This window comes from Pelagicoccus enzymogenes (assembly GCF_014803405.1).
Lineage (GTDB): Bacteria > Verrucomicrobiota > Verrucomicrobiia > Opitutales > Opitutaceae > Pelagicoccus > Pelagicoccus enzymogenes.
This window is the reverse complement of sequence record NZ_JACYFG010000013.1, coordinates 1-115,343: the sequence shown is the minus strand read 5'-3', so window position 1 is coordinate 115,343 and position 115,343 is coordinate 1. Positions and strand designations below refer to the sequence as shown.

Sequence of the window (115,343 nt, the reverse complement as noted above, 5' to 3'; positions counted from 1 at the left end):
CGATTCGAACCTAAAGGAAGGCGGGCGCATGCTGCCCTCCGGAGTTGAGTTGATGATGGCGCCTGTCGATTCGCCAATCCTCTATGAGGTGGACGGTCCTGGGTTTTGGAAGCACAAGGTGCATGGCATCGATTTCAGCCATCTGGAACGGCGCGAACTAGATCAGGCCCTCGCCATCAAGACTCAGATTCCCGCGGCTGACGTGATCGCGGAGCCGCGAGGGCTGGTGAAGCTCGATTTGGCCAAGGCGTCCAAGGAAGACGTATGGCAGCACGGTAGGCTCAGGTTTACGATCGACCGGGACGGAAGCCTCAACGGATTCGCTGGTTGGTTCGTAGCGGAGCTCACTCCAACGGTTGTCTTGGACACGGGGCCCTTTTTCGAGACCACGCATTGGATGCAGACCTATTTTGCGATCGATCCTATTCCGGTGAAGGCTGGGCAAGAGATCGAGCTCTGCTACGACTTGACGCGCCACCCGGTGGAGCCTCGTAGCCTGATGATGAATTTAACGGTTGGCGAAGCGAGCTACGGCTTTACGGTTGGCTGACATAGTGAACCATGACTGACTCGGACCTTTGGAAACGACTGAGCGAATTCGCGTTTGACGCTCCCGGCGCCAAAGAGCCGTTTTCCGAGCGTTTGCGGCAGAAGCAAGGTTGGAGTCCCGCCCGTTGCCGGGCCGCTATCGAGGAATACCGAAAGTTTCTTTACCTTGCTGGCGTCAGCGGCGAAAGCGTGGTGCCGTCCAAAGCCGTCGATGCGGTTTGGCACTTCCACTTGACCTACACGCGCTCCTACTGGGAGGAGCTGTGCGGCAGGGTGCTTGAAAAGCCGTTACATCACAATCCGGGCTCCGGCCAGCAGGGGGAGCGCGAGACTTTTAGGGCTCGCTACCTGCAGACGCTTTTCGCTTACGAGGCCGAGTTTTCCGAAGCGGCTCCGATTCGATTTTGGCCAGTGCCGCGAAAGCGAAGCGGAGAGGGGGGAGCTGGAAAGGAGCTGAGATTTCGTTTTCCGAAGCGCGTCGGCCTCCTTGCTGGACTGATGACGATGCTGGCGCTGATCGTCTTCTCGGTCGCTCGTCCGGTTTCAGGGAACGGTGTGGCTCTAGCTGACGTCGCTGGGGTCGTGATCGTCGGTATCGTGGTGGTGGGCTTTCTCTTTTTTATCGTCAAATCCAAGGGAGGCGGAGGAAAAGGAGGCTGGGGTGGTTGCGGCTCCGATTGCGGGGGCGATTGTGGAGGCGGCTGCGGAGGGGATTGACAAGGTCGCCATCTCTCCTGCGTCATTAGGTCCGCTTCATTCGCGCGAATAGCAGCCGTTCCAAGTGGATAAGATTCGCTAAACGGAGTAGCTTGTAGTCGGAGCCGCAAGTGGCAAAGCCAAGGCGGTTTCAAATTCCAGTCGGCGACTGCGAACCCGTACGCGGGCGATAAACGGCGCTAGCTGTTTTCAAGAAAGGCAGGGCAAGGCGGTTTTTTTCGATCTCGACTCCCTGCGTAACCCTCAACCTTCGAAGCTATGCTAAAGGAAAGAGTAGTTGAGACCTTCTGCAACGCGGTGGATCGCGAAGTGAAATTGGAACTTGCTTGCAACGAAAACGAAACGACGGGTTTCGAGTCGCCGAGCATGATCAAGTCCTGCGATTCCTGCACTCAATGCGGCGTCGCCACCGAAAGCGGCTACCACTGGGAACGCTGCGTTTTCTACGGTAAGACCTTTTAGGATATTCGCAGGCGTCGCGCCTCGTCGAATTTCCGCAGGAAGATCGCGGGCTGGACAATGAGTTCCCAGCCCAGCTAGATCCTTTGTCAGTTTCATGAACGAAGGATTTAAGAAAACGTTGTGCCGCGCTTTGGAGGCCGAGGACATCGAGGAGAGGGAGACCTTGCAAAGCCTCTGGAGCGGCTACGGAAAAATCGCTCGTTACGCGGTGAGCGGAGCGGATGTCGAAAGCGTAGTGGTAAAGCTGGTACGGATACCAAGCGAAGTCGATCATCCGCGGGGCTGGCATTCGAACTTCTCCCAGGAGAGAAAGATTCGTTCCTACGAAGTGGAGGCTGCCTGGTATCGTGGCCTAGCGAGCAAGTGCGATACTCATTGCCGCATCCCTGCTTGTTTTGCGACGGCGGCGGAGGGGAGCGAAGTTATGATCGCTCTGGAAGACCTTGACGCGAGCGGATTTACCGGGCGGAAGGATCGTGCCTCCGTGCAGGAGATGAAACAGTGCCTGGCTTGGCTGGCCAGTTTTCATGCTCGGCACATGGGGCAAACTGCAGGTGGGCTTTGGCCTAAGGGGACTTACTGGCATTTGGATACGCGCCCTGACGAGCTGGAAGCGCTGAGCGACCTTCCTCTCAAGCGAGCGGCCAAGGAGATAGACCGGATTCTCGATGGCTGTCAGTTTAAGACCTTGTTGCATGGAGACGCCAAACTCGCAAATTTCTGCTTCGATGAGGCGCGACAAGGGGTGGCTGCGGTAGACTTCCAGTATGTGGGAGGCGGCTGCGGCATGAAGGACGTGGCCTATTTTGTCGGTAGTTGCTTGAGCGATACCGAGTGCGAACGATTCGAGTCGGAGTTGCTCGACGCTTATTTTGGCTTTCTGGTCGAAGCGCTTGAACGCTATGGAAGCAAGGTTAGCGGGGAGCGGATCGAGAGCGAGTGGCGTCCGCTTTATCCAGTGGCGTGGACCGATTTTCATCGTTTCCTCAAAGGCTGGAGTCCGGGACACTGGAAAGTTCACAGCTATAGCGAGAGGCTTTCTCGTGAAGTTCTTAGCAACCTCCCCCGATGATCGAATCGAAAGCTGAACTCAAGCGGTTGGCCGAAGTCGCGGTCTATGCCGCTCGCGAAGCGGGCAAGATCGTGCAGTCGCGCTCGGACACTTGCTTCGAGGTAGAGCGCAAAGTGGCGGGCGATTCGTTGGCATCCCAAGTGGTGACGGAAGTCGACCGCATGGCGGAGGAACGAATTCTGCAATGCCTCGAGAAGGGCTGCACCGATTTTGACTTGGGGGTTTTAACGGAGGAGCGAGAAGACGACGGGAGTCGATTCGAGAAGTCTGCTTTCTGGTGCATTGATCCTCTCGATGGAACTTTGCCCTTCGTGGAGGGACGTGCGGGCTACGCTGTTTCGATCGCCCTCGTGAGTCGCGAGGGAACTCCTTTAATCGGCGTAGTCTACGATCCGAGAAGTGAGGTCATGTACGAGGCGGTTCTCGGTTGCGGCGCTCTCAGGGATGGCGAGGAAATGCGGATCGAATCCGAGACGGCCCAGCTGTCTGTCTTCTCGGATCGCAGTAGTCGAGAGGACTCAAAACATAAGGCGGTAATCGATTCGCTTGCTCAGGAATTTGGTGGATCAGGAGTGTCGCAAATTTATGGATACGGCGCCGCATTGAACGCCTGTTCGGTTTCTGGGAGTCCCTGCTCTTGTTACTTTAAGCTGCCCAAGGAGAAGCGAGGAGGGGGAAGCGTTTGGGATTTCGCGGCGACTGCCTGCATCGTGACGGAAGCTGGCGGCATCGTTTCGGATCTCGCGGGAGAGCCGCTATTACTTAATCCTAGAGGGGCCCTCTTCATGAATAGGCGCGGTGTTTTGTATGCAAGTTCGAGAGAGCTCGCTCAGCGCATTCGTAGCGCGCATGGGCAAAAAACGTGATATAGGATATTTACCCCAGGGAGGAGCGTTCTTTTGTTTTCGAATGTATTGACTCGCTCGCCTCCTGCGAGGCATTACTTGGCGGTGCCCCAATCTTTCACTATCTTAGTTGGTTCTGAAACCGCAGCGACTAACGCTGCCTCTCCACAAGTATTGCTCGTGGATGATACTGAGTCGAACACCCTAGTTGCTAAGGCTATTCTCAAGCGGTGTGGTTCGGTGGTGCCTGACACGGCTGAAAACGGTTTGGAGGCTCTGGAGAAGCTGAGGAAGCGTCGCTACCATTTGATCTTCATGGATTGCATGATGCCGGAGATGGATGGCTACGAGGCAACACGAGCGATTCGCGACGGCGAGGCAGGCACGGAACACATGGATGTGCCGATCGTTGCCCTAACGGCGAACGCGATGCAGGGCGATCGCGAGATTTGTCTCGCCTCTGGCATGAGCGACTATCTTACGAAGCCAATTGACCCAAGGCTGTTGGTCGAGTCGCTAAACGCCTGGCTCGGCCGCAAGCACGGAGGCTAGCTAGCAGATCAATTTTTGTGCTCCTATCAGGCTGATGGGGCGGAGCCTGTTTCTACGGCACGCGCTTCGATCTGTTGGTCCCTGAACGGAAAAAGGCGCGAAGCGCAAGTCGCTCCGCGCCCGGGAAATGGGTTCGCTGCGATGGCCCTAGCGGCTGGCGCGCTTACGCAGGGTTGCGTTGAGGATGCGCTTGCGGAGGCGGAGGTGGTTGGGAGTGGCTTCCACGAACTCGTCGTTGGCGATGTACTCGATGGAACGCTCGAGGGAGAAGGAGATCGGCGGGCTGAGCTGGATGCCCTTTCCGTCGCCCGAGGAGCGGAAGTTGGTGAGTTGCTTGGCGGTGGTCGGGTTGACCGGGATTTCGCCTTGGCGCGGGTTTTCGCCCACGATCATGCCTTCGTAGACTTCCACGCCGGCGCCGACGAAGAGCTTGCCGCGGTCTTCGAGGGCGGAGAGGGAGTAGGCGGTGGTCTTGCCATTGGCCATGGAGACGAGGGTGCCGCTCTTGCGGGTGACGATTTCGCCGACCATGGGACGGTACTCGAGGAAGAGGTGGGACATGATGCCGTGGCCGCTGGTGGCGTTCACGAGGTCGATCTCGAAGCCGATGATGCCGCGGGTGGGGATTTCCATCTCGAGGAAAACGATTCCGTTGCGGGTTTCCATGTTGGTCATGATGCCCTTGCGGTTGTTGAGGTTTTCCATGATGCCGCCCATGCATTCTTCTGGCAGTTCGATCCAGAGGGTTTCGAACGGCTCGCAGGTCTTGCCGTCGATCTGCTGGGTGATGACGCTTGGGCGGGAGACGAGGACTTCGAATCCTTCGCGGCGCATGGTCTCGACGAGGACGGCGATCTGCATGGCTCCGCGGGCGGAGACGTTGAAGATGCCGGAGGTCTCGCCGTCTTCGACTTGGATGGAGACGTTGGTCTTCATCTCGCGCATGAGGCGCTCGCGGATTTGGCGGGAGGTGACGAGCTTGCCGTCGCGTCCGGCGAGGGGGCCGTCGTTGACCGCGAACTGCATCATGATGGTTGGCGGGTCGATTTCGACGAAGGGGAGCGGCTCCTGGCTTTCGGTCTTGCAGAGAGTTTCGCCGATGTCGACTTCCTCGAAGCCGGCGACGCCGACGATGGTGCCAGCGTGGCCTTCTACGGATTCGGAGGAGCCCATGCCACTGTATTCGAAGACCTTGGTGACCTTGATGCGCTCGCGTTTGCCGTCTTCCTTGACGCGGAGGATGGTGTCGCCCTTGGCGACCTTGCCGCTAAGGACCTTGCCGATTGCGACGCGGCCGACGTAGTCGTCCCAGTCGATGTTGGAGATGAGCATCTTGAACTCGCCTTCGGTGTCGGCTTCCGGAGCGGGGATGTGCTCGAGGATGGTTTCGAAGAGCGGGGTCATGTCGACGCGCTCGTCTTCGATGTTGCGGACGGCGAATCCGTTCTTGGCGGAGCCGTAGATGAAGGGGGCGTTGAATTGGTCTTCGTCGGCGTCGAGGGCGAGGAAGAGCTCGAGGACGAGGTCGTGCACGCGCTCGGGGTCGGCGTGTTCGCGGTCCAGCTTGTTGATGACGACGATGGGCTTGAGGCCGTGGGAGAGGGCCTTGCGCAGCACGAAGCGAGTCTGGGCCTGGGGGCCGTCCTTGGCGTCTACGAGCAGGAGAACGCCGTCGACCATCTTCATGACCCGTTCCACCTCGCCACCGAAATCGGCGTGGCCGGGGGTGTCGACGATGTTGATGGTCTTACCCCTCCAGTGTACGGAGGTGTTCTTGGCCTTGATGGTAATGCCCTTTTCGCGCTCGAGGTCCATGGAGTCCATGGCGCGTTCTGCGACGGCCTGGTTTTCGCGGTAGACTCCGCCCTCCTGCATGAGCCGGTCGACGAGAGTGGTTTTCCCGTGGTCGACGTGGGCGATGATGGCGATATTGCGAATGTCTTCGTTGCGTTTCATGGTGCTCCTCGGTGCAAAAAGTGGGGACTTGTGACGAGGGAACCGTCCTTTGGCAAGGCTGGATGTATTTTGTCACGCTATAATAATGTAAGGAATCGGATCCGCACCCTGCCCAACCACGGGGAAGAGGGGATTCCCTTTTCGCTTCCTCGCAGGGCAATTTCGCTTGTGCGTCGGCGCGAATCAGTGTCTTTTCGAGACTCGATGGCACCCGTTACCCGTCCTGAAGAGAGCCCCGAGGTCGTCGATTCGAAGGTTCGCATCCAGAGGTCCGAAAGGTCGAGCCGATGGTTCGCTCTTGTCGTCTGGCTGATGCTCGCTAGCGGAGCCGGCGGCTGCTACTGGTACTATTCGAAGGTCTATGTACCGGGAAAAAGGGCCCAGGCTCACCTAGAGGAGACGCAAGATCAGGCGCGCCAGTTGCGGTCCGCCATCGGAAAACTTGGCGAATGGTCAACGCAAGAAAGCTTCGACAGCGTTCGGGGGGAGTTGTTGAAGTTCGACGCGAGGAACGATGCGGAGCCGGTGGTGCGCCGGCAGCTGTGGGACCAGTTTAGCGAAACCTACGAGCCGAGAGCCCGACGGATGCGCGAATTCGAGGCGTTTTTGGCAGAGCTGAATTCCTTTTCTCTAGACACGGACGAAGCGGGCTTGATTGCGATGCAAGAGCGAATGCGACTGGCCTCGGGGCGCTTCGAGAAGCCGCTCATGCAGCAACTCGAAGCAGCGTGGGAGCCGAGGCGCGATGCGATTGCGGAGAAGCTCGGATTGTACGGCGAGGGCGGTACGGGAGCGATTGAGGTGCGTTCCATTCCTTCGGGGGCCCGATTGCTCCTCAATGGCCGGGAGGTGGGCGTGACCCCCTTGCAAGTTGCCGGCATCAGGGCAGGAAACCTTAAGCTTGGCCTAAGACACCCCAAGTACCACGACTACGACTATCCGATTCAAGTTAAGGAGTACGGTATCCTATTGTTGAACGACCTCGAGATGAAACCGCGTCAAGGCGGGGTTGAAATCACGGTAGTGGGGGCTACGACGACCGATCGCATAGAGGTGGAATTGATTTGCACGCCGGACAATGGGGAGACCTTCGATTACGTTAAGTCCTTCGAGGGCGTTTACGTGTCGGTACCCCAGCTGATTATAGGTTCCTACGACGTGTCTATCTACGTGAACGGCAGGCAGCGACAAGGAACGAAGCTCGAGGTCCTGGAGGGGAACGTCTCCAAGTGGACCGCTCGGCTGTGAATGTCCGCTGGAGACAGTCAAATAGGAGATTCTAGCCTCTACTGCGCAGAGTTGCAGCTTGCTGCAGTCCGCAATACAAAGCCGTTTCACTGCGCGCCGCGGTCTGGACCAAGGTCCAATCCTACAAAAACTCGAGTTATTGGACCGTTTTTCAAAGGAAAGCTTGTGCCGTAGTCGCAGCGCTCGGGGATCCGCGTCCCTTTCGATTGAGCTCCAAACCTCGCGGCCAAATTGAGTTCCTGAATTGGGTAAAATTATCTTAGGGAATAAAATAAAAGAAAAATATTATTGCAGAGAAAAAGATTGTTCGTTCTATTTCGAGGCATGGCAAGTGACCCCGAATCCGCACAGGAGGCTGTGCCCGCCTTCAATTTTTCGATCCTGCGGGACATTCGTAAGCGCGCTGACCTGACTTTAAGCGCCCTTTCGGAGCGTAGCGGCGTATCGGTTGCGGTGATCTCCAAACTGGAGCGCAACCAGACGCAGGCTGAGGTCGGAACGCTCCACAAGATAGGCAAGGTGTTTGGAATGAGGGCCACGGATTTGCTCTCCTTGGCGGAGGCGCCGATCTCGAACAAGAAGAGTTCGGTAAGCTACAAATCAGGCGCCTTCGATTTCGAGGCGATTCGTTACGGCAACGCAGATTGCATTTACGGTACGGCCAAGGCTGGGGCCCGCGTGTCCAAGCCAGAGATACATCACGACGACCATGAGATTTGCTGGGTGTTGAAAGGTTTGGTTCGCCTTGATTTACCGAAAGAGAGCCACGAGCTGGAAGCGGGCCAAAGCATACAGTTCGATGCGATCCAAGAGCACAGCTACGAGGCCTTGGAGGATTGCCAGGTGGTGATCGTGCACATTCGCAAGGACAAGCGTTATTAAGCATTTAGAACAAAGATATTATGAGCTTCGAAAAACTCTGTCTCCATACCATAACTACAAAGCCTTGGGACCTGCAGACCGCGGTTCAGAAGTATGCCGCAGCAGGAATAGGTGGCGTATCAATATGGCGTGATTCGGCTCAAGCTTACTCAGGTGGCTTGAAGGCTGCGGGTGATATGACTCGTTCTGAGGGGCTGGAAATCGTCTCCTACGTGCGAGGAGGATTCTTCACAGGTCTCGATGCTGCAAGCCGTCAGGTCGCTATCGACGAGAATAAGAAGCTGATCGACGAAGCGGCTGAACTGGGCGCCCCTTTAATCGTCTTGGTATGCGGCGCTACGCCTGGTCAATCGCTGTTCACCTCTCGCGAACAGATCGCGGACGGTCTTGCTGCGGTGATGCCCCATGCGGAAGCAGCCGGCGTGAAGCTTGGTATCGAGCCGCTGCATCCCATGTATGCAGACAGTCGCAGCGCGGTTTCCACGATGGCTCAGTCGAATGCGATCTGCGATATCGTACAGCACAAGAACTTAGGGATCACGGTAGACGTGTTCCACGTATGGTGGGACGACGCGCTGCAGGCTCAGATAAAACTAACCGGCGAAAAGGGACGTCTCTTCTCCTTCCACATTTGCGATTGGAAGAACAATCCCGAGGACATGCTCAATGACCGCGGCCTGATGGGCGAGGGGGTTATAGACATCCCTCAGATTCGCAGCTGGGTACGGGAAGCAGGCTTCGACGGATACGACGAAGTAGAGATCTTTTCCAATCGTTACTGGGCGATGGACCAGGACGAGTACCTTGAGAAAATCAAACAAGCTTTTTTAGACACAAAGTAACCCCCTCCTCGATTTATTTAGAGCAGGTACAAATCAGTTATAGATCATGAAAGTACATAAGATTGGCATCATCATGAACGGCGTCACGGGCCGCATGGGCAAGAATCAGCATCTCCTGCGTTCTATCGTGGAGATCATCAAGCAAGGAGGCGTACACGTCAGCCCAACTGAGTTTATCATGCCGGACCCGATTCTCGTGGGTCGCAACGAGGTGAAGCTCAAGGAGCTTTGCGAGCTTACAGGTATCGAGAAGTACACTACAGACCTCGATAGTGTAATGTCAGATCCCGCCTATCCTATATATTTTGACGCCCAGACTACGTTGCGTCGTGCGGACGCGGTTAAGGCAGCAGCCACCGCCGGCAAGCATGTGTACTGCGAGAAGCCCACTGCAATCGATACCGAAACAGCCCTAGACCTCTTCAAATTCTGTGAAGAAAAGGGCGTCAAGAACGGTGTCGTACAAGACAAGCTCTGGCTTCCCGGCCTCGTCAAGCTGCAGCGCGCGATCCAAAACGGCTACCTAGGTCGCATCGTTTCCGTGACTGGAGATTTTGGATACTGGGTGTTTGAGGGCGACACCGTGCCTGCCCAGCGACCATCTTGGAACTACCGCAAGGAAGATGGAGGTGGCATGATCATCGACATGCTCTGCCACTGGCGTTACGTGCTCGATAATATTTTTGGTCCCGTCAAGTCGGTGCAGTGCCGCGGCGCGACGCACATCAAGGAGCGCGTGGACGAGCAAGGTAAGACCTACAAGTGCACTGCAGACGATGCTGCCTATGCGATGTTTGAAATCGATGGCCCCGACGGAGAAATTATTGTCAACTTCAACTCATCGTGGGTGACGCGTGTTCGCCGCGACGACTTGCTTACCTTGCACGTAGACGGAGAAAAGGGATCTGCGGTCGCCGGTCTGCGCGATTGCTACATCCAGCACTATAGCAACACGCCGAAGCCCGTCTGGAATCCGGACATCGATCAGCCGATCAACTTCTACGACGACTGGTCCAAAGTACCCGACCAAGAAGTTTACGACAACGCCTTCAAGGTGCAGTGGGAAATGTTCCTCAAGCACGTGGTGCTCGACGAGCCGTTCCGCTGGACGCTTCTCGAAGGCGCCAAGGGCGTGCAGCTTGCGGAGCTCGGTATCAAGAGCTGGGAAGAGCGCAAGTGGGTCGATCTCGTAGACCTCGCCTAGCAATTTGCGATAATGAAGAGTCACGATAGGCGCGGGGAGCAGGTAGCGAGCCGCGCCTATCTAGCGTTAAGTTCAAGAATTTTTAGAATATGAAGAAGACAGCTTTAGTAACAGGTGGGTCTCGAGGGATTGGATACGGTATCGCTTTGGCTTTGGCCAAGGAAGGTTGGGATCTAGTCATCAATGGTATGCGGCCGGAGGAAGGGGTGAGCGAGCCGTTGGAATCTCTGCGGGCGGAAGGTGTTTCAGTTGCTTATGCGCGCGGGGATATCGGAAGTGTAGAGGGACGCGAAGCGATCCTGGAGGTTGCTCGCAAAGCGGCTGGGGGAGCACTAAACCTTCTAGTCAACAATGCTGGCGTCGCCCCGAAACAGCGTCTCGACATTTTGGAGACAACTGAGGAGAGTTACGATTTCGTGGTAGATACGAACCTCAAGGGAGCTTTCTTTCTAACGCAAGCGGTTGCCAACGATATGGTCGCGGCCAAGAAGGAAGACGAAACGTTTTCGGGAGCGATCGTTAACGTGTCCTCGATTTCGGCGACAGTTATTTCGGTAAACCGCGGCGAATACTGTATCGCCAAGGCGGGATTGAGCATGGTGACGTCGCTCTTCGCTGCTCGCCTGGGCGAGTTTGGAATCCCGGTCTACGAAGTGCGTCCAGGGGTGACTAAGACGGACATGACTTCCGGCGTTACGGAAAAGTACGACAAGCTGATTGAGGACGGTCTCTGCGTGACCAAGCGTTGGGGATTCCCAGACGATATTGGTAAAGCAGTCTCGAGCCTTGCCCGCGGGGACTTTCCGTATTCGACAGGTCAGGTCATCATGATCGACGGCGGACTCACCCTGCCGCGTTTGTAGTTTTTGTTTATTGGGTAGCTTGAAGGCTCGGTTGCCCTAGCTCTTAGCTAGGGTTGCCGGGCCTTTTTCGCTTGGCGCGTCCGCTGAGAGGAAACGAAAGCCTCGCGGCCTTCGCCGCTCGATGTGGGCACTGCGAAAGACCCGATGTTTGGTTAGCTTTCTTCGGACAGGTCGAGTTCGTCCAGCTCCTCGGCGGTCCAAGGTTCGCTGCGTTCGTTATGCTTCTCGAGATAGGAGCGCGCCTCGCCAGCGCCGAATGGGCTGGCGTTGTTCCCCCAGGAGCCTCGCAGGTAATTCAGGAGGTCATTGAGCTTTTCGCCAGTTAGCGCTGGATGCTGGGCGTGGGGTGGCATCGTTGAGTTCCACAACTCGCCGTTGACTTCGATTGGACCTGTCAGCCCTTGTCCCACCACCAACGCGAGCCTCTCCTTGGATCCGGTTACCCACTCGGATCCGACTAGAGTGGGAGCGAGAGATGGGGTACCTTCTCCGTTTTGGTTATGGCAGATCGCGCAGAGATTGGCGTAGGAAGCCTTGCCACGCTCCATGCCGGCGAGATCGGCATCGCTGTATTGGAATTCGACCACGGCGTCTGGATCAATCTTGTCCAACCACGTAAAGGCTTGGAAGAGCGGAGTGCCAGGAGCTGGTAACGGTGATGGAGCTTTCGCTAGTTTCAGTGGCCGGACGTTCTTGCCGCCGAGAGGAATTTCGAAGCCGTCGACAATCGCAGATCTTAGCGAACTGCTTGTCGATTCCGAGAGGGCGATTTCAATATAACGAGCAGCGGAATCTGAGTCCTTGGCTCGGAAAATTGCTTCAGATAGGGCGGATACGATTGGCGAAAGTTTTGCAGGATCCGAATGGGCGGTCGCGCTTTCCAGGAATTGGACTTCCTGTCTGTGCAAAGCGGATACGATCGCGTCGATAAAATAGGGATCCGCTAGGGTGCCGGCATCGAGGGAAGTGATGGCGTTTAGTCGATAAGATTCGACGTTGATGGCGGATAACAAGCTGACGGCCTGCAGCTTTACGCGTCTCGACGGGTGTCTGAGGGATTGTTCGTAAATGCTCCAGAGTGGGTGGTTGTTCTTTTTTGCCGCATTGAGAAGGGGGTTCGAAATGCGCAGGACGTTTGTCTGGATCCACCCGCTTCCTTTTTGGTAGGCGAAGGCAAGGGTATCCAGATCGATTGCTCCAAGCCCCTCCAGAGTCCAAAGCGCATGGATACGGCCTAACTCGCTGCCGATCGCAGTTGACTTAACGAGACTTTGCAGGAGCTCGGGCGCTTGGGATTGGCTGTCGACGATCAAGCGTTGAGCCGTGTCGCGGACCCAGCCGTTTTGATGAGCCAGGTAGGGGACAAGCTCGGTGGGAGGCAGGTTAGCCAGCTCAGGCCCCTCGCGGCTTTTGTCGTCGCTCTCGTGGACAATACGATAGATACGACCGAGGCCAACGGGTTGATCTAGGCCTCGTTCGATGATTTGTTTTCGCAGGAATGTCGTGAGGTAAGTCTTGTGCTGCAAGATGCCACGATACATGTCGACTACATAAACGAAGCCATCAGGGCCAACCGCGGTCGCTACGGGGCGGAAGCGTTCGTCGGTCGAGGAAAGGAACTCGATGTCGCCCCATTTGGGATGTGAATGCAGCGCTTTTTCCGCCTTAACTTCTAGCCCGTCGACGTGTAGTTCGAAACGGGATACGACGTTACCGGAGGGTTCTGGAATGAAGGCGCCGCCTTGAACGTGATCAGGGTAGCGGTGGCCCCTTGCTATGGTGGGGGCGCTGACAGCTGTCACGGTGTTTAGGCGAAAATCTGGATTGAGCACGCCTTCGCGATAGCCACGGTTGACTCCCGGCGTTACGCGAGCGGGGTGGACGGTCCGATCCGGCACTACGGGGAAGGACATGCCAGCGCGAGCTTCGCGACCGGGGTGCTGGCTCACGTTTTCCGATGGCACCATGTCGCCGTAAAGATAGAAGCTGTTTGTATTGTAGTAAAGGCGGCCGTAGTCGTCCTGGGTAATGCCCCATTGGCCGCGAAATTTTGTCGCCTGCTCTTGGATACGTCCACCTTCGAACTTGAGCCGTCGGCTTGACTTGGCGTTGTAGAGCCAGTTGTCCAAGCCGCGCAGTAGTCCGTTCTCCGCGTGTTCTACGTTGCCCTCAGCAGCGTAGCGAGCTACGACGCTTTTGCTGTCAGCAATCAAGTCGCCGTCGGTATCTTGGCAAAAGTAGAGATTCGGAGGATCTGCGATCAGGGCTCCGCCTTTGACGATCGAGATGGCCCGTGGCATTACGAGCCGGTCCAAGTAGACGGTGGAGCGATCCATTTTTCCGTCTCCGTCCTCGTCCTCCAGTATCACCACGCGGCTCACAGGCTCATGCTCGCCGGTGCCGTCTACGTCTGGCATGTAGGCCCACATTTCCGCAGCCCAGAGGCGCCCGTGTTCATCCCAAGCAATGGCTACCGGGTCGTTCACGAGGGGTTCCGCGGCAACGAGTTCGAGACGATAGCCAGGTTCGATATAGAAGCTCTGCATCGCCTCCTCGGGTGTGAGGATGGGAGCAGGCGGGACATCTATCTCCTTCCAGACTTCCTCTTGGACTTGTCCGGCACGGTCTCTTTGGTCGCCAGCTTGAGCGTTTAGATGCGTGCTTCCTGCAGCGAGCAGGACTAGGCTGACGAGAGCGGCTGGGATTTTCTTTGGGGGCGTTGGCATAGGTTTAAGCGTTCTTGGTTCGGTGAGAAGATGAGGACTGAGCGGCTGACTCAAGCGCTTTGTCGCCAATCGCGAGGTGACAGTCCGGTTTCTTTCTTGAACCAGTTCGAGAGGTGGAAGGGAGAAGCGAAGCCGAACTTGTCTGCAATTTCGGATACGCTGCTAGAGCTGTCTCGCAGAAGCCGCTTGACGCGTTGCAGGCGCAACTGGCTGTGGTAGCGCTTGGGGCTGATACCTGTATACTTGCGGAACATGCGACGGAAATAGGTGTAGCCGGTATTTAGTTCGGCTGCCAATTCCTCGGGGCAGAGGGGGGCTCCAGAGCGTTGCCGCATCAGGAAGCAGGCGCGCCTGATAGTTTTCCTCATGGGATGGTTTTCTTCCTCTTTGCGTTCAGGCAAGTGGGTCGAAAGTGCCAGTATTTGCATGATCGCGGTTGCCGCAATGGAGCGGAAGCCGAAGGCTTCGCTTTTTACTTCGTCCTGAATCAACTGAAATTGGGCAAGAAGCATTTCGCTATTTCCGGTAGCGTATACGGGGCGCTCGGGCGAAAGGCTGCCGCTTTCTTGCAATCGTTGGGCAAACTCGCCGCGGAATCCGACCCAGCTCTCTTGCCACCCTGTTTCTGGGGTCGGACGGTATCTGTGCCAAACGCCCGGGAAAACAATAAACAGAAATGGCGCTGAGAGCGTCGTGGGCGGCATGAGCTCCGATTCAAAGGTGCCGCTTCCGTTGGTAATGAGAATCAGCTGGAAAACTTCCAAGGTGCGCCCATGGTTCCAGTCGAAGTAGTGGTCGCTCGGATGGTGCTCAGGTGGGTAGGCGCTCTTGGGGGCAATGGTGGCGGAGCCGGCCCCGGTGATGTCCAAACCCCAGGCGTGAGGCTCTTCAGGCTGGGGCAGGTAAATCGCAAAGTCTGATTTCATTTGTGTCAGAACTTGTATGTAAAGAATCAGCCTGTCTATGGAAAAAGCCTCGGCTAGATGCTATGCTCGATGCTTTTAACCCTACCCACGTAACCAAAATTCGTTATGACTCCTGAAAACGCTATCCGATCACTCGATCAACTAAAGATCGAACTTCCCTCTTGGGGGTTCGCCGACACCGGAACTCGGTTCGGGAAATTCTTCCAAACGGGATCGGCCATCAATACGGCCGACAAGTTCGCCGATGCGGGGATCGTAAACAAGTTCACTGGTTGCTGCCCGACCGTTGCGGTACACGTGCTCTGGGATTTTGTAGCGGGCGAGGACCCGAAGGCGACCGCCGAGATCGCTGCCAAGAACGGAGTCAAGATCGGATCGATCAATCCAAACCTCTTTCAAGACCAAGCGTACAAGCTAGGAAGCTTTGGCAATCCCGACGCGGAGGTGCGCGAGCAAGCGGTGCGTCACGGAATCGAGTGCTCGAAGATCGGCGAGGCGGTTGGCAGCAACTTGATCAGCTACTGGTTCGCCGACGGAACCAACTATCCGGGGCAGGACAGCATTCGCGCTCGCAAGCGTCGCTTCGAAAACTGCCTGAAGTCTTGCTACGACGAGCTCGCAGAGGATCAGGTAATGCTGATCGAGTACAAGCCTTTCGAGCCGGCGTTCTACCAGACTGACGTCGCCGACTGGGGCATGTCCTATGCGCTTTGCAAGAAGCTTGGCGCCCAGGCTAAGGTGTTGGTCGACACCGGACACCATTACACTTCCCAGAATATCGAACAGATTGTGGCATGGCTCCTGGATGAGGAAATGTTGGGCGGTTTCCACTTTAATGACCGCCGCTATGCCGACGACGACTTGACGCTCGGCTCGATCGATCCTTACCAGATTTTCCGTATCTTCAACGAGATCCACGCCTATGCGGCAGAGACGGGATCGTATCCGGAGATCGCTTACATGATCGACCAGTCCCACAACCTAAAGCCGAAGATAGAAGCCATGATCCAAACGGTTACCACGGCGCAGGAACTCTGGGCCAAGGCAGCTTTGGTCGATCGCGAGGCCTTGGGCGTTGCTCAGAGAAGTGGCAACATCGTCGATGCCGAGACGATCTTGAAGTCAGCTTACAACTCCGATGTTAGCCCGCTGCTAGCCAAGTGGCGCGAGGAAAAGGGCTTGGATGCGGACCCGATGGAGGCGTATCGCAAGAGCGGTTACTTGCAGCAGATCGAAGCAGATCGCACGCGTCGCCGTAAAGAGCTGGGAATCACCCAAGACAGCTCCTACGCTTAATCGCATTTCATTTTGTGCCTATGAAATTCGATGTGAGCAGTAGAAAAGTTTACATCGCAGTAGATCTTGGCGCGACCAGTGGTCGCGTCATTGCTGCGGTTTGGGAAGACGGAAAGCTCGAGCTGGTGGAAAAGCACCGGTTCGAGACTCCCTCTGTGCGGCTGAGAGGACGCTGGCATTGGGATTTCCTTTCTCTGTATTCAGAAATATTGTACGGAATCAAAACCGCTGTCGAATTCTATGGCGCGGACGTCGTTTCGGTAGGGGTCGACACATGGGGCGTAGACTACGGGCTGCTCGACGAGTCGGGCGAACTCCTAGCAAATCCGGTTTGCTATCGTGACGAACGCACAGGACCGATGGTGAAGCAGGTTTGCGAAAAGCTAGGCAAGGATCTAATCTATGCGGAAACCGGAATCCAGTTCATGTTTTTCAATACGATCTTCCAAATCGCTGCGGAAGTTTCGCAATCGCGCACGGCATTTAAGACGGCGACACGGCTGCTGTTTTTGCCTGATTTGATCAATTTCTGGCTGTCGGGAGTCCAGTCCACGGAGCGGACTGCCGCCAGCACCAGCCAGATGCTGAATCCGCACACCAAGACGTGGTCTGAGCCAATCCTCGCCGAACTCGGGGTGTCCTCTGAGTTCCTCGGCGATGTGGTCGATCCTGGAGCCAAGCTCGGGCTTGTGACCCAGGAAGTTGCGGAAGCTATCGGAACATCCGACTTGTCGGTTGTAACGGTCGCGGGGCATGATACGGGAAGCGCTTTCATGGCTTTGCCGGAGGTGCAGCCGAACTACGGTATTCTCAGTTCGGGCACGTGGTCGATCCTAGGATTCGAGTTGGACGCCCCCAACACCAGCCCTGAAGCCGCAGCCGCTGGCTTCTCTAACGAAGTGGGCTACGGAGGAACGATCCGTTTTCTCAAGAACATTTGCGGGCTTTGGCTCTTGGAGGAATGTCGCCGCTCCTGGATTGCGCAAGGCGAGGAGGCCACCTATCCGACGATAATGGAAGAGGCGGCGAAGTGCGAACCGATGCGTTCCTTGATTGACCCTGACTATTCCGCATTTGCGACGGCAGGTGGAATGCCGGAGAAAATCCAAGCCTTCTGCAAGGAAAAGGGCGAACCCGTTCCCGAAACCAACGGTCAGATCGCTCGCTGCATTTTCGACAGTCTGGCTTTGAAGTACGATTTCGTTTTCCAGATTCTGGAAAAGATAACGGGGCGCCAGCTCGAAGGCTTGTTTATTCTCGGCGGAGGAAGTCGTAACGACCTCGTGAACCAACTTGCGGCTGATGCGCTTGGACTTCCGGTCGTAGTGGGCGCTTCCGAAGCAACGGCGGTTGGCAACGTGATGGCGCAAATGATCGCAGATGGTGAGGCTGAGGATCTGGCAGGAGCCCGAAACTTGGTCGCTCCCTCCTTTTCTCCACGGCGATTTGAACCGCGTCCCGGTGTGGTAACTACGGAAATCAAGCAACGCTTTTCAGCGCTTGTTTCGTAGTGCTCTACAGGGATTTGGAGATGGTTCTGCAGCGCTGCTCGTGTGCTCGCTTGGCTCCAGTGACGTCGGCAAGCCGGCTCGCTCGGAGAGCGAGCCCTACCTGTAACCGCGATGGGACAGATACACTGTCGTTTCGGTAGGGACGGTTCTCCGAGCCGTCCAAGGGACCGGTTCCACCCGGTCCGCGATACAAGGGGTACTCGCAACTCAAAAGAGTATTTAACGAAAAGGCCCGTCCGCATTTGCGGACGGGCCGTTTGAGTTTTAAGAAAGAACTTGAAGCTTACTCTCCTGACTTGGCTTGCACGCGGTAGCGGAAGTACGCCTGAGTGGTGGTGGCTTCGAAATTTGGATACAAGACTGAAACAGATTTCGAACCATCTTGGTTGTCGGTGACGGTGACTTCCAGAGAGGCGTCGTTGATGTCGATCTGAGTCCAGGCTTCGAGGTCTGCGCTGGTGAGAATGAGCCAGTCGTAAGCGGCAAGGTCGTCGGCGCTTTGTTCAAAAGTGAGGAAGAGCTTGAGGCTGCCGTCACTCTGGTGCTCTACGCTGAAGCTTGCGGATCGTAGCACCGGAATGGACATGGCGGCTTCCACGGTGATGACGATGGTGGAGATAGGACCGTCGCCGATCGCATTGGAGGCATAGACGTCCACTTCAAAAGTACCAGATTCGGTGGGGGTGCCGGTGATTCTTCGGGTGGAGCTTTGGTAGCTCAAGCCGTCTGGAAGGGAAGCTGTGGATACGGTAAACGTCGGCGGCGAGTTAGAGTCATTCGAGTTGGAGGCAGAGAGCTGATACTCGGTGATGGCTTCACCCTCAGTCGCCGCGATGCTCAGCGAGCTAGTGATTTGCGGAACGTCCCCGATCACGATGGTCAGCTGGAAGACGGCGCTGGTTCCGTGCTCGTTGGTGGCGGTGAGGTCGACGGTGTAGACGTTCTCGATCGTTGGAGTGCCGCTGATGAATCCCGTCGTGGTGTTGATCGAAACGCCCAAGGGGAGTCCGCTTGCTGCGTAACTGGTTGGGCTTTCGCTAGCGTTTACCTGATAAGATAGTTGAGCATTGGCATCCCCGGAGAGGTTTGCGGAACCGGATATCACGGGAACGGCGCCAGCAGGATCGATGGTAATCGTCAAGGTGGTTTCGGCGCCGGTGCCTGAAGCGTTGTTGCCGCTCAATTGGACATCAAAGGTACCCGCCTCGGTGGGGGTGCCGGAGATGGCTTCGCCGGAGAAGCTAACGCCGTCGGGCAGGTCGCCTACAACGTTGAAGCTTTGGGGAGAATTGCTCGCAGTGACGACGTAGTTGAAGGCGACTCCCACTGTGCCGCTTGCGGTGGCGGCGCTGGTGATTTCTGGCGTACCACTGGCAGCATCGATGGTTATGGAAACGTAGATATCGTTTGTTGAGAGATCGGGACGCCTCAGGGTGAGAGTTACGTTGTCGTATTGGCCATCGGTTGCGGGAACGCCGCTGATTTCGGCAGTGCTCGCATTGATGCTAAGCCCTTCCGGCAGACCGGTCGCAGCCCAAGTCGAACCCTCCTCGGGAGCAGGATTGATGGTGAAGGTGTAGGAGTAGGCGACTCCTACCTCGCCAATCTCTGGGATTTGAAATCGTTCATCTTGAGCCGTGGCGATGTTCATGCCCGCCAAGGTTACGGCAGTGAAAGCGCAGAGGGCACGTAGGGTGGCGAACGGCTTGAGTAGTGGGATGTTCATCTGTGGGGATCCTTCTTTTGTGTGGGTCAAAGAGGGGGCTGAGCAGCCGCCTTAGTTATCGTTGGAGCTGCTGGAGACGATGGTGAAGGCCGTCTTCGGGCTGATTTTAAGTACGAGGGTGGCTTTCGCTCCCTCGCCGTTGCCGTTGCTTCCGACCACAACGATGTCGAATGTTCCAGACGCGGTAGGCGTGCCGGAGATAACACCGGTGCTGGGGTTTAGGCTCAATCCGGCGGGGAGGCCGCTGACCTTAAAGGAGGTCGGATTGTTGGATGCTTCGATCTGGTACTCGAAGGGGCTTCCAACTTTGCCTTCAGCACTGCGCTCGCTGGTCATCTTTGGTGTATCCGCTGCTGGGTACACGGTGATTTCAAGCGGGCTTGGTTCCGAGTAGCCGGCTTCGTTGACCGCGAAGAGCGATGCGTAGAAGACGCCAGGTTTGGTCGGAGTGCCGGAGAGAGAACCTGTTTCCGTGTCGGCGACCAACCAAGCGATGGCGTGGTCAGCGTCGTAGGAGGTAGGAGCGTTTGTGGCGACAATCTGGTAGTTGAAGCTCTTGCCGACCTGAGCTCCGACGCGGAATACGCTGGTAACCACAGGGGCGGTTGGCGCTGGCTTAATCTTGATGTTGAGGAAGCGAGGCGCGCCTTCGCCGGTCTCATTGCTGGCGACCAAGGTGGCGATGTAGCTGCCTGCTTCTTCGGGGATGCCGGATACGATGCCAGTTGCGGTGTTCACGCCCAAGCCGCTGGGGAGTCCGACCGCGTCGAATTCGGCGCTTGGCGGCAATGGACGTTCCTCAGGCATGTTTGTCGCGTTGATGGTGTAGCTCAATTCCTCGCCTACGGTCCCGCTAATATTGAGCGAGGAGGTGATGACTGGAGCTTCCAGGGCCGGCTCGATCTTGATGGTGAACGGCTGCGGAGCGCTGGTGCCCGCTTCGTTGCTCACGGAGAGAAGCACGCTGGTGATAATCGGTTCCACAGGTGTGCCAGAAATGAGTCCCGTGGTCGGGTCGAAATCAAGACCGCGTGGAAGATTTCCTTCTACTTGGTAGCTGTCGATCTCTTCGGCGGAGGCGAGGATTTGGTACTCGAAGTCTTCGCCGACCTTACCGATCGCGTGGGTTTTGCTGGTGACGCGCGGCGCCTCGGCGCCTGGAACGATGAAGAAGAGGATGGTGGCGGGTTCGCCCTTGCCCGCATCGTTGGAGGCGACAAGGGTGACCTTGAATTCTCCCGCTTCTTCCGGAGTGCCGGAAATCAGGCCGGTGTTGCTGGCGATGGAGAGGCCTTCCGGCAAGTCTGGGCTGCTGTAAGCCGTGGGCTCATTGATGGCGAAAACTTGGTATTCGAAGGCGACGCCAACCTTGCCGAGCGCGTGTCCACCGGAGAGGATGACAGGTGCTTCGGCGGCAGGCAGGATCTCCAAGAGCACTGCGCGTGGCAAGCTTTGGCCGGCTGCGTTGGACGCAGTGACAACGATGACGAGCGGCTCGGTGGTGGGCGACTTAGGCGTACCAGTGATGAAGCCTGTGCTCTCGTTCAAGCTGAGTCCGTCAGGAAGATTTTCCGCGGCATAGCTGGTAGGAGTGGCGGTGGCCTTGATTTTGTAGAGGAAAGGCTCGTTGACGGTTGCGAAGGCCGTGCCGCTGGAGGTAATGACTGGCATTTCCTGGGACGGACGTATTGCGAAGATGAATACAAGGCCGTTTCCGGACCCACTGGCATTGGAAGCGGAGAGAATCACTTCATAGAAACCGGCCTTGCTTGGAGTGCCTGTGATGGATCCGCTTGCTTCGTCGAGGGAGAGACCTTCTGGGAGATCGCCCGAGACAGCGTAGCCGCTTGGCTGGTTGTTGGCTTCGATTTGATATTGGAAGGCCTTGCCGACTTCCCCCTTGGCCCATGGAGCGCTAATCACGATTGGCGCTTCCAATCCTGGGATGATGTCGAGGATGAGCAGCTTAGGCTGACCCCAACCGGATGCGTTGCGAGCGCTGACGACGATGTCGTAGAAGCCCGCTGATTCCGGAGTGCCTGAGATTTCGCCGCTTTGGCTATCGAGCTCGAGACCAGCAGGCAGATTTGCGGCGGCGAATTCGACTGGGCTATTGGAAGCGGTCAACTGGAAGCTGAGGGCGGTGCCCGAAGTGCCTTTCGCGAAGGAGCTGCTGGAGATAACGGGAGCGTCGAGAGCGGCTACGATCTTGAAGTAGACGGTGGCGATAGTAGATCCGCCTTCGCCGGATATGAGAACGTCCACAAATCCGTTCATGATCTCGCTTGGGATGCCGCTAATGGCTCCTGTTTCGGGATCGATGGCGAGGCCCGCTGGCAGAGGGTTCGGCGAATTTTCGTCGATTTCGAAGCTGTTTGCGTTACCAGAAAAGGCAGGCTGGAAGAGGAAGTCTTTTCCGACCTTTCCGCCGACTGAGCTCGTTCCGACGTAGACGGGGGCGAGGGCGGCGCGTTTGATGTAGATTGCGATTTGCAGTCCGCCGCGGCCCCATTGATTTGTCGCTTCAAGATTTACGTTGAAGTATCCAAATTGTGAGGGCGTTCCGGAAATGAGACCGTTGGTCGAATCGATGCTCAGTCCCGCTGGCAGGCCACCAGGGTGGAAAAAGTCAGGTTCTTCCGTTGCATTAACTTGAAGGGAGAAGCTTTCGCCTACTTGTCCTTCCGTGTAATACGGAGCGGATACAACGGGAAGGCGCGGCTTCTCTTCCAGAGTGAGATAGAGGGTCTTGGCATTGCCTACGCCTGCGGCGTTTTCGGCGCTGATCGCCACTTGGAAGTCGCCGAATTCGCTAGAAGTTCCTCGAATTGTTCCGCTGAAAGGATCGAGACTGAGTCCGGTAGGGAGTCCTTCTGCGTAGAATTTGTAAGGTCCATCCGTCGCGTGAATTTGGTAGTGGAATGGCGAATCTTGATAGCCAATCCAGAAGTCTGGACTGATGATTTCAGGCGTACGCATGCCTTCGGCGATACCGATGTTGATGGCGAGCGATGGGAGTTCTCCATCGTCGACGCTTACCCATACGAAGGTGTAGCCAGGCTGTGTAGGTATTCCGCTGATACGGCCTGTCTTTTCGTCAATAGAGAAGCCTTCTGGAAGTTGTGCCTCAAAACCTGCAGGATCTGCGGTCACAACGAACTTGGAGCCGCGAATGAAGCTGGGGAGAGGGAAGTCTACCTTCTGGTTCACGGTGCCGTTTATGTGTAACGGGATTTCGTTTGGTCCCTCGCCATCGTTGAGTCCGAGCACGTCGATGTTGAGCAAGCCGTAGCCGGTTCCCGTGTCATTGGTTGCGGATACGAGTAGAGTGAAGAAGCCACCGAACTCGAACTTACCCTCTAGAAGCATGCTTTCTTGGTCGAAACTGAGGACGCCGGGAACGTCGAAGAAGTCGACTTCGACATCGGTCGGCTCGTTGGTCGCCTTGATTTCAAACTTGAAGTGCTCTCCTGGAATCGTGGTGAAGAACGGTTCGCTTGTGATAACAGGCGAGCCTTCGACGCCGCTGACAATGACAGGGGCAAAGTGAGTGCGGACGCTGCCGAATTCGTCGACCTCAACCCATAGGGGGTAGATGCCAGAGGCGGTGGGCACGCCCGAGAGGATGCCCAGATCCGAGTCGAAGCTAACGCCAGGAGGAAGTTCCGAAGGTTCTCCGTCAGGGCCGTCGACGATGGCGAAGCTGACTCCGTCGCCCGAGATCGGGGCTTCGAAGTAGAGGCGCTCTCCTACCTTGCCGAGGATTGGTTCGACGTGGCCGTCGTCTGGCTCATGGTAGCCAGGATCGGTCGGGAAGTTCGGATCGTCGGGAAGATTGTCCCGTGTGTAGATTTCAAATACAATTTGTTCGCGGCGGGTGAAACCGAACTCGGTGATTTCGAGAAAGAGATTGCTCACTCCTTCTTGTTCTGGGGTACCGCGGATGATGGCGTAATTCTCGATGTATTCGAGGCCTGCTGGAATTTCCGAGCTGGTGCCGTCTTCGCCGTCAACAAAGGCGATCACGCTATTGTCGGGATTCGCAGGTAGTGGGAAGTCGAATGGTTCACCCACGATGCCAAACGCATGAATGGGCTCGTAGTAATTGTTGCCTGGGTTGTGACCCGTTCCGTCGTCAAAGACGTCGATCTCTACAAGGTGGACACCCATACCTGCTTCGTTGCTGGCGCTTACGAGGACGCGGTAGAAACCGGGCTCGGAGAGCACGCCGCGCAAGGCCTTGGCCTCGCTGTCGTAGCTAACACCGTCTGGGGCGCTTTGAATTTTGATGGTTGCGGGGCCGTTCGCGATCGGAAGACGGAGCTCGAATGCTTCGCCAGGAAGGCTCCGCACATAATCGGGAGCGACAAATTGTGGAGCCTCTACGCTGTCGGCCACGAAGAACCAGAGGGTGAACTGCTCTTCAAGCTCGCCGCGAGTGATGGAAATTTTGGTTTGGAAGAGACCTGCTTCAGTAGGCGTTCCGGAGATGACTGCGTTCTGGGTAGAATCGAATCCTAGGCCGGCAGGGAAGGCCTCGCCGTCGACGAGGGCAAAGACTGCTTCTGCGAATTCCGCTGGCGCTTCGAGAACGAAGGGGACTCCGAGACGAGCGAAGAAAGGCTCCGGGTCCTCCTCGTCCCCGTGGCCTGTATCGGGGGAATTGGGATCGGTGGGGTCGGGTTCTTCGTGATGCTCGTCTTCCTCTGAATCCAGGAAGTGAATACCGTAGGCGGTACCGTTTTCGTTGCTAGCTGCGATCAAGAGATCGAAGTCTTCGGAGAAATCAATCGTTCCGCTGATAATACCGGTCGATGAGTCCAACTGGAGGCCAGCAGGAAGCTCTTCTACTTCGAAGTTCGTCGCTTGGCCGCCAGCGTTGATCTGGTAGGAGAATGGTTGTCCGGGGACGTATTCGCTTTCTGAGAAAAAGGAGAGACGAGGTGCGTTGCTGCCGTCGCTAACGATGAAGTGGATGTACTTTTCCTTGATGTATCCGGGGCCTTCTACGACGACGAGGGCTTCGTAATGTCCTGATTTGGTGGGTGAACCAGTTATCGATAGGTTCTCAGCGCTATAGCTCAGGCCTACGGGCAAGGCAAAGGTGTCACCGTCGCGTTCGGCGGGAAGATCGGCCGTTTCTTCTGCGGCGAGAGGAAACTTGAATGAAAAGCGGGCTCCGACTTCTCCGAACAAGACGATTTCGTTGGGTTCATGGTCGTAGTTGTCGCCTGGATGCGTAGGTCCTCCAGGGTCGTTCGGGTCGAAGTATTGAATTTCAAAGAAGACTGGGATTTCCTCAGACTTGTCGCCTTCGGTAATGGTGAAGGAGGAGGGGAAGAAGCCGGGTTCTTGAGGGAATCCAACGAGCATGCCGTTGGCGGCGTCGAGCTGGACTCCCAATGGGAGGTAGGCTTGGGTGCCGTCTGCGTAGGTGGTCAGGCTTACGGTGGATACGCTCGGATCCAAAGGTAATGGGAAGGAAATGAATTCGCCGACCCAGCCGAAGATTTTCAGTTCATGGGGCTGTCCGCCCGCTCCGGTATCTGGATTCCAATCGCCGAAGATGTCGAAGTAGACTGGATAGATAACTACTTCGGTATCGCGCAAACCGCGGAGTCTGGTCTCGTAGAAGCCAGGGTGTATCGGAGTGCCGTATACGAGGCCGTTGTCGGCATCGAAGCTCAGGCCCTCAGGAAGCATGTCGAAGACGAGATCGCCGACCTCTCCCTCCAGTCCGAGGTAGAACTGCAGTTCCATGCCGACGTCGCCGACAATGTTAAAAGGGTGTTCGAGGTGTTCCTCTGGTGGGTTTGGATCGTTCGGATCACCAGGAAACTCTGCTTCGTTGTAGATTTCAAAGATAACTTCTTTCTCTCCGTCTGCGCCGTCTTCGGTGTAGGTGATCAAGGCCTCGAAGATACCCGCTTCGGAAGGTGTGCCGACAACGGACTCTGAAGCTGTTTCGTAGCTCAATCCGGCAGGGAAAGGGGAAAAGGTGTTGAGGGTGATGCCTTCAGGAATGTCGAGGGGGAAGAGTAGTTCGAAACCAACTACGGCTCGGATGATGAGCGGCTTGTCCTCGTCTGGATCGTTTGCAGGAGCGATATCGAAGGCGTAGCGCTTTTCGACAATTCCGTCGCTGGTCGGGATCAGGAGAATGAAGTCGTACCAGCCCGCTTCGCTTGGGGTGCCGATGAAGGACGATTCGGCAGCGACGATTTCGATGCCAGCAGGGAGCTGGAAGGAGGTGCCGTCGGGACGAACGCCGTAGTCGTAGCCAGTTGTCGAGACATTGTAGTTGAGTTGCCAGTAAAGTGGTTCTCCCACTACGCCATGGATGACCATAACGGGATCTGGCTCTCCTGGGGTTCCCGTGTCACCTGCGGGGGCTATGTCGAAGATGTAGTGGTCGATGTAGGAACCTGTGGAATCGCTGAAAACAAGTTCGAAGTCGTAGACACCCGGCTCCAGCGGCGTGCCGACAAAGGAGGATTCTGAAATGTGGATATCGATGCCGGAGGGGAGTTGGTAGGGAACGCCTGTTGGATCGATACCGATGTCGAAGGTGGATGAGGAGAGGTTCTGGTTGAGCTGCCAGTAGAGTCGTTCTCCAACCTTGCCGAAGATGCGGATTGGCTCTGCCGGAGGCTCTGGGTTGTTGGAATCGTGTGGCGGATTGGGATCGTTTGGATCGCCCGGGAAGTCCGCTTCAAGCACTATATCGAACTGTACGGGGTGGGTGATGCTCTGGCCGTTCTCGATTGCTTGGATGTTAGAGTCCAGGAAACCTGCCGTGGTGGGCGTGCCAACGATCGCGGGCTGGGTCATGTCGAGCGAAAGGCCGGGAGGGAGTGGCGAGATGCTTTGCAGCTCCACGTTTTCAGGAACCTCCAAGAAAAAGTGTAGGGGGTAACCCACTACGCCGCGTACGAATAAAGGTTCATCGTGCGGTTCGCCCTCGGTGCCGCTCGTTCCGCCCGTCGCTGTGCCGTCTCCTGCGTCGGCGCTTCCTTGGATGTCAAAGATGTAGTGTTCTGTGAAAGAACCTTCGCTATCCGTGACGACGATGCCGCATTCAAAAATGCCCGCTGCTTCCGGGTATCCGAGGAAGGAGTTTTCCTGGGAGCTGATTTGGATTCCGGGAGGAAGCTGGGAGGGGACGCCGTCGGGTCCGACCGCGAAATCATAGCTCGCCGTATTGAGATTGAAGTTGAGCTGCCAATAGAGCTGCTCTCCCACTTTTCCGATAATGCGGATGGGCTCAGTCGGAGGTTCCGGACCCTCGTCGGGATTCGGGTTGTTTACGTCGCCCGGGAATTCGGCTTCCATGTAAACTTCGAAGCGGGCTGGCATCTGCAATGCCTGCCCGCCTTCGGAGAAATTGATGCTTGTTTCGAGTACGCCCGCAGAGGTGGCGACACCAGTGAGTGTCCCTTCTGTTTCGTTGAATTGCAGCCCATCAGGCAGAGCTTGGAAGCTGACGTTGCTCACTTCGGCGGGGATCTGCAGATCAAAGTTCAGTTCGAGCCCAACGATGGCTCGGACTAGCAGCTTGTCCTCCGGCTCCGCTCCAGAAGGGTCTTGGGCAGTAGCTTTTTGCCCTAGGGCGGAGAGCAGTATCGAGGCGAGGATGGCTTTCCAGATGGAGAAGGAGGCGAAGCGAGAGGCTGATTCAGTCATACGTCTAACTTGAGATTTCGAGCGGGGAGGAGGTGCAGAAGCGGGAAGGAGATACCTTCGCGTTTGGCTCTTTTCGGACGAAAGAGCGTGTTCCTAAGAAAACAAGGAACCTGGAGGGGCACTTTACTCGATGTTTACTCAATGAGGGGTCGAATCTACGGAGGCTTGGGGAGCTTACCTCAAATATTGGAGAAGCTACGTTTGCGGCTTTTCGCGCTAAGGGGGCATAAGTGGCGTTAAAGGAAACAGCTAGGCTCCTGCAAAGCGGACCGGGTGCAACCGGTACCTCCCGTCGGCGACAAGGAAGGTGCAAGCTCTGCGTTGTCCATGCTTGATAAGGTCGACGCGACTGTCTTGCCAAGGACTGTAGACCTGCATGGACGCAAAAAAGGCCGCTTGTCGTAGCGGCCCTTTTCAGAAGTGGTGCTCAGAAGAGGATTGATTCGCTTCGCTCAGGGCTTCGCCCCAACGCTTCGCGTTGCCCATCTCCAGTCGCTTCGCTCCTTTCGTCGAACCTCCGCGGAGGTTCTCGTCCTTCGACCTGTATGGACGCAAAAAAGGCCGCTTGTTTTTGCGGCCTTTTTCTAAAAGTGGTGCTCAGAAGAGGACTCGAACCTCCACGGCTTGCGCCATACGCCCCTCAAGCGTACGTGTCTACCAATTCCACCACCTGAGCAAGATGATTGAGGTCGCAAAGAAATGGAGATCTTGGGTGCATTGTAAAGCGCGAAAACAGATTTATTTTCAATGATTCGGAACGGAGCGAATTTCACCGATTTGGCATGATTGAAGAATCCGAATGCAGTCCGAACCTCTCGGACTTTGGACGCAAAAAAGCCGCTTGTTGTAGCGGCCTTTTTCTAAAAGTGGTGCTCAGAAGAGGATTGATTCGCTTCGCTCAGGGCTTCGCCCCAACGCTTCGCGTTGCCCATCTCCAGTCGCTTCGCTCCTTTCGTCGAACCTCCGCGGAGGTTCTCGTCCTTCGACCTGTATGGACGCAAAAAAGGCCGCTTGTTTTTGCGGCCTTTATCTAAAAGTGGTGCTCAGAAGAGGACTCGAACCTCCACGCCTTGCGGCATACGCCCCTCAAGCGTACGTGTCTACCAATTCCACCACCTGAGCAAGATGATTGAGGTCGCAAAGAAATGGAGATCTGAAGGTCCATGTAAAGCGCGAAAATGAACATTTCTTATATTTCTTCGTATTGGGTTGATTCTGGCGGAACAACCTAGTTAAAACCTCAGCCATATCCCCTTTTTCCTCCGTCGTAAGCGACTTCTCTAGAACTACAAACAACAGGATGCCGACTATTCAGCGGCGCCTTTTCAAAATATCAGATGCCTGATTCCACACCCAAGGATCCCAACGAGGAGCCGAAAAAAGACTCGGTAGACCTTTCAGACCTACAAAGCTTCAGCTTCGGCACCCAGTGGACCGCAGCCAGCAAATCTTCTCCTGATTCGGGGAAATCGCGTTCCTCCAAGGGCGGACCACGTGGCGGAGATCGCCCGGGGCGCAGACCTGGCGGAAGCGGACCTGCCCGTAAGGATAGAAGACCTCCCCGGGCTCCGCGACCGGACGCACCGGCGGGTGAGCATGGGGGAGAGCGTCCGCCTCGCGATCAAGGCGGCCGTCGTCCGAGAGGGCGCGGACGGCACGATTCGCCGAGAGCTCCATTCCATCCTTACGAGAGTCCGGTATTCGACGTTTGTTTCTATCCGGAAGACAACTGCTTCTCGGCCATCATCAAGGCCATGCGCGGCAACCACATGACCTACGAGCTTTTCCAGGTGGCGAAGCTGTTCATGGAAAAGCCAGATCGCTTCATCGCCAGCGTGACCCGCAAGGCTGCAGAAGGGCAGAAGCCTGAACGAGTTTCAATCTGCGCCATCGACAACATGCCCTTCGCGAGCGACGAGGAGGCGATCGCCCACGCGATGGCTCATCACGCAGAGGAGTTCTTCAATATTGAGGAAGTGGAAGTGGAAGCTCCCACCGGGAACTTCCAGTTCGTGAATCGCTGCCCCTTCACCAAAGAGCTGCTCGGACCGCCGAATTACCACAAGTACGAGGCGGCGCTCCGAAACCACCATCGCACTCGCCTGCCCAACATGTCCTTCGAAAAGCTGCAAAGCTCCATCGAGACGGTGAGGGAAGAGGAAGTGATTGCGGCCTGGCTGGAAAGCCAGAAGAAAGCGACTCGCTACACGGCCAAGGAGGTTGCGGAAGGCGAGGAGGCGAAGGTGTTCGATTCCGTCGAAGAAGCCATGATTTTCTTGCGCACCACGCTCAAGGCTAAGGTCGTGAAGCAGGTTAATTACGCTCGCGTGTCCGGAAACGTTTTGGAGCAGTACAAGGATACGGAGGCCTACAAGGCGATGGACGGCGAACGCCAACGCCAACAGCGTTTCCCGCTCGATGCAGCGAACGCGATTCGTGGTCGTATGCGCCGCGAGAAGTTCAGCATCTACAAAAAGGGTGCCAAGGGCATCACCTACGTGTGCGCAACCAAGCGAAATTTCCGCTCTCCTGGCCAAGTGATGTCGCCGGACTTGGACCGCATCATCCGCTTTATCGAAGCGAACCAGCTGACCAAGGCTAAGGACATGCCGGCCGCCTACCAAGAGTGGCTCAAGTCCGAAGGTGTCGAGGGCGAGATGGACGAAAAGAAGGTTGTTCGGGACCTGCATTGGTTGATTGCGGACGGCTACATCTCTCACTTCGAGGACGACACGCTTTTTGCGCAACCGGTGCTCGATACAGGATCTGCTAAACCCTCCAGCAAGGCGAAGCCGAGCGGGGAGAAGGCCAAGGCTGAAACAGCTGTTCCGGCTCCCGAGGCCGCGGCGCCCGAAGCCAAGCCAGCGGACGGCGGCGAAGCGGCCGAAGCTCCGGCTGAGTCCGTCGCTGCGGAAGCAGGCGCGAAGCCTGAGGTGCCTGAAACTGAAGCTGAAAAGCAAATCTCCGCAGCCAGCGCTGAGGAGACTTCTGCCGTGGAACCGCCAGAAGCGAAATCGACAGAAACGAGCGACTCGGCGGAATCCGTTGAAAAACCGGCGCCCGCCTCCGTCTCTGAAAACGCAGAAGGGGCCGACGCGGAAGAGAAAAGCGAAAAGGACTAGTCCTGCGACGCTACGATTAAAACTGAACAAGAGGAGGGCTGGAAGGCTCTCCTTTTTTGTATCCAAAAAGGTGATTCGCGATCTGAAGCAGTCGCGCTATAAGTAAGACTGAACTGTCAGATTAGTTGGAGTAGAGTTTTACCTTGCTGGTATTCGGTTGATGCGTTCACTTAGCGATCTCGGTTCCCCATTCGAATCCCCAATCCATCAATACCTTATGAGTGATTCCTCACACGCCACGCCCGGGACAGGCGATACTGCCTCCGGAGATGCAAGAACCCTGGCGAGGCAACGCGCCCACCGCCGTTCCAGCCTAAAAGTGATCCTTTGCCTGCTGCCGATCTGGTTTGTGGTCAGTTATGGCTGCGGGATTCTTTTCCGGGATTGGCTGGATGCAAACGCGCCCAAGGTTGGCAACGCTCCCTTTGGATTTTGGATGGCTCAGCAAGGCTCGATCATTTGCTTCGTTTTGCTGCTAGTCGTGTATGCTGTTTGGATGGGCAAGCTGGACGACAGGTTTAACCTCGAAGACGGACAGGAATAAGGGATCCGATGTCTCAAGATATATATAATTTCATTTTCATCGGACTGAGCTTCGGGCTCTACATCTTTATCGCATTCACTTCGCGAGCATCTTCGACCAAGGAGTACTACACTGCAGGCGGAGGCGTCTCTCCGTTCGCGAACGGGATGGCGACTGCGGCGGACTGGATGTCTGCAGCGACCTTCATCTCCATGGCTGGAGCGGTGGCGATCAGTGGCTATGACGCGTCACGCTTTCTCATGGGGTGGACTGGGGGCTTCGTATTATTGACGGTGTTAATGGTCCCCTACCTGCGAAAGTTCGGTAAGCCTACGGTGCCTGATTTTGTCGGCGATCGCTACTATTCGAAGTTGGCTCGGGGTGTTGCGGTCCTGTGCGCTATTTTTATTTGCATGACTTATATCATGGGACAGATGCGTGGCGTGGGCGTCGTGTTTTCCCAGCTTTTCGGCATCAAGATTCAATCTGGCGTGCTTGTCGGGGCCAGTATTGTTTTCTTCTATGCGGGCTTGGGCGGCATGAAGGGCATCACCTACACGCAGGTCGCCCAATATTGCGTGATGGCTTTCTCGTACACGATTCCTGCTATCTTTATCGCGATCGCCTTGACGAATAATTTCGTTCCGCAACTCGGACTGATCGGTGACTTTACCTTAGACGGGGCAAAGATACCGTTTTTAGAGAAGGTAAATAATATAAATACGGAACTCGGTTTCAGTGAATATACATCAGGCGAGTTGAGTAAGGTAAACATGTTTTGCATAACGGCAGCCTTGATGTGTGGTACCGCAGGCTTGCCCCACGTGATCGTGCGGTTCTTCACCGTAAAGAACGTGGCTTCCGTGAGAAAGTCTGCTTGCTGGACCCTGCTTTTCATTTCCGTGATCTACTTGACGGCGCCAGCGATTGGATCCTTTTCGCGCGTCAACCTCATCACTAAGTTGCACAACACGAGCTATGCCAACGCGCCTGAGTGGTTCAAAGATTTTGAAAGCACGGGGCAGATGGCATGGGTGGACAAGAACGAGGACGGCAAGATTCAGTACTTTGGCCCTGGCAAGTCCGAATCGAACAACAATCACGTTTTCGTAGGCGGAGCCCGTCCGATGTACCCGGCTGACGATGCTCCCGCGGTGCAACTCAAGGGCATCCACGGCGAGCGCTTGCTCGCAAACAAGGCGGATCTTACGAATCCGAACGAGCTCTGGTTTGGCAACGACATCATGGTCATGGCCAACCCCTACATGGGAGGGCTGCCGAAGTGGGTTATCGCCTTGTTGATGGCAGGCTGCATCGCAGCCGCGCTCTCGACAGCGGCAGGTTTGCTCCTAGTGCTATCCACTTCGATCTCGCATGACTTGATGAAGAAGATCGTGAAACCGGATCTGAGCGATAAAGAGGAGGTCAACTACGCCCGGGCTGCCTCTTTTATCGCCTTGGCTGTGGCTGCTTATTTTGGCATTAACCCGCCCTCGGCGTTCATCGCCAAGACGGTTGCCTTCGCCTTCGGCTTGGCCGCGTCCTCTTTCTTTCCCACGCTGCTGATGGGGATTTTCTCGAAGCGTGTTAACAAGCAAGGCGCGGTTTCGGGGATGCTTTTCGGGATTGTCTTCACCATCAGCTACATTGTCTATTTCCAGTTCTTGGGAGGCACATCCCAAGACTACCTCTTTGGCATTACTCCCGAGGGCATTGGATTTGTGGGAATGATAATCAACTTTGTCGTCACTTATGCGGTCAGCTTGGCGACGCCACCTCCACCTCTGGAGATTCAGCAGATGGTTGCCGAGATCCACGTTCCGGGAACAGCGGTACAGGCCATGGGAGACGACGATGCCGGCGTTGGTGGAGAAGGCATCTAGGGGCTGACCTTCCGTCCGTCCGAGTGTGACACTGGGACGTCCCAGTTGAATTGAAGAACGGCCAGTGTGTCCCGCTGGCCGTTTTTAGCGGCATTATAGCAGGCCTGCATTCTGGGCTCGCACCACTGCGCAAGTGCAACAAGCTGAATGGGTTACATTTTTAAGCCTAAGGTAACTCACCCGGCGATAGCATTTCGGTACGCTTAATGCGAGGAGGGGAGCGATGGAGGTATACACGAAATGATTGACCCAAACAGACTTACAGAAATGGCCCGCAACGCGCTCACCGCAGCGCAAGCGATTGCCCGCCGGAAGCAGAACAATGAAGTGGATACGCTGCACTTGCTGGCGGCGCTCTGCGAGCAAGACAAGGGCATCGTGCAAGGCGTACTCAAGAAGCTCGACCTCTCGGAAAACGCTCTTTCCCTTGCTCTCGATCGCGAACTGGACCGCTTGCCTAAGGTTTCGGGGAGCGTTGACAGTTCCAAAATATTCATAACGCAAGCGACAAACGAGGTCTACACGAAGGCGGAAGAAGAAGCGAAGTCGTTGAAAGATGAATACATCAGCGTCGAGCATCTCTTTCTCGCCCTTGCCACTGTGCAAAAGCCGACCGCCCTTGCGAACGTCCTCAAGAGTTTCGGGCTAGACCGTGCCAAGATCTTAGGGGCTTTGAAATCGGTACGCGGCAATCAGCGCGTGACCTCCCAAAATCCAGAGGCAACCTATCAGGCACTCGAGAAGTACGGGTCGGATCTCGTAGAGCGGGCTCGGTCTGGAAAGATGGACCCGGTAATCGGTCGTGACGACGAGATTCGCCGAGTCATTCGTATCCTTTCTCGCAAGACGAAAAACAATCCCGTTTTGATCGGGGAACCGGGGGTGGGCAAGACTGCCATAGCGGAGGGCTTGGCTCAACGCATAGTGCGTGGGGATGTTCCGGAAGGCTTGAAGGACAAGACTGTATTTTCACTCGACATGGGCGCTTTGATTGCGGGGGCCAAGTTTCGCGGTGAATTCGAGGAAAGACTCAAGGCAGTCCTGCAGGAGGTGAAGTCGAGCGAAGGGCGTATCCTGTTGTTCATCGACGAGCTGCATACGATTGTAGGAGCGGGAAAAACGGATGGCGCGATGGACGCCGGCAACTTGCTCAAGCCAATGTTGGCCCGAGGCGAATTGCACTGTATCGGTGCGACCACCTTGGACGAGTATCGTCGCTACATCGAAAAGGACGCGGCCCTCGAGCGTCGTTTCCAAAGCGTGCTGGTCGACCAACCGAGCGTGGAAGACACCATATCGATCCTGCGCGGCTTGAAAGAGCGTTTCGAGGTGCACCATGGCGTACGGATACAAGACAACGCTCTGGTAACTGCGACAGTCTTGTCCAATCGCTACATCACTGACCGCTTCTTGCCGGACAAGGCGATCGACCTCGTCGACGAAGCTTGCGCTTCGATACGCACGGAAATGGACAGTCTTCCTGAGGAACTGGATACGCTCACGCGCCGCCTGATGCAGCTGGAGATCGAGGAGGCAGCATTGCGTCAGGAAACCGATACGCCATCCAAAGATCGGCTGGAAGGGGTTCGCCGCGAGATTGCCGACCTGAAGGAAGAGGAGAAGGCTCAGCGTCAGATCTGGGTTGCCGAAAAGAATGTGATTTCCGAGTTACAGAAGCTGCGCGAAGAAATCGAAACCACGAAGGCTGAAATCGAACGTGCGGAACGCGCTTACGATCTCAACAAGGCTGCGGAGCTCAAGCATGGGCGCTTGCCGCAACTTGAGGAGCGTTTGGCGGCGGCCCAAGCGAAACACAGCGAGCGGTCGCTGCTCAAGGAGGAGGTTTCGCAAGAGGAGATCGCTGACATCGTCTCGAAATGGACGGGCGTTCCGGTATCCAAGCTCATCGAAGGCGAGCGGCAAAAGCTTTTGGCTCTCGATAGCGCTTTAGAAAAGCGAGTGATTGGTCAGCCCGAGGCGATTCGCTACGTATCGGAAGCTATCTTGCGGGCACGCGCTGGGATCAAGGATCCCAAGCGGCCTATTGGTAGCTTCATGTTTCTCGGTCCGACGGGGGTCGGTAAGACTGAGCTGGTCAAGACCTTGGCGAGCACGCTTTTCGACAGCGAGGACGCCATTATCCGCATTGACATGAGCGAGTACATGGAGCGCCACGCGGTGGCGCGGCTGATTGGGGCTCCTCCCGGTTACGTCGGTTATGAGGAGGGCGGACAGTTGACTGAAGCCGTTCGCCGCAAGCCGTACTCGGTCATCCTTTTTGATGAGGTTGAGAAGGCCCATCCCGATGTATTTAACATAATGTTACAAATACTGGACGATGGTCGTGTTACCGATTCCCAAGGTCGCTTGGTCGACTTCAAGAACACGATCGTGATCATGACCTCGAACCTCGGCAGCCAATACTTGTTGGAGCAAGGGGGCGGCGAGATTTCGGATTCGACAAAGGAGTCGGTCATGACGGAGTTGCGTCGTAATTTCCGTCCGGAGTTCCTCAATCGGATCGACGAGACTGTGATCTTCCGTCCACTGGACTTGGAGGACATTGAAAAGATCGTAGTTCTCTTGCTGGCTGACTTGAACCGGACGCTCGAGGAGCGTCGGATAACGGTCGCTTTGGATGACGAAGCTCTGAAATGGGTCGCCTTGAAAGGCTTTGATCCCGTCTATGGCGCCCGGCCCCTGCGGAGGTTTATCCAGCGTTCAATTCAAACCGATTTGGCGAAGGCGATAATCGGCGGCGAGGTTACGGATGGGGATACGGCTCGGTTTACCGTGGTGGACGACGCCTTGGTGTTGAGCAGCTAATCCAGTCTTTCAGTGGTCGGAGTCCTCTTTGGGCTTCGACCATTTGCTGAGGGTCGCGATCAAAGGTTTAATCTCGAGCGGCTTGGAGAGATAGTCGTCCATGCCTGCTTCGATGCAGCGCTCACGAGCTCCGGTCAGCGACATGGCGGTCAGGGCGATAATGGGCGTGTGCCCGCCTGTTTTTTCCTCGATGCCACGAATTCCGCGCGTCGTTTCGAATCCGTCCATTTCCGGCATTTGGCAATCCATAAGGACGAGGTCGTATCGGCGTTTGGAAAACAGGTCTAAGGCCTCCAGCCCGTTCGAGGCAGTGTCTGCGGAAAAGCCGATTCGCTTGAGCATGCCGAGGATCAGCTTTTGGTTACCTAGGTTGTCCTCTGCTACGAGGACTTTTCGCGTTGTCCGCTCGGTTGACGGCTCAGCATGGAGGACATGATCAAAGAACTGCTCCTCTTGCTGCACGCTTGGCTCGAGGTACGCGGTGAAGGTAAACGTGGAGCCGGCTCCTGGTTCGCTTTGGATCGTTATGTCTCCGCCCATCATTTCCGCGAGACGTTTTGATATGACAAGGCCAAGTCCAGTTCCTCCATGTTTTCTTCGGGTGGAGGAGTCCGCTTGGGTAAATGGCTGGAAGAGTCGTTGTCGCACGTCTTCTGGAATACCGATTCCGGTATCGATAACGCTGATACGTACGATGGAGTGCGTGCCCGAGCTCTCGTCCGCCCGAGCGCGAATTCGCACCTCTCCCTTGCTGGTGAACTTGATAGCGTTGCTGACGAGGTTCAGTATGACTTGCCGTACCTTTCCGGGGTCGCCGATCACAAACTCTGGCAAGGTCTCGGAGTAGTCGAGGTCGAGGGTCAGGTTTTTGCCCGAGGCAATGGGGGACGTGAGATTGAGAACTTCTCCCAGCAGCTGCTTGAGGCTAAAGCTCACAAGTTCCAGTTCTTCGCGTCCCGCTTCGATCTTGGAGAAGTCGAGAATGTCGTTGATGATGGAAAGTAGGGAGTCGCCCGAGGTTCGGATGGTTTCCACGAAATCCCGTTGTTCCTCGTCGATTTTTGTCTCGAGCAGGAGCGACGCGAAACCGATTACCCCGTTCATCGGAGTTCGCAATTCGTGACTCATCATCGCGAGAAACTCGCTCTTGGCCAAATTCGCTTTTTCCGCTTCCTCCTTGGCTTTGAGGAAGGCGGCAGTGCGTTTGTTGACGGTCTCCTCGAGGCTCCTGTTTTGAGACTGTAGTTCGCTCCTCAATACAAGAGCGTCCAGTGTCGTGGCGGTAAGGGTGAGCGTGAGGGAAATTTGGTTGAGCACGATGTTGTGCTGCTCGCTAGGGTCGACGTCTTCGAAAAGCCCTATGAACATTCCAAGTGTCCGGTCGCGAGTGGAAAGGGCGTGCAGGATCAGCTTTTTGCCCGTTTTGTCGTCGGCCCAAAAGAGCGGTTTTTGCTGTCGCAGCGCCCAGGCGAACGCTCCCTGCCGAATGGCGCTTCGCACTACTGATTGAAAGGAGGCGTATTGGGTGGTCGGACGTGTCTTGTGCAGTTCAAATCCGCCGTCTTTTTCATCTACCAAATAGAAGCCGATCGTCGCGAAATCTTGGATACTATCGAGCTCGTTTTCCGCGATTTGGATGACCTCCCTGAGGTTGGTAGCCTCGCGAAGCTTGCGTTGGAAGAAGTCCAGCGTCTCGAAACGGCTCTGCACATGCTCGTGCTTGTCTGGGGGGCGGGGATCCATCGCTACCTACTTTCGATCTTGGGGGAGAGGAAAACGTGGCAAACGCTATCGAGCTGCCGGAGCAGCTCGGCGACGATGGTAGAAAGTTTCGATTCGTCGAAATTGGAGTATCCCCAAGCCGCTTCCGAAAACTCGGGAACGAAGCGGTCACCCGATTCGCCAAGGTCGAGGGCGGACACGATGAAGTTCGCAATGTGCACGAGGCTCACGCCCCGCAGGTGGTTTCTGGCGAGCACGGGCTTGTTGTGGTGACGAACGAGGGTGACGATATTTTCGGGAAAACGCCAGTGTTGCAAAGCGGCGGCACCGACTTCGGCATCGTCGAATCCGAGAGCGGAATGGGCGGCTTGCTGGTAGTGAATTTCCTTTTTCTGGGTTCGCCTGTAAATGTCCTTAGCCTCCTCCGGGAATAGGTTGGCGATGAGCGGTCGACCGATCTTGTGCAGGAAGCCTGCGAAGAAGTGACGTTCCGTATTGGCGTCGCGACTTTCCAAGGCTATGAGCCGGGCGCACAGCCCGACTGCGATATTGTGCCTCCAAAACTGATCGGTGGGCACGGGAAACTCGGGCGTCTGCTTGAGGACGCGTGGCAGGGAGAGGGAGAGGCTGACGTTGCGCGTGTTGCGCAGCCCAATGACGCTCAGCGCGTCCGGGATGCTCGCGATGGTGATGGGATAGTTGTAGAAGCAGGAGTTCGCCAAGGCGAGAAACCGGCTCGCGAGATCGGCATCCGACTCGACGATGCGGGCGATGTCTTCGAAGGAGGATTCGGGACTGTCGACGGCGTCCTCTATCGCCAGAACGAGCGCGGGAAGCGGCGGGAACTTGTCTGCGTCCTCGAGTACGGGGTTGAGCAGGGAGATCACGATTGTGGCAGGGGATGGTCTGAGGATTTCGCCGACTCAAGAACGGCGATTTCCCTGACAGCGACAACCACCGGGTGGGAGGATTTGACGAGTTTAAATCGTTTCTGGATTTGCAGTTCGGCGTCTTGCTTGGCGATGTTGGAGGGATTTTTCACGGGAATCGATTCGGCCGAATCGGCGAGTCCCTCTACGTTCACGCTTTCCACGCCCCACATCATGAGGATCTCGATCTTCTTTTCGTTCAGCTTGGTTCCGGCCGGGAACAGTAAGCGTGCGTCTAGGTTGAAGACGTCATCAGCAAGGATGTCCCCGGCCTTGACTTCGTGTGGTGAACGGTTGGGCATGTGAAAGCGTTGTTTCTAAGAAACGAAGCTTTAGGGAACGGCTGCTTTTTGGCAAACCTTGCTAACCGTTGACCGGACTTTTCCAGCGACTTTGCGGGAGGTAGGCGAGGGCGATGAAAAACAGCTGCAGCACCCAAAATCCTGCGAGGTACTGGAAGGCGGAATTCATGAATCCGTAGGAGTGGAGGCCGATGCCGAGCATGTTGGTGCCCATCCAAGACCAGCTCGTCACGACGTTACCGAAAATCGCCATGGCCATGATGCCGCGTGTTCTGGCGAAGCCGCCCCAGCGGGCGTGCAGGATAATGACATTCCACAAGACCAGCAGGATGGCGCCGTTTTCCTTGGGGTCCCAACCCCAGAACCGGCCCCATGACTGGTCAGCCCAGATCCCGCCTGTCACCGTGCCGAAGAAGCTGAACAAGGTTGAGAAGCAGACGATGCCAAAGACGACGGAGGAAAGCATCTTGGCGACCTTCTTGTCTATCAGCTTGGTGGTAATTCCAGCAATGACGTAGAAGATCGCGAAGAAACCAGCGAAGAAGGTGGCGGCGTAGCCGAAGGTCACGGTCAGTACGTGCACTGTCAGCCAGAAGTTAGAGTCCAGAACGGCCTTCATCTGCTCGAGGGTATCTTTGCCGTCAATGAGATGGTGGGCGACGATCAGGCTCGCGATTCCGATGACCGAGGCGACAAAGCTGCCAATCCCGTTCTTGAATAGCTTCTCGATAATGAGAGCGAGCAAGGTGGCTCCCCAGCCCACGTAGATCGCGGAGGAGTAGAGGTTGATCACGGGCGCGTAATCGATGATATAGACTCGGAAGCCCATGCCAATCGTGTGGAAAACGAATACTGCGACCGTTGTCCAGTAGGCGGCTCGATTCAGCGCTTGGGAGCCGAAAGGCCAGGAGAAGACCGCTAGCAAGAAAACGATCACGTATCCAATGATGGATACATAGAAGGGGCTCAGGTAGTTGAAGAGTCGCTCCGCGGTGGCCTTGCTCGTAGCCTCTGGATCGATGCTTTCGATGGCTTCGTGCAGCTTGGGCAGGGCTGCGTTGAATGTCTCGGCGTCGCCTTGACGATAGGCGTCAACCAAAGTGGCGTAGTGTAGCGTGACTTCGCTGGGCTTGCCGTCCCGGGTGATTTCGTCGAGTGCGCTGCTCATTTTCAGCCACGTCTGCTCGCCATCGACGTGTGGCCTTGGGTGGGTGAAGAAGAGCGATTCGGATTCGAAGGTACGGTAGACCTGCATGAAGCTGAGCATGGGGCTGAGCTTGGAGGAGTCGAAATCTTCGCCGCGTTGCTGTTTTTCGGTTTCTTCGATCGCCGCAGGTATGATGGTTTGCAGGGCCGTGAGCTCCTCGATGAAGCTGGGAGATTCGCCGTGGTGTACGGTACGCGTCAGGTTGTAGAAGCGAATTACGTTGTTAGCCAGGTTGACGACTGCGTTTTGGTAGCGGTTTCGCAGCTGGCCTTCGATTTCGGAGGCTTCGACGGCGTCTTGGCGAATCTTGTCGTAGACGGTGCGAATTTCGTTGAGCGAGTAGTAGTGGTGGCTGCTGCCGGATCCAAGGAGCATTCGCTTGATCATCGAACCGCTTTGGTCTGGCTCCTTGTGCGGCAAGATCGCCCTCAAGCCATCGTCATGGATTCTGAATACAGGGCGATCGACGGCGAGTTGCGGTTGGAAAAGGACCTCCGCGAGCCACTCGATTGGCTGGTGGCGGCTGCCGTCTTGGTAGGTGGCCGTACTCTTTCCGTTTATTGCGAGGAGGGTGTTTCTCGCTACCGAATCGAGGGGTTGCACGCGGCCGTTGAGTACCACTGGAATCTGGCCGAACGAATCGTAGTCGAGCTCCGACTTTGGCGTTTGGCGCTTGTAGTTCGAGTATATGGTCCCGAAAAAGACCGCCAAGGCAATGATGGTGAAAAGGCTGCGTTTCATGCGGCTGCTTTCTTTCTTCTCTTAGAAAAACGTTGTAGGCTGATACCGAATTGGAGAGCCAATCCGAGGGTCATGAGTGAGCAGGAAATGTAGGGAAGGCTGCGACCGGGGTTGCGCACGACTTGCAAGATCGAAGTCTTGTCGTCGTTCATGAATCCTTGTTGGTAGAACGTAAGGTCGTCGTAGCGAAGCGGGTTGTTCATATAGATAAGGAAGTCCTGTTCCAAGCCAGTGTCCTTATCCAGCACAGTCACGTCGCTTGAGAAGTTTTTCGGGATATTAGTTCCGAGGTAGCGGTCGTGGCTAAAGTCCTTGAGCGTGATCGCATAGTCTAACATCTCCCGCTCGCGTCGCATGAGGATCGTGTATTCGCGTCCTCCATACGAAACCGATTGGTTCGGGATGAACTCTCGAACCAGCCAAGTTCCGAGGACCTCTGAGCTTTGCCCGTTCGATTCCTTGGAGAAGAGCGTTACGATAACCGCTGGCACGTTGCGGTCGTTCATCTTGCCGGTTTCTGCAATGGGGAGGGCGTAGGCTTGCAGTCCGATACCGCGGTTGGCGAGACGGGCGAAGTCAGGCGTCGACTCGTTGCGGCGCTGCATCACGGAATTCGGCATGAAGTCGTCTACGCTGATATTGAACGGAAGCCCGTCCACGGAGATTTGCTGTTTGCGCTCTAGCATGACCTGAGGGATCGCATAGACGCGATCCTTGTCGGGGTCGGTCGTGTCAACGATAGCGAGCTCGGAATCGCGGAAGCTTTCGGTGAAGTCGACGGTTTGCCCTTCGTCTATGGTCAGGCTTGCCTCATGTTGGAAGACACTGGAAATGAACTCTCCGAGCAGCAAAAGGATGAAGCCCACGTGCACCAGCCAGATTCCGATCTTGTCTGTGGTAAACTTGAAGCGGTAGACGATGGCGGCCGTCATGTTGATGAGCAGGACGAAGCCGATCAAGTAGCCGCCAGGCATGTAGGGAACGCTGATGTCGAGCGAAGGGATGTATTGCGTAACGAATACAGTGTAGAAATATTTCTCGGTCGCTCCATGGATGCCGAGATTCGCTTGGTCGATCGTGCCAAAGAGGATCAGGACCATCGCTAGGACGAAAGCTCCGATCGTCACTTCGAGCGATGCGAGAATTTTTAGAAGTGGTTTCATCGTCTTGAAACGCGGACCGAACCGCTAGTGGTTGTGCCCCTCGTGGCTAAAGTGAACGCTTTGCAGCAGCGCCGTGAATTCATCGCGTTGCAGGTCGACCAGTACGGCATCTCCCTTGAGCTTGAAGAAAAACGACTTACCGCCCTGTTCCATGATGGCGACTCGTATCCACTCCTCAGATACCGTCTTTTCGGCATCGGATTCGGGTTTCAGCTCGAAAACCTTGAACTCAAGGCCAGCGGGATTCTTGAGGATTCGCGTGGCTGCCGCCACTTTCTCGGGGCTCCAGGGCGCGAGTCCGATCTGCCCACGCCAGCGATTTACGTTGGCCACCAGTCCGCCAGTGTCGCCGGGGAAGGATGTAATCGAGAAGTCGGCGGGAGGATAGCCTTCCTTGGAGATGGAGTAGCTTGCGATGCGGATGGAGTTGCCGGCCGATTCCATCCAACCACTCGGGGCGGTAAAGGTGAGGTCGCCGAGGTGTTCACCATGGTTATGCTCAGCAATGCTGCCGGCGCTGGTTGCCTCATCGCCAAATTTCAAGCCACGCAGGAACACGCTGAAGGCTGGAATTTGGCTTTTCACGGTACTGAAAGGTCCCGACATCTTGAAGAACCAGCTTTGGCCTTGGTAGGGAATGACTGCGGCGTAGATGCGGTTTGAAGCCTCCGCGGCGCTTTTCGCCTTGAGGTCGAGGACGTAGGCGGTGGCCCGGTCGTCGAGATCGACTTCCACGGTGATCGCATCGAGTTCCTCTTGGGAAATTTCTGGAAGAGAGGCTTGGCGCAGCCAGCGGTTTGCGTTGGCGAGCAATCCCCCTGTGTCGCCCGGGAACGCGGTGACTGTGATTTCAGCGGTACCTGCCTTGTCGGAAAAGACATAGTTCCCCTTGCGGAATTGGGTGGGAGGAAGGGACTTCCACTGAGGGGAGGGGGTCCAGGCGATGGGTTCTGCGGCGGCGCTAGCGGCAGACGGCTGCGCGAGGGCGCGCGGCGGGTCGATGGAGCCCTTGTCGACGTCGTATACCTTGATTTCAGGTTTACGGCAGCCGGTAGGGAGGGTGAGCGACGCTGTCAAAACGCCGATCCAAGCTAGGCAGATGTAGGATCTCATATGAATCGAAGAGGAGATAAGGGACTCGAATAGCATAAATCAAGCAGGACCGGACTTTGGCGGAATGACTCTCGAAAACTAATACGTGGTATTAGTTTGAGTGTGGGCTTCGGGAAGGGTTGCCAAAGCGGATGGGAGCGGTCTAAAGACCTTTGCCACAGCGTTTTCTACCATGGCGAAGAAAGAATCCTCCCTCGACCGCGTCCTCGGTCGCATCGAAAGTCTCGACGCGACGAACCTCACGAACCTTGCTCAGAAGTTGGCCCGCGAACGGGCTTACTTAGAAACCGTTTTCAACACGGCCCTGGAAGGCATACTGGTAGTCGACGAAGAGGGGGAGGTCCAGTACGCCAACGAGTCGGGGCAACGCATGATCGGGCTCAGCGACAGCGAGGTTGGAACCACGTTGCTATGGCGCCTGATACCCGGCCTGCGCGATTCGCTCGGGCTGGAGGAGGGCGAGCCGCTGCGGGATTCAATCAGCTCCCGCGAGCTGGAGTTAACTTACCCTGAACAGCGTTTCGTGCGGATTTACTTTCTGCCTTTCAAGGAGCCTGTCGGCGAAGACGACAAGCAGTTCGTTGTGATGCTTTCCGACATCACGAACGAAAAGAGGACCAAGGACGAAACCATCGAATCGGAGAAAATCGCTTCGATCCTCCTCCTCGCGGCGGGGGTTGCCCATGAATTGGGAAATCCGCTCAATTCGCTCACCATTCACTTGCAGCTAATGGAGCGACAGCTCGCCAAGCTCGAATCCGGACCGGCGACTGGAAAGCTGGGAAACTCCCTTTCGGTTTGCCGCGGCGAGGTGGAGCGACTGGACGGGATCATAAAAAACTTTTTGGAGGCCATTCGTCCGCAAGAGCCGGACTTTCAGGTCCTCGATTTGAGTCTGGTATTGGAGGAGGTGCTGGAGGTCGTGGGGTCCGAGCTGAACGATCGAGGCATCACGGTGGAGGTCGAGGTCGTTTCCGAAGCCCCGATCGTGAGGGCTGACCGAAACCAAATGAAGCAGGTTTTCTTCAACTTAATAAAGAATGCGATGGAGGCGATGGGACCGGGGGGCGCCTTGAAAATCGTTTCCCGTTCCGACGAAGAGAAGATCTATCTGCGCTTCGGAGATTCGGGGGAAGGCATACGGCAGTCCGACCTTTCCCGCGTTTTCCAGCCCTACCATACAACGAAAAAGTCGGGCTCCGGATTGGGCTTGATGATCGTGCAGCGCATCATTCGCGGTCACGGCGGCCAAGTCGGTATCGACAGCCAAGAGGGCGTGGGAACGGTGGTGACCCTCGAACTGCCCAAGCGAAACCGCAAGCTGGTCATGCTGGAGGCGTGAGTTGTGGCGCTTTCCTTTTCCAACCGGTGGCGTGGCTTCTCCGAAGACGCCCATCATTCCGGAAGCATTCGAAATGCGTCTTCGGAGAAGCCGCGCCACCTTTTCGACCAATTGACCGCTGGGACCCAGTCCTCGATAAGTCACTTTGTGACAAAACTGCACACTTGACCATCCCCGAGCTAGAGCTAGGTTTGCGGCATGGTGCCAACTATTCTCATTGTTGACGACGAGCGGCATACTCGCGAAGGCTTGATGCAAGTCTTGGAGGAATCCTACGACATCTACCTCGCCGAGAACGCGGACGAGGCGTTTAACCTCATGGAGTCGGAGTCCTTCGATGTGGTTTTGACGGATCTGCGCATGCCTGGGAAGTCGGGCATGAAGGTGATCGACAAGGCCCTCGCCCTCGCGAATCGACCGCCCGTGATCATGATGACCGCCTACGGAGACGTCGATTCTGCAGTGGAGGCGATGAAACGAGGCGCCTACGACTTTTTGACGAAGCCGGTCAATATCGAGAAGCTGGAGATTCTGATCAAGAGGGCGCTCAAGTCGCGGGACTTGGAAACGGAGGTAGCTCAACTGCACGAGCGCCTGGACGTGAAGTTCAACTTTGACGGCATCGTCGGCAACTCCGCCGAGCTGACCAAGGTGATCGATCGCGTCAAGCTGGTGGCTCCCTCGAGGGCGAGCGTCTTGATCGAAGGCGAAACCGGTACCGGCAAGGAGCTGATTGCCCAGGCGATTCACCAAAACTCGAATCGCTCCAAGGGGCCCTTCGTGGCGGTGCACTGCGCGGCCTTGCCGGCGGCCCTGCTGGAGAGCGAGTTGTTCGGGCACGAAAAAGGTGCGTTTACCGGCGCCACCGAGCGGCGCATCGGTCGCTTCGAGATGGCGGAAGGCGGAACCTTGTTTCTCGATGAAATTGGTGAAATAGACCTCTCTACGCAGGTGAAGCTGCTGCGTTTCCTGGAGCAGCGCACTTTCGAGCGATTGGGCAGCAGCAAGTCCATCAAGGTCGACACGCGCTTGGTCGCGGCAACCAATAAGGATCTTTTGGAAATGGTAGCGAAAGGGGATTTTCGCGAAGACCTCTACTATCGCCTCAATGTCGTTCAGATTCGGATGCCTTCCTTGGCGGACCGGGCGGAAGACTTGCCGCTGCTCTTGAACCACTTCCTCAAGGAATTCGCGGCTGAAAACGAAATGGAGCCACCCACCTTCGAGCCGGGAGCGATTCAAGCCCTGCGTCGCTACGCCTGGCCGGGCAACATTCGCGAGCTGCGCAACTTCGCCGAGAACGCTGTGGTGCTGCATCGAGGCGGCGTCATCCACGACTACGACCTGGAGGCGAAGTTTCGGGGAGAAGGCCCGTCGGTGGACGGTTCGGGCAAGATCGTTTCGCCCCTCGACAAGGAGGAGAACGAGAAGCGCTTGCTGCGCGAAGCGTTGGCCGACGCCCGCGGGAATCGGACTCGGGCAGCCGCCTTGCTGGGGATCTCGCGGCGAACCTTGCACCGGAAGCTGCAGCAGTGGCCCGAGCTCGACGTGGTGGATCGCTAAGGGCAAGCGGGCTTTTGAGGGGCGAGGCTCGTTTGGCGACGCCATCGGGGAGCTCTGGTCCATGAGGGAGAGCGTCTTCGGAGAAGCCGCGCCACTTGGTTTGTATTGTTTCCGAGCTCGGTTTTTGGGCCTTTCCGAGGGGCTGAAATTTTTGCGGAATTTTCTGTTGACTTGAGGTCTTTGAAATGGATTCTGACGCACCTCTTCAATGAGGCGGGCGTAGCTCAGTTGGTAGAGCACCACCTTGCCAAGGTGGCTGTCGAGAGTTCGAATCTCTTCGCCCGCTCCACTTTCCCTCCGGGGAGGGTGCGAAACCCTCATTGCATGCGGGCGTAGCTCAGTTGGTAGAGCACTACCTTGCCAAGGTAGCTGTCGAGAGTTCGAATCTCTTCGCCCGCTCCACCTTTTGAAAAGCCTCCTCGGACCCGGGGAGGCTTTTTTGTGTTGCTGGAGGGATCGGTTCCACCCGGTCCTCATCGCAGGAGAGCAAGGCGCGGACGACGTAGAAGTCCTCCCTCCAGCTTTGGCATACTGACGCCAAGGCTCTGTTTCGGGCTTGTGCGTCGGGGAGGTTGCAGCTCCAATGCGCCGCGTGAAAGCAAGCGACCTCTTTTCCTTTCCTGACAGCATCCCCTTTGCCGATTTCTTCGCTCCCAATGCGCTGCCTTGGGAGTGGATTCAACAGATCAAGCCGGCGCTGGCTTCCGGATTCGAGGAGCGTTTGCCGGAGAAAATCCCAGCAGGCGTCTCGATCAAGGGCAAGGTGTTCATCCACGAGTCGGTGGAGTTGCCGCCGTTTTGCTCGATCGAGGGGCCGGTCTGGATTGGCGAGGGAGTTCAGATTCGCCCGGGGGCATACATTCGCGGCAATGTTATCATCGGAGCCGGGTCCGTGGTGGGCAATTCCTGCGAGTACAAGAACTGCCTGCTTTTGGAAGGCGTGCAGACGCCCCATTTTTCCTACATCGGAGACTCGGTATTGGGCAATCGCTCGCACCTGGGAGCCGGCGTTATATTATCCAACCTGCGACTGGACCAGAAGCCGGTCAAAGTGAGGACAGGTGATGGACTGGTGGATACGGGTATGCGCAAGTTCGGAGCCTTGCTGGGAGACGACGCGGAGGTCGGTTGCAATGCCGTGCTCAACCCCGGTTCCATCCTTGGTCGCAAGGCAATCGTGGGCCCCTTGATTCCATTTGTGGGCACCCTAGGCGAAGGGCGCATGCTTCTGGGCAAACCTGCCAGTCGTCAAGTTGACCGTCCGGAATAGGCGGGGCTCAATACGATCTTTAGGAAGCGACCTTGCCCCGCGAAAAATGGTTCGAGATCGTGCCGCAAGGACACTTCCCGCGCGCTCGGAAAACCTTTCGCTTGAACCCGCCGCCTGCCGCCGCAAACTCCCCCAGCTTTCCCACCGCACTTTAGACATGAGAATTCTTTCAGGCATCCAGCCTTCGGGCATCCTTCACGCCGGCAACTATTTTGGCATGATGAAGCCATCGATCGACCTGCAGGAGCAGGGCGAGGCCTACTACTTCATCGCCAACTACCACTCCATGACCTCGTTGACCGACGCCAACCTGCGTCGGGAGTACACCCAGCGCGTGGCTATCGACTTCCTTGCTTGCGGCTTGGACCCTAAGAAAGCGGTGCTTTTCAGGCAATCCGATGTGCCAGAGCACGTGGAGCTCTCATGGATGCTCTCTACCGTTTGTCCGATGGGCTTGCTGGAACGTTGCCACAGCTACAAGGACAAGATCGCGAAGGGGATTTCACCCAACCATGGCCTTTTTGCCTATCCAGTCCTCATGGCTGCCGACATCCTGATCTACGATGCTGACGTGGTACCCGTTGGGCAGGACCAGAAGCAGCACGTGGAGGTGACGCGTGACCTCGCCAACAAGTTCAACGACCTCTACGGAGAAACCTTTGTAGTACCCGAACCCCGGATACGGGAAGACGTCGCCAAGGTGCCCGGAGTCGACGGTGGTAAGATGTCCAAGAGCTACAACAATACCATCGACATCTTCGGCGAGGAGAAGGCTATCAAGAAGCGCATCATGAGCATCGTGATGGACAGCCGCGGCATGGACGAGCCCAAGCCGGACGCGGAGGAGAACAACGCCATCCAGATTCTCAAGTACGTCGCGGACGAGGAAACCTACACGGAAACCGTGGAATTGCTCAAGGCCGGCGGCTATGGCTATGGCCATGTGAAGAAGAAACTTTTCGAATGCTACTGGGATCACTTTGCGGAAGCTCGCAAGCGTCGCGAAGAGCTTTTGGCTAACATGGACTACGTCGAGCAAGTGCTCCGCGAGGGAGCCGAGAAAGCCCGCGGAATCGCCTCGGCCGTGAACAAGCGCGCTCGGGTTGCCTGCGGACTCCAATAAAGGCTGTGAAGCGATTGCGATCGGAGCCGATGTAGTAAGTTGGAAATCGAGGACGAGGTTCCCAATCGGTCCCTTAGGCTTGTATTTTGCTGCTCTTGATTTCTCTTAGCTAAACCTTTCGTTTCTTTATGCCGGACCCAAGCAAGATCAGCGTCATGATCGTCGACGATTCGCCGACGGCGAGGCGAATCCTTACGGATATCGTCAATCGCGGGCAAAACATGGAAGTGACCGCGGCGGTCGCGGATCCCTTTGAGGCAGTTGCCCAGCTCAAGCAGCAAACGCCGGACGTCATGATCCTAGACGTTCAGATGCCGCGCATGGACGGAATCACCTTCCTCAAGAAGCTGATGGTGCAGCACCCGTTGCCGGTCATCATGTGCTCCAGCCTTACCGAGGAGGGCTCGAAAACGTCTTTCGAGTGCCTGGAAAACGGAGCGGTAGAAATCATTGCGAAGCCGCGGGCCGCTACCAAGGAGGTCATGCACGAACTGGAGTTGCGTATCCACGACGTCATACGCTCTGCTGCGGTCGCCCGCTTTCGTTCGCGCTCGGGAAGCCTGGTGTCCAGTCGATCGGAGCAAAAGGCTCCACCTCCGGCCTTCGTGCCGCGAGCCAAGCTTTCGCCGGACGAAGTGATTCCGCCGCCGAGCCTCGATGGTTATCGCAACATCCCCGTGACTGCCCAGAAGGTCATCGCTGTCGGGGCCTCCACAGGCGGCACCGACGCGATCAAGGTCTTCCTGGACTCGATGCCGGAAAATTGTCCGGGAATCGTAGTGGTGCAGCACATGCCGGAAGGCTTCACTGCGTCGTTTGCGAATCGCCTCAACGCGACCTGCAAGGTACGCGTGCGGGAAGCCCGTAACGGGGACCTGGTCGAACCGGGCCTCGTGCTCATCGCTCCCGGCTCGCACCACATGACGCTGCGCCGCGCGGGCAGCCGCTACACGGTCGAAGTGAAGAATGGCCCCCTCGTGAGCCGCCATCGCCCCTCGGTGGACGTGCTTTTTCGCTCGGTTGCCCTCAGTGCCGGTCGCAACGCGGTGGGCGTCATCCTTACCGGAATGGGCGACGACGGAGCCATTTGCATGAAAGAGTTGCGGGATTCCGGAGCTTACAACTTTGCCCAAGATCGAGACAGCTGCGTCGTTTTTGGCATGCCCAACGAAGCCATCAAGCATGGCGGCGTGCACGAAACCCTGCCGCTGGAAAAGATTGGCCCGCGCGTGTTGGCCAAGATTCAAGGGTAAAAGCAGGGTCGTCTTCGAACCCTAGCCAGCGACCGCGGAGAATAGGTCCAGCAAGAAGAACGCTGGCTGAAGTGAGGGTTGTCGCCTTTGGCTCGGTTCAGCGCTACGGATTGTGCCCAGAGGGGTGACGATTGGCTGCCGGAGGTGATACCTTAACCTGAAAGACTCATGAACTCGTTTCCCGAATCGCCCGTCACCCGACTCCAGCAAGGCTTTACCTTGCTGGAACTCTTGGTGGTGACGGCCATCGTCGCCATATTGGTGAGCATCGGAGGAACGGTCTTCTTTTCCCAGCGTAACACCGCGAAGTTCGATCGGGCCGAAGCGGACCTGCAGGTCATCCAGCAGGGGCTAGAGGCTTACAAAGCGAGGTTCGGAAGGTATCCGGAGATGCCGGAAACATTTTCGAACGCCACGATTTCCACGGAAGAAGAGTACTTGCTCAATGCGCTTTGCGGACAGATCGGACCTTCGGGAGACATCATCAGCGGGTCTGGAATTCCCGTGATGCTCAACACCTCGCTGCTGAGCTACGGGAAGGCGGGCTTGCCACTGTCGGGAGTTCAAAAAAATTCCATAATCGACCCATGGGGCAAGGCCTACCAATATGACCCGGAACCCAAAAACGAGAGTGACGATTTGCTTTTTGGATACGAACTAAGTTCAGCTGGGCCCGACGGAAGCTTTGGCACGGAGGACGACATTGTTGCCCAATGAATTCGGCAAAGCTCAAAGATCAGTTGATTCCCGAAAGGCGCCTTTGTACAGCTGGCGCTCGCGCCCTGCCGCGTCTTGCCGAATCCATTCATCCTGCAATGCGGCGTGGCCCAAGCTCCAGCCCTATCTCGAAGAGGACTGTTCGGGCAAAGGCTGCCTTCACTCTTTTCGAGCTTCTGGTTACCATGGCAGTGATCAGCGTGCTCGCCGGCATCGGTTTCTACTCGATCGCTCGCGGGACGGAAGACCGGGCCTTGGAAAAAGGAGCGGACATCTTGCACTCCATGGTGCGAGTCGCTCGCACCCAAGCCATCACCAACGGCGTGCATTCCCGCTTGATTATCAACGCCGACCCCAACGACCCAGAATCCTACTTGAGGCGAATAGGGGTGGTGATCGAGGATCCAGAAAGTGGATACGTCAAGGCCGTTGACCGCGGTGCCTTGCTTCCTGAGGGCATATACTTGGTGCCTCAGGGCGAGGGAGTGCAATTCCCTTCAGGGTGGCCGGAGACGGGGCGACGTAGCGTTTATCGCAAGGCAAATGGCGATACGACCGACGACACGGCGGTTTACGCCTTCGATTACCCTTTGAAGGACAGAATCCCCGAAAACACTGCTGGAAAACCGGATTGGATTTGTATTCAGTTCGCTCCTAACGGAAGGCTATCTACCGTAAATTGGGGTGGTGGCGGAGGGTTGGTTCCTCTGTCAAACCAACTGGTGCTGGCGAACGGTCGAATGGTGAGTGGTAATTTGAGTGTAACGAACGTGAACGATTACATCGGGATCGCATTCAAGCGAAATGGATCGAGCTATCAGACGCGGGAGGCAGATTTAGTCGATGACCAATAGTAGGAGAGGCACTAGGCTTGCTTTCACCTTGCTCGAAGTGGTGGTGGCCTTGGCGATGTTGGCTCTTATTGCAGTGCCTGCCATTGGCTTGGCGACAATGGCGGTTGGTAGCAGCAAGGAACAAATGGCGACTGGTGCTGCGTCAGAGCTCAAGGCTCGCGTGGATACGGCCCTGCGAGCGCTCGCGGGGGAGGGTGTATTCGCCTCTGGTTTTATCCCCACGGATGGAGATCTTAGTTTTGTGGGGAGTCGGGATCTGCGTTTTATCGAAATCGAATCTGGTGCGTTGGATGTAGATAACGATCGGCACTATCGCATATTCGTGCGGGAACCAGAAGGGTATTCCTACAACTCAACTGATCCTTATCGCATTGTCGTTTATGAAGTAATCTGGCCTTACAAGTCCGATGAGCTGGGCGAAAGGAATCAATTATTCTTTGCCACGGTATTCAGGAAATGATGACACCAAAAAAAAGGCGTGCGTTCACTCTGGTTGAACTTGTCGTGTCATTGGCCATTACCTCGGTGATCGCGTTTTTCGTTTTCAGTTTTGCCGCAAGCCTCGCCGATCTTTGGCGCAATACGGAGGGTGGTGTGGACACGGAACTCGATGCACAAATTGCGCTGGATCGAATCGTCATGGATCTAGAAGCTGCCATTTTTCAAGAGCGTCAGGATCCGTTAGGAAATGCGGTTCCGATGTTTGCTTTATCGGCGATCGCCAAGGGTGATGACGATCCCTATCAGGTTAGCTTTTCGAATCGTTGGCAGGATATTGACGAGAGTGCTCGACCAGCTGAGTGGCACTTTGATCCGGGGCAACACCGCTATGGTTGGGCTGGCTCGTGGCTCCGTTTTTTTACGGCAGCTCCCTCGTTTAATGCCGTTGGTTATCAGGTTATTCGAAGACCCGCCTTTGGGGATTCATCGGTGGATCGCTACCTTCTACATCGAAGCCTAATTCGCCAAGACAATACCATAGCAGGGGGATTCGACATCGTGAACGGTAATTATCAGGATGGAACCACAGCGAACGCCATTGCCAGCCCACGACTAGACTCCGCCATCCTGGAGGATGTCGTTGACTTTGGATTGCGTCTATACGTCTTCGACGAATCGATGTCGGGAACTGATGATTCCCCACGCGGTTTGCGTCTGGTTTTTCCCGCTGATGCCAATGGGAATTTGGATATAAACGACAAGGAACACCTTGGCTCCACTTTAACGGGAAACAACTTTGGCAGCCGCTATCCAGAGGTAGCCGAGGTTTTTCTACGCGTTTTGGATGATGTTGGCGCCGATTTGCTCATTCGCCTTGAAGCAGGTGAAACTGTATCCGACTACAATGAAATTGTCGAAAAACACAGTCGACTTTACCAACGGATGGTTCGGCTTCCAGGTCGCGAACCGAAAGGATATACTCCATGACAAGAGAGCGTAGAGGTTTTGCGATTGTCTTGGTCGCGGCTTTAGCGGGCCTGATATTTTTGCTTGGAGCGTCGCTTGTTGTTGTTACGCGTCTGCAGACTGCAGCCGCGAGTTACGATCAACGGGTGCGACTGGCTCGCGAGCATGCTCGAGCCGCGCTCGATATTGCGATAGCGGAATTGCAGGAGGAAATGGGCAAAGATATCGCCGTGTCGTTTACTGCCGATACGTTAAGCGCAGCCGAACCAGAAGACTTTAAGGCGGAACGCATCGGTGCTGCCCGGGAACCATTTTGGACGGGTGCAAGCCAAGGTTCTGGAAACGTAAATTGGTTGGTTACGCGTAAGTTGGACGGTACCACGGCATTGCCGACTGGTGCTTTTTCAGGAGGAGAAGTAGAGCTTCTTGGCGAAGGGACAGTAGGTGACAATCCATTGTTGAAAGTGAAGGTTCCTACCGAATCGATTGCGATGAAAGGCGTGGATGGTTTCGCTGATGACTCAGCGCGAACCATTGGCAACTACGGATACTGGATAGGGGACCTCGGCGTAAAGGCGAGCTACGCGTGGTACGATCAGTTGGATGAGGTAGCGCATGACAACTATATTGGCGTGATCATAGACCCTGATCCGGATGTTCCGGATGACGAATACATCTTGAAAGATCAGAGAGATCGGTTGCGGCAGATGACGATATCAAAACCGGAAATTGAGACAGTCGATACTAACGACGAATCTACAACTCCTACTAATCCTGTTAGGATTGAATCTCTTGTGAGCGATTTTCAATTTCGTTCGGATTTTGGAGATACCAGCTCTGACGACTTGCAAGATGATCGATATCTAATCGATTTGGAGCAGGCCAATGTTGAAGACTTTTTTCATGACTTCACACCGCTATCGAAGGGATTGATGGTGGATAGTGAGAATGGTGGATTGAAATTAGACCTTTCTCTAGCGGAGCCGCCATCTGGCAGTGTTTACAATCAAGCCTACAAAGCGTATTCAAACTTCCATACAGCGAATCTCGCTTCCTATGACCAATTTGATGACTTTACTTACAGCCTGAGGACTGCAGGAGTCGAATCGTTGGGGGTGCTTCCGGCAATCACGCAGTTCAATCTAAACTACGCTATCTATTTCTCGTCGATTGAAGCTGGGCCTTCCGATATATCGGTTTCGGTAGAAGCGTCAGTAGAACTTTGGAACCCATACGTGAATGCAATCGAGTTCAGCGATGGCAATCTAGATGTCCTCATAGAAGGACTGCCAACTAGCCTTTCGGTTTGGTTGAATGACGGTACGCCGGAAGGCGCTCCCAATCTGATATTGAACAGCGTGGATCTGCCGTCGGCTCTCTCGTTTTCGATTGATTCGATTTCCGATGCTTCAAAGCGAATGAGGGCAGGAGAAATCACTCTCTTGTCTGGTCCATTGGAGGATGGTAGCGGCGGAGTGCTTTATGAATTAGCGTCGGGAACGGTGGATCTCACTAGGGCTGTCGTTCATACCTCAAGTATTACTCTGCCCGAAGCGTTGAGTCACTTCTACGTCAAGGTTGGCCTGGTTGGTGAGGCGAGCGATGTCGACCTAAGTGTTAAATTAAGAGACGAAGGATCGGATTTGCTGGTTTACAGTCCTACAAAATTTGTGCTTTCGAAGACTCTATTTGAGAACCCGGCAGTGGTGACCCCTCCTCGTTTTGGTTTCAGTTGGGAATTTGATGACCTTGCCTTTCCGCTCGGCGAAACGACCCAGCTTTTCGATCTATCTTTGGACGCTGCGATCCTGAAGGGGTGGGAGGCCGATGCAGCTGCCGACGTCAATATCAACCCCGTGTTCTCCACTGCTGCTGATGTTTTGTTTGGCGAAACAAGCACATTAGAAGCATCCAAATCTGACTTTCCGTTGTTAAAGCTACCCAAGCAGGCTCTAACCAACGTCGGCCAGCTTAGTGTTGCAACAGGTGTACGGCGGGATGCGCTAGCCCCGTTGATCGGCGAAGCTTTTGCGTCTAGCGACCAAAACAGTTTTTTTGATCAGTACTTCTTCTCTAGCATACCGCCAGGAACCACTGCTTGGGATTTCGGTGACAGTCTGCCAAATACCAATTATCGACCCCGTTCCGGAGTGGCTAGCTATACTGCGGACTCAGCCCAAGACCTTTGGGTGCATGGCATGTTCAATGTGCATTCGACCTCTACCGATGCTTGGGAGGCGATATTGAAAGGATCTCCGGTTTCGCAGCATCCATATTGGAAGGATATTTTGCCTGATGGTACTTTTTTATTTATGAACCACCCTTTGGGGGGTGAAGATATGAATGTCCTTGATCCTGGGACTGCACCCACGATCGAGTCACTAGAAGCGATACGCTTGAGCTTAAAAAAGAACGCTTTTTCCCTGACTGAGGCGCAAGTCGAGGAATTGGCGAAACTCATCGTTAAGGAGATTCGAGGTTACGTTGGAGCCAGTCCGAACAACCCTTTTGACTCGTTGGAGGAATTCGTCGATTCGGGGGTGTTGCAAGACGCCATCGAGGCTCTTGATTCTCATGAGGAGACGACCCTTCGTATCAACCCGTCCTGGGTCATTCCGGGCACGCCGGCGGAGTTTCGGCAGTCGACGATCTTGAACTTGATTTCGGGCATCCTTTCGGTGCGCAGCGATACCTTTCTGGTACGCGCCTACGGGGATGCGGTGGACCCGGCGGATCCCACCAACGTTTGGGCGAAGGCGTACTGCGAAGCGATCGTGCAACGGACACATGAAGAATACGGCGACGATGTGCCAGCATCGACCGCTGACATCGATCGCAAATTTGAAGTGGTGGCCTTCCGCTGGTTGTCGCCTTCGGAAATATGAGGCGGTTGCTGCGACAACTTTTCCTAATTGTTCCCTTGCTGTTGGCGTGCCAGCTCTCGGCTCAGGAGGAGGCTCAGCCAAGCTTTCGGGTTCTGGGTTATGGGGATGGGGATTTTCAGGGCATCTTTTTCGAGCGCGAAGGCGTGGAGGGGGACGAGCTCGTCGAATTGGTTTTTGTGCCCGACCGCAAGTCGCGGCCAGTCACGCTGGCTTCGGAACCGGGGCGGCTCTCGTTTTTCGCTCAGTCGCTAAACGCCCGGGGAAAGATTGAAAGGAGAGGGCTGGGCGAGGTCACCTGGCCTGCGGGGGCGGAGCGCGTCCTCGTCGTGTTCCTGCAAAAGGAAAATGGGGGAGATTCACCCCCCGAGTACGACTACCTGGTTTTCGATGAGTCGCCTGCAGTCTGGGGACCGCGCTGCGCTCGCTTTCTCAACCTCACGGGAGTGCCCTTAAACGCCAAGATGCAACGCTTCGAGTTTCCGGTGGAAGTGGGGGCTACCGACATCCTTTGCTTCGAGGGAGAGTACTCTGTGCCAATGACTTTGGAGCTCTCGCTTCCTTGGAAGGGGCGCAAGGAAATCGTCTACTCCGCGCGCTTCGTGGCCGACCAGTACTCGCCAAAGCTCCTCGTGGTAAAGCCGCCTCCGGTGGCAGGATCGTTCAAGGTGGTGGTAGAGACGATCTGGTAAAAACTTGGAGAAAGTGCGCAGGGGTGAAAGCCTAGACTACATGAGCTCAGGACTGGGGCCGATAGAGAAGTCACTCTAAGCTTCGTTGCAAAACGAAGTGTAACCACTCTCGATGCAGCATAAAATCGAAGCTTTCTCAAAAGACGGAGATGCGAGAGTAGCGGCCTCAGCGATGACGGCCACTGCTCTCGCGTCAGCTGCAGGCAGCCCATTCGTCGCGCGGCGGTCCGGCAAGACGGATTGTGGCCGTGTCGTGTTTTTTATTCACGGAACTCCGGGAACCGCTTCCGACTGGGAAGCGGTCTGGCGTGAACTAGCGGAACTTGGTTTCGATTGCGAGAGGGTTGCCCTCGATCGCCTCGGCTTCGGCGAAAATGCGGCTGGCGACTCCCTTGAAGATTGGGAAGGGCAGCTCGCTTCCTTCGAAACGGTCTTGCAGGCTGAGGCTCAAAGCGAGAGGTCGCTTTTCATAGTGGGGCACTCCTATGGGGCAGCCCTCGCGGCGGCTTTGGCCGAGAGGCTTGCGGTGCCTGGGAGGCTCGGGGGATTGGTCCTCGTTGCCGGAGTGCTTAGCCCCGATGAAGTGCAGTGTCGCTGGTATCATCGGCTGTTGCTGATTCCGTACGTTTCCAGGCTATTCCCTCGCCACTACGTGCAGTCGGCCAAGGAAATGTCGGCCGTCACGACATACCTAGCTCAATTGCTCAGGTTTTGGGATCGCTGCAAGGTTCCAGTGACCCTGCTGCATGGCGAGGAAGATCGAACCATCCCGTTCGCAAATTCTGAATACATCGCGTCCCGTCTTTCGGGGCGCAACGCAAAGCTGGTTCCCGTTCCTGGCGGAGGTCATGCCTTGATCCAATCCCACCCCAAACTGATAGCGAAGGAGATCGCAGCCTTGGTCGCAGGCGACTCCGTAGAAAAGGAGAATAAGGCATGAACTCTCGAGGGCAAACCACATGGAAGAAACGAATGGTTACGCTCGCGGTGACGGTATTGGTCGTCGGTTTGATGTACTTGCTGTTTCAGAACCTCTCGAAGTTCGACTACCGCAGTATTTTGCACACGGTGAAGTCCTATTCGGCCTTGTCCATCGGATTGGCGGTATTGTTCACTGCAGTTAGCTATCTATTGATGGGGGGCTACGATTGGTTGGGCCAGCGCTACATCGGCAAGCGGCAGAACTGGAAACGCACCCTGTTGGTTGCCTTCTACAGTTATGTGCTGAGCCTCAACGTCGGCTTGTCCATCGTCAGCTCATCGGCGGTTCGCTACAAGATGTATCAAGGCTGGGGATACAGTCCCAAAGATATCGCGAAGCTGATCGTCTTCGCGTCTGTCAGCTTTTGGTTGGGATTGGCGGTATTGGCGGGAGTCGCTCTCTGCGCTTCTGAAGTGTCCTTCGACGGAGCCTATCCGATCCCGGACGCGCTGGTTCGACCGGTCGGCCTGCTGATGGCCCTAGCGGGGGTAGCTTACGTGCTTGCTTGTCGCTTTTCGAAAAGCGGACTTTCCTTCTGGGGACGACGCTTGGCGTTGCCCGACTGGAAGGCGGGCATCGGGCAGATCGGTATTACCGTAGCGGATACGGTTGCAGCCGCGACGGCCCTCTATTTTCTCATCCCCGACCAGAACCTTAGCTTTTTCGCGTTCACGAGCATCTTCTGTATCGCCTTTTTTGGAGGACTGGTGAGCAGCACCCCTGGCGGTATCGGCGTGTTTGAAACGGTATTCCTGCTGTTTTTGCCCACGAGCGCAGACAACAACGAACTGCTCGCGGCCTTGCTGGTCTACCGGGCTATCTATTTCCTGCTGCCTTTGTTGGTGGCATGTTCGCTCTTTGCAGTGCTGGAGGGTAAGTCCGTAATGGGCGTAGCCGGGCCGCGCATGGCCAAAGCTCAAGGATGGCTCAGCGTGATTGCTCCGCGACTTTTGTCCGCTTTCATTTTCGCAGGTGGGCTGCTGTTGCTGCTCGCCGGTTCCCTTCCGTCCAACACTTTGCACGCTGAGTGGCTAGAGGGCTTGTTTCCGCTGCCCTTGATACAGCTCTCGCACTTCGCGGTCAGCTTGATCGGGCTAGTCCTTCTTTTCTTGGCCTACGGAATCAAGCGGAAGATCGACAGCGCCTACTATCTGACCCTGCTCGTACTTTGCGTGGCAGCTCCGTTATCCTTGTTGCGTGGCGACGGGATAGGAATGGGCCTGGTGCTGGCCGTGATGGCTGGGATCTTGGCCCCTTGCCGCAGGTATTTCTACAGGAAGTCATCGCTTCTGGACCTCAACATGGAATCCGGCTCGGTTCTGGCGGTGCTGCTAGCGGTCGGAAGCTCGATTTACCTCGGCCTTTTTGTCTACCACCATGGTGCCTACGAGGACCAATCGTGGTGGCAGTTCGAGCTTGATGGGGAGAAGCCGCGCTTCCTGCGCACGTCCTTCGGAATCGCTTTGCTCGGATTTTTATTGGCTGGCTACAAGCTCATCCACACCGCCCGTCCAGATGCCGGCGAGCCCTTTTGGAAAAAGCGCGAAGCGGTGGAGCGGATCCTGGCGACCAGCTCGGTCGCTTCCGCGAACCTGGCTCTCATGGGAGACAAGCGATTCTTCTTCAACGAGCAGGAAAGCGCCTTCATCATGTTCCGGATCAGCGGGAAGACATGGGTATCCATGGGTGACCCCGTTGGCGACCCGCAGGCGTTCAAGGAACTGATTCGAGAGTTTCGCGAGACGGCGGCCCGCTTTGGCGGGCAACCCGTGTTTTACCAAGCCAGCAAGGACCATCTCTTCAATTACGTCGACGTGGGCCTACGCCCGGTGAAGGTGGGCGAAATTGCGAGAGTTCGCCTCGCGGATTTCACCTTGGAGGGTTCCAAGCGGCAGAGTATGCGCTCTCGTTTGAAGCGAGCAGCCAAGAAAGGCTGCAGCTTCGAAGTGCTAAGCCAAGCGGATGCCTTACTGGAGATGAAGACGCTGCGGGCGATTTCGGATGAGTGGCTGACAGCCAAGAAGTCTAAGGAAAAGGGCTTTTCGCTCGGATATTTTGACGAAGCGTACCTAGCGAATTTCCGTATCGCGGTGGTTCGGGTCGAGGGTGAAATCGTGGCTTTCACGAACATTTGGGAAACCAAGTCGCGGCAGGAGCTATCGATCGACTTGATGCGTTACACCCACTTGGCTCCACCCAGCGTCATGGAATTTCTGTTCGTCGAGCTGATTCAATGGGCAAAGGCGGAAGGTTTCAGCTTTTTCGACCTCCGAGTGGCGCCGCTCTCGGGAATCACGGTCGGGAACGCCGTGCCCATCGCCCACAAGCTGCTGGACCTGGTTTTCAACCATGGGGAGAACTTCTACGGTTTCCGCGGCATTCGTTCCTACAAGGAGCGCTTCAATCCCGAGTGGGAGCCGATCTACGTGGCAAGCCCGGGAAGCTGGCGATTGCCCTTCGTGACGGCCGACGTTACCCGCGTGGTTTCTTCGCGTCCCGCGAAAGCGAGCGGGGCGGCAGCGTAGGGGAGTTGTCTCTCGGTTTTGTCCTTGCAGCGAGGACGGCGTGGCAGCCGCCCCTCCGCCGGGCTTTCGGAGGGGGAAGCGAAATTTGTTAAAATTGGGGTTGAAACCGGCGGCCAGACCGTCGAGCTTCTCCAACGGCCAGGTCCTATGCGATGCTGGACGGGCGAATCCCGCCAGGACCGGAAGGTAGCAACGGTAGTCGCGTTTCACATGCGCCGTAGGGTGCCTGGCCACCTTTTTTCCTTTTCGCAAGCGTCTTGGGACAAGCCGCCCCACCTGATATTCTCCAGGGTTGCTTCGCACAAGCCGCCCCACCAAGTTTCCCAATCAATGAGCCAAGGCTATCAGGTAATTGCCCGCAAGTGGCGCCCGCAGAAGTTCGACGAAGTCGTAGGTCAGGACCATGTGGTCCGGACTTTGAAGAACGCGATCGAGCAAAATCGCATCGCTCACGCCTACTTATTCGTCGGTCCTCGCGGTACTGGAAAAACAACTACTGCCCGCATCTTCGCCAAGTGCCTCAACTGCGAAGGAGGCCCCTTGGCGGAACCGCCGGAAGATTCCGAAATCTGCAAGGCCATCATGAACGGCACCTGCATGGACGTGCTGGAGATCGACGGCGCCTCCAACAACGGCGTGGAGCAGGTAAGAGCCTTGCGCGAAGACGCCCAGTACGCCCCGAGCCAAGGCAAGTACAAGGTCTATATTATCGACGAGGTGCACATGCTCTCTACCGGCGCTTTCAACGCCTTGCTCAAAATTCTCGAGGAGCCTCCCGAGCACGTGAAGTTCGTCTTCGCGACCACGGAAGCCCACAAGGTTTTGCCAACCATCGTATCCCGCTGCCAACGCTTCGACCTCAAGCCCATTCCCGAGGAGCTCATCCGCGAGCGCCTAGCTCTGATCTGCAAGGCGGAAGGTATCGAAGCGGACGAGGACGCCCTCAAGGCGGTCGCCCGCCTCGCGGACGGCGGCATGCGCGACTCGCAATCGATCCTCGACCAGATGATCGCGTTCTGCGGCGCTAAGATCAGCGAACCGGATGTACTGCAAGTGTACGGACTGGTCAGCGGCGAGCATATCGACGAGCTGGCAAAGTCGATCGCTACTGGCGACCACCCGCGACTTTTGGAGCTAAGCGACCAATTTGACGCTTCCGGACAAGACTTCTACCGGGCGTTGGTGGACTTGCAGGCTCGGGTACGTGCGGCCTTGTTGGAAGCCGTGCGCGGCGGTGGCAAGACATCCAGTCTGGGCGAGGAGCTCAGCACCGAGTCGCTGACGCGTTTGCTCGACAGCCTGCGCCAGAGCGAGTCCGGCCTGAAGTTTGGCCTCAGCGAAAAGGTGAACTTCGAAGTCGCTCTCCTCAAGGCGTCCGAGGAATGTCGGGCCCGCGCTATCGACGGCTTGATCCGCGAGCTTTCCAGCATCGCGGAGGGTTTGCCGGAGACTGCTGACGAAAAAAAAAACGACTGACGGTCCCGGAGCGTAAGCCCTACGTCAGAACGCAAATCGCTCCCGCGCCTGAACGGCTCGCACCTGTCGGAGCGCCGGAGGCCAGCCCTTTCGAGAACCGGGAAACGGAGGCGGACGAGGGCTACATCGATGCACCGAGCGAATTCGACCTAGCCGAAGAGCTTGGCAGCTCCATGCCCGTGCGTGACGAAGACGTAATTCCCGACGACGGCATGGAATTGCCGCCCTTGGAAACGGTCGAAAAGCGTATCCCCGAGAAGACGCGCGTGCTCATGGAGGAGCTCTTTCGAGCCAAGCTGAACAAGGTCCAGCGGGTAAACCCGAAGAAGATCAAGTAAGGGCGGAAATCGTAGCGCTGAACTTCAGCCAGCGAAATCAGAGAAAGGGTCTTGCTCTGCGGACGCTGGCTGAAGCTCAGCGCTACGGGGGACTTAGCTTTCTTTTTCGGGGCGGGGAATTTTGGCGATCCAGCTTCTCAGGGACTTGAGGTCCTCGTCGGTCTCGCTCATTTCGAGGTAGCTTTCGTCTAGGCTGAAGGATGTGAGCAGGTGCGCTTTCGCGGTATCCATGTCTTTGGTACAGCAAGCGTAGCAGCCAAGGTTGTAGTGAATGATCGCTTCTCGGGGAAAGCGCTTGGACGCGTTTTCGAGAATGATGCGTGCCCCCTCGATCCCGCTCGCACGTCGCGTGATGTAGGCGAGGTTAACGAAATTGCCGGGGTCCGAATCGTTTCGCGAGGCGAGGATATTGGCCACGGGCAAGGCGTCCTGCCAGCGTTTAGCTTCCATGAAAATGGCCAGCTGCATTTGCAGGAATTCGGTTCGGGAGGCATAGGTCTCGCCTAGGTTTGCGAGCTCTTGCAAGGCTTCCTCGACCATGCCGAGTTCCCGGTAGCCGTTTGCGTAGGTGAGTGCTTTCTTGAAAAGGATTTGTTCGCGTTCGCTCAGCATGCTGTTGGGCCGAGAGCCTAGGTTTGCTGCTTGGCTTGGCAATTGCGAATCGCACGCAAACGGGCCCAGCCAGAGGCTGGACCCGCCGTGTGTGTTGTGTGTGGAAAACGGATCTCCGAGCGAGGTGACGTTTCTACGCCACGGTCGATTGCCTTGGTCGGCTAGGCCGCGTCGTCTGACTCTGGCTTGCCAGGGCCTCTACGGCCGCCGCGCTCGTGCATTTTCTGCAGGGCTTGCAGGAGTTCCTCGGTATTGAGCTCCCCGTCTCCGCTGGCGTCGAAATCTTCGATCAGTTTAGGAGCGAGCTCTTCGGGAGCAGGGGGGCCGCGCCGCTTGCCCTTTCTGGGGCGGTCGGTGGATTCCTCTCCCTCCGGTCCTTTGCGTCCCATGCGAGGACGATCGCCTTGGCGAGCTGCCATATGCTTTTCTCGGATGCCTACGAAGGCAGCGATGAGTTCTTCCTGATTGAGGCTGTTGTTTTCGTCCACATCGTAGTCGGTGAACATTTCTACCACCACGGCTTCAGGATCTGGTGGCGGCGGAGGTCCTTCGGGGCGAGCGAACAGGGTTGAGCTGAAAAAAGCCGATCCCAAGGCGGCGAGAGTGAGTAGTTGTGCTTTCATTACGATTTTGGTTTTCCGATGTTAATTGTGGTTGCGACGGCGGGTTCGCCGTTCGATTCGATGCTCGGATTAAACCGCGTCGGGATTACCGCTTCATTACCTTCCCCATTACAAAATTGTAATGAATCGTGACCTTGATAGCTGGGGCATTTATTGCAGGATGGCTGTTATGAAGGTATTGCTCGTCGAGGACGAAAAAAAGATTTCCGACTTCGTGCTCAAAGGACTGAAGGAGCACGGTTACGTCGTCGAGTTAGCGGAAGATGGGAATGACGGCTACCTGCACGCAACCACCCAAAGCTACGATGTGGTCGTGCTGGATATCATGTTGCCTGGGAGAGATGGCTTGAGCATTTTGAAGTCGCTGCGGAAGTCGGGCAATACGGTGCCTGTGATATTGGTAACGGCTCGGAGCGAGCTGGATGAGAGACTGGAGGGCTTGAACCTTGGAGCGGACGACTACCTCACGAAACCCTTTTATCTGGACGAGCTGGTCGCTCGCATCCAAGCCCTGCACCGTCGCTCCAGCGGGCAATCGCTTAGCTTGATGCAGGTAGAAGACCTGACCGTGAACCTGAGCACGCGAGAAGTGATGCGAGGCGGCGACTCAGTGGAATTGACGACGCGTGAATTCAATCTGCTCGAATACTTGATGCGTTCCCCCGGCCGGGTGCTGACCCGTACCCAAATCCTGGAACATGTTTGGGGCTACGACTTCGACCCGAGCACTAATGTAGTGGATGTGTGCATACAACGACTACGCAAGAAGGTCGATGCGGGGCAGGAAACGCAATTGATCGAAACGGTGCGTGGGGCAGGGTACCGAATGCGCAAGTCATGAAATCTTTTCGGCTCAGGATTATCCTTTGGACGAGCGTGATCGCGGGCGCCGTGATGTTGGCATTCGGCATTGCGGGAAACCTGGCTTTCAAGCACATCAAGCAGGGGCAAGTGGACGATTTCTTGCGAATCATGGTGGAGCGCGCCCATCCGCCTCCTAGCCACGCTCGCTACTGGAATCGCTTTGGGCCGGAAGCGGTCAAGGAGCTGCAGAAACGCTTTGGCACAGAAGTCTTTATTGCCGCATACGGCAGGGAGGACGTCGGCGAGCAAGCAGCTTCAGAGCTCACCGTGGTTTCATGGGGCCAATTCGAGGAATTGTTTTTGGATCGATCCGCGTTGCCGCGCTCCGAGGGTAGCTACGATCCGTTTGAGGACCGTCCGCGTGGTTCGCCATCCGGTCCCGGCGGCTTCAACGGCAGGGAACGCGGTTTCCGCATGGAGCAGGCGCGTCCCGAGATGCAGTTCCTCTCCTGGGTTCGCGAGGGTGATGGAAGCCATTGGCGTATCGCTGCGGTGAAGCTGAGGGGCTACAACGTGTTGGTAGGGGTCAACTACGAAACGATTCGAGAAGACACGGCCCTAATGCGAAACGCCTTTGCAATCGCGTTCCCGGTTGCTCTAGCCGCTATGGCGGCGTGTATCTGGATTTTTGTTACAAAAGCGATTTCGCCGGTTCGCCGCTTGAGCGATACGATTGCTTCCGTTTCCGCTCAAAGCCTGGCAGCACGAGTGGATAGCTCCGGCGAATACAGCGAGTTCGCCTCTCTTATCGAACATTTTAACGGCATGCTGGAGCGACTGGAACGCAGTTTCACGCAAGCGACCCGCTTCAGCGCGGACGCGGCTCACGAACTGAAAACGCCCTTGGCCATTTTGCAGGGGCAATTGGAAGTCGCCTTGCAGCAGGCCGAGGACCGCAGCGACGCCCAACGGTTGCTAGGGGGGCTTCTAGAGGAAACGCACCGGCTAAAGTCGATTACCCGCAAACTGCTCATTCTTGCGAAAGCCGATGCGGGGACCTTGGAAATCCAAGCGGAACGAGTCGACCTTGCGCAACTGGTAGAGGATGTCGTTGAGCTCGCTCGCGACGACGAGCCGGAGGCCAAGCTGCGTTTTGAGGTTTCGCCGTCGGAGCAAAAGCTGGAGTCGCTGTGCGACGAAACCCTCTCCCGTCAAATCCTCAACAATCTGGTGGGAAATGCCTTGAAGTACCGCATGCCGCGAGAGTCGGTGGTGACCGTTCGCCTCGAGGCGATCGGGGACATGATCGCGGTCGAGGTGGCCAATCGTTGCGAGCCGATGGACAGCGATACCCGCTCGCGACTTTTCGACCGCTTCATCCGTGGAGACGCGGCGCGCAATCGGGCGGTGGACGGAGCGGGTCTAGGACTGAGCCTTTCCTTGGAGTTCGCCAGGGCGCAAGGCGGGCAGCTGTCGATCGTGGGGGACGACCCTGCGGACCTCTTGCGCATACAGCTCCAGCTGCCTGCTTATCGGGGCTCGCGATCAGCGGCGGATTGACCTCGCTGGCGGAGTTCTTTAGGGCTTGGGCGTTTATGAATTCCAAGCTCTCATTGCCCCGCCTTCACGCCTTCGCCCGTCTGCATGCGATTGCTCTTGTCGCGCTTGCTGCTTTCGTTGGCGGACAATTCCTGGAAGCGAAACCCAAGAACAAGTGGAAGTCCGAATACGCTTCCAAATTTGGAGTGATGTCCCCTGGGCCCTCGGGCGCGTTTCGCGTCTACGCCGAGACGACTTACATTTATCGCAACGTCGACAAGGAGTACGTGCACGGGTTCGAGGTGACTCGAAAGGATCAGCAACGGTTTATGGGATATTTCGAGATCCGCTTCCCTGAACCCATCCGCGTAACGCCTGAACTGGAAAAAGCGTTCACTGTCATGGAAGGCGGGAAGTTCATCCGCTCCAACTCTGAAATCCACTGGAAGATTTACTCCAGCCCCTTCTGGTTCTCCGAGGACGACCCGCTCGGGCAGTACGAGCTGACGATCTATATAGATGGGGAAGTGTACCGCACTGTGAAGTACGATGTGGTGCCCTTCGAAAGCGGCCTCACGTTCTAGAGGCAGCCGATGGGCTCGCTAAGCCCGACGAGTTATGGGACGTTGGGTTTTTACAAGTTTTGTAAGATGTCTGCTTGTTCTTACAAAACAAGGGACGGCTGATGTCTTATCGTACGATTTTTTACCTTGCCTAAGTCTTTGCTGCGCAGGTGCGTAACTGGGATTTAACGTTGCATCTTCGGCTTCGGGTATGCCGCTTGCTTACTCGAGGCCAGAACATCGCGATGAAAAAGACCTCAGTTACTCTCTTAGCAGCTTCAATTCTCAGCCTTGCCCCGATTGCTTCGGCTGTTTCGTTCCAGGACTTGACCTACGGCTACGACGTATTCGTCAGGGGAGATGCGACCTTGGATGGCGCCAGCATCCACGGATCGATCGCCACTGGTGGTAGCTTGATCTTGGACGGAAACCAAAGCCTTTTCAGCAGCCGTCCCAACATCAGCGATTACGTGATCGCCTCGAAGCAGATCGAACTGCTCTCCACCGGGAACGGCGGGCAGATGGCCTCGAATTTGGACACGAATGCGATCCGCGTCGAAAGCTTGTCGGCAGGACAGAGCATCGATGCCTCCGGATTTAATGACGCGAACACGGGCAAGAAAATCAACTTTCAGCCTCCGCAAACAGGATCTGTCGGCTCCCTCGGCATCGATTTTTCGAGCTCGTTTTCCGCCTTTTCGGCTCTTTCCAACGCGCTTAAGAACACGGCGGCTACCCTGGACCTAGACACCGACATTCCAGACAAGAACAACTGGAACTACGCTTTGGGGACGAGTGGCATGGTAGACGTTATCAGCCTGACCGCCGCAGAGCTCCTGACGATCAAGAGCCTCAACTTCACCGCTTTGGCCGGAGCGACCGATAAGCTTATCATCAACGTCGACCTCACTGGTTTTGCGGGAACGCTCTCCAACACGCAAAACGGCGAAGAAGCAGCCGACCACATTCTCTGGAACTTCTACGGGAACAGCTTCGTGAACCTGGAGAACCAGTTCGTGGGGTCCATTCTCGCCGTCGATACCAGCGTCAACCACCACAACAATCAAATCAAAGGCATGGTGGTGGCCGATTCCTTCAACAAGTCGGGGGGACAGGTACACGTTCATCGGATCGAGCACGACATCCCGGAAGTGCCCGACACCGGTTCCACTGCTCTGATGACGGCGATCGCATTGCCTATGCTGGCTCTCTTGCGACGCAAGCTGCGCTGAAATGATCGATTGGTAGTCGTAGGGGCGAGACAAGTACAAGTCTCGCCCTTCTTGTATCCATTGGATCAGGACGTCAATTCGATGACTGTGATTTCTGGAGGGGCGAACAAGCGAAGCTGCGGGCCCCAGGACCCTGTCCCGCGGGAGAGGTAGAGAAACTGATCGGGAGCGAGCTCCGAAAGTCCAGGTTTCGCTTTGTAGGCGATTTTGGTGAGCAGATGAAACGGGGCGATTTGTCCTCCGTGGGTGTGTCCCGAAAGCTGCAGGTCGAATTTCCCGACAGATTCGGCATCGAAATCGGGTCGGTGTTTCAGCAGGAGGTGGAAAGGGATTTGAGACAAGGTATTCAAGGCCGCCTTTTCGTCCGGCCGCTGAGGGGAAGCGGGGTCCTCGACTCCAGCGACCGTGAGGTACTCGTTGACAGCCTGCGATCGGTTCCGCAGCAGGGAAAATCCCGCAAGCTCAGTGAGAGACATCGCTTCTTCCAAGCCGGCGTAAACCTCGTGGTTTCCAGAGATCGCAAATTTTCCCAGCGGAGCCTCGAGTTCTCTGAGGCTATCGACGAAGGGGGCCATTAATTCGAGGTAGCCATCGAACAAGTCTCCGGTGGATACGACCAAATGAGGTTCGTGCAGGTTAATGGACTGCACGATTTTTCTGGTCCGCTTCAATGAACTGCTGTCGCCGAGGTGCAGGTCTGAAATTTGGGCGATCCGGATCGGCTTGCGAAGCCCCTTCAGTTTCGGACTCCGCAGAGTGACTCGCTTGACGTGCACCCGTCTTGCTTCATAGGCGGCCCAAGCGCTGAGCGACACGGTGAGAATTGCGATTCCCAGGAATTGGGAACGGTCTGAGTAGCCGAGACCGATCAACTGCCCAAGGTCGCTGAGGCAGGTCAGGCTGAAGGCGATCCCGCTGATGCCTAGCCAAGAGTAGCCGATCCAGGAGAAAGGGAGGGATAGGGCAAGTCGCTTACGCCTCTCCAAATAGATAGCCGCGAAGAGCGACAGGAAGAGAAGGGTGAGCGAAGTGGCGAAGAAGACAGCGAGGGCCGGGAAGGCATTGGCTGCCGTGCGAAAGAGGTAGTAGTTGATGAGCCCGAGTATTAGCGGGACCAATACAAAAAACATGACGCGTCAACAAGCCCTAGCGCCACGCCTCGGCGAGCAAGGCTTCCATAGCGGCGAAAGCCCTCTGGGAGCTGATCGCGTTGTAGCGGGCACCGTCGGAGTTGGCCTCCGGATTGGTGAAGCTGTGCACGGTGTCGCTGTATTGCACCAGCTGCCAGTCGACGTTCGTGCCTTGCATGGTTTTAACGAATGTTTCGACGTCTGACTGTGGCACGTAGGGATCGTCCGCTCCGTGGAGCACCAGGACCTTGGCTTGGGTGGAAGCCGCATCCTCGGCGAGGGTCGGCGAAAGTAGATCGCCATGGAAGCTCACGATCGCATCGAGCTCTGCCCCGCTACGGCCAAGCTCAAGAACGGTGCCGCCTCCGAAGCAAAAACCGATGGCAGCGACTTTATTGGCGTTTAGCCCTAGTTCCTTGGCTTCCGACTTAAATACCGACAAGGCTTTCGCGGAACGAGCCCTCATTAGATCACGGTCTGCCCTCACCGCTCCAGCGGCTGCACCCGCTTCCTGTCCGTTGCTCGGGCGCGTCTGCACGCCGTACATGTCGACCATCATCACGATGTACTTGTCGCTCGCCACTTTGGCAGCCTTTTGCAGCGAGCCCTCGGTAGGGCCCATCCAATTCGGAACCATCAATATGCCAGGCTTGGAACTGTCGCCGTCCTTTGAATACACGATGGTGCTTTCGAACGTTGTTCCGTCCAGTTGGTAACGCACGGTTTTGCTTTGAAAGTTGGCCTTGGCGAAGAGGCTTGCTGAGATTGAGAGGAGAATCGGAAGAAGAAGGATTTTTTTCATAGGCAGTCGTTTTCAGTGCAACGATCTCTGGAGGCGCGAGATTGCGCAGCTACCATGCGTGCTCGTTCCAACCATGAGCAGCATGCCCTAGCCCTGGGTGATTGCAAACTGCTGGCAGAGAAACGGAAGCGCCTCCACGAGGGAGGAAAATTCACGATCTACGCGGCTCCGGGAGACGGCGTCGTGGGGGCACATGTCAGGGATGAGCACGGTGTACATGCCTGCTGACTTAGCCGATTGGATGCCGTTCACGGAGTCTTCGAAAGCGATGCATCGAGCGGGCGAGAGACCGAGTTTTTCGGCCGCTAGAAGATAGGGCTCCGGATGCGGCTTTCCATTGCTGACCTGATCGCCTGTCACCGTGGCGTCGAAGCACTTCAAAAGGTCATGGTGCTCCAGCTTCTTAGATGCGTAGCGAAAAGAGGACGAAGTCGCCAGCGCTTGAGGGATGGGAGAGCGAGCAATCGTTTCCAAGCACTCTTTTGCTCCCGGCTTCAAGGGGGGGCCGTCGGCTATCAGTTGCTCGTAGCTGGCCCCCGCAGCCTTCGTGAGGGCGTTGACATCGATTCCTTCGCCCAGATCTTGAAGCAGCTTAGCTTGGATGGCTCGGGCGTTCATGCCGATGAGCGACTGGAAGAGCTCCAGGTCGATAGTCGCCCCGATGGACTTTGCTCCCGCTTGCCAGGCGAGAAAGGAAAGCCGTTCGGTATCAAATATCAGACCGTCCATATCCCAGACTATTGCGTCGAATGCGGAGTTTCCACTCATAGCCCCCGAGGAAGCTGAAAATGAGGGTTCCTACAACTCCAAACCTTGCCATGATCCACGGTTCATCATAGAAAGCTTCCTACTGGAATCGTAGTTATGACAAGACGAGCTTCATCGAAACACTCCTGGCGCAAACGACTCGCTATCACGGGCCTAGTCCTTTTCACGCTTTACATTGCCTTTGGTATTTGGGGCGTTCCTGCGATCCTGAAATCGCAAATTCAAGGGCTTGGAAGCGAGACGCTTGGACGTGATGTGCTTTTGGAAAGAGCGACCTTCAATCCCTTCAGCTTGGAAGCGAAATTGTACGGTTTGTCGGTCGGTCCTAGAGAGGGTGAAGCAGGCAATCTGCTGGAGATTGCGAAGCTCTCCGCCAATCCGCAATTAGCGAGTGTTTTTGGTACCATCACCCTGAAGTCTGTGGAGATCAACGATGCCGATGTTTGGGTTGCCGTGGATCCCAGCGGATCTTTCAGCTTTCAAGATATCCTAGATGCTCAGGCAGCGGCTCCTCAAGCCGAGACGGATAGCGATTCTTCGGTTCCTTCTGTGATCGTGAGAAACCTCTCGCTCGAGAGCTTAAGGTTTCACTACAAGGATGCCAGCCTCGCGACGCCTTACGAGGAGACTTTGGCAATCGATCGGTTCCACGGGCGCGATATCGGTACGGTGGAAAAAAGAGGTATCAGCGAGGCAAATACAGCTGAGGCTGCTTTCCATTGGGATTTCGACGGAGAATTGTCAACGGGGAGCGGAGCCGCCCTAAAAGTTAGCGGAGGGGCCCTTAGCCTGGCTCCTTGGCATTTCAAGATTAAGACTGAACTTCTCGGCTTTCCGTTGCGGAGCTTACAGCCCTTTGTCGATGAAGCCGTAGAAGCTGAGGTCGCTGGTACTTTTGGTTTTAAGCTTACGCAGAATGTTGAGCTAAGCGAAAGTGGCGCAACGATCACGGTAGCGGGAGATATCGGAGTCGAAGGGGTGGAGGTTTCGGATGAAGTCCAGACCTTTGCGGTTTGGCAAACGCTGAGGCTGGAGGGTATCCAGCTTAACGCTCGAGAAATGGAGCTCGCAGTTGAACGCATCGCCTTGGAGGCACCAGCTTTCGAGTCGGTTCTGCTTCCAGACGGCAGCCCCAGACTTCCGGCGCTGAAAAGCGAGGAGGCGGTTGCCAGCAGCTCCTCCGGCGAGGACAAGGCAACTGCTGGCAACTTTAAAGCGTCGATTGATTCCGTAGTTGTTTCTCAAGGACGATTGAGTTTTGAAGATCAAAGCCTTTCCGATCCGTTTGAAACTGAGATCGAAAACATTGAGCTCTCGCTCTCCGCCTTGCAGGCCGCTCAAGTCGATGGCGCTTACGACGCGTCTGGAGCGCTCACCCTGGCGCTGAATGCCCTTGGAGGAAAGCTGGAGCTTGATGCTGCTTTGGAGTCGCTGCAAGGCCTCTCGAAGGCCTCTCTGACCATGGAGGGCGTGGAGCTGCGGCACGCTCAGGCTTACGTGTCGGAATTCGCTCATGCCCGAGTGGAAGACGGCGTACTTGGAATGCAGATCGATGCCGCATTGAATGCCTTCGAAAATCCGGTTGTGACGGGCTCGCTCGAGTTGGAGAAGCTTTTGCTGAAGGAATCGAAATCCGAGAAGGAAATCGCTTCGCTTGCGAGCCTGATGGTGAAGGGGGTCGATTTTCGGGGCGAGGACGTTACGATCGAAAGCGTGACGCTCGTAGAGCCATTGATCGCAACGTGGCAAGACGAGGCCGGCATCAATCTACAGCGCATCGCTAAAATCGAGCAGGAGGTGGAGCAGAAGGCGGAAGCGGTTGAGGAGAGCACCGGTTTGCGGTTCCGGCTCGCCCGCTTGGAGTTGAAGTCTGCTGGGGCTGGTTTTGTGGATACAACCCTTGTCTCGACTCATAATAGCCGATTGAGCAATTTCGATTTACTGGTGGAAGGAGTCTCTACCTCGTCGGACGAATTGGCGAATTTCAATTTCTCAGGTACAGTGGACGGGAGCGCTCGAATCGCTGGCAAAGGGAAGTTGAATATTGCGGATCCAGGTAAGTACCTCGACCTCGACATGAGCTTTCGTGGATACGACCTCACTTCAACGAGCCCTTACTGGGCAACGTATTTGGGGCGCAAACTATCGAAAGGGCAGTTTGAGATTATTTCTCGCTACGAAGTACGCGACGATCGCTTGGAAGGAAGCAACGATTTCAAAATTGACCAGCTAACGCTGGGAGAAAAAGTCGAAAGCGAGCGGGCTATCAATCTGCCGTTGGGCTTTGCCATCAATCTGATGAGAGATCCCAGCGGCATGATTTCTTACAACGGCTTGCCTGTTTCAGGTGATCTCTCGGACCCTCAAGTTAAACCTTGGGGCTTGGTCGGTAAGGCTTTCCGTAACTTGATTTTGAATGCAGTCGCATCGCCATTGAAATTTCTCGCTAGATTAGCGGGAGGGAGAGAGGACTTAGATTCGATCGCTTTTGCAGTATCGGAAGTCGAACTGGATTCGGTAGCAATGGACAAGGTAACAGCCCTTCGAAAGCTTCTGGTCGAACGCCCGGGCTTGAAGCTTGAGGCGAGCTTTTTACCGGATCCTGCGGAAGAGCAGTATTTAAAAGATCAATACTTGATGCACACGTTAGCTAATCCCCAGTTTCAAGTTGTGAGCGGGCTAGACTTGCTGCAGCCAGTTGACCGGGAGGCCCTGCGGGCTGCCGTTGAGAGCCGCTACGCTGAGATTCAAGCCGCCTCCGTAACAGAAGGGATGGAAGCGGGCCAAGGCGTTGAAGCGTCCGAGGACGATGCTGTCACCGTGGTCGAGGCGACTCCGAAGGGAACCGAATCCGCAGAATCGAACACGGGATTGGTAAAGCGACTCGCTCGTTTTATTGGATTCGGGAAGAAAGATAATCCTTCGCCTCAAACAAATGTTCAGCCCAAGCTCGCCTCCGCACCGTCGGAAAGTGTTTCGGACCTTGGCAAAGCGGAATCGAATCCAGTGGAATCGGTGAGCTTTGAAAAAATGCTGGCTGCAGTGGTCGAAATGACTCCAGAAGTAAGCCTTAGCAGTAATTGGATTGAGGACCTCTCGGAGGAACGTATCAGGAATTTTAAGACAGCTCTCTTGGAGGATGGAGAAGTCGAGGCAAATCGTATCTTTTCGACCGCGCTTGACGAGGCCGAAGCTTCTGGCGAATCGGGGGCATTGATCATTCGACTGACAGACTGACCTTTCGTAGCGGACTGCGCAGGATGAGATGAGTGCGGGAAAAGAAGCTACTGGCTCAGCGTGGACGAAGTGGAATCCGCCACATTCTTCGTCACCGTCCCGTCCGCCTAGGCGGACGGTCAGCGCACGAACTGTTTAAATTCCGTAAGCTCGATCGATGTGGTGTGTTGCGAGAAGGCTGCGAACGCGCTCGGACAGGGCATCTTTGGATACGACCCCTGTATGGCGAAAGTGAATACGGCCTTCTTGGTCTACGATCATTAGGGTAGGGATTGATTCCGCTTGTCCGAAGGTTTCGACGATGGACGGAGTTACCCGAGCGATACGGTAGTTGATTCCGGCGGATTCGGCAAAAGCTGCGAGGTCCTTGTGAGCTTCGTCGACGGAGAGGCCTACGATTTCTACGTCGCTTGTCGCGAATTCTTTTCTCAAGGCGATGAGGTCCGGGATCTCGGACTTGCATCCTCCGCACCAGGTAGCCCAGTAGACAAGCACACCGACTTTGCCGTCGAGATCGTTGCTGGAAAAGAGCTTTCCTTCGGTATCGACGGTGGACCAGTTCACCTTCTTCTCGGCTGGTTCCTTTTCCGCGACGACCGCAGTTTCCTCCTCGCTGAAAGCTCTGTCGGTCAAATTGGACACAACGCAGCTCGGGCAGTCGTCTGTACCGAGCCTGATGCCGATCCAGAACGCTGCTATCGTAATGAGTACGATTGTTGAACAGTGGCGTTTAAAGAAATCCATTCGATGCGTTTTGAACTATGCCAGAGAAACGACTCTGCCAAGGGAGTGATTTCGGCAATTTTATTGCATCGACCAATCGTCGCCTCTCTTTACAGTCAAGGCTAAGTTCCTGATTGCCTTATCCTTGCGTCGCAGGTCCGTAAAGAGGCAATAAGTTTTCCTGTCGCAGCCAGCCAGATTCGCCGTTTGGCAGCTCGATTTTCACCCAGCCGAGAAAGCTCTTCTGCCGTGTCACGATGGTACCTTCTGCGACCACGCTTGAAACCTGCTCGGCCTGCAGGTCCGTTGGGATTGAAAGCAAGGGGGCTTCGGCGACGACCAAAATAGAATCGGGTTCGCCGAGAGCCTCGTACTTGGACAGGGCCCATGCTGAAAAGTAGGCGAAGAGGCCGCTCAGCACGGCGAGCACCAGCAGGTAGGCTGAGGCGCGGCGAAGCGGCTTGACGTAGATGGTCAAGATCGCTGCGAAGAGAAGGAACCCGAGGGCCCAAATCGCTTGCTGCGATAGCGTTTGCCAAGCGGAGGGGGAACGTAGGCGAACGATGCGGTACAAGCCCTCGCCCTCGATCAGGGACTGCAACACTGGATCGTAGGCAGAGGTGTTTTGATGGGCGATTCTTAGATTCCAAGCCACGTTCTCGTCGCTGGGATCGAGGCAAAACGCGCTGGTCCAGTATGCCCAAGCGCGCGGCCAGTCGCCCATCTGGGCGAACGCCAAGCCAGCGTTGTAGCGGTGCTCGACCACTTGGGGTTCGGAGTCCAGGGCGCCGAGCCATTGGGCGGCGGCCTGCTCGAACTTACCTTGCTGGTAAAGCTCTGCCGGCTCCAAGTCATCGATTTCCTGGGCAATGCCTGAATGTGGATCGACGAGGGCAATGCAGGATAGAGCAATGGCCGGGAACCAGGACTTCACGCGAAATACCGAGCTTGGCTTGTAGTTCTTTCCCGGGCACATGCCAACGGCGAGCTTCTGTAGGCGTTCCCATTCTTTTTGGTCGATGTTGCCTCTGCCAAAAAGGAGCTGGTCGGACAACTCCCAGGCTTTGCTCCAATGCTTGGCGAACTCCTCGTTGCGCAGTGTCTTGGCAGAATTGAAAATTTCCAGCGGCGTCGGTTCGAGAGCTCTCACTGCAAAGTAGCGGCTGGCTGCATCTCGCCACCTACGATGGTGCTGCTTTTGTTGCTCGAGATCGCTGGGTGAGGCCAGTCGGCTGAGCTTGCGCAGTTGGCGCAGGGCGCGTCGTTCAGGCCTGCGAGGATCGACCAAGATGCTTTGCAGCATGGCCAGGACCAGCCATCCCGCGATCGGAGCGCTGACAGCCAAGAGCGTCGGCCTGAGCAGGGAGAACTTCTCGCTGGGCGCCTTTGCGCTACGCTTCGATACTTGCGGATCCTTGAGAAGTTGGGGTGGCTTTTGAAAGGTATTTTGGCCGGAGGGATTGAGGTCGTAGCTCGGAGTTTCGCCCGAGAACTGATCCGCGCTAGGCGCCCCCGCCTCGGCGGGAGTGGCCGTGCCCTGGGGGGATTGCGGAACGGCGGGAGTCACGGTCACGGTGCGAGAGGGCAGGCTGATCGTCTTGTAGGTTTCCTCCTGCGGGTCGAAATAGGTGTATTCCAGCGGTCCGAAATCGAAGGTTCCAGCCTCTGTGGGGATCAGCACGATGTCCTCGCTTTGGCTGCCGCTAAAAAGGTTGTCTTCGCTGAACTCGTTGTTGATCTCCGGCTGAATCGCTTTGAAGCGACTGGAGACGGAACGGGCTGGAACGCCAATGCCTGCTGGCCAATTGCCCGTGCCTTTGAGCTCCAAGGTCCATGTCACCGGTTCGCCAACCTGTACTTGTTCGGGCACTACGCGCGAATCCAGCTCGAATTGACCGACGGCACCTTTGAAGGATGCGGGAGCCCCTTCCGGCAAGGGAAGGATCTCTAGAGCGAAGGGATCGCTTTCGATGATAAAGGAATCGTAGACCGCCTCTTGAAAGATGTTACGGCGGCGGCCGATCACGACTGTCGCTTCCTGGGTAGCGGAGGGCAGTTGCTTGATGCCCGGCGAGGTCGCGATGGCTTTGGTCGTGTACAGCTTTATCAGGTAGGGGGAGCCTTGATAATTAACACGGCTCACTTGGCCATCTACCAAGCCACCGCTCACTATTTCGGTAGGATTCCATTCCGGCACGGAAAGGTCGGCAAGCTGATACTCCTCCTTGGCTCCAGCGACGTATTCCAATTCGAAGACTTCGCCGACGTAGATCTTGTCGTCTCGGTTTTGAAAAAGAGAAACGAAGACTTCATCCGGGCTGACGCCGCTGTTGCCCACGGTGGCTTCCACTACTTCGAAGCGGGCGGCTGTTACTTGCATTTCACCCTCTGAAGTCTGTACGCGAATACTGGGCAGGGTAACGGTTCCGAGCCTCAATGGAGTTGCTTGATAGTTGAGGATGACTTTTGAGCTGCGGCGACCGTTGATAATGTTGGTTGAACTCGATTGGCCGCGAAAGCGGAGGTCCAGGCCACTGATTTCCGGGAGTTCCGGTTGCCCTTCGGGTTGGCAGGAGTCGAAAAAGAGGTCGATGGCGTTGGACTTGCCTTGCTGCAGCGTGCCGCTGCTGGGAGACCAATAGACTGATTGAGCCCAGATTGTGGATACGCAGCCGGATACGGCGGCGAGGACGATTAGAAGTTTAGCTAGAGGGAAACGCATGGTTACCAATCCTTGGCATTGGGTTGCTGTTTCTTTTTTCCGCCCGTTTGGGCTTCCTGTAAGATCTGGTAAAGTTTTCCGGGTTGGTCCTGCTGGCGGAGCTGCTCCAGCATTTGCTTCAAGGCGGCGGTCTCGGCATTGACGGGTTCCCCAACTGCCTGTTTTCCGCCTAGGGTTTGCATTTCTTCTTGAGAAGGCTGCTGAGCGGATTCTTCGCCGTCCAACTCGACTTGTTGCTGTTCCTCAGGCTGGTCGAGCTCGCCCATTTGAGCGCCGTCCTGCGTGTTGGTCGCTTGGGTAGACTCGTCTCCTTCGCCTTGCTCGCCTCGCTCTTCCCCGCCGTCTTGGTTTTGCGATTCGCCGTTTTCCCCTTCTTGTTGCTGCTCTGCGTCTTCGCCTTGCTGGCCTTCGTCCGACTGTTGCGACTCATCGCCTTGAGACTGGGCGTCGCTCTCCTCCGAGTTTTCTGAGCCCTCCTCCGAGGAACCGGAACTGCCTTCCTGCTGCTGCTCGCCGTCTTGCTGCTCTTGTTGCTCGTCGGAGTTGTCGCCTTCCTGTTGCTGTGGCTGCTGCTCTTGATGCGGGGGATTGAGCAGGTCGAGTAGGCGTTGCTCGAGACTGTCCCAATCTGCGGCGATGGGGTCGAGCTCCCTTCCTGCTGCTACGGCATCAAGAGCGTCTTTCACCGGACCATCCGGCATCTCTTGCCCTTGCTGCATGAGCTGCATGGCGACTTGCATCGTCCCGGAAGCGACCTTCCCGTAATCTTCGGCCGTGACCTCGTCCTTTTCTACGATTTCGGAAATCAAATTCGGAAGGGTGACGCCTTCTGCTGTTTGAGGGGGAGATGGACGCCGCGCAGGAGCTCCGCTTTCGTATTCGGAATCTGGAGTCGAGCTGGTGACGCCAAACAGGGTTGAGCTAACGAACAGAGTCGTCGTTGAAACGATAATGCGAGGTTTCATGCGGTCGCCTCCTTTCGTTTGATGGTCCGAGCTTTCGGCAAGGTGGGAAACTCCCAATAAATTGAAAGCAACAAGAGGAGTAAGCCAGGGGCTAGGAAGTAGTGGAAGCGCTCGATCATTGCGTCTTCCCGCTCTCGTTCCTTGAGGGCCGCTTTGCCTTTTTCCACAGTTTCTTCGACGACTTGGGCGAGGTCGACCCAAACGCTGGCTTCGCGGTAGATCCCTCCCGTGATGCGGGCAATTTGCGTGAGGGTTCCTGGTTCGAGCTTGCTGAGCACTACGGCGCCTTGGGGATCCTTGAGGTAGCCACCGGATCCATCGGGAATGAGGCTACCTTCTTTGGTGCCGAAACCGAGACAGATAGTACGGACGTTTTGCTCCTTCAGCATTTGGGCTCTCGATTCCCAACCGGAATCCAAGCTTTCGCCGTCGCTGATGATAATAAGGAAGCGGTCAGCCATACCATCAGATTGCTCGAACGAGTCCAACGCAGTCTCCATCATCGCCGTGTAATTGGTGCCGCCTTGCGGAATGAAGCTCGGGTTTATGTCGTCGAGAAAGCCACGCAGGATCTGATAGTCGGGACTCATGGGGCTTTGCAGAAAGGCGGTCCCGGCGAATACGATCAAGCCCACGCTCTCGCCTTCCAAGGTATCCAGCATTCCTTCCACCACGAGTTTCGCGCGTTCGAGGCGGTTCGGTTTAATGTCATTCGCCAGCATGCTCTTCGATAGGTCGATTGCGATAATGACCTCGCGACTGCGTTCGAAGGTAAGCTGTTCCTCAGTTCCCCAGCGTGGTTGCGCAACGGATACGACGAGAAGCGCGAGAGAAGCGCAAAGCATGATCTTGGGCGGCCGAGCTCGGGTTCGGCTCGCTTGCTTGATGCCGCCGAAACCGGCGGTCGCCCATTGGGCTTGGGCGCCCTTCCGTCGTGCAGAGGCCCGACTGCGGTGGAACAAATTCCATGCCAGCAGGAGGATCGGAAAAGCGAGCCCCCAAAGGTATTCTTCATGTGCCCAATCGATACTCATGCGAGGGCCTCCCTGAATTTATTCGCTCCGGCAACGAGGCCCAGCAGGGCAAATGCTGCCGCTGCATAGAGCGGATAAGGAAAAAGCTCGGTAATGGTTGAATACTGCCTCACTTCGAATTCTATGGTGCTTGATTCATCGATCTTCTGAAACGCTTGATCGATTGTATCCGAATCTTCGGCACGGAAAAATTCGCCGCTGGTAAAGTCGGAAATCTTCTTCAGCGTTTCGGTGTCGACGCGGAGGAGCTGCTGTGTTGTGCCGATGCGTTCGCCACGCTCGTTGCGGCGAGGAAAGGGAACGTATCCATTTTTTCCCGCTGCGATTGTGTAGACGCGAATGCCTGCCTCTTTGGCTAGGGTAGCGCCCTCCATGGGTTCCATCATTCCCGCAGTGTTTTCTCCGTCGGTGAGGAGTACGATAAAAGCGCCCTCTCGCTCGCCGGCGCGCTCTTTGGCCCCTTCCAGAAGGCGAGAGGTGGCGACGGCGAGCGCGTCACCGATGGCTGTCCCGTCCTCGATCAATCCGATCTGCAGCCGCTCCGTTTGGCGGGCTAGCCATTTGTGGTCGAAGGTCAAAGGCGCTGCGGTGTAGGCCCGTCCGGCGAAGGCGATGAGACCGATGCGGTCGTTTTCGCGACGATTGATAAAGGCGCTGAGCACGGGCTTGACGGCTTGGAGGCGATTGGAGCGCTTGCGGTTTACGAAGTAGTCCTCCGCTTCCATGGATCCAGAAAGGTCTACTGCGAGTATGATGTCGTAGCCGCGGCTCTTGGAATGGCGTTCCGTGGCCACGGATTGGGGGCGGGCCAAAGCGAGAATCATGGCAACCGCTGAGAGGAATACGAGCGTTGTCGCTAGCTTCGTGCCTCCAATGAAACTTGGGCGGCGCCAGGCTCCGGAAAATGGTAGTATCATGGCGGATACAGCCCGACGACCTCGCAGCCAAGCCACAACGGGCAAAACCAGCAGGGCCAAAAGCCAGTAGGGACTGGCCAGTTGAAACTTTGTATCCAAAAGCTCAATCATACGCGGGCGAAACGTTTCATGCGTTGATGGAAAAAGTTGGTCACGGCCTCCAGCGCATCATCGCCAGCGGTGAGGCTGAGCCGATCGCTGTCTTTGGGGAATAGGTTTTGGAAGGCCTTGTCACGTTGTTGGCTCCAGCTTTCATGGGCCGATCTCTGAGCGCTCGATCCACCGTTGAGGGTATAGAGCTCGCCAGTGGTGGGGTCGTAGACAGGTTGGCTGCCGGACTTTGGGAGCTCCAGCTCCCATGGATCCGAAATGCGAAATCCGACCGGCTGGTACTGTCGCCGTAGAACGGGCCAGACATCCGGTTGGGAGGGGCCGGGGAAGTCGCCGAGCCAGACGAAGATGCTGTGTCGCGGAGCCGCTTTGAGCACGTACTTCCAAGGAATCTTTGCTTCTTGCCCGTCGAGAATGGGTGGGGCCGGGTGCCCGAGCAGATTGGCGGCAGTGTGCATCACACGGCCGCGACCGGTGGCTGATTTGGTGAGAGTGTACCCCTGGGGAGTTGCGTGCAGCAGGGAAATTCGGTCGCCATTCACGGCGCTGAGCAGCATGAGAAGGCTCGCGAGCTCCAGCAGAGCTTGGCGCTTGGTGACGCTACCGGATCCGAATTGCAGCGAGGGAGTGTCTTCAAAAAGGAGTAGGAGGGTGATTTCCCGTTCTTCGATGAACTTCTTGCGGTACGCCTCGCCAAGTCTGGCGGTTACGTTCCAGTCGATGTCCCGCACGTCGTCGCCAAACTCGTACTTCACGACTTGGTCGAACTCCATGCCTTTGCCGCGGAAGGAGGACTTGTATTCTCCGCCGAGGGCGCTCTGCACCACGAGACGAGCCCGCCATTCCAAGCGTCGCAACATGGCGACGGTTGCGGAAAGGTTGGCTTGGGAGCTAGGCTTCTCTTCGGGAGTTGGCATGGGTGGGAGCGTGGATTTCGCCGGAGCGATTGCTCGAGCGAATGGTTAAATCGTATCCAAGAACTTAGATCATGCCGGCTCGGCTGGGGATGGCGGTCTTGTCTAGGATTTTCAGCAACACTTGGTCGGCGGTGATTTCCTCGGCTTCCGCTTCGTAGCTCAGTCCCACGCGGTGGCGCATGGCGTCGAAGAATATGTCCTTTACGACTGCGGGCGAGACGTGGTCCATGCCGCGCAGCCAAGCGAGGGCGCGGCTAGCCTGGTAGAGGCTGATGGAGGCTCGAGGCGAGGCGCCGTAGGAGAGAAGCCGGTCTTCGGGCTTGGTGGCTTTAGGCATCTCGCGAGTGGCCCGCACGAGCTCGAGAATGTAGGCTTGGATGTCTTCCGAGACGTGCACGCCGTCCACTTCGGCGCGCAAGGCGAGCAGCTCCTCGCCGGAGGCGACCGGCTGGAGTTCGGGCTTTTCCGTGACTTGGCCCCAGCGGCGCATCATCTCGAACTCGTCCTCTTGGCTGGGGTAGTCTACCAGCAGCTTGAAGAGGAAGCGGTCGCGCTGGGCTTCCGGCAGCGGATAGGTGCCTTCTTGCTCGACCGGGTTTTGGGTGGCCATGACGAAGAACGGGCGCGGGAGCTTGTGGGAGGTGGGGCCGAGGGTGACTTGCTTTTCCTGCATGGCCTCGAGCAGGGCGCTTTGTACCTTGGCAGGGGCGCGGTTAATTTCGTCGGCCAGCACCAGGTTGGCGAAGATGGGGCCCTTGTGCGGCTCGAATTGGCCGGATTGAGCTTGGAAAATCATGGTCCCGATCACGTCGCTGGGGAGCAGGTCCGGAGTGAACTGGACTCGTTCGAACTGCAGGCCGAGCGCGGTGCCGAGACTTTTAATGAGGAGCGTCTTGGCGAGCCCGGGCATCCCCTCCAACAGGACATGCCCGTCGGCGAGGAGGGCGACAAGCATTCGTTCGACAACGACTTCCTGTCCGAGGATTGCTTTTCCAACTTCGTTTCTGACGCGTTCAGACCAGCTGCTCATATGGATTTTCGGTAATTTTGTATGGGATTCAGGCCAAGCCGCTGAGGCTTGCCCAACGGAAGCTGAGAAGGACACCGTCGAATGACCTTCTAATCAAGACTATGTTTCAGCGCGCCAAAGCAGATTTCCTGCCGTCGCTTGTCGATGGCGAGCGGGTGGGCGATTTCGATCTCGTTGAGCTGGCTGGACGAATTGTTCTTGAGACAGGCCTCTGTCCCGCGCAGGCATGGGGCATGGCGAAGAAATTTTGGCTCATAAAAAGCGAACCGGACGTTTTCGGCTTCGATGATTTGGAGAAGTGCAAGGGGCAAACCGAGCCTTGGGACGGGATTCGCAACTACCAAGCTCGCAACTTTATGCGCGACGAGATGCGGCAGGGCGACGTCGCGATTTTCTACCATTCCAACGCGGGAGCAAATGTCGGCGCCGTGGGGCTGGCTACGGTTGCCAGCGAGAAGGCGTACCCGGACCACACCCAATTTGATCCAAAATCCAACTACTATGATGCCAAGTCGACCAAGGAGAACCCTCGTTGGCTGATGGTCGATTTCAAGTACGGCAAGCCTTTCAAGCGTCTCGTGACCCTGAAGGAGCTCAAGGAAGCCCCGGAGCTCGAAGACATGCTGGTGGTGAAACGCGGGCAAAGGCTATCAATCCAGCCGGTGGAGAAGGCTCATTTCAAGGCGGTCTGCAAGATGGGCGGATTGTCGGCGAAGGATTTAAAGGAGTTGGGAGTGTAACGATCCATCCCGACTGTATCGCTGGGCTTAAGCCAGAGACTATGGATAGTCGAACCTGGAGTGCTGACGCTGGATAAAGTGAGGGTTGTCGCTACGCTCGGTTTAGCGCTAGGTTCTATTTCAGCAGCGGCTCAAGGGCTTTCCACACCGTCTCCGCCACGATTTCGTGTCCAGCCGGGTTAGGGTGGATTCCGTCGGCGATGTTGAGCTCGGGGTCGCCAGCGACTCCCTCTAAGAGAAATGGGATCAAGGTCGCCTCATTCTCGTGAGCCAAAGATGGGTACATCTCGCGAAACTCGGAGGTGTAGGCCTCCCCGAGATTGGGAGGCATTTGCATTCCGGCGATCACGATATGAATGTCCGGATTCTTCTTTTTCGCGAAGTCGATGATCCCCTGCAGGTTCTTTTTGGTATCCGAGAGCTTGATACCGCGCAGACCGTCGTTGGCTCCGAGGGCAAGCACCAGGATATCGGCAGGTTTTTGCATGACCCAGCCCACGCGACGCAGGCCTCCGGCGCTCGTTTCTCCGCTCAGGCCCGCCGGGCTCACATCGTAGTCGAGGCCTGACGCTTTCAGTTTCGCTCCTATGAGAGCTGGATAGGCTTCGCGTTGATCGATGCCGTAGCCAGCCGTCAAGCTGTCGCCCAAAAACAGGATGCGTTTGGAAGTCGAGTCGGCATGGGCAAAATTTGTAAGGGCGAGCAGTGCATAGGCGGCAATCAAATGCAGGGCGAGACGCGTTGGCTTCATATCAGTTGAGAAGAGCGTAAGCAGTTGCATGTTACAAGATACGAATATTGGGTTGGAGCGCATGACGGAATCTAGCGAATCCCTATCGGTGTTAGAGCTGAGCGAGGTGAAAAAGGCCTACCATAGCGGGCACGAAGACTTGGAGGTGTTGAAAGATATTTCGTTCCAGGTGCGAGAGGGCGAAACCGTTTCGATCATTGGGCCTTCCGGCAGCGGCAAGACGACCTTGCTGGGGATTTGCGCGGGACTGGACCGGCCTAGCAGCGGTACGGTTTCCTTGTGCGGTCGCGACATCTCTGAAATGAGCGAGGACGAAAGAGCGGCTGTGCGGAACGAGAGCGTTGGCTTCGTTTTCCAGAACTTCCAGCTGATGCCGACTCTGACCGCTTTGGAGAACGTGATGGTGCCGCTGGAACTGCGGGGCGAGAGGGGAGCCCGCAAGCGGGCGGAATCGTTGCTGGAAAAGGTCGGGCTGAAGGAGCGAACCTCGCACTACCCCATCCAGCTTTCGGGAGGCGAGCAGCAACGTGTCGCCTTGGCTCGGGCCTTCGTAAACCGTCCGCGAATCCTGTTCGCAGACGAGCCGACGGGCAATCTAGACTCTGAAACGAGTCTGCCGATCGTAGACTTGCTCTTCGACTTGAACAAAACAGCGGGCACCACCTTGGTACTGGTGACCCACGACCTCGAGTTGGCGAAGACGACGGATCGTTTGCTGAAAATCGATCGCGGTCGTCTCCAGGAGGTCGAGAGGTGAGCGTGAGCGCAAAAGACTGGAAGCGTTATGAAGCAGGCCTCTAAAGCTTGGATCTTTCTTATGGCTTGGCGCGACATGCGTCGAGCGAAGAGACAACTCGGGCTCTTCGCCCTGGCTGTGGTCGCTGGAGTCGCGGCCCTGGTAGCGATCAACTCCTTCCGCGCGAACTTGGAAAGCGAGATGGATCGGCAGTCGCGCAGCCTCCTTGGGGCTGACGTGGAGTACGATGCGAACGTGCCATTTAGCGAGAAGGCAGAAGCCTTGATTTCCATGGTTCCAGCGGAAGCCATCGCTCGGGAAATTAAATTCGCGACGATGGCCTATTTTCCCACCAAGGATGACACGCGCATCGTGAGAGCTCACGCCATGGAGGGCGCGTTTCCTTGGTATGGAAAATTGGATACAACTCCAGCGGGACTGCGCGTGGCGGATAGCGAGGAGCCGGTTGCCTTGCTGGAGGAGAGCTTGATGCTGCAGTTCGATCTGAAGGTGGGAGATCCGATCAAGATCGGCGAACAGGAATTCAAGATTATCGGCGAAGTGCTCCGCATCCCGGGTGAAGGTTCGTTTACCGGATCCTTCGCTCCTCGCGTCCTCATTCCGATGTCCTTTTTCGAAGCGACTGGCTTGTCACAATACGGAAGTCGGCTCCACTATTTCGCGTACCAGAAGTTCGACGAGCTAATGGCTGAACCGAGCTTGGAGGTTCTCAAGGGGCTCAAGGATGAGTTGGAGGCCATGGATGTCGATGTGGATACAGTGGCTGACCAGCGTCGCAGGGTGGGTCGCACTTTAGACGGCATGAACAGCTTCTTGAGCATGGTCGGATTTGTCGCGCTCTTGTTGGGGGGAGTCGCCATAGCGGGCGCGGTACAGGTTTACCTCAAAGCCAAAACAGATTCGGTGGCGATTTTGCGTTGTCTGGGGGCGAGCACTCGCCAGGCGATGTTGATCTATTGTATCCAAATTTCCTTGGTCGGATTTATCGGTTGCGTGAGCGGAGCTGTCTTAGGGGTCTCAATACAATCGTTTCTCCCAGAGTTAATGAAGAGTTTCTTGCCGCTCGAACTTCAAGTAGAGCTTTCCTGGAACAGCATCTTTCTGAGCCTTCTCTTCGGTTGGTTGTTCACCAGCTTGTTCGCCTTTTTGCCATTGCTGCCCCTACGTCGCGTATCCCCATTGCGAGCGATTCGGGCCTCGGTCGAAGCCCGCGGAAGGGCATGGCGAGACCTAGCATTCTTGCTGGTGTTGTTCGCCCTGCTGGTTCTGACTGCCGTGTTCACGGTGACGCAGACCCAGACGCTTGCCCAAGCGGCCGGCTTTTTCGGTGGCATACTGGCGGCGATGTTGCTGCTGGCAGGTATTGGCTGGTTGCTGCGTTTCGCTCTCAAGCGAATCAGTGTCGCTGGGCTGCCGTACGTTTGGCGCCAAGGTTTGTCCAATCTGCACCGGCCCAACAACCGTACGACGATGCTGGTGGTCACCTTGGGAATGGGCGCCTTCCTGATTTACACGATCTATATCAGCGAGCAGAGTATGTTGCGGCAAGGAGAGCTGGCGGACAATGAGGGACAACCAAACGTGATTTTGTTCGACATCCAGCCCGACCAAGTGGAGGGGGTCGAAAAGGTGATCGAAGAATTGCAAGTCGACGCTATCCGCCCGGCTCCGATCGTGACGATGCGCTTGCAAAGCCTGAATGGGAGAACGGCGGAGGAACTGATCGATGACCGAAATTTAGACATCGAACGCTGGGCCGCTCGCCGGGAATACCGATCTACCTATCGAGACTACATCCGAGACGACGAGGAACTGCTCAGCGGTGAGTTTACGCCGACCGCTTCGCTCGATTCCGATTCGCCGATCCCGGTTTCGGTCGAGCAGCGTGTGGTCGAAGCCCTGAAGCTGAAGCTTGGTGACCGTATCGTTTGGGACGTGCAGGGGCTGCCAATCGAGACGGAAGTTACCAGTATCCGAAAAGTGGATTGGCGAGAGATGAAACCGAATTTTTTCGTGGTGTTTCCCGCTGGAGTGCTGGAGGCAGCCCCCGCATTTTTCGTAACGGCGGCTCACGCGTCAAACAAGGAAACGATGGTCGCGCTTCAATCCACGGTCGTGAAGCAGTACCCAAACGTGTCCGCCGTAAACTTGACCATGGTACTGGAAAGCTTGAGGGAGATTTTCGACAAGATCAGTTTCGTGATCCGCTTTATGGCATCTTTCACGATCGTCACCGGTTTGATCGCCTTGATGGCGTCTGTGATCACAAGCCGTTACCAGAGGGCTCGGGAAAGCGCTTTGTTGAGGACGATCGGCGCATCCGCAAAGCAAATACGGGGGATTATGGGAGTTGAGTATGCTCTGGTTGGAATCATAGCCGGCATTGCAGGAGTGGGTCTATCGCTGGCCTCGGGGTGGGCGGTCACCAAGTATGCCCTGAAGGTCGAGCTTTACATACCTTGGGGCGCGACTTTGGCGACCGTAGGAATCGTGGCGGTGATGACCCTTGTGACCGGAATGCTTAACAGTCTTGGCATCGCAAAGCAGTCCCCCATGGAGTCGATTCGCTCCGAGGGATGAGAACCTAGCTTTTGTTGACGGTGCCCAGCAGGTCTTGAACGCCCTGCAGAGGTTCTGCGCCTACGTTGCGCCCAAACCTGCCGATGAGGCCGATCAGTAGCTTAACCCAAAAGGGGAGGTTCGATTTGCTGAAGTCGACACTGTGCGAGACGCGCGTGATGCTATCGGTCTTGGGAGCGAAGCTTAGCGTTTCGATTATCGTACCCGTACCTGCGCTATCTTTCAGGTTGTAGCGGAATGTGATTTCGCGATTGGTTTCGCTTCGGAGAATATCGCCTACGGCCTCGTGCTGTTGCCCTTTCATCTCGTAGAGTGCAGTGAACGTCTCGCCAGCGTTGATGGTGGGCGTCTCGCTTGCTCGGACGCATTTGGGATTCCAAGCGGGCATGTTGCCAGGTTGAGCGACGATGGCCCAAAGCTCCTGGGGCGAAGCTTTGAGATCTCTCTTGGCAACGATCTTCATCCTCCGAGAAAGAGGATGAAGATGCGGTATTTAGTCAAGCTGATCGAAGGCGATACGTCTCGCGCTAAGGTGCCAACAGGCTCTGTTCGGGGCCTAGGTAGCTGTCGCCGAGACCGCCCGTATTGACGATGATTTTCTGCAAGGTGGTAGCCGGGTCGACCATGTAGATGCGAAGCGTGTGGTGGCCGGCCGTCTCAATCTCGTGGCTCGTTGTGGCAGGCCGAACGGCTGTACGCACGGATTCTTGCCAGAGGCTGTGTGCCCGGTCTGCGTGAAGGTCGACGATTTGCGGTGTTTCGTCGTCGAAGGCTATGGCAAAGCGCAGTCCACGGTCTGGAGCGATTGGCCACGTTGGGTTCCAGAGCGTTTCCACTGAAACCGTTCCGCTGCTGAACAAGGTTAAGTCGTATTCAACAAATGGAGCATCGGCTGGATTCTCGAAACTTCTATCGCCGATTGGGTAAACGGAAATGGAGCTATTCGTGCGGCCGAGGTTCGGAATAACTTCCCAAGACAAGCCGTCTACATCGCGCTTGGAACTGTAATTCGCCGCGTCGATGGATACGTATCCGTCCGCCTCTAGGAAGCCCTTTAGGTCGTTTGACTTTGGTTGGTGAGCGGTAACGGCGATGCGAGCACCTCCCCAACCGGTACCGCGGACTAGGATACTGCCGCGATGCGTTCCTTCAGGAACTTGTTTCCAATCAATGGATACGCTAACCTGTTCCTGGTTTTTTATTGTTCCGGAGGTTTTGCTCAGCTTTATCCAGTTCTCCGATGCAGTAGCCTGGAAGTCGAAAGGTACGGTTCCTCTGTTGAATACTTCTATAAGCCGTTCGTCTTGTCCGTAGCGATGAAAGTCTGGCAGCGCGTAGTAGTTGCCTTCGGCGGGCCAAGCAGCTGTCATGCCCTCGACTGCGACGCCCATGTCAGCGACGGCTGCAGGACGGTTGAGCATGATCGCGGGCATCATATCGGCAGGTGGATTGTTCCAGTAGGTGTATCCAATACGTGGTTGCGACATCATGTGGTTCCATTTGCCACCGGTCGCGTCCCCGTGGAAAAGATCCTCCAGCTCCTTGTTCAAGTCGAAATACTTTTCCGTAAGCTTTGCGTATTCGTTGGTGACCGACCTGCCTTGGGCTGCGTAAAGATGGTTCTTGGCTTGCGCGATGTACATCTGAGTGATGGCAGCTGAAGCCTTGACCGGATAGTACACGAGCTGGAAAAAGGCTGACTTTCGTTCCTCTGGAGTCGCTGCGTAGAGGGCTTCGGCTTTCGCCACCATTTGGGCCAGTTCAGTTTCGATACGTTCTGCTTCGCGGTAGTTTAGGAGGCTGTAGGTCGTGGCGTCTTGCAGTTCGGGTTTGCGGCGGGCGTTGTGCCTGGTGTAGGCGGTGAGCAGCTCTGCTATTGCTTCCGTATGTTCCGGTCCGAAGGCGCTTTCGGCAAAAAGCTTCCCGTATTCGGGGATGCGCTCCTTCGGCCAATCGTCGATATCCCAGGCGAGATCGAGAAAGTAGGTGATGGGCAACTCCTGGGGCTTGAGGTCTCCCACGTTGGTCAGCCAAATCTTATTGGCATCGTACTTGTCGGCCAAGTTCATCTGCTCCCAAACCTTGGCGAGTTGGGTGACGTTGGTCCACCGGTAGGAGCGTGGTCCACCCACGTAGTCGAAATGGTAATACACGCCAGCTCCGCCAACGCGCTTACGTTCTTCTGGAGTAGGAAGTCGGCGAATATTGCCCCAATTGTCGTCGCACCAAAGGAGTATGACGTCGTCTGGCACTCGCATGCCGCTTTCGTAGTACCCTTGTACTTCCTTGTAGAGCGCCCACACCTGAGGGACTTCCGAGATATCTCGGTCATCGAAAACTTCGGTCAGGATTTCCCTCTGGGCGTCCACGATTTTTTCCAACAAGCCGATGTCCTCCGTTTCGGACATCGGCGTATCCGCTTGGCCGCGCATGCCGATTGTGTAGATGGAGTCGTAAGGCTTGTTGCGTTCGGCTCCTTCCTTCCAGAAGGCATCTAGGCGATCGGGGTTGCGAGCGTAGTCCCAAGGACCTTCCCCGTGGCGGTCCCATTCCTTGTCTGCTCGCATCATCGGCTCGTGGTGCGAGGTACTCATGACAATTCCGTACTTGTGCGCCAAGATCATGTTTTGCTCGTCGTCGTCGGCGAATGCGTTGTTCCACATGGCCGGCCATAGAAAGTTGGATTTGAGCCGTAACAATAGCTCGAATACATGGACGTAAAACTCGTGCGTGTAGTTGCCGTAGTTCTCATGCACCCAACCGGTCAACGCGGGCGCTTCGTCATTCAGAAATATGCCTCGGTACTGAACCTTGGGAGCGTCTTGGATTCGGGTGCCGTTTTTGACCCAGAGCGTGGAGCTCTTGGTAGCGGGGACATCCGCCCACCAGTGCCAGGGCGATACGCCAATCTGTTCGGAGAGGTCGTAGACTCCGAAGATCGCGCCCCTCATGTCGCTGCCAGCGATTACGAGGGCCTTTTGCAAGCCTTTGGCGGGCTGGTCGACGAGCTCGATGTGGTAGGCTTCCCATTTCCCTCGCACCTCAGAAATATCGATTTTGCCATCCGAGACCAGTCGATCGATGAGGGCAGACTTACCGATCGTACCGACGATGACCGCCGTTTTTCCAAGCTTGCTCGGCGAGTGCTCGAGCTTGGGCTGCGTTCCGGTAACCTTTTCGAAGTCAGCTTGTAAATCGCCGACGGCGCGGACGAGGCCCCAATGGTCCTCGGAGTCCACATAGAGGTCGATCAACTTGCCATGGGCGGCCAGTTGCAGGCCTGAGCTTTCCTTGCTCCGCGTCACGTAGGACGCATCGCCTAATGCGTATCCAACGTTGGCGGCAAAAAAGACAAGGGTACAGATAAGACCGTTCCGCAGGGAACGGGAGATGTTTTCTGGGAGGTTTAGCATGTCCGGTACGAGGTAATTGGGTTGTCTAAGGGCTGAGCTAGACGACGATCGAGCGCTTGAGAACCGAATTGGTGGTCAACGTGTAATGGAAACGGGCGGCGTCCAAACATAACCGCGTTTTCCCATAAGTCACCTTGTTCAGACTATATAACAGGCGCTTCCAATCGGAGGCTCATCGCGCGGAATGACAGGAAGCGGTGCTGGACTCGACACGCAAATTTGAGCAAGAGTGACCCCCGTGTACATGGATTATGCGATAGCGTTGGGGATCGGAGTGGCCCTGGATTTCGTTTTTGGGGATCCTCGAAAGATGCCTCATATCGTCAAATGGGTGGGTGCGCTGGCTGTAGCCGGGGAGACACAACTGGTTCGCCTGCTGGGTCGCAGCGTATTCGCCGGTATGATACTGTGGGCGGTCGTGGTATTGGTCATGACCGCTGGCTACGCGGTTTGCGCCTGGGGAGCTGGCTTGATTGGCGATTGGGCTAAGGTGTTGCTGGACGGGCTTCTGTTGTTTCAATGCATCGCATACCGTGACTTGGTTAAGCACGTGGTGGCGGTAAAGTCGGGGCTGGACCGTGGCCTGGAAGAGGGACGCCGCCGCGTTTCATGGATCGTTGGTCGCGACACGGAGCAAATGGAAGAGGACGACGTGTGCAGGGCGGCGATCGAGAGCGGGGCGGAGAACCTGAACGACGCAGTGGTGGCGCCTCTCTTCTGGTTCGCTCTATTCGGTCCGCTGGGCGCCTTGGTTTTTCGCGTAAGCAATACTCTGGACGCCATGGTCGGGCATCGCACTGCTAGGTTCGAAAGGCTGGGGAAGGCCTCCGCCCGCATCGACGACCTGCTCAACTACCTGCCCGCTCGGCTTTGCTGCCTCTTGTTGCTCAAGGTAAGTGAGGTTCGCTGCTGGCGGCGTTTGAGACCGGATGCTAAGCTGCATCCGAGCTTCAACGCTGGCTGGCCGGAAGCGGCTATGGCGCAACGACTTGGAGTGGTGATCGGCGGGCGGATGTACGAGGGTGGGAAGCTTGTGCAAACTGCGGAGATGAACAAGGGAGCCCGCCAGCCGAAGCGAGCGGATATCTTGCGAGCAACCGACTTAATGGGGATCGCTTACGCGAAATGTCTGGGCCTGATTCTCGCTGGATGGATTGTCTCCTGGCTCCTGTTCAACTGATTACAAAAATGTAATTAATTAGCCTTGCTTAAGTTTCGCAGGTACGACTTAAGGGAGGTGTTCTTTATCAATTGAATCGATTCGTCGACAGGAAACGCCGTTAGAACCGGCGACAGTCGCGCTACGGTAACAAGTCACAAGTCCGTGCAGAACTCTGGTAAGGTTTTGCGCTCGCTGCAGCAGAGTAGGGCAAGGTTTCCCATCGAAATTCGGTGTGGATGCAAACTTGGAGTCCGACCACTGCCTACGAATCCTACCCGCCTTCTCGGTCCCCCGCGAGGGCACACAACTTGTCGCTGGAACAAGAGGGTAACGCGCATGCTCAGCATCGCTGTCGACGCTTCCATCCCCTGCTGGGGAAGAACCGTGCTCAGCTTGCTGGTTCGATGTTCGCGCCTTTTTGGAATAGCGGCGCTTCTCACATCGAACAATGAACCAAATATCTGAATACAAATACAAAAGCGCCAGCGGACTTTTCTTCGCTGGCCTAGGCCTCGCTTGCTTGGCCGCTCCTGCGCGATCTCAGGAGAACACGAGCGAAGCGTTTTTCGAACTCGAAGCGTTCTCCATTACGGCGAACCGTATCGAAATTCCCGTACAACAAGTCGGCAGTACCGTAGACGTACTGGACGCTTACGAACTGCAGAACGGACAGGAGATCTTTCTCGTCGATGCCCTGCGTGAAATACCGGGCTTGGTCATGCGAAACAATGGCGGCCCCGGAGGAACCTTTGGCATCACGACCCGCGGGCTGAGTTCTAATCGTCCCACGGTTTTGCTCAACGGCATCGAAGTGAGCAACCCCTCAAACGGGCAAATTTTAAATTTGGGCAACGTCTTTACCGGGGCCGCTTCGAGAGTGGAAGTGCTGCGGGGCCCGCAAAGCTCCTTGTATGGCGCCGATGCATTGGCGGGAGTCATAGCAGTCGACACTTTAGGTCCTGACAGCGCTGCCGGGGGAAGAGCCCTCTTGGGATACGGATCCTTCGACACGCTCAACTACGGCCTCGGCCATACGGGCTCGCAAGGAGGCTTGAGCTGGTCGGTGGACGGTTTCGTTCAAGAGTCGGAGGGATTTTCGGCCCAGACGCCCGCTTACGGCGAGGCTTGGGCGGACGATGACGCCTATGACAATACGACCTTGAGCGGCACCTTGAAGTACGCATTGAGCGAGGAGCTTAGCTTGCATGCCTCCGCTGTTTACCTGGACACCTACTCCGAATTCGATCCAGGTGATCCCGCATGGGTCTGGGGAGAGCCAGCCAGCGATCAGTATGCGACTACCGAGCAACTCTTTGCTCGCATCGGCTCTGACTTTCGCATCCGCAACAACTGGAACAGTTCGGTGAATATCTCGTATTCGGATGTGGATACGCTTTCTTATGCGAACGCCAGTCCGTACTACGCCTCTGGAAAGCGGTACAAGTACGATTGGATTAACTCGCTGGACGCCGCGGAAGGCTGGCAGCTGGTTGCTGGTCTTGAGTACGAATCGGAAGAGAACCTGAGCGACGTCGGAAACCGCAATGATGCGTCGGTTTTCGTGGAAAACGTATTTTCCTTTGGCGATGGCTTGGACCTCACGCTTGGGGCCCGTTACGATGACAACAGCGCTTACGGCGACGAAACAACCTATCGCGCTACCTTTAGCTATCGTATCGAAGGATTGGATGCGCGGGTCCGCGGTTCCGTCGGTTCCTCGTTTCAGGCGCCTTCGTTTTATCAGCTATTTAACGAATGGTACGGAAATCGTTCCTTGAAACCTGAAACGGGTAAAGGATGGGATCTTGGGGTGGAGAAGACCTTGCTCGACGGCAAGCTACAGCTCAGCTCCACGGCTTTTGGCAACAAGGTGAATGACAAGATCGATTGGGATGGGATTTACAGGAATGTGAGCGAATTCAAGTCGGTCGGCATCGAAAACGCTGCTCGTCTTTACGTGAACGATTCCCTTCGGTTGAAGGCGGCTTACACTTATAGCGACGCGGAAGAGGCAACGGATTTAGAGGCGCTGCGCGTGCCGCGGAGTGTCGGTTCCATCGGAGCGAATTGGACGGGAGTCGGGGGCAAGCTTGGCCTGAATATCGATGCCCTCTTTGTTTCCAGTCAATACGGGGACAGCGGGTCTCGCTCCAGCGGAACGAAGCTCGAAGGCTACGAGGTAGTGAATTTCGCAGCCACTTTTCAGGTCACCGAAACGAGTACCTTGTGGATCCGTGTTGGGAATGTATTGGATACCGAATACGAGGAAATTGCTGGTTATCAAACGCCCGGAGCGAACGTGCACGCCGGTGTGCGAATGAATTTCTAGACTCACTTAGGCGGAAGCGTGTTTGCCCAGCAGGCTGTGCTCATGGCTGTCGGGCGGGCACGCTTCCTTTCTTTCAAATAAAATGAAAACGTTCCTCATTTGCATTTTGTCGTGCTTATCCGTATCTGCCTGGGCGTCAGAGGTTCGCTATGCCAAGAATTTCTCGATTGAAGTTTTGGATACGCACAAGGAAATAACCGTACGAAATACGTGGAAGGGCGCTGGCGACCGGGAGCAAGTCTACGCTCTGGTACCTCGGAAATCCGCTCTGCCTAAGTTGGACAAAGGAACCATTGTGATTCGGACTCCTGTGGAGCGGCTCGCAATCATGGCGACCGTCTTTTTGGGACCGATACGCGACTTGGACCTGTACGATTCGCTTGTCGGTATTGCTTATCTCGACTACGCAAACGACGAGAAGGCTCATCAGTTGGTGGATTCGGGGGCTGCCCGACGTATTCAATCCGGTACTGCTATGGATGTTGAATCCATGCTTATGCTACAACCGGATCTCATCCTGACCAGCACGACTGGAAATCCGACTTTCGATGTCCATCCTCAGATGTTGCGTGCTGGGCTACCGGTGGTCGTAACCGCTGGATACATGGAAGCGCACCCCTTGGCTCGCACGGAGTGGATAAAGTTCGTGGCTGCGTTCTACGACAAGGAAGAGGAGGCTGAGCGCATCTTTTCGCAAATCGCGGAGCGCTACGAAGCGCTGGTCGCTCTGGCGAAAAACACGAAAGAACGGCCCACGGTATTTGCCAGCGCTCCGTATTCAGGCGTATGGCACGTGCCTGGCGGCCAAAGTTATTCAGCGACCGCATTCATGCATGCAGGAGCGGATTACTTGTGGGCTGACAATCCGTCGAAAGGAGGAGTGCCCCTTGACGTCGAAGTCATTCTGAAGCGCGCGGCAAAAGCGGACTTCTGGCTAAATCCGAGCCACTACGATTCGATCAGGGGACTGCTTTCAGCGGACGAGCGATTCGCCGCTTTCGAAGCCTTGCAGAAAGGCCGCGTTTACAATAATACGGTACGCGTCAACGAAAACGGCGGAAACGACATTTTCGAAAGGGGCGTTTCCCATCCGGAAGAAGTGCTAGCTGACTTGATCAAGATATTTCACCCGGAACTTGTGCCTGACCATGAGTTCGTGTTTTACGAGAGGCTGAAGTGATTTATCCGAGCCAGAAGCATTTTGTAGGGCTGCCGCTTGCGGCACGCCGCAGAACCTTGAAGTTGACCTCGTTGCAACGCGGCGTGGCGCAGGCGCCAGCCCTGCATGGATTTTGCTCCACGTGAAAGCTACCGCTAACCATAAGAGTCGCACTGCGATGCTGTTCTTCGCGTTGGGCGTGGGGGTGCTGGCGTTGCTGGTTGCAAACGTCTGTTTGGGTTCTGCCACAATATCCTTGGGTGACGTTTGGAACGCAATCATCGGCGGCGATTCGAGAAATTCGGTTACCAGTCAAATCGTGATGGACTTCCGCATGCCGCGAGCCTTGACCGCTTTGCTCGCGGGGGCGGCATTGGCTGTATCCGGATTGTTGATGCAAACCATCTTTCGTAACCCCTTGGCTGATCCATTTGTACTCGGAGTCAATTCGGGAGCGAGCCTCGGAGTCGCCATCGTTTTGTTGGTTCTCGCACCCGCTGGCGTAAGCCTGACGCAGGGACTGGAACTGGGAGGACATTTGTTAGTGGTCATCGCCGCGACGGGTGGAGCTGCCGTTGTTTTGGGAGTCGTGTTATCCTTCGCTCAAAGAGTCGATGTCATGTCGCTGCTGATACTCGGGCTCATGCTCAGCTACGCTGTAGGAGCGGTGGTGAGCGTCCTAATGTTCTACAGCATGGCGGAACGTTTGCTGTCTTTCTTCGCCTGGTCCTATGGTACGTTCGGCAATGTGGCATGGAGTCACATGAAGGTATTTGGCTTCTGCGTCGGTGCAGGGGCCTTCGCCAGCCTCTTTCTTAGCAAGCCGTTGGATGCGATGTTAATGGGGGAACGCTTCGCTGAATCACTCGGAACTAAAGTGAAGCGCGTGCGCATTTTTTCGCTTGGGCTTGCTTCTCTTCTGGCGGGGACGGTTACGGGATTTTGTGGACCTATCGGTTTTCTAGGAATCGCGGCGCCCCATCTCTGCCGTTACCTTTTCAAAACGGCCCAACATAAAGTTCTGATCCCAGCTTCCTTGCTGGGAGGAGGCGGCATCGCCTTGGCGGCCGACTTGGTGGCGAAGGCTCCGGGATTCGATGGGGCTCTGCCCTTAAATGCAGTGACTGCCCTTGTAGGGGCTCCCGTCATCATCGTGGCGTTGATCCGTCAAAGGAACCTGAGAAAGGCTTTCGGATGAGCCTAGCTCTAGAGGCAGTAAGCGTAAGCGTTGGCTACGAAGGCAAGGGGACTACCGCTCGCGTCGTGGCAAGTGGGCTCACGGTTTCGCTCAAGGCAGGAGAATTTGTGTGTTTGCTTGGGCCAAACGGAGTGGGGAAGTCAACATTGATCCGCACCCTCGCTGGAATGCAAAAACCGATTTCTGGGAGTATAAGGATTGCGGATACGGATTTGAAAGCCTTGTCGCCGAAGCAAAAGGCGAGGGCGGTGAGCGTGGTGCTGACCGACAGCTTGCCGCAGGGCATGTTCGATGCTTACTCGGTGGTCGCACTGGGTCGTCATCCTCACACCGGTTGGACGGGCAGCTTGGCCGAGAGGGATCGCCAGCGCATCGAATGGGCCCTTCAGGCAGTGGGCGCCGGCGGACTCGCCCGTCGGCAGGTTTCTGAGCTAAGCGACGGCGAGAGGCAGAAGATCATGATCGCGCGAGCCCTCGCTCAAGAGACGAAGCTCATCTTGCTGGATGAACCAACGGCCTTCCTTGATTTGCCAAGAAGGGTGGAATTAATGCGTACCTTAAGGGATCTGTCTCGCAATGAAGGGCTTAGTATTCTGCTCTCCACTCATGACCTAGACCTTGCCTTGAGGAGCGCTGACCGCCTCTGGTTGCTGGACAGCGAGGGCGGATTGACGACCGGAATCCCGGAAGAACTCGCTTATGCGGGAGAGATTGCGAACGCGTTTCGCTCGAGCGAGGTTGATTGGGACAATGAGCAAGGTGCGTTCAAAATGCACAATCGAGCCTGCGCTTCAGTGACTCTCCACGGCAGTGGGGCGATCGAAGTTTGGACCCGCAGGGCTCTTGCTCGCATTGGATATGAAGTAGGGTCCGAGAAAAGTGAATCCAAAATCAGGATACAAATTGAAGCTAGAGGAAACGGATTTTTCTGGAAGGTCGAATCCGAGGAGGGATCAGAGCGATTTGAGTCCCTGCACGAGCTCCTGCAAGGATTGCTAGGGAGATCGCATCAAGCTGCGAATGGGGAGACATGAAGATCGGCGAATATTACGAATCGGTGGAACTGCACCGGAAGGAAAAAATCATCTATGCCCAGCTGTTGAAGCCGCATCGCGTGCTGTCGACATGTCGCTTGAATGGAGGTCTGCGGGAGGACCTAGAGTTCATCTATAATCATCAATCCTGCGAACCGAGAGCCCACCTTGGGCATGACCTTTGCGAGGTAGCGGTCAAGGATCCTGCACGTTACCAAAGGCGAATCGCGAGCAAGGCGGGAATTGAGTATGGCAAGAGCGCCTCCTTGGGGACCGCGGCAAACGTCAACAACGCAGCAATCGCAAGGGAATCCCATCGTGATCTGCAAGTGGTGGCGATTACCACGGCAGGCGTTGGCGGCAACGGTGGACGGGCAGGTGACCCCGCTTCCTACTATGCTAGCGAGGAAGGCACCGTGATAATCGAGAGAGCACCTCCCCCTGCTGGAACGATTAACACCCTATTGCTGATAAACCAGGAGGTGACGCCGGGAGCTCTGGTCGCGGCGAGCACCGTTATGACGGAGGCGAAATCAAGCGTGCTTCAGGAATTGATGGCTCCCTCGCGTTATTCCCAAGGGATCGCTACGGGAACGGGTACGGATCAAATCGCAATCGCTAGTCTCATCGGAACCAGTATCCAGCATACGGATGCAAATAAGCATTCAAAGCTTGGCGAACTGATTGGAAAGGCTGTGCGTACCGCTCTCTTCCAAGCGCTCAATCTACAATCCGGACTCACTCCGGATGCTCGCAGATCCAGCCTTGCCCAGCTTTTGCGTTTTGGTGAAACGCAATCCTCGTTTATAGAGTCGATCCGAGAGCGGTTGCCCGAAGAGGCAGCGGATCTGTTTGAAGCGAACTTTCTCTCGGCAAATCATGACCCCGTCACCGTGGCCGCCGTACAAGCTCTCGTGCATGTGTGGGATCAGTTTCAATGGAGCGTTCTTCCCCGGACTTGTATCCACGAAGCCATGATCGGACAAGCAAGCTTGATCGCTTCGGCAGCAAGCGGGAGAGAAATGGGGCGCGAGGAAATGCAAAAAAGGCTCGGTTCCTGGCGGGTGAGCTTGCAAGCCTCGAGCTTATTGGACTTGGTGCGCCGCAGCTTTGCCATCGGCTATGCCCTGAAATGGTCTGGGCGCTTCGAGGACTAGCGCTGTAAGCTAAATTTAATTACATATAGAATTATGCCAAAAGGAAATATTTCAACACGATCGGGCGACAAAGGAACCACCGGAGTTGGGGGCGGTGGCCGCGTCGACAAGGATGACGCTCGCATCGAAGCGCTGGGCGACCTCGACGAGACTAACAGCGTGATTGGCGTGCTGCGTAGCGTTTTGCCGCCCGAACACGACTGGGAGCCGGGGCTGCAGCGAATCCAAACCGAGATGATGAACCTGATGGGGCACGTGGCTACGCCATCGACGTCGCCCCGGCAACCTTCGGTGCCTTTGCCAGACGAGTCATCCTTGTGGATGGAGGGCTGGATGCAGGAAATCGAGGACAGCTTATCCGACGCGACGGAGTATTTCCTGCTTCCGGGAGGAAACTCAATTTCAGCTCAATGCCATATGGTCCGCACGGTTGCTCGTCGAGCGGAGCGACGCTTGGTCACCCTCAACAAAATCGATCCCGTGGCCCCGAGTATTCTCAAGTTCGTGAACCGGCTGTCGGATCTTGCCTTCAAGCTCGCACGGCAGGAAACCCATCGCAAAGGGCTGACCGAAGATCGCTGGCGTCTTTTTCGTGACAAACGATAGATAGACGATGAAAGCCATCTCTATTCTCGGCACCTCTTCCAATGCGGGAAAGAGTTGGATGGCGACCGCCTTGTGCGCGTGGCTAAGGCGGCAGGGCGTGAAGGTTGCCCCCTTCAAGGCCCAGAATATGGCCAACAATGCTTTCGCTACCCTGAGCGGCGGAGAAATCGGCGTGGCTCAATCGGTGCAAGCGGAAGCCTGCGGGCTGGTGCCAACCGTGGAGATGAATCCAATTTTGCTGAAGCCCAACGGTCCGGATGGTTCCCAGATCGTTAGGCTTGGAGTTGCCGGTGAAAACGCTACGGCTCGCGACTACTACCGCAGCATTGAGTCTTCTTGGGAAACGGTTCGAGAGACCTTGGACCATTGGAATTCGGAGTGCGAAGTGCTAGTCCTTGAGGGTGCAGGCAGTCCAGTGGAGCTGAACCTGATGGATCGAGACATCGTAAATTTACGTCCCATCGAGTACTTGGATGGTAAATGGTTGCTGGTATCCAATATTGAATACGGTGGCGTTTTCGCCCAAATCATTGGGACTTGGAATTTGCTGCCGGAGTCGATACGCGCACGGGGGCTGGGCGTTGCGGTAAATCGATTCCGCGGCGACTTGAGCTTGTTTGACGGGGCGAAGCGGGAGATCGAGTCGAGGGCGGAATTGCCCTACCTTGGAGTGGTGCCTTTCGACAGGGCGCTCGCTATCGATGACGAGGATAGCTTAAATGCTCTTACTGAAGCTCCGCAAACAGGCAGGCCGTATGTAGCCTGGATCAAGTATCCACGCGTATCCAATAGCCAAGACATGCTGCCGTGGAAACATGACGAGGGAGTCGATTCGATCTGGACAAGCGACCCGAGGGTCGTGTGTAGCGCGGCTGCCGTCGTTTTGCCCGGTAGTAAAAACACTTTAGAGGACCTCAGGTGGTTAAGGGAGGCGGATTTGGACTTGGCTGTTCTTGAATTAGCTAATTCGGGGCGCCCGGTGGTGGGGATTTGCGGTGGCAAGCAGATGCTCGGCAGATCGCTGTATGAGCCAAGAGCTGGAACGACAGTGCAAGGCCTGCAGTTGCTGCCAATCGATACCGAATTCCTCGCAGAGAAACGCGTGCAGCGAAACGAGGCGAAGCTTGGAGACCGTGTCTGGGAAACCTTTGAGATTCACACTGGCGAGAGTCGTGTTGGAACGGGCGTGCAGTATGGTCGGCTTTTCGAGGTACGGAAAGCAGGAGAGAGGGCTTTTACGGCAGACGGAATGAAAGTTGGAAACGTCTGGGGCAGTTACCAACACGGCATTTTTGATGCTCCGGAGCTTCGTCAGCTCTTGGTAGATGAGGCGGGAATAGCTGGAGTCTTGATTTGTCGCGACGACTGGAAGCAGAAACGCATGAAGGTCTACGACGCGATGGCGGACAGTTTGGAACGGTATTTAGATTTGGATACGGTGAAACGGTATCTGGGCGTGTAAAGGTCGCTGCTTTACTTCAAACAATTATCGCGTGACAAGCGCGTTCCCACCCCGTTGACAGTGGCAACAAAAAGTCCGGATTCGCATGGAGCGAATCCGGACTTTGCTTGAGGAAAGAGTCTAAGAATTCCTTTGTATCGACTATTCGGCGACGAGGAGTTCGCGTCCCTTGGACTTGAGGTCCTGCAGGCTGATCTCACCTTTGTCGACTTGAGCGAGGAGGGCTTTCTGGGCTTCGTAGTCTTTGTTTACGACTCCGGCATGGCTTTGCAGCATGCGCCACGCTTTGCGGCGCTCGACGTTGAAGAGCACCATTTGGCGGCTCATCTTCATCGGGACGCGCTTGCCGTTTCCGGCATCGTAGTAGATGTAGACTCCGAAGTCGGGGATATAGGCCCGGTTTTTTGGGTCGATGAATCTGCGATGGACGATGTCCTGTTGCGTAACTCTCAGCAAGACGTCCTCAAGGTGCTCCATGCGCTCAACTTCTTCCGGAGCTGCTTTCTTGATGTGTTGGCGGAAGCGAGCTTCGGTGCATGCCCAGTGAGCGATGGTGAAGGAATAGGTATCCTTCGAATCGCTGTATTTTGCCTGCCACCAATCACGGTCCGGATTCTTGTTTCCCTTGAGGCTAAGGGCCTCCTGGTAGGACTCTCCGAGCTGAGGGTTGAAGACGAACTCAGGCAAGCAGCGGCTCTCGCGAGCGAGAGTGGCTTGATTGGTTGCCATGTTGTCGGCGACGCCGTGCTCCGGTTGGCAAGTCGTGTAGCATTGGAAGAAAGCGGTACCGCGGTACTGCAAGCCCTCGAGCAAGCTGTTGTAGAGCTTTGCGGAATCGGCCATGGAAACTTGAGCGAGGTAGGGAGAGCCGTGCCCATTCAGGAAGCACTCCGTGATGTTTTTCATCTCGTTCAGCTTTCCTTGGGAAGCCGCTCCGGCTTGGTTCATGTCAAAACCTCCAGTCATCGGGCTGTGGTCCGAGTTTTGTCCTCCAGTGTTTGAATACACTTGGGTGTCGAGCATAAGGAGCTTAACGTTCGGTCGATTCTGTAGGATGACTTTGGATACGTTTTGGAACCCAATATCGCCCATGCCGCCGTCGCCGCCTACGCACCATACCTTTGGCAATTCCTTGATTTCCTGATCGGTCATCAGGGCATCGGTAAAATGGGTATAATTGAAGTAAGTCGCTTCGTCCAGCAGGTCGCCATCCATGAGATGGTCGATCATGCGTTCTGGGATTACGGAGCGACGGGCGTTTTCGGTCATGAAGCTTTCACCCATCATCCAGGAGATCGTTGCGCCGTCCTGGAAGAGCGAGTTGAGCCAAGGGTAGGGGTGCGGGTTGTTGGGAGGGGTTGAGCCGTAAACGGTATTGCAGCCGGTATGCGCTCCCATGGCCATGACGGACATGCCATTGGCGAGGCGACCATCGATGGTTTGCAGGTTCTTATGGTTAAAGGCTTCCTTTTCCAGCACGAGGCAGATGGCTTCCACCAACTCCGCATCGGAAATCTCTCCGTGGGCTGCGAGACGGGCATCGGTATCCTCGTTGGAGTCACCTCCGAGTCCCATAACGACGTGAGAGACGATGCGTTTCCAAGTGCCGTAGGCCTTGGCGTCGCTTTGGGCGAGGGCTTCCAGTTTGGCGGCGCCTTCCGCCTTTAGCTGGGCCACTTTCTGCAACATGCGGTCCGCTTTCTTGTGGTAGACGGGGCGCATGTAAGCTTCGGTCACCGACGCGAGCGCGTGCAGGACCGGTTTCTCGCCGCAACCGGCGCAGGCTCCGTCCCCGGAGACAAGGGCATCGTAGTTGCGGTTGACCATCATGTGGTTGCGCCAAGCGGCAGGGCGAGAGTCCTCCGGCGTCTCGTCGTTGTAGAGTCCGAGGTATTTCTGGTTGGTGTCCGGCAGCAGCCTGAGGAACTCCGTTGCGGAAAGGATCTCCGCATTGTATTCCTCGGTGTCTTCCACCATGCGCAGGGCGTCGTGGTCGCCGCATTCCTCTACGCAGAGGCCGCAGCCCTTGCAGAGGTCGGAGACGAAAATGGAGAATATCCCACCCATGCCCGCTTCCTTGCGTTCGAGGGAAAAGAAGACGGCTGGGACTTTGAGGTAGGCCAAAGGAAGAATTTTCAGGATGGCGTCTAGCTCCTCGGCGGCGGTAGCGGAAATCTTGGCCTCGCCCCGCACGATTTCCATGACGAGGTCGCGTACCGATTCGCCTTCCTTCTTCTTGGCGTTTTCCTTCATGCGGTCGCGTATCGCTTGATCGACGTCAGGGATGGCGGCTGCGATGAGCGCCCGTTGCTCAGGGTCGCGAACGTAATTCTCGACGGCGGTACGAAGGATGGTTTGCAAGTCCTGGGCCGTGTTCGGCAAAGCGGTGTCCGGGCAGGAGGTGATGCATTCCATGCACTGGGTGCAATTTTCCGCAAAGTACTTCGGCGTCTCACGTCGAGCCCCGTATTTGGAGGACGTGGCGCCAGTGGCGGAGGCCATCACGCCAACCGCGGAGAGCGGCGAGGCGGGTTGGTCGTAGCCAAGGCCAGCTCGGAATTCCTTGTCGAAGGCGCTCGTGCGGTACATGGGAGTTCCCTCGGGCTGTCCCTCTTGGGGGGCGCAGCCGCAAGCTCCTCCGCAATCGGAATTGGGAAGTAGCATTTCTCCGCGCATGGCGGAATGGTCCGGCGCTTCGAGGGGACCGTAGGGCACCTCCCGCAACTGGGAGCCCCCTTGGATCATGACTTCCATGTTGGAATCCACCACCGCTTCGCCGAACTTGCCGAACTTCTTGTTGTACTGGGCTCGCACCACCTCCTTGAAGTGGTCTTCGTCGATACCGAAGGTGTCGAGGAAAGGCGATACCTTGAAGAAGGCGCCGAGGAAGGAATTGCCCTGCATGCGGAGCTGCAGGTCGGGGCGCTTGGTGGCGCCCTTGGCGATCTTGAATCCGGGCAGGGTGTAGATGCGGATCTTCTTGTCGATGATCTCTTGCCGGTACTTTTGGGGGATGCGTTGCCAAGCTTGCTCAGGCGATTCCGCCGATTCCCAGATGAAGGCTCCGCCTTCCACGAGCCCCTTGATGGGATTGATGTGGGTGAAGGCTTTGGGATCGCAGCAGAGCACTACGTTGACGTGCTTGAGGTCGCAATTGACTCGCACCCGCTCGGGTGCGGCGGTGAGGAAGTACTCGGTGGGAGCCCCCTTCTTTTCCGAACCGTACTTTGGGTTGGCGGAAACGTGCACCACTTCTTTCGGATTCCCGTTTTCGTCGAGCTCCTTGTCTCGTTGGGCGACGTAGGTACCCAGTTCCCCGATGATTTCCGCCAGGTTCTTGCCGGTGGTGATCATGCCCCAACCGCCAATGGAATGAAGCCGTACCGCGATGGCGTCCTTGGGCAGGAGAGAGGGGGTCTCGTCCGAACAGACGGAATAGGGATGGTCTACGCCGAGGTTGAAGAAGGTGACTCCGTCGGCAGCGGTCTTGCCGTCCTGACGGGCTCGGCCTTCAGCCACGAACTCGTAGGCTCCGATGATGTGCTCCGGGCGGAAATCGCGGGATCCGAGGCCGTAGACACCCGAATAGTTGCGGGGAACCTCGCTTTGCTCGATCGTGGGCAATCCGTCTCGATGTGGGAAACCGGGGTGAATGTAGCTCTTGGTGAGGGCGGCTCGGACCTCGCGGGCTAGCGGATTGTCTCCGGCGAACGGTTCGTCGGTACGTTCGAGGATGATGCAAGCCTTCTTGCCGCGGAGAGCGTCCACGATGGCGGCTTGAGGGAAAGGTCGGATCACGTTGACATGGATGGAGCCGACCTTGACGCCCCGCGTTTCTCGCAGGTGATCGACGGCGGCCTCGATATTCTCGGCGGCGGAGCCAAGCGATATGAAGGTGATTTCCGCGTCGTCGTTCCGATATTCGGAGACTAGGCTGTAATGGCGGCCGGTGAGGTTGCCGAACTCGTTATAGGCTTCTTCGATGAACCCCAAGATTGGCTCCACGAAGTTGTTGCGACGCGCCACCACCCCATTCATATAGTGTTCCTGGTTCTGCACGGGGCCGATCAGGGCAGGATCGTGCAGGTCGATGACTTTGGGGATCCGACGGCGGGTGGGCCCGAATAGCTTCCTTTGAGCTTCTGTGGGACATTCTACGATGTCGTCGGGCGATCCGAGGAACTCGCGCAGCAATTCGGATTCGTGTTTGAGAAAAGTGCGCTCCAGGTGGGAGGTGAGGAACCCGTCCTGGATGTTCATTCCCGGCGTGAGGGCCTTTTCCGTGACCTTTCGCAGGATCACGGCTTGGTCGGCAGCCTGTTGGGCGTCCTTGGCGAACATCATGATCCAGCCCGTATCCAGGGCAGCGTAGATGTCGTCGTGGCCACAGTGCACGTTCAGCGCATGTTTGGTCAGTGCCCGGGCGGCGACCTCCAACACCATGGTGGATAGCTTGCCAGGTGCGTGGTAGTATTGCTCCACTCCGTAGACGATGCCTTGACCAGAGGTAAAGTTAACGGTGCGCTTGCCGGTTACGGATTGGGCGATGGCTCCGCCCTGAGCCGCGTGTTCGCCCTCGGTTTCGATAGCGAGGGTCGGTTGTCCAAACACGTTGAGCTGTCCTTTCGCCCGAGCGAATTCGAACATTTCACCCATTTCCGTGGAGGGAGTGATCGGATAGAAGACGCCGGCTTCCGCGATGCGGGCCTCAGTATACAAGGCTACCAGCTGGTTGCCGTTGGTGGTAATGCGAATGCCGGGATATTTCGGTTTCGATGCGATCATGGTCTTTTGATTGTGAGCGGTTAAAATCAGCTTTCGGACGCCCCTGCCGTAACGCGAGGAGGCGCATCCAACCAGGCGGCGAGGTCGCGGTTCAGGGGCATGAACTGAGGTTTACCTATTTAACCCAATATTTAAAGACAAAAATATCTTTAATTATTATCGTCGGAGAAAATTCGGTAAGGGTGTCGCGGCGATTGGAAGGCGGGGCGGCCCTCGATGTAGGGCGTAAGATAAGTTGAAGCTTGAACCAGCGCAACAAGCTTGTCGTCTTACTCGGCTTTACGCAGATGACAGCCACGCAAAACGACGGTTTAGGACGGATACTCGAGGGAAGCGCCCAGGCGCTTGCCCAAGCGAAGGCTGAATTCGAAGCGACGCCGATCGACCAGGATTGGTCCGCCGATCTTCCGGCGCCGCGCCTTGCGCGCGCCAGAACGATTGCCCGTCCCGTCGAGGTCAGCGCTCCAGGAACGTTTTCCAAAAACTCGATCCGTACCCTCAGGCTGGAGCCGACAGACCTTTCAGGATGGTGGCTGGAACGTTGCGACATTCCAGACTCCCGCCCAATCAAGGTATCGATACGCAACGTATGGACCACCGGCGAAATCGTGAGCAACATTGTGCTGCGTTCGGGTTCGGTCCACAACTACGTGAGACTGGTGGAGCACATCATCGCCCTCAAGGCAGGCATGGACGTGGACAACCTCCTGATCAAGCTGGACTCAGGGGACCCGCCGCTCTTCAACGCTGGGAGCAAGGAACTAGTAGAGGCGATCAATTCCGCGGGCCGCAAGGAACTGGCAACGCCGGTTCGCTATTTCACGGTAAAGGAGCGCGTGTCCTTGCTGACGCCCCACAACGGATTGCTGCAAATAGACCCGGCAGAGGAGGGCAGCCTGCGCCTTGACATCGACTGCGTGCGCAACTTCCCCAACGCCATCGGGCAGCAGCGCATACGCTTCGTTAACAACGAGCGGTCCTTCCTTCACGGTTCAACGGCCCGCACGAATACGACCGCGAGACAGAAATTGCTGGTTACCACTTTCGGGAAGCTGTTCCCTGAGTCGCGAAACCTTGGATACAACAGCAAGAACGTTCTGATCGCTGGCAAGAGGCGTTACAGCAACGAGCCTACCCACATGCACGAAGGCAAGTCGTTGGAGGCTGCCTGGCACCGTGCAGTACTCGATTTGCTGGCGGCTTTGGCCTTGATCGACGAAGGGCGATTTGTCGGAAAGATCATTGACTACAAGGGCGGCCACTATCCTGACGTCGAAATGGTGAAGCTGCTCTATGCCTACGACTTGCTGAAGGAAGTCTAGCGACAGCCGGCGCTTGCCTTTCCGCGGAGGGAGCGCGGGCCTGCGCGAATGCTATCCGCCCCGCTCGTTTGATTCGCTATGCCCTTTGTCGTCGCTACAGTCCTCGCTTCCTGCTCCAGCGAACGGCAAACGTTTGTCAGCTTGTACGATTCACTAGAAGGCCTCGTAAAAGGATGGAGTCATGTCGCTGCCCAACTGGAACGCTTTCCGCTGATCGCCTTGAATCCGCTGAAGTATGCGGTTGACGAACGGTCCATGACCGAAGACGAAGCGTTTGCGGGCAAGAGAGTATTCAGGACGGTGCTGGTGAGGAAGCTGAGCAATTGGGGACAGCAACACGCCAACGGTATCGAACCGGTGTTTTTTTGACCAACCGCTACCGATCGTAGCGGTGGAATCCTTTACCCTCCGCCTGAAGCTCAATTCTAGCGACTCGAGCATTTCCGATGCTTGCAGCATTGAAGTCGCACTGCCAAGGGCAGCTCGGGGACGAAGCGGTGGAAAGTTTGGATACAGGCGTTCCCTGTCTAGGGCTCACCTTTGCGGAAGCCGGCTACAACGGCCAAGGCACCGAGACACTGAATGCGACCTATTCGTTGACCTTCGACCCGAAGCGAGACTTTGACCGATGGATGGAGATTACCATTCCGTTGGCGGACTTCATTTTCGGCTACGAGCGAAACTACGTGATGAAGCCCGCAAGCCGCGAAGCGTTGCCCCCAAGCGAATGGATCGCATTCCGAATCAATCCAGAAACGACGAGCGGCAAGGTGGCTCGCAACTACATCGGCGACGCTTGGGACGACTCCGTCCCTGAAATCTACAAGGAACTGTCGATTTCCCTGGAAAGCATAAGGGCGAACATGAAGGCTGGCGGCAGCCATTGAGCTGCCACCAGCAGGGAAGTCTGCTAAACTTCGGAGTCGTTCTTGATATATGAGATCAGCTCGTCGACTTGAGTGAAGGCGATGGCGCTGTAGGTGTCTGCGGCCCCGTAGTAGATCGCGATCTTACCGCTTGGAGCATCGTACATGGTGGCGCACGGAAAGGCGACGTTAGGAACGAAACCGCTTGTTTCGTATTCCTTTTCTGGAGTCAGCAGATATCCGCGGGATCGGTATAGAACCTTTGAGGGATCCTCCAGGTCGAGCAAGGCAGCGCCGATGCTGTAGACGAATCCATTGCAAGTGTTGGATACGCCGTGGTAAAAAAGCAGCCAGCCTTCGGTCGTTTCGATCGGGATTGGGCCAGCTCCGACTTTGGTTCCCTGCCACCAGCCTGAACCGCCTGCAGCCATCACGTGCCGATGCTTGCCCCAGTAGGTGAGGTCCGGGGAATGGCTCAGGAAAATGTCGCCGAAGGGCGTGTGTGCGCTGTCGGAAGGCCGGCTGAGGAGAACGTATTCGCCGCCGATCTTGCGTGGGAACAACACTCCGTTTCGATTGAAGGGCATGAGCGGGTTCTCCACCTTCACGAAGGTTTTGAAGTCCTTGGTATATCCCATCCCTATAGACGCGCCCTTCAGATCGTCGCACCAAGTAATATAGTATGTGCCTTCGATGAGAACGACACGTGGATCGTATGCGTAGGAATTGGGGTTCGGCTTGCCAGATTCGTCTACCCAATCAATGCGCTTGTCCTCTAGTTCCCAACGAATCGCATCGTCGCTCTTGCCGAAGTGCAGTCCTGCTCGCCCGCTCTTGTCGTCGATGCGAAAGACTCCCACAAAGCCATCGCCATAGGGAACCACAGCGCTGTTGTAGGCGCGAGCTCCGCTTGGAATTGGGTTCCAACCGATAATTGGATTCTGGCTGAATCGCCAGACCGGATCCTTGCAGGTATCAGGTCGTTCCTCCCAGGGCAGGTTCGGAAGAGCGCTGCCGATAATGGTATTTCGATTTGAGTTTTTGCTCATTTGTTTTGAGGTATATTATAACGTAAGCTTCTACAATATAGTAACTTACGAGATGCCTAATCAAAGCGACATCGCTCTTTCGATTTCAACGAAAATTATACTGTTTTTACGCTTTTAATGGGTTGAGAGATTGCCAAGGGCGTGTGGCAGGTATTTAAAATCCTGCGACAAAACCTCTGCGCTTTTGGCGCAAGTCATCGTTTTCGAAATTAACCCCAACTGCGTGGATTTATTTGTAAAAGCTCGAATGCCAAACGCTCCTGTCAGTACGTCAGATCGCGTCTGGGCTGAGTATTTCGGCTCTGGATCCAGGTTTCGCTCTCGCCTCGGATGCATTTTTTGAACCGAGACCGAAGTCGTTTCCTGCTAGCAGCTGCAAGCGGTGTGTTGGCTGGCGCGGTCGTTTTGCTGGTGAGACCGGAAGTAGATTGGACCTCGGTTTTCCTTCCCTTGTTCGTGTCTCTGATCGCTCTTCTTGCGTCCTCCTTCAAAGACGCGAGTTCAAACTTATCGTCCTCGCCTGCTGGAAATTTGTCGAATCCCTATCAGGTCGCCTTTTCTGCGGCTGGGGTAGCAGGCTTGCTGTGGAACCTCAAACTGGACGAAATCCGTTGCGACAATGTTGTATTCAAAATATTGGGATTCGAGCACGAGGGAGAGACCATCTCAGCCGAACGTTTTAGGCAGGCTCTTCACTTGGAGGACAGAGCCGCTTTCAAGCTAGCTTTCGAACACGCTAAGTCGGGCCGTCGTCGTAGCCCTATGGACTGTCGCTTCGTAAAGCCAGGAGGAGGGGTCGTTTGGGTTGAACTAACCTTATGCCCTGTATTAGACGAGCAAGGACACCTGCAAATAGCGGGAGCAATCACGGAGGTTACCGAGCGAAAGCGTACGGAATCCTTGCTTGATAGAGGCGTAGCTTACATGGAAGCCATTCTGGAGAATACCAAGAACATCGTATTCTCGATCGACGCGGACTATCGCTTAACGGTCTTTAACTCGAGGTTTCGAGCTAACATGCGGGCTGCGTTCGGAAAACGAATACACGCAGGGGACAGTGTTTTCGAGATATCGCCTAGCGATATCGCTCCAACCTGGAAACCCCGCTTCGCGAGAGCTTTGGCAGGTGAATCTTTCCAGATCGAGGAAGGCTTTAACATCAAAGGAAGTCGCTTCTATTTTCACATTTCCCTCAGGCCCATTCGAGAAAGCGGTCGTGTTGTGGGAGCCACTGTCTACAGCAGAAATATTACCCAGCAAAAGCTGCGAGAGAGGGAGTGGGTTGAAGCAAAGGAAAAAGCCGAAGAAAGCGACCGGCTGAAATCTGCCTTCTTGGCGAATATGTCACACGAAATTCGCACGCCTCTGAATGCCGTCATGGGATTTGCGCAACTCCTGAAAACTGGCGAAGGCACCGAAGCGGAACGCGAGAAGTTCTTGGATATCATTCTGTCCAATGGCGACCACCTCCTGCGAATCTTGGGTGACATCATCGAACTCGCCCAAATCGAATCGAACCAGTTGAGAGTGGAGCCCGTGATGTTTGACCTGCATATGATGCTCACGGAAACGTATTCAGCTTTTCATGATCGGATCCAGGGTGCCGACGGAAGCTCGGTTGAGCTTGTAATGGATAATCAATTACAAGGAACGGAGTTCGTCCTTTGCGACGAAACCCGCCTCAAGCAAATTGTTTACAATCTTATTTCGAATTCCATCAAGTTTACTGCAGAGGGAAGCATTCACGTTGGTTACGATCGGGGGGAAGAGGGAATGCTGGAGTTCTACGTCGCCGACACCGGGTCTGGGGTGCCGGAATCGATGCGTGAACGGATTTTCAAGCGCTTCCGGCAGGGCGAGTCGCAAGCAGGCAAGCGCAATGACGGTGTCGGGCTGGGCTTGTCCATCTGCCAAGGCTTAGTTTCGCTATTGGGCGGAAGGATTTGGATAGAGGCGAACCATCCTCATGGGGCCGTATTTCGCTTCACGATTCGAGACCTTTCGCATGGTGCGGGCAATGGGGATGTCTCGGCAGGGAAGAGCAATGTCCACGGCAACTCCGATCAATCGCTCCAGCGAAAGATTCAAGAGGGCAGCAAAGTGCTCGTGGCGGAGGACGACGACATGAATTTTCAGGTGGTCGATGAAATCTTGCGCAAGGAGAAACTCGTTTCGATACGCGCGGTGAATGGGGAGGACGCAGTATCGGCAGTTGAACGCGACTTGGAGATAAAGCTGGTGGTGATGGATATCAGCATGCCAGTTCTCAATGGACTGGAAGCGACCCGGCTCATCAAGCAAAGGCGTCCAGATCTGCCGGTGATCGCCCACACTGCTCATGCGATGCAGAGCGATCTGGATCGAGCCTTGCAGGCAGGCTGCTCGGATTGTCTCGTGAAGCCCATCAATATCGAACGCTTTAAGCAATTGATCGCTAGGTACGTTTAGGCCGCAGCGACAAGGGCAGGCCTTATCGCTTGACCTACAGGCTACCGCGCCCAATGATTTTGGAATCATGTCAATCGCAACCACTTATGCCTTTTGGTTTTATTACTTCTGGAATTCCCAGGGGCGAGATTGACGTATCTTATTAGAACCGAGCATATCCGCAATAAAGCCCTGGCATTCCATGTGAATCCCAGGGCTTTTTGCATGCCCGTTTTCTGCTCTCCTGCAAACGCTACTACATACTTCAAAGAAACGAAAATGAACGCTACTATCTTACCTGAACGAGAAGCTGTTCCGCCTGCGAAATCGAGCAGCTCGACTCAAAGCATCCAACCGCCCTCGAAGCTTCGTCGCGATATTCCGCTCTCGCCAACGGCTAGAGAGACCGTTGCGAAAGGGCGTCGAGAGGTCTCAGCCATCCTGCAAGGGAGCGACTCGAAGCGGATGGTCGTGGTCTGTGGTCCTTGTTCGATCGACGATGTGAACGCAGCCCATGTCTATGCTGAACGATTGTTACGCCTTTCCGCCAGCGTGCGGGAAAAACTGGTCATCGTGATGCGGACCTATTTCGAGAAGCCCCGCAGCGTTATGGGATGGAAGGGCTTGCTCTACGATCCAATGACAACAGGGGATCGCAGCCCGACCACTGGCATTTCGATGGCTCGCCGCTTCACCGCTCGCGTGAACGACGCAGGCCTCCCTTGCGCGACTGAATTCCTGAATCCATTACTGGCGCTCTACCTTGAGGACAGCATGGCATACGGTTCGATCGGCTCCCGAACTGTAGAAAGCCAAATCCATCGCGAACTAGCGAGTCGCTTGCCCATGCCCATGGGCATGAAAAACGGGATGGACAGCAGCGTCGCGTCAGCTGCGAATGCGATGCAGTCTGCTCGGTCTGCGCACTCGTTCTTCGGACAAGGCATCGAGGGAGAGCCCTGCCTCGTAGAGACGAGTGGCAATAGGGACGCGCATTTGATTTTGAGGGGCGGGTCCGGCGGACCGAACTTCGACGCAGCAAACGTCTCGCGGGCGGTAGAGGCTGGCAGGGAACGTGGAGTGCAAAGGCCGGTCGTGGTCGACTGCTCGCATGGTAACTCGCAGAAGGACCATCGCCGCCAGTCGCAGGTTTTGCGATCGGTCATAGAGCAGGTGGAGCGAGGGCAAGGCGGAGTGGCTGGGGTGATGCTGGAGAGCTACCTGGTGGAGGGGAATCAAGATTCGAATAGAGGAAATGCACGGCGTTTCGGCCAGTCTATTACGGATGCTTGTATCAACTGGAAGGATACTGAATACCTAGTGAAAAGCTTGGCGGACGCGCTCTGAGTAACCAACGCAGCTTCGATGGTGGATCTTAACCAAGGGGGACTTCCTAGGAATCTGCCCAGCGGTTTGCCGGAAGTCCCTCAGCTCTTGCTAGGAGAACCCATCAAGTTTGGCCAAGGATGTGAATCGGGGACCTGATTTCCCGTTACGCGGGACATGCAACTCACGAGCTCTCGACTCAATCCCACCTCTGCCAAATGGCGTCGGCTTCTTGCCTGCTTGGCGACTTTTTCTCTTAGCGCAGCGGCCTTCGCTGACGACGTTGTCCTCACCTGGAGCGACAACTCGGACAACGAAGACGGCTTCAACATCGAGCGGGCTGCCGGCGACGGCGTATTCGAAACGATTGCCCAGGTCGGAGCTGACGTGCAGACCTACACGGACGCCACGGCCGTCGAAGGCGTCGACTACCAATATCGAGTGAACGCCTACAATGCGTTTGGTTACTCGGGCTACACGAACGTGGCGAGCCACTATATCAATGTAGCGCCGACGATCACTGCTGTGCAGGACTTTGCCGTAGAGGAAAACCAGACGACGGATCCGATCTCTTTCTCGGTGAGCGACTTTGAAACTGCCAGCGGGGATTTGACCCTTGCAGTATCCAGCAGCAATCCGGATTTGGTCGACGTCGCTGGCGTCGAAATCGAAGGCAGCGGTGCCGAAAAAAGCTTCAGGCTGACCCCCTCATTCAACACCGCTGGCGAAAGTACAATCACTGTTACGGTCTCGGACGGAGAGGACAGCAACAGCATCTCCTTCTTGTTCTCCGTCAACGCTTACGTATTCCCAAGCCTGCAACTGGCGGTCGAAAGCATTGCCGCTCAGCCGCGGGCGGGAGAAAGCTTCCTCGTCACGGCCACTGCGTCCGACGCTTCCGACGTCACTTCAGTGAGCTATTGGATCGGTGACGAGTTGTTGGAAACAGTCACCTCATCTCCCTTCGAGGCGACTTTGGCGATATCGGAAGCGGGCAGCTACACGCTCACTGCGGTCGCGACAATTGACGGGCGGGCGCAAACCGTTACCGCTGACCAAACCTTGTGGGTTGGGGCGGCACCGGTGGACTCCAGCATCGTGGACAGCTTGGCGACCCTTTCTGTCGAAGAATCCACAACGGCAGGTTCCGCGGGCTACGATCTCGCCAGCGACACCTTCACGCTCGAGGACCAAAGCGGATTGATCTGGGGAAGCTCCGACTCGCACCGCTACTATTACCTGAGAGCCAGTGGCGATGTGGCAGTGGAAGCGCAAATTTCGGCACTCGACACCTCAGCCAGCGGCACGGTGGCTGGTTTGATGCTCCGCTCTGCGCTCTACGGCAAGTCCCCGCAGGCCTCGCTGCTATTGAATGGCGACAACGCCTTGAGCGTGCGTACACGAGCCACTCGCGGCGCATCTACCGAAGAGCGGTCCCTCGGTTCCAGCTTCTCCGCTACGCCATGGCTGCGGATCGAAAAAACGGGCTCCACCATACGCTACTACGGCAAAGCGTCCCTTTCTGACTCCTGGAGCCTAGTGGGAAGCGACAGCCTAGACCTAGGGGAAGAGGTGTTTCTGGGCTTCGCCCTAGCGGGCGGCTCCGCCTCGGGCTTGGTGGCAGCGGAGTTTCAGCAAGCGAACTTCAGCGGTCAGATACTGACGATGGGCGAGGATGCAGTAAAGCCGAGCATACCGAGCGGCCTGCTCATCTCAAGCCTGGCAAACTAGCGTAACGACCTCATGGAGAGCGACCTCTGGAAAAGAATCCGGTCGCTCTCCCTACATTTTTGGGAGCAAATGACGTCTTTCGTTGTCCTGAGCTAGGCCAATCCTCAAATCTCAAACTTAAGAACCATGAAGAAACTCATTTGCTTGACGCTCGTTTCATTCCTTTTTTCCACGCCTTCCGTCTTCGCCGCGAAGAAGAAGGTGCTCGATGCGAAAATCGACCAGGCTATCGAAGAATTCTACGAACACACCAGCGCCGGCAAGAAATTGGCCGAAGATGCAGCTGGCATGCTTGTTTTCCCGACCGTGGGAAAAGCGGGCTTTGGCGTAGGCGGCGAGTACGGGGAAGGAGCCCTTTTCGTAAACGGCAAGCGCGTCCAGTACTACAGTACGGCCAGCGCCTCCATTGGATTCCAAATTGGGGTGCAGAGCCGCTCTCAAATCATCCTGTTTTTGGAAAAGTCGGCGCTCAAAAAATTCCGTGAAAGCGACGGCTGGGAAGTAGGAGTCGATGGAAGCGTCGCGATCGCCAATATCGGAGCCGGCGGAGAAATTGACTCCAAGACTCTGGACGAGCCCGTCGTTGCCTTCGTCTTCGGCAACAAGGGGCTGATGTACAACTTGTCGCTTGAAGGCTCAAAATTGACGAAGATCGTCAAAGACTAGATGACATGAGGGCAGTTCTCATCTAGCCCAAGGCTTCCAGCAAGCGTAGCGGAACGTCGGAGTAGGGGGCTCGAAAGAGCAGCTGCAAACCTTGCGTCTCCCCGTTCTCAAGCCCTATCGGAATTGTGAGGGCCGGGACGCGCCCCACGCTCGCGGGGGCAGTGATCGCGAGCAATTCGTTGCGAAAACGATCGGTGTGCTCCGCCGCTGGGATGGCGGGCGATTGCGTCGCCGGCAGGACGATGTAGTCGTAGCTTTCGAAGCAGCGAGCGAAGAAGCGTTTGGTTGAACGTTCGGCTTTCAGGGCCCTCTCGTTTTCAGCTTCGCTCCAGTGCCGCGCTCGATCGAGGCGTTGCCACACAACGGGGTCGTAGCGCTCCCGGTATTCGTCGATCCAGAGCCTATGGACCTCGAAAGCGTCCTGGCTTTGCAGCACCGCGTAACTGAAGGGAGAATCGCTGGTTTCGCTGAGATACGCCGCCAAAGCCTCCTCATCCTTTTCAGCTCCCAATTTTGATATCGTGTCCGAGCAGCGACTCCGAAACATCGGACTCAGCTTCGGAATCGCGTCTATCAGGTTCAAGCCTCTGAGGGGGCGAGGCGGGGTCGACTCCAGCGGCACAATCGCTCGAATGACCTGCTCCATGTCTTGCCCTGTTGCGGTCATCCATCCCGCCGTATCAAATTTCGGGGCGAGCGGGAAGCAGCCCTTGCTCGACCATTCGTCCGGAGCGAATCGGATTCCCCAGAGGCCGCACCAAGCAGCCGGCACCCGGATCGAGCCTGCCGTGTCGGTTCCGGTCGCGACCGGAGCAATCCCGCATTTGACCGCCCATGCGGAACCGCTGCTGGAGCCTCCGCTGAGGCGCTCTGGGAACAGGGGGTGCGGGCAATCGCCGAAGCTCAGATTCTCGCCAGAAAGCCCGTAAGCGAACTCGTTGAGATGCGTCTTGCCGGCGAAGACCGCTCCTTGCGACCTGAGCGCTATCGAAAGCGCCGCCTCTTCTCCGGGATCCGGTCGAACTTCAGGCAGGAAGCTCGACGAAGCAGTTGTGGGAAAGCCCGGGTAGTCGTAAAGGTCCTTGAGGAGATAGGGCGCTCCAGCAAGAGCTGCTCCGGGAAAGGATCCGGCTTTTTCGAAACCTCCCAGCAATTCCTCGAAGCTTGGCAGGGAAGCGAAAACGCGTCGCTGCGTGTCTTGCGGGATTTTCGATATTTGCTCGAAATAGGTTCGAGTCGCTCGTTCCGGAGATTCGAGGGCGAGTTCCTGCCAATCGCGGATAGTTTTGGTCTGGGAAGGCATTGGTGTCTCTGCTCTTCCTCGATTTAGGGACAAGTGGCAAGCGATCCCGTACTGCAGTGAACGCGAGCTAGGGCCTATTCTGAGGAAACGACCGGCAAGCGAGCCGCTTTCCAAGCGATGATACCGCCCTCCAGGTTCACTAGCTTCGCAAAGCCTTTCGAGCGCAAAAAAGCTGCCGTTTTTCCGCTGCGGTTTCCGGAGCGGCAGTAAAGCAGCAGGGTCTTGTCCCTTGGGAGCTCTTGGATGCGTTCCGCAAAGTCGCTAGCGTAGAAGTCAATCACTTGGGCGCCTGCCAGCTTCTCGCTATCGGCCTCAGCCTGAGTCCTGACATCGACCAAAATCACGTTGTCTTGCTGGATCAGGGATGAAAAGCGTTGTGGGCTTGCCTGTTCGACATCGGCCTTCGCGAGCGCAGCGAAAAGGCCTAGGGACAGTAGGAAAACGAGGAAGCGTGGCATGATCGTAAGGTAAGTTACTCGCAATCGTCAGCGCAACAGCTGTCGCAGGAAGCGGTGAAACAATCGTCGCAAAGCGGAAGATTGCTCTCCGAGGGTAAGCTTCCCCCGCATTCCGTGCAGCGCCTGATGTCCTCTTGTTCCATGCTGTTCACTGTCAGATTAAACGAAAAAGCCGTTCCCGCGATTTCCCGAGAACGGCTTAAGAAGATCCTACTATTTGTCGAAGTGGTTGCGGCGCTTTTCTCCGACGCGAGACATCTGTAGTTGTTGGCCGGATACCCAGGCTTTCTTGAGCAACTTCAACACTTCCTTGGGCAT

85 protein-coding genes, 4 tRNA genes and 1 other RNA gene (1 of these 90 running past the window's edge) are annotated in these 115,343 nt (G+C 56.1%); 58 read left to right on the top strand and 32 right to left on the bottom strand.

The window, feature by feature from the left end:
• The 6 genes from IEN85_RS09595 to IEN85_RS09570 form a co-directional block, all read left to right on the top strand.
• Nucleotides 1-550 carry the 3' portion of a 50S ribosomal protein L11 methyltransferase gene (locus IEN85_RS09595; RefSeq protein ID WP_191616872.1) on the top strand. 446 nt of this gene lie to the left of the window's left edge, so 550 of the gene's 996 nt are visible here — the last part of the coding sequence; its start codon lies beyond the left edge, outside the window; the stop codon is at nucleotides 548-550.
• Between the two features lie 11 nt (nucleotides 551-561).
• A complete protein-coding gene (locus tag IEN85_RS09590) occupies nucleotides 562-1,266 on the top strand; it encodes a glycine-rich domain-containing protein (RefSeq protein ID WP_191616871.1) in 705 nt (234 codons plus the stop codon).
• Nucleotides 1,267-1,524: 258 nt separating this feature from the next.
• Entirely contained in the window at nucleotides 1,525-1,728 is a 204-nt protein-coding gene (locus IEN85_RS09585) for a hypothetical protein (RefSeq protein ID WP_191616870.1), read from the top strand.
• 94 nt (nucleotides 1,729-1,822) lie between these two features.
• The gene (locus tag IEN85_RS09580; RefSeq protein ID WP_191616869.1) at nucleotides 1,823-2,800 is read left to right on the top strand and encodes a phosphotransferase; all 978 of its coding nucleotides are present in this window, start codon (nucleotides 1,823-1,825) and stop codon (nucleotides 2,798-2,800) included.
• Entirely contained in the window at nucleotides 2,797-3,666 is an 870-nt protein-coding gene (locus IEN85_RS09575) for a 3'(2'),5'-bisphosphate nucleotidase CysQ family protein (RefSeq protein WP_191616868.1), read from the top strand. Before IEN85_RS09580 ends, IEN85_RS09575 begins: the two co-directional genes overlap by 4 nt.
• A 159-nt stretch (nucleotides 3,667-3,825) precedes the next feature.
• The gene (locus tag IEN85_RS09570; protein ID WP_318186601.1) at nucleotides 3,826-4,197 is read left to right on the top strand and encodes a response regulator; all 372 of its coding nucleotides are present in this window, start codon (nucleotides 3,826-3,828) and stop codon (nucleotides 4,195-4,197) included.
• Between the two features lie 147 nt (nucleotides 4,198-4,344).
• Here the strand turns inward: IEN85_RS09570 and typA are convergent, their stop codons facing one another.
• The gene (typA, locus tag IEN85_RS09565; protein ID WP_191616867.1) at nucleotides 4,345-6,153 is read right to left on the bottom strand and encodes a translational GTPase TypA; all 1,809 of its coding nucleotides are present in this window, start codon (nucleotides 6,151-6,153) and stop codon (nucleotides 4,345-4,347) included.
• 204 nt (nucleotides 6,154-6,357) lie between these two features.
• On the opposite strand from typA, the gene IEN85_RS09560 reads away from it, so the two are divergent.
• The 5 genes from IEN85_RS09560 to IEN85_RS09540 all read left to right on the top strand — a co-directional run bounded on the left by IEN85_RS09560 (nucleotide 6,358) and on the right by IEN85_RS09540 (nucleotide 11,192).
• Nucleotides 6,358-7,401: a PEGA domain-containing protein gene (locus IEN85_RS09560; RefSeq protein WP_191616866.1), complete on the top strand. Its 1,044-nt coding sequence runs from the start codon at nucleotides 6,358-6,360 to the stop codon at nucleotides 7,399-7,401.
• Nucleotides 7,402-7,725: 324 nt separating this feature from the next.
• Nucleotides 7,726-8,283: a helix-turn-helix domain-containing protein gene (locus IEN85_RS09555; protein WP_191616865.1), complete on the top strand. Its 558-nt coding sequence runs from the start codon at nucleotides 7,726-7,728 to the stop codon at nucleotides 8,281-8,283.
• A 20-nt stretch (nucleotides 8,284-8,303) separates the two neighbouring features.
• Nucleotides 8,304-9,125: a sugar phosphate isomerase/epimerase family protein gene (locus IEN85_RS09550; RefSeq protein WP_191616864.1), complete on the top strand. Its 822-nt coding sequence runs from the start codon at nucleotides 8,304-8,306 to the stop codon at nucleotides 9,123-9,125.
• Nucleotides 9,126-9,171: 46 nt separating this feature from the next.
• Nucleotides 9,172-10,329: a Gfo/Idh/MocA family protein gene (locus IEN85_RS09545; protein ID WP_191616863.1), complete on the top strand. Its 1,158-nt coding sequence runs from the start codon at nucleotides 9,172-9,174 to the stop codon at nucleotides 10,327-10,329.
• Between the two features lie 89 nt (nucleotides 10,330-10,418).
• Entirely contained in the window at nucleotides 10,419-11,192 is a 774-nt protein-coding gene (locus tag IEN85_RS09540) for a 3-ketoacyl-ACP reductase (protein ID WP_191616862.1), read from the top strand.
• A 152-nt stretch (nucleotides 11,193-11,344) separates the two neighbouring features.
• Here the strand turns inward: IEN85_RS09540 and IEN85_RS09535 are convergent, their stop codons facing one another.
• Both IEN85_RS09535 and IEN85_RS09530 read right to left on the bottom strand, forming a co-directional pair.
• Entirely contained in the window at nucleotides 11,345-13,918 is a 2,574-nt protein-coding gene (locus IEN85_RS09535; RefSeq protein ID WP_191616861.1) for a DUF7133 domain-containing protein, read from the bottom strand.
• 50 nt (nucleotides 13,919-13,968) lie between these two features.
• Nucleotides 13,969-14,844: a helix-turn-helix domain-containing protein gene (locus IEN85_RS09530; RefSeq protein ID WP_191616860.1), complete on the bottom strand. Its 876-nt coding sequence runs from the start codon at nucleotides 14,842-14,844 to the stop codon at nucleotides 13,969-13,971.
• A gap of 105 nt (nucleotides 14,845-14,949) precedes the next feature.
• On the opposite strand from IEN85_RS09530, the gene IEN85_RS09525 reads away from it, so the two are divergent.
• Together IEN85_RS09525 and IEN85_RS09520 are read left to right on the top strand one after the other, a co-directional pair.
• Complete coding sequence (locus IEN85_RS09525) at nucleotides 14,950-16,140, top strand: sugar isomerase (RefSeq protein ID WP_191616859.1); 1,191 nt, start codon at nucleotides 14,950-14,952, stop codon at nucleotides 16,138-16,140.
• Between the two features lie 32 nt (nucleotides 16,141-16,172).
• Nucleotides 16,173-17,651, top strand: a complete 1,479-nt coding sequence (locus IEN85_RS09520; protein ID WP_191616858.1) for a rhamnulokinase — start codon at nucleotides 16,173-16,175, stop codon at nucleotides 17,649-17,651.
• A gap of 283 nt (nucleotides 17,652-17,934) precedes the next feature.
• Here the strand turns inward: IEN85_RS09520 and IEN85_RS09515 are convergent, their stop codons facing one another.
• The 4 genes from IEN85_RS09515 to IEN85_RS09500 form a co-directional block, all read right to left on the bottom strand.
• On the bottom strand, nucleotides 17,935-19,377 hold the full coding sequence (locus IEN85_RS09515) for a putative Ig domain-containing protein (RefSeq protein WP_191616857.1): 1,443 nt from the start codon (nucleotides 19,375-19,377) through the stop codon (nucleotides 17,935-17,937).
• A gap of 51 nt (nucleotides 19,378-19,428) precedes the next feature.
• On the bottom strand, nucleotides 19,429-27,060 hold the full coding sequence (locus IEN85_RS09510) for an Ig domain-containing protein (protein WP_191616856.1): 7,632 nt from the start codon (nucleotides 27,058-27,060) through the stop codon (nucleotides 19,429-19,431).
• 591 nt (nucleotides 27,061-27,651) lie between these two features.
• Nucleotides 27,652-27,736, bottom strand: a tRNA-Leu gene (locus IEN85_RS09505).
• Between the two features lie 361 nt (nucleotides 27,737-28,097).
• A tRNA-Leu gene (locus IEN85_RS09500) sits at nucleotides 28,098-28,182 on the bottom strand.
• A 215-nt stretch (nucleotides 28,183-28,397) separates the two neighbouring features.
• Between IEN85_RS09500 and IEN85_RS09495 the strand changes: the two genes are divergently transcribed.
• The 4 genes from IEN85_RS09495 to clpB all read left to right on the top strand — a co-directional run bounded on the left by IEN85_RS09495 (nucleotide 28,398) and on the right by clpB (nucleotide 35,414).
• Nucleotides 28,398-30,182: a prolipoprotein diacylglyceryl transferase gene (locus IEN85_RS09495; RefSeq protein ID WP_191616855.1), complete on the top strand. Its 1,785-nt coding sequence runs from the start codon at nucleotides 28,398-28,400 to the stop codon at nucleotides 30,180-30,182.
• Nucleotides 30,183-30,399: 217 nt separating this feature from the next.
• On the top strand, nucleotides 30,400-30,726 hold the full coding sequence (locus tag IEN85_RS09490; RefSeq protein WP_191616854.1) for a DUF4212 domain-containing protein: 327 nt from the start codon (nucleotides 30,400-30,402) through the stop codon (nucleotides 30,724-30,726).
• 8 nt (nucleotides 30,727-30,734) lie between these two features.
• Entirely contained in the window at nucleotides 30,735-32,588 is a 1,854-nt protein-coding gene (locus tag IEN85_RS09485) for a sodium:solute symporter family protein (protein ID WP_191616853.1), read from the top strand.
• Between the two features lie 243 nt (nucleotides 32,589-32,831).
• Nucleotides 32,832-35,414 carry an ATP-dependent chaperone ClpB gene (gene clpB, locus IEN85_RS09480; RefSeq protein WP_191616934.1) on the top strand — a complete coding sequence of 861 codons (2,583 nt, stop codon included), beginning with the start codon at nucleotides 32,832-32,834 and terminating at the stop codon, nucleotides 35,412-35,414.
• 9 nt (nucleotides 35,415-35,423) lie between these two features.
• Here clpB and IEN85_RS09475 read toward each other — a convergent pair whose 3' ends face one another.
• The 6 genes from IEN85_RS09475 to IEN85_RS09450 all read right to left on the bottom strand — a co-directional run bounded on the left by IEN85_RS09475 (nucleotide 35,424) and on the right by IEN85_RS09450 (nucleotide 42,591).
• A complete protein-coding gene (locus IEN85_RS09475; RefSeq protein WP_191616852.1) occupies nucleotides 35,424-37,157 on the bottom strand; it encodes an ATP-binding protein in 1,734 nt (577 codons plus the stop codon).
• A 2-nt stretch (nucleotides 37,158-37,159) separates the two neighbouring features.
• Nucleotides 37,160-38,023, bottom strand: coding sequence for an HDOD domain-containing protein (locus IEN85_RS09470; RefSeq protein WP_191616851.1), 864 nt, complete (start codon nucleotides 38,021-38,023; stop codon nucleotides 37,160-37,162).
• The gene (locus IEN85_RS09465) at nucleotides 38,020-38,367 is read right to left on the bottom strand and encodes a hypothetical protein (protein ID WP_191616850.1); all 348 of its coding nucleotides are present in this window, start codon (nucleotides 38,365-38,367) and stop codon (nucleotides 38,020-38,022) included. The genes IEN85_RS09470 and IEN85_RS09465 overlap by 4 nt, the downstream gene beginning before the upstream one ends.
• A 61-nt stretch (nucleotides 38,368-38,428) precedes the next feature.
• Nucleotides 38,429-40,315, bottom strand: a complete 1,887-nt coding sequence (locus IEN85_RS09460; RefSeq protein WP_191616849.1) for a cytochrome c biogenesis protein — start codon at nucleotides 40,313-40,315, stop codon at nucleotides 38,429-38,431.
• Nucleotides 40,312-41,478 (bottom strand): cytochrome c biogenesis ResB family protein, encoded by a 1,167-nt coding sequence (locus tag IEN85_RS09455; RefSeq protein WP_191616848.1) that lies wholly within the window; start codon nucleotides 41,476-41,478, stop codon nucleotides 40,312-40,314. Before IEN85_RS09455 ends, IEN85_RS09460 begins: the two co-directional genes overlap by 4 nt.
• Nucleotides 41,479-41,502: 24 nt before the next feature.
• Nucleotides 41,503-42,591 (bottom strand): hypothetical protein, encoded by a 1,089-nt coding sequence (locus tag IEN85_RS09450; protein ID WP_191616847.1) that lies wholly within the window; start codon nucleotides 42,589-42,591, stop codon nucleotides 41,503-41,505.
• Between the two features lie 172 nt (nucleotides 42,592-42,763).
• On the opposite strand from IEN85_RS09450, the gene IEN85_RS09445 reads away from it, so the two are divergent.
• The 18 genes from IEN85_RS09445 to IEN85_RS09360 all read left to right on the top strand — a co-directional run bounded on the left by IEN85_RS09445 (nucleotide 42,764) and on the right by IEN85_RS09360 (nucleotide 61,015).
• Nucleotides 42,764-43,933, top strand: coding sequence for a two-component system sensor histidine kinase NtrB (locus IEN85_RS09445; protein ID WP_191616846.1), 1,170 nt, complete (start codon nucleotides 42,764-42,766; stop codon nucleotides 43,931-43,933).
• 198 nt (nucleotides 43,934-44,131) lie between these two features.
• Nucleotides 44,132-45,496 (top strand): sigma-54-dependent transcriptional regulator, encoded by a 1,365-nt coding sequence (locus IEN85_RS09440; RefSeq protein ID WP_191616845.1) that lies wholly within the window; start codon nucleotides 44,132-44,134, stop codon nucleotides 45,494-45,496.
• A 213-nt stretch (nucleotides 45,497-45,709) separates the two neighbouring features.
• Nucleotides 45,710-45,785: transfer RNA gene (locus tag IEN85_RS09435), tRNA-Gly, on the top strand.
• 37 nt (nucleotides 45,786-45,822) lie between these two features.
• A tRNA-Gly gene (locus IEN85_RS09430) sits at nucleotides 45,823-45,898 on the top strand.
• Between the two features lie 190 nt (nucleotides 45,899-46,088).
• On the top strand, nucleotides 46,089-46,766 hold the full coding sequence (locus IEN85_RS09425; protein ID WP_191616844.1) for an acyltransferase: 678 nt from the start codon (nucleotides 46,089-46,091) through the stop codon (nucleotides 46,764-46,766).
• Between the two features lie 157 nt (nucleotides 46,767-46,923).
• Entirely contained in the window at nucleotides 46,924-47,889 is a 966-nt protein-coding gene (gene trpS, locus IEN85_RS09420) for a tryptophan--tRNA ligase (RefSeq protein ID WP_191616843.1), read from the top strand.
• A gap of 128 nt (nucleotides 47,890-48,017) precedes the next feature.
• Nucleotides 48,018-49,142, top strand: a complete 1,125-nt coding sequence (locus tag IEN85_RS09415) for a protein-glutamate methylesterase/protein-glutamine glutaminase (protein WP_191616842.1) — start codon at nucleotides 48,018-48,020, stop codon at nucleotides 49,140-49,142.
• Between the two features lie 168 nt (nucleotides 49,143-49,310).
• Complete coding sequence (locus tag IEN85_RS09410; protein ID WP_191616933.1) at nucleotides 49,311-49,859, top strand: type II secretion system protein GspG; 549 nt, start codon at nucleotides 49,311-49,313, stop codon at nucleotides 49,857-49,859.
• Entirely contained in the window at nucleotides 49,856-50,713 is an 858-nt protein-coding gene (locus IEN85_RS09405; protein ID WP_318186600.1) for a pilus assembly FimT family protein, read from the top strand. The genes IEN85_RS09410 and IEN85_RS09405 overlap by 4 nt, the downstream gene beginning before the upstream one ends.
• A gap of 28 nt (nucleotides 50,714-50,741) precedes the next feature.
• Nucleotides 50,742-51,173 carry a hypothetical protein gene (locus IEN85_RS09400; protein ID WP_191616840.1) on the top strand — a complete coding sequence of 144 codons (432 nt, stop codon included), beginning with the start codon at nucleotides 50,742-50,744 and terminating at the stop codon, nucleotides 51,171-51,173.
• Entirely contained in the window at nucleotides 51,170-52,141 is a 972-nt protein-coding gene (locus tag IEN85_RS09395) for a PulJ/GspJ family protein (RefSeq protein ID WP_191616839.1), read from the top strand. Before IEN85_RS09400 ends, IEN85_RS09395 begins: the two co-directional genes overlap by 4 nt.
• Nucleotides 52,138-55,005, top strand: coding sequence for a hypothetical protein (locus tag IEN85_RS09390; protein ID WP_191616838.1), 2,868 nt, complete (start codon nucleotides 52,138-52,140; stop codon nucleotides 55,003-55,005). Before IEN85_RS09395 ends, IEN85_RS09390 begins: the two co-directional genes overlap by 4 nt.
• Nucleotides 55,006-55,046: 41 nt before the next feature.
• Nucleotides 55,047-55,694, top strand: coding sequence for a hypothetical protein (locus IEN85_RS09385; RefSeq protein ID WP_191616837.1), 648 nt, complete (start codon nucleotides 55,047-55,049; stop codon nucleotides 55,692-55,694).
• Nucleotides 55,695-55,806: 112 nt separating this feature from the next.
• A complete protein-coding gene (locus IEN85_RS09380; protein WP_191616836.1) occupies nucleotides 55,807-56,634 on the top strand; it encodes an alpha/beta fold hydrolase in 828 nt (275 codons plus the stop codon).
• On the top strand, nucleotides 56,631-59,201 hold the full coding sequence (gene mprF, locus IEN85_RS09375) for a bifunctional lysylphosphatidylglycerol flippase/synthetase MprF (protein ID WP_191616835.1): 2,571 nt from the start codon (nucleotides 56,631-56,633) through the stop codon (nucleotides 59,199-59,201). Before IEN85_RS09380 ends, mprF begins: the two co-directional genes overlap by 4 nt.
• A 136-nt stretch (nucleotides 59,202-59,337) precedes the next feature.
• An RNA gene (ffs, locus tag IEN85_RS09370) (signal recognition particle sRNA small type) lies at nucleotides 59,338-59,436 on the top strand.
• 95 nt (nucleotides 59,437-59,531) lie between these two features.
• Nucleotides 59,532-60,677, top strand: coding sequence for a DNA polymerase III subunit gamma/tau (gene dnaX, locus IEN85_RS09365; protein WP_191616834.1), 1,146 nt, complete (start codon nucleotides 59,532-59,534; stop codon nucleotides 60,675-60,677).
• A gap of 173 nt (nucleotides 60,678-60,850) precedes the next feature.
• A complete protein-coding gene (locus IEN85_RS09360) occupies nucleotides 60,851-61,015 on the top strand; it encodes a hypothetical protein (RefSeq protein WP_191616833.1) in 165 nt (54 codons plus the stop codon).
• A gap of 93 nt (nucleotides 61,016-61,108) precedes the next feature.
• Here IEN85_RS09360 and IEN85_RS09355 read toward each other — a convergent pair whose 3' ends face one another.
• On the bottom strand, nucleotides 61,109-61,627 hold the full coding sequence (locus tag IEN85_RS09355; RefSeq protein ID WP_191616832.1) for a tetratricopeptide repeat protein: 519 nt from the start codon (nucleotides 61,625-61,627) through the stop codon (nucleotides 61,109-61,111).
• 161 nt (nucleotides 61,628-61,788) lie between these two features.
• Nucleotides 61,789-62,250 (bottom strand): EF-hand domain-containing protein, encoded by a 462-nt coding sequence (locus tag IEN85_RS09350; RefSeq protein ID WP_191616831.1) that lies wholly within the window; start codon nucleotides 62,248-62,250, stop codon nucleotides 61,789-61,791.
• A gap of 169 nt (nucleotides 62,251-62,419) precedes the next feature.
• Here IEN85_RS09350 and IEN85_RS09345 point away from each other — a divergent pair, with 169 nt between their 5' ends.
• The 4 genes from IEN85_RS09345 (at nucleotide 62,420) to IEN85_RS09330 (ending at nucleotide 66,388) form a co-directional block, all read left to right on the top strand.
• The gene (locus IEN85_RS09345; RefSeq protein ID WP_191616830.1) at nucleotides 62,420-63,091 is read left to right on the top strand and encodes a response regulator transcription factor; all 672 of its coding nucleotides are present in this window, start codon (nucleotides 62,420-62,422) and stop codon (nucleotides 63,089-63,091) included.
• Nucleotides 63,088-64,614 (top strand): ATP-binding protein, encoded by a 1,527-nt coding sequence (locus IEN85_RS09340; RefSeq protein ID WP_191616829.1) that lies wholly within the window; start codon nucleotides 63,088-63,090, stop codon nucleotides 64,612-64,614. Before IEN85_RS09345 ends, IEN85_RS09340 begins: the two co-directional genes overlap by 4 nt.
• Before the next feature lie 35 nt (nucleotides 64,615-64,649).
• Nucleotides 64,650-65,177 (top strand): hypothetical protein, encoded by a 528-nt coding sequence (locus IEN85_RS09335; RefSeq protein ID WP_191616828.1) that lies wholly within the window; start codon nucleotides 64,650-64,652, stop codon nucleotides 65,175-65,177.
• Nucleotides 65,178-65,401: 224 nt separating this feature from the next.
• Nucleotides 65,402-66,388, top strand: a complete 987-nt coding sequence (locus tag IEN85_RS09330; protein ID WP_191616827.1) for a VPDSG-CTERM sorting domain-containing protein — start codon at nucleotides 65,402-65,404, stop codon at nucleotides 66,386-66,388.
• A 65-nt stretch (nucleotides 66,389-66,453) separates the two neighbouring features.
• On the opposite strand, the gene IEN85_RS09325 is transcribed toward IEN85_RS09330, so the two are convergent.
• From IEN85_RS09325 to IEN85_RS09315, 3 genes are all read right to left on the bottom strand, one after another.
• Nucleotides 66,454-67,518: a metallophosphoesterase gene (locus IEN85_RS09325; protein ID WP_191616826.1), complete on the bottom strand. Its 1,065-nt coding sequence runs from the start codon at nucleotides 67,516-67,518 to the stop codon at nucleotides 66,454-66,456.
• 16 nt (nucleotides 67,519-67,534) lie between these two features.
• Entirely contained in the window at nucleotides 67,535-68,320 is a 786-nt protein-coding gene (locus tag IEN85_RS09320; RefSeq protein ID WP_191616825.1) for a dienelactone hydrolase family protein, read from the bottom strand.
• A gap of 87 nt (nucleotides 68,321-68,407) precedes the next feature.
• Complete coding sequence (locus tag IEN85_RS09315; protein ID WP_191616824.1) at nucleotides 68,408-69,088, bottom strand: HAD family hydrolase; 681 nt, start codon at nucleotides 69,086-69,088, stop codon at nucleotides 68,408-68,410.
• Between the two features lie 96 nt (nucleotides 69,089-69,184).
• Between IEN85_RS09315 and IEN85_RS09310 the strand changes: the two genes are divergently transcribed.
• A complete protein-coding gene (locus IEN85_RS09310) occupies nucleotides 69,185-72,325 on the top strand; it encodes a DUF748 domain-containing protein (RefSeq protein ID WP_191616823.1) in 3,141 nt (1,046 codons plus the stop codon).
• A gap of 135 nt (nucleotides 72,326-72,460) precedes the next feature.
• Here IEN85_RS09310 and IEN85_RS09305 read toward each other — a convergent pair whose 3' ends face one another.
• The 7 genes from IEN85_RS09305 to IEN85_RS09275 form a co-directional block, all read right to left on the bottom strand.
• A complete protein-coding gene (locus IEN85_RS09305) occupies nucleotides 72,461-73,069 on the bottom strand; it encodes a TlpA family protein disulfide reductase (protein WP_191616822.1) in 609 nt (202 codons plus the stop codon).
• A 118-nt stretch (nucleotides 73,070-73,187) separates the two neighbouring features.
• Nucleotides 73,188-75,770, bottom strand: a complete 2,583-nt coding sequence (locus IEN85_RS09300; protein WP_191616821.1) for a BatD family protein — start codon at nucleotides 75,768-75,770, stop codon at nucleotides 73,188-73,190.
• 2 nt (nucleotides 75,771-75,772) lie between these two features.
• Nucleotides 75,773-76,735 (bottom strand): hypothetical protein, encoded by a 963-nt coding sequence (locus tag IEN85_RS09295; protein ID WP_191616820.1) that lies wholly within the window; start codon nucleotides 76,733-76,735, stop codon nucleotides 75,773-75,775.
• Nucleotides 76,732-77,769 carry a vWA domain-containing protein gene (locus tag IEN85_RS09290; protein WP_191616819.1) on the bottom strand — a complete coding sequence of 346 codons (1,038 nt, stop codon included), beginning with the start codon at nucleotides 77,767-77,769 and terminating at the stop codon, nucleotides 76,732-76,734. The genes IEN85_RS09295 and IEN85_RS09290 overlap by 4 nt, the downstream gene beginning before the upstream one ends.
• Nucleotides 77,766-78,797 carry a VWA domain-containing protein gene (locus IEN85_RS09285; protein WP_224772536.1) on the bottom strand — a complete coding sequence of 344 codons (1,032 nt, stop codon included), beginning with the start codon at nucleotides 78,795-78,797 and terminating at the stop codon, nucleotides 77,766-77,768. Before IEN85_RS09285 ends, IEN85_RS09290 begins: the two co-directional genes overlap by 4 nt.
• Entirely contained in the window at nucleotides 78,794-79,714 is a 921-nt protein-coding gene (locus tag IEN85_RS09280) for a DUF58 domain-containing protein (RefSeq protein WP_224772535.1), read from the bottom strand. Before IEN85_RS09280 ends, IEN85_RS09285 begins: the two co-directional genes overlap by 4 nt.
• A gap of 64 nt (nucleotides 79,715-79,778) precedes the next feature.
• Nucleotides 79,779-80,744, bottom strand: coding sequence for an AAA family ATPase (locus IEN85_RS09275; protein ID WP_191616818.1), 966 nt, complete (start codon nucleotides 80,742-80,744; stop codon nucleotides 79,779-79,781).
• Nucleotides 80,745-80,977: 233 nt separating this feature from the next.
• Between IEN85_RS09275 and IEN85_RS09270 the strand changes: the two genes are divergently transcribed.
• Entirely contained in the window at nucleotides 80,978-81,484 is a 507-nt protein-coding gene (locus IEN85_RS09270; RefSeq protein ID WP_191616930.1) for an EVE domain-containing protein, read from the top strand.
• A 115-nt stretch (nucleotides 81,485-81,599) separates the two neighbouring features.
• On the opposite strand, the gene IEN85_RS09265 is transcribed toward IEN85_RS09270, so the two are convergent.
• Entirely contained in the window at nucleotides 81,600-82,235 is a 636-nt protein-coding gene (locus IEN85_RS09265; protein WP_191616817.1) for an arylesterase, read from the bottom strand.
• A gap of 28 nt (nucleotides 82,236-82,263) precedes the next feature.
• Here IEN85_RS09265 and IEN85_RS09260 point away from each other — a divergent pair, with 28 nt between their 5' ends.
• Both IEN85_RS09260 and IEN85_RS09255 read left to right on the top strand, forming a co-directional pair.
• Nucleotides 82,264-82,992, top strand: a complete 729-nt coding sequence (locus tag IEN85_RS09260; protein WP_224772533.1) for an ABC transporter ATP-binding protein — start codon at nucleotides 82,264-82,266, stop codon at nucleotides 82,990-82,992.
• A gap of 27 nt (nucleotides 82,993-83,019) precedes the next feature.
• Nucleotides 83,020-85,572 carry an ABC transporter permease gene (locus IEN85_RS09255; protein ID WP_191616816.1) on the top strand — a complete coding sequence of 851 codons (2,553 nt, stop codon included), beginning with the start codon at nucleotides 83,020-83,022 and terminating at the stop codon, nucleotides 85,570-85,572.
• A 4-nt stretch (nucleotides 85,573-85,576) separates the two neighbouring features.
• Here the strand turns inward: IEN85_RS09255 and IEN85_RS09250 are convergent, their stop codons facing one another.
• Complete coding sequence (locus IEN85_RS09250; protein ID WP_191616815.1) at nucleotides 85,577-86,035, bottom strand: SRPBCC family protein; 459 nt, start codon at nucleotides 86,033-86,035, stop codon at nucleotides 85,577-85,579.
• Nucleotides 86,036-86,099: 64 nt separating this feature from the next.
• Nucleotides 86,100-88,985, bottom strand: a complete 2,886-nt coding sequence (locus tag IEN85_RS09245) for a glycosyl hydrolase 115 family protein (RefSeq protein WP_191616814.1) — start codon at nucleotides 88,983-88,985, stop codon at nucleotides 86,100-86,102.
• 244 nt (nucleotides 88,986-89,229) lie between these two features.
• Between IEN85_RS09245 and cbiB the strand changes: the two genes are divergently transcribed.
• The 8 genes from cbiB (at nucleotide 89,230) to IEN85_RS09205 (ending at nucleotide 99,092) form a co-directional block, all read left to right on the top strand.
• Nucleotides 89,230-90,165, top strand: coding sequence for an adenosylcobinamide-phosphate synthase CbiB (gene cbiB / locus IEN85_RS09240; protein WP_191616813.1), 936 nt, complete (start codon nucleotides 89,230-89,232; stop codon nucleotides 90,163-90,165).
• Nucleotides 90,166-90,595: 430 nt separating this feature from the next.
• Nucleotides 90,596-92,476, top strand: coding sequence for a TonB-dependent receptor plug domain-containing protein (locus tag IEN85_RS09235; RefSeq protein ID WP_191616812.1), 1,881 nt, complete (start codon nucleotides 90,596-90,598; stop codon nucleotides 92,474-92,476).
• Between the two features lie 82 nt (nucleotides 92,477-92,558).
• Entirely contained in the window at nucleotides 92,559-93,656 is a 1,098-nt protein-coding gene (locus tag IEN85_RS09230) for an ABC transporter substrate-binding protein (protein ID WP_191616811.1), read from the top strand.
• Nucleotides 93,657-93,813: 157 nt separating this feature from the next.
• Nucleotides 93,814-94,833: a FecCD family ABC transporter permease gene (locus IEN85_RS09225; RefSeq protein ID WP_191616810.1), complete on the top strand. Its 1,020-nt coding sequence runs from the start codon at nucleotides 93,814-93,816 to the stop codon at nucleotides 94,831-94,833.
• Nucleotides 94,830-95,867: an ABC transporter ATP-binding protein gene (locus IEN85_RS09220; RefSeq protein WP_191616809.1), complete on the top strand. Its 1,038-nt coding sequence runs from the start codon at nucleotides 94,830-94,832 to the stop codon at nucleotides 95,865-95,867. Before IEN85_RS09225 ends, IEN85_RS09220 begins: the two co-directional genes overlap by 4 nt.
• Nucleotides 95,864-97,024 carry an adenosylcobinamide amidohydrolase gene (locus tag IEN85_RS09215; RefSeq protein ID WP_191616808.1) on the top strand — a complete coding sequence of 387 codons (1,161 nt, stop codon included), beginning with the start codon at nucleotides 95,864-95,866 and terminating at the stop codon, nucleotides 97,022-97,024. Before IEN85_RS09220 ends, IEN85_RS09215 begins: the two co-directional genes overlap by 4 nt.
• A gap of 33 nt (nucleotides 97,025-97,057) precedes the next feature.
• Nucleotides 97,058-97,630, top strand: coding sequence for a cob(I)yrinic acid a,c-diamide adenosyltransferase (locus IEN85_RS09210; protein ID WP_191616807.1), 573 nt, complete (start codon nucleotides 97,058-97,060; stop codon nucleotides 97,628-97,630).
• Nucleotides 97,631-97,637: 7 nt separating this feature from the next.
• Nucleotides 97,638-99,092 (top strand): cobyric acid synthase, encoded by a 1,455-nt coding sequence (locus IEN85_RS09205; RefSeq protein ID WP_191616806.1) that lies wholly within the window; start codon nucleotides 97,638-97,640, stop codon nucleotides 99,090-99,092.
• A gap of 141 nt (nucleotides 99,093-99,233) precedes the next feature.
• Here the strand turns inward: IEN85_RS09205 and IEN85_RS09200 are convergent, their stop codons facing one another.
• Nucleotides 99,234-103,877 (bottom strand): 2-oxoacid:acceptor oxidoreductase family protein, encoded by a 4,644-nt coding sequence (locus IEN85_RS09200; protein WP_191616805.1) that lies wholly within the window; start codon nucleotides 103,875-103,877, stop codon nucleotides 99,234-99,236.
• A 287-nt stretch (nucleotides 103,878-104,164) separates the two neighbouring features.
• On the opposite strand from IEN85_RS09200, the gene IEN85_RS09195 reads away from it, so the two are divergent.
• The 3 genes from IEN85_RS09195 to IEN85_RS09185 all read left to right on the top strand — a co-directional run bounded on the left by IEN85_RS09195 (nucleotide 104,165) and on the right by IEN85_RS09185 (nucleotide 106,086).
• Nucleotides 104,165-105,199 (top strand): UDP-3-O-acyl-N-acetylglucosamine deacetylase, encoded by a 1,035-nt coding sequence (locus IEN85_RS09195; protein WP_191616804.1) that lies wholly within the window; start codon nucleotides 104,165-104,167, stop codon nucleotides 105,197-105,199.
• Between the two features lie 78 nt (nucleotides 105,200-105,277).
• A complete protein-coding gene (locus tag IEN85_RS09190; RefSeq protein ID WP_191616803.1) occupies nucleotides 105,278-105,568 on the top strand; it encodes a hypothetical protein in 291 nt (96 codons plus the stop codon).
• Nucleotides 105,569-105,645: 77 nt separating this feature from the next.
• The gene (locus tag IEN85_RS09185) at nucleotides 105,646-106,086 is read left to right on the top strand and encodes a hypothetical protein (RefSeq protein ID WP_191616802.1); all 441 of its coding nucleotides are present in this window, start codon (nucleotides 105,646-105,648) and stop codon (nucleotides 106,084-106,086) included.
• Between the two features lie 23 nt (nucleotides 106,087-106,109).
• Here the strand turns inward: IEN85_RS09185 and IEN85_RS09180 are convergent, their stop codons facing one another.
• Nucleotides 106,110-107,114, bottom strand: coding sequence for a glycoside hydrolase family 130 protein (locus IEN85_RS09180; protein ID WP_191616801.1), 1,005 nt, complete (start codon nucleotides 107,112-107,114; stop codon nucleotides 106,110-106,112).
• Between the two features lie 339 nt (nucleotides 107,115-107,453).
• Here IEN85_RS09180 and IEN85_RS09175 point away from each other — a divergent pair, with 339 nt between their 5' ends.
• The 4 genes from IEN85_RS09175 to IEN85_RS09160 all read left to right on the top strand — a co-directional run bounded on the left by IEN85_RS09175 (nucleotide 107,454) and on the right by IEN85_RS09160 (nucleotide 113,264).
• Nucleotides 107,454-109,562: a hybrid sensor histidine kinase/response regulator gene (locus IEN85_RS09175; protein ID WP_191616800.1), complete on the top strand. Its 2,109-nt coding sequence runs from the start codon at nucleotides 107,454-107,456 to the stop codon at nucleotides 109,560-109,562.
• Nucleotides 109,563-109,820: 258 nt separating this feature from the next.
• Entirely contained in the window at nucleotides 109,821-110,888 is a 1,068-nt protein-coding gene (locus IEN85_RS09170; protein WP_191616799.1) for a 3-deoxy-7-phosphoheptulonate synthase, read from the top strand.
• 156 nt (nucleotides 110,889-111,044) lie between these two features.
• On the top strand, nucleotides 111,045-112,598 hold the full coding sequence (locus IEN85_RS09165; protein ID WP_191616798.1) for an Ig-like domain-containing protein: 1,554 nt from the start codon (nucleotides 111,045-111,047) through the stop codon (nucleotides 112,596-112,598).
• Between the two features lie 126 nt (nucleotides 112,599-112,724).
• Nucleotides 112,725-113,264: a BPSL1445 family SYLF domain-containing lipoprotein gene (locus IEN85_RS09160; RefSeq protein ID WP_191616797.1), complete on the top strand. Its 540-nt coding sequence runs from the start codon at nucleotides 112,725-112,727 to the stop codon at nucleotides 113,262-113,264.
• Between the two features lie 22 nt (nucleotides 113,265-113,286).
• Here IEN85_RS09160 and IEN85_RS09155 read toward each other — a convergent pair whose 3' ends face one another.
• A complete protein-coding gene (locus IEN85_RS09155) occupies nucleotides 113,287-114,567 on the bottom strand; it encodes an amidase family protein (RefSeq protein WP_191616796.1) in 1,281 nt (426 codons plus the stop codon).
• A 74-nt stretch (nucleotides 114,568-114,641) separates the two neighbouring features.
• A complete protein-coding gene (locus IEN85_RS09150) occupies nucleotides 114,642-115,025 on the bottom strand; it encodes a rhodanese-like domain-containing protein (protein WP_191616795.1) in 384 nt (127 codons plus the stop codon).
• Between the last annotated feature and the right edge of the window lie 318 nt (nucleotides 115,026-115,343).

What these genes read in the sequence shown, in the direction of transcription:
- IEN85_RS09355 (WP_191616832.1), bottom strand. Translation starts at nt 61,627, where the DNA reads ATGCTGAGCGAACGCGAACAAATCCTTTTCAAGAAAGCACTCACCTAC.
- IEN85_RS09535 (WP_191616861.1), bottom strand. Translation starts at nt 13,918, where the DNA reads ATGCCAACGCCCCCAAAGAAAATCCCAGCCGCTCTCGTCAGCCTAGTC.
- IEN85_RS09195 (WP_191616804.1), top strand. Translation starts at nt 104,165, where the DNA reads ATGACAGCCACGCAAAACGACGGTTTAGGACGGATACTCGAGGGAAGC.
- IEN85_RS09575 (WP_191616868.1), top strand. Translation starts at nt 2,797, where the DNA reads ATGATCGAATCGAAAGCTGAACTCAAGCGGTTGGCCGAAGTCGCGGTC.
- IEN85_RS09325 (WP_191616826.1), bottom strand. Translation starts at nt 67,518, where the DNA reads ATGTTTTTTGTATTGGTCCCGCTAATACTCGGGCTCATCAACTACTAC.
- IEN85_RS09210 (WP_191616807.1), top strand. Translation starts at nt 97,058, where the DNA reads ATGCCAAAAGGAAATATTTCAACACGATCGGGCGACAAAGGAACCACC.
- mprF (WP_191616835.1), top strand. Translation starts at nt 56,631, where the DNA reads ATGAACTCTCGAGGGCAAACCACATGGAAGAAACGAATGGTTACGCTC.
- IEN85_RS09300 (WP_191616821.1), bottom strand. Translation starts at nt 75,770, where the DNA reads ATGCGTTTCCCTCTAGCTAAACTTCTAATCGTCCTCGCCGCCGTATCC.
- IEN85_RS09290 (WP_191616819.1), bottom strand. Translation starts at nt 77,769, where the DNA reads ATGAGTATCGATTGGGCACATGAAGAATACCTTTGGGGGCTCGCTTTT.
- IEN85_RS09490 (WP_191616854.1), top strand. Translation starts at nt 30,400, where the DNA reads ATGAGTGATTCCTCACACGCCACGCCCGGGACAGGCGATACTGCCTCC.
- IEN85_RS09340 (WP_191616829.1), top strand. Translation starts at nt 63,088, where the DNA reads ATGAAATCTTTTCGGCTCAGGATTATCCTTTGGACGAGCGTGATCGCG.
- IEN85_RS09495 (WP_191616855.1), top strand. Translation starts at nt 28,398, where the DNA reads ATGCCTGATTCCACACCCAAGGATCCCAACGAGGAGCCGAAAAAAGAC.
- IEN85_RS09450 (WP_191616847.1), bottom strand. Translation starts at nt 42,591, where the DNA reads ATGAGATCCTACATCTGCCTAGCTTGGATCGGCGTTTTGACAGCGTCG.
- IEN85_RS09225 (WP_191616810.1), top strand. Translation starts at nt 93,814, where the DNA reads ATGCTGTTCTTCGCGTTGGGCGTGGGGGTGCTGGCGTTGCTGGTTGCA.
- IEN85_RS09390 (WP_191616838.1), top strand. Translation starts at nt 52,138, where the DNA reads ATGACAAGAGAGCGTAGAGGTTTTGCGATTGTCTTGGTCGCGGCTTTA.
- IEN85_RS09245 (WP_191616814.1), bottom strand. Translation starts at nt 88,985, where the DNA reads ATGCTAAACCTCCCAGAAAACATCTCCCGTTCCCTGCGGAACGGTCTT.
- IEN85_RS09405 (WP_318186600.1), top strand. Translation starts at nt 49,856, where the DNA reads ATGAATTCGGCAAAGCTCAAAGATCAGTTGATTCCCGAAAGGCGCCTT.
- IEN85_RS09415 (WP_191616842.1), top strand. Translation starts at nt 48,018, where the DNA reads ATGCCGGACCCAAGCAAGATCAGCGTCATGATCGTCGACGATTCGCCG.
- IEN85_RS09530 (WP_191616860.1), bottom strand. Translation starts at nt 14,844, where the DNA reads ATGAAATCAGACTTTGCGATTTACCTGCCCCAGCCTGAAGAGCCTCAC.
- IEN85_RS09285 (WP_224772536.1), bottom strand. Translation starts at nt 78,797, where the DNA reads ATGATTGAGCTTTTGGATACAAAGTTTCAACTGGCCAGTCCCTACTGG.
- IEN85_RS09235 (WP_191616812.1), top strand. Translation starts at nt 90,596, where the DNA reads ATGAACCAAATATCTGAATACAAATACAAAAGCGCCAGCGGACTTTTC.
- IEN85_RS09460 (WP_191616849.1), bottom strand. Translation starts at nt 40,315, where the DNA reads ATGAAACGCAGCCTTTTCACCATCATTGCCTTGGCGGTCTTTTTCGGG.
- trpS (WP_191616843.1), top strand. Translation starts at nt 46,924, where the DNA reads ATGAGAATTCTTTCAGGCATCCAGCCTTCGGGCATCCTTCACGCCGGC.
- IEN85_RS09330 (WP_191616827.1), top strand. Translation starts at nt 65,402, where the DNA reads ATGAAAAAGACCTCAGTTACTCTCTTAGCAGCTTCAATTCTCAGCCTT.
- IEN85_RS09185 (WP_191616802.1), top strand. Translation starts at nt 105,646, where the DNA reads ATGCTTGCAGCATTGAAGTCGCACTGCCAAGGGCAGCTCGGGGACGAA.
- IEN85_RS09260 (WP_224772533.1), top strand. Translation starts at nt 82,264, where the DNA reads ATGTTACAAGATACGAATATTGGGTTGGAGCGCATGACGGAATCTAGC.
- IEN85_RS09305 (WP_191616822.1), bottom strand. Translation starts at nt 73,069, where the DNA reads ATGGATTTCTTTAAACGCCACTGTTCAACAATCGTACTCATTACGATA.
- IEN85_RS09525 (WP_191616859.1), top strand. Translation starts at nt 14,950, where the DNA reads ATGACTCCTGAAAACGCTATCCGATCACTCGATCAACTAAAGATCGAA.
- IEN85_RS09540 (WP_191616862.1), top strand. Translation starts at nt 10,419, where the DNA reads ATGAAGAAGACAGCTTTAGTAACAGGTGGGTCTCGAGGGATTGGATAC.
- IEN85_RS09180 (WP_191616801.1), bottom strand. Translation starts at nt 107,114, where the DNA reads ATGAGCAAAAACTCAAATCGAAATACCATTATCGGCAGCGCTCTTCCG.
- IEN85_RS09550 (WP_191616864.1), top strand. Translation starts at nt 8,304, where the DNA reads ATGAGCTTCGAAAAACTCTGTCTCCATACCATAACTACAAAGCCTTGG.
- IEN85_RS09445 (WP_191616846.1), top strand. Translation starts at nt 42,764, where the DNA reads ATGGCGAAGAAAGAATCCTCCCTCGACCGCGTCCTCGGTCGCATCGAA.
- IEN85_RS09170 (WP_191616799.1), top strand. Translation starts at nt 109,821, where the DNA reads ATGAACGCTACTATCTTACCTGAACGAGAAGCTGTTCCGCCTGCGAAA.
- IEN85_RS09215 (WP_191616808.1), top strand. Translation starts at nt 95,864, where the DNA reads ATGAAGATCGGCGAATATTACGAATCGGTGGAACTGCACCGGAAGGAA.
- IEN85_RS09250 (WP_191616815.1), bottom strand. Translation starts at nt 86,035, where the DNA reads ATGAAGATCGTTGCCAAGAGAGATCTCAAAGCTTCGCCCCAGGAGCTT.
- IEN85_RS09345 (WP_191616830.1), top strand. Translation starts at nt 62,420, where the DNA reads ATGAAGGTATTGCTCGTCGAGGACGAAAAAAAGATTTCCGACTTCGTG.
- IEN85_RS09590 (WP_191616871.1), top strand. Translation starts at nt 562, where the DNA reads ATGACTGACTCGGACCTTTGGAAACGACTGAGCGAATTCGCGTTTGAC.
- IEN85_RS09230 (WP_191616811.1), top strand. Translation starts at nt 92,559, where the DNA reads ATGAAAACGTTCCTCATTTGCATTTTGTCGTGCTTATCCGTATCTGCC.
- IEN85_RS09275 (WP_191616818.1), bottom strand. Translation starts at nt 80,744, where the DNA reads ATGAGCAGCTGGTCTGAACGCGTCAGAAACGAAGTTGGAAAAGCAATC.
- IEN85_RS09315 (WP_191616824.1), bottom strand. Translation starts at nt 69,088, where the DNA reads ATGAGTGGAAACTCCGCATTCGACGCAATAGTCTGGGATATGGACGGT.
- IEN85_RS09475 (WP_191616852.1), bottom strand. Translation starts at nt 37,157, where the DNA reads ATGGATCCCCGCCCCCCAGACAAGCACGAGCATGTGCAGAGCCGTTTC.
- IEN85_RS09205 (WP_191616806.1), top strand. Translation starts at nt 97,638, where the DNA reads ATGAAAGCCATCTCTATTCTCGGCACCTCTTCCAATGCGGGAAAGAGT.
- IEN85_RS09485 (WP_191616853.1), top strand. Translation starts at nt 30,735, where the DNA reads ATGTCTCAAGATATATATAATTTCATTTTCATCGGACTGAGCTTCGGG.
- IEN85_RS09545 (WP_191616863.1), top strand. Translation starts at nt 9,172, where the DNA reads ATGAAAGTACATAAGATTGGCATCATCATGAACGGCGTCACGGGCCGC.
- IEN85_RS09320 (WP_191616825.1), bottom strand. Translation starts at nt 68,320, where the DNA reads ATGAAAAAAATCCTTCTTCTTCCGATTCTCCTCTCAATCTCAGCAAGC.
- IEN85_RS09220 (WP_191616809.1), top strand. Translation starts at nt 94,830, where the DNA reads ATGAGCCTAGCTCTAGAGGCAGTAAGCGTAAGCGTTGGCTACGAAGGC.
- IEN85_RS09310 (WP_191616823.1), top strand. Translation starts at nt 69,185, where the DNA reads ATGACAAGACGAGCTTCATCGAAACACTCCTGGCGCAAACGACTCGCT.
- IEN85_RS09580 (WP_191616869.1), top strand. Translation starts at nt 1,823, where the DNA reads ATGAACGAAGGATTTAAGAAAACGTTGTGCCGCGCTTTGGAGGCCGAG.
- typA (WP_191616867.1), bottom strand. Translation starts at nt 6,153, where the DNA reads ATGAAACGCAACGAAGACATTCGCAATATCGCCATCATCGCCCACGTC.
- IEN85_RS09200 (WP_191616805.1), bottom strand. Translation starts at nt 103,877, where the DNA reads ATGATCGCATCGAAACCGAAATATCCCGGCATTCGCATTACCACCAAC.
- IEN85_RS09155 (WP_191616796.1), bottom strand. Translation starts at nt 114,567, where the DNA reads ATGCCTTCCCAGACCAAAACTATCCGCGATTGGCAGGAACTCGCCCTC.
- IEN85_RS09465 (WP_191616850.1), bottom strand. Translation starts at nt 38,367, where the DNA reads ATGCCCAACCGTTCACCACACGAAGTCAAGGCCGGGGACATCCTTGCT.
- IEN85_RS09555 (WP_191616865.1), top strand. Translation starts at nt 7,726, where the DNA reads ATGGCAAGTGACCCCGAATCCGCACAGGAGGCTGTGCCCGCCTTCAAT.
- IEN85_RS09280 (WP_224772535.1), bottom strand. Translation starts at nt 79,714, where the DNA reads ATGCCAACTCCCGAAGAGAAGCCTAGCTCCCAAGCCAACCTTTCCGCA.
- IEN85_RS09350 (WP_191616831.1), bottom strand. Translation starts at nt 62,250, where the DNA reads ATGAAAGCACAACTACTCACTCTCGCCGCCTTGGGATCGGCTTTTTTC.
- IEN85_RS09455 (WP_191616848.1), bottom strand. Translation starts at nt 41,478, where the DNA reads ATGAAACCACTTCTAAAAATTCTCGCATCGCTCGAAGTGACGATCGGA.
- dnaX (WP_191616834.1), top strand. Translation starts at nt 59,532, where the DNA reads ATGAGCCAAGGCTATCAGGTAATTGCCCGCAAGTGGCGCCCGCAGAAG.
- IEN85_RS09165 (WP_191616798.1), top strand. Translation starts at nt 111,045, where the DNA reads ATGCAACTCACGAGCTCTCGACTCAATCCCACCTCTGCCAAATGGCGT.
- IEN85_RS09265 (WP_191616817.1), bottom strand. Translation starts at nt 82,235, where the DNA reads ATGAAGCCAACGCGTCTCGCCCTGCATTTGATTGCCGCCTATGCACTG.
- IEN85_RS09585 (WP_191616870.1), top strand. Translation starts at nt 1,525, where the DNA reads ATGCTAAAGGAAAGAGTAGTTGAGACCTTCTGCAACGCGGTGGATCGC.
- IEN85_RS09360 (WP_191616833.1), top strand. Translation starts at nt 60,851, where the DNA reads ATGCCCGTGCGTGACGAAGACGTAATTCCCGACGACGGCATGGAATTG.
- IEN85_RS09395 (WP_191616839.1), top strand. Translation starts at nt 51,170, where the DNA reads ATGATGACACCAAAAAAAAGGCGTGCGTTCACTCTGGTTGAACTTGTC.
- IEN85_RS09510 (WP_191616856.1), bottom strand. Translation starts at nt 27,060, where the DNA reads ATGACTGAATCAGCCTCTCGCTTCGCCTCCTTCTCCATCTGGAAAGCC.
- IEN85_RS09335 (WP_191616828.1), top strand. Translation starts at nt 64,650, where the DNA reads ATGAATTCCAAGCTCTCATTGCCCCGCCTTCACGCCTTCGCCCGTCTG.
- cbiB (WP_191616813.1), top strand. Translation starts at nt 89,230, where the DNA reads ATGGATTATGCGATAGCGTTGGGGATCGGAGTGGCCCTGGATTTCGTT.
- IEN85_RS09295 (WP_191616820.1), bottom strand. Translation starts at nt 76,735, where the DNA reads ATGAAACCTCGCATTATCGTTTCAACGACGACTCTGTTCGTTAGCTCA.
- IEN85_RS09560 (WP_191616866.1), top strand. Translation starts at nt 6,358, where the DNA reads ATGGCACCCGTTACCCGTCCTGAAGAGAGCCCCGAGGTCGTCGATTCG.
- IEN85_RS09515 (WP_191616857.1), bottom strand. Translation starts at nt 19,377, where the DNA reads ATGAACATCCCACTACTCAAGCCGTTCGCCACCCTACGTGCCCTCTGC.
- IEN85_RS09255 (WP_191616816.1), top strand. Translation starts at nt 83,020, where the DNA reads ATGAAGCAGGCCTCTAAAGCTTGGATCTTTCTTATGGCTTGGCGCGAC.
- IEN85_RS09150 (WP_191616795.1), bottom strand. Translation starts at nt 115,025, where the DNA reads ATGCCACGCTTCCTCGTTTTCCTACTGTCCCTAGGCCTTTTCGCTGCG.
- IEN85_RS09190 (WP_191616803.1), top strand. Translation starts at nt 105,278, where the DNA reads ATGCCCTTTGTCGTCGCTACAGTCCTCGCTTCCTGCTCCAGCGAACGG.
- IEN85_RS09380 (WP_191616836.1), top strand. Translation starts at nt 55,807, where the DNA reads ATGCAGCATAAAATCGAAGCTTTCTCAAAAGACGGAGATGCGAGAGTA.
- IEN85_RS09410 (WP_191616933.1), top strand. Translation starts at nt 49,311, where the DNA reads ATGAACTCGTTTCCCGAATCGCCCGTCACCCGACTCCAGCAAGGCTTT.
- IEN85_RS09270 (WP_191616930.1), top strand. Translation starts at nt 80,978, where the DNA reads ATGGCGAAGAAATTTTGGCTCATAAAAAGCGAACCGGACGTTTTCGGC.
- IEN85_RS09160 (WP_191616797.1), top strand. Translation starts at nt 112,725, where the DNA reads ATGAAGAAACTCATTTGCTTGACGCTCGTTTCATTCCTTTTTTCCACG.
- IEN85_RS09440 (WP_191616845.1), top strand. Translation starts at nt 44,132, where the DNA reads ATGGTGCCAACTATTCTCATTGTTGACGACGAGCGGCATACTCGCGAA.